Consider the following 115343-nt stretch of genomic DNA (forward strand, 5'->3'; position numbering starts at 1 on the left):
GGGCAAGGGCTACAGCCACGTGCTGGCACCCGCCACTACCAACGGCAAGAACTACCTGCCGCGCGTGGCGGCCCTGCTGGACGTCGACCAGATCTCCGAGATCATCGCCGTTGAAAGCGCCGACACCTTCAAGCGTCCGATCTACGCCGGCAACGCCATCGCCACCGTGCAATCCAGCGCGGCCGTGAAAGTGATCACCGTGCGTACCACCGGTTTCGACGCCGCTGCCGCTGAAGGCGGTTCCGCTGCCGTTGAAGCCGTGGGCACTGTTTCCGACGCCGGCAAGTCCGCCTTCGTCGGTGAAGAGCTGGCCAAGTCCGATCGTCCGGAACTGACCGCTGCCAAGATCGTCGTTTCCGGCGGCCGTGGCATGCAGAACGGCGACAACTTCAAGCACCTGTATGCCCTGGCCGACAAGTTGGGCGCTGCCGTGGGTGCCTCCCGTGCCGCCGTCGACGCCGGTTTCGTACCGAACGACATGCAGGTCGGCCAGACCGGCAAGATCGTCGCGCCGCAGCTGTACATCGCCGTCGGCATCTCCGGTGCCATCCAGCACCTGGCGGGCATGAAGGACTCCAAGGTCATCGTCGCGATCAACAAGGACGAAGAAGCCCCGATCTTCCAGGTGGCCGACTACGGCCTGGTGGCGGACCTGTTCGAAGCCGTACCGGAAATCGAAAGCCTGCTCTGAGACTCATCGGTAATGCGAAAAGCCCGCTCATCGAGCGGGCTTTTTGTTTGTGTGGGCAGGACTGCGTCCTGCTTGGCGAATGAATTCGACCCTACACGTCCGCGCCGGGTCGGGCTAGAAGTCACCCCTCTCCTCTTTAGGGAGAGGGAAGGACGGCCTCGATCGGTCTCGTAGCTTGCGGCTGAGCTACGCGAAGCCCAACGTTCTGCGATGCTGGGCTTCGCGGCGGCTACCTTCGCCGATCAGCGCATCCCATCAGTGCGCAGCGCGGCTGGGGTGAAGTCATAGGCCTTGGCCGTCAGCCCGTAAAGGGTGTTCTTCGGCTCCTCGTTGCGCAGGCCCACCACCATGTAACGGCCCGAGATCAGGTCGTACAGGGTTTCCGCCGCCAGGTAGCTGGCCTGCTTGTCATAGCGATACAGCGCGTGCCCCTCGGCCACCCGCCAGAGCTGGCCCTGGCGGTCGTAGTGGTCCACTTCGGCGATCTGCCAGGTGTCCTCGTCCAGGTACATGTGGCGCTTGGCGTAGACGTGGCGGGCACCGGGCTTCAGGGTGGCGACCACTTCCCACACCCGATGCAGCTCGTAGCGGGTTTGGTCGGGGTTGAGGTGACCGGCCTTGATGATGTCGTCGTACTTGAGCGACGGCGACTCCATCCGGTAGCTGTTGTAAGGGATGTACATCTCCCTCTTGCCGATCAGTTTCCAGTCGTAGCGGTCCGGCGCGCCGTTGTACATATCGAGGTTGTCGGCGGTGCGCTGGCCATCCGACGCGGTACCCGGTCCGTCATAGGCCAGCTGCGGCGCACGACGCACCCGGCGCTGGCCGGCGTTGTAGACCCAGGCGCGACGCGGCTCCTTGACCTGGTCGAGCGTCTCGTGGACCAGCGCCACGGTGCCAGCCAGGCGTGCGGGGGAGGTCACTCGCTGCTTGTAGTAGTACAGCAGCGTTCCGACATCCTCAGGTGGCAAGTCGCTCACCTGGCCCGGGTAAACCTGCTGCTCTTCAAAGCGCACCGGCGTGTAGCTGCCATCCACCTGAGGCGTGGCCTGGATGAATCCGCGCTTGTAGCTGTCGCCCATGTAGCGGGTGAAGTGGTTCCATACGACTTCCACACCATTGCTTGGGATGGGGAAGGCGTAGAAGCTGCCCTGCTTGAAGCCGGACAGGCCATTGCCGTCGTTGATCGACTGTACCTGCAGGGCGCTATTCCTGGCCGCTGCCTGTACCTGGGGGGGAACCGTCGCAGTGCGGTGGCTTCGATACACCGGAATGCGATAGGTGCTGGGGTAGCGCTTGAACAGCGCCATCTGACCATCGCTGAGCTTGTCCCGGTGCTGCTCGGCGTTGCTGGCGGTGATCATGAGCAGCGGCTTCTCGTTGGCGAATGGGTCGGCCAGGAAGCCGTTGGCATCGACCGCCCCAGCATTGGTGGGCAGGCCACCGGTCCAGGCGGGAATGCTGCCATCGGCATTGGCCTCCTTCTGGGCGCCCAGCGGTGTCAGGCTGGTGCCCAGCTTGTCGGCTTCCTGCTGCGGTACGGCGGCCATTACGCTGCTGGCCAGCAATGACAGCACCAGGAGGGTACCTTTGATCATGGTTTCGCGGTTCATCTTGTCGTGGCTCCCCGATCAGAAGTTCACGCCGAAGCTCAGCGACAGGTAGTCGCGGTCGACGTCAGTGTTGAAATCGCCACCGAAGTAGTTGGTGTAACTGAGGCTGGCGGTGTAGGTGTTGCGGTAGTCGGCATCCAGACCGAGGCTCACGGCCTTGGCGCCTTCGTTGAAGGTCGGGCCGTAGCCGTCCACGTCATGGGACCAGCCCAGGTTGGGCGTCAGGTTGATGCCCGCGAAGACGTTGGTGTACTTCATCGCGCTGTAGGCGCGGTAGCCCCAGGAGTTCTTCGTGAAGTAGCCGTGGCGGCCGCCCTGAACGATATCGCCGAACACCGAATCCCGGCCGTAACGCTGGGTATCGAGGGATTCGAGGCCGCCGATGTGGGTCATGCCCAGTTCCACCGCCAGGCTTATCGAGTCGGCACCCAGCATCGGGTCGAATACGTGCAGGAAGGTGGTCTGCGCCTGGGTGACTTCCTTGCGCTTCCAACCCTGCAGCACCTGGCCCTCCTCGGCCGACACCGTGGGCTCGACATCGCTGCCGGTGAGGGCGCGGAAGGTTGGATTGAGCGCACCGCCAGCGAGGTCGGCGGTGTTGATCGACACCGGCTCATTCGGGCGATAGCTGATCTCGCCACTCCAGGCGGTACCGGTGGGCAGTTCTGTCGCGAAGCTCAGGCCGAAGAGGTGGATGTCTTCCGGGTAGTCGATGAAGTAGTGGGTATTGCCGGCGCCGGTAGCCAGCCCCAGGGCGAACTGCAGGTCAGGCGGCAGCGCGGCGAAGCCGGGATCGTTCTGGATGAAATCGCTGACGCCGGTTGCGGTTTGCAAGCTGAACTTGGGTTTGCGCGAGTGATAGTTGACGTAGTACGCGCCGTACTCCGCCCCGTCACCCAGCCAGCGCAACGCCATGCCGTACTGACCGCTGTCGCGTGGCTCGTTGTCCTTGAGACGCGGAATGATCACACCTTCGTTGCTGATGCTGCGGTCCTGGATGCCGAAGCCCAGCCCGGCGGCAGCGGCAATCGGCTCCAGCGGACCGATGTCGGCAAAGCCTGCATTGAGGTTGTTGTTACACCCCTTGGGCACCGGATCGGCGCCGAAGAAGGTGCCGCAGTTGGGCAGCGCGTAAGGCTTCCATTGCAGCTGGTAGAACGCCTCCAGGGTCAGGCTGTCGCTGAGGCCCTGGGAGACGTAGAGCATGTTCACCGGGATCAGGCCTTCCTTGATCTCCGAGCCGGGCCTGAGCAGGGCGACCACGTCCAGCGGGTTGATGACGTTGATGGAGTTGCCGATGAACAGGCTTTCGCCCCAGCTCACCACCTGCTTGCCGAAGCGGAAATCGCCGGGGAGGCCGGCAATCTCGTAGCGCTGGGCGATGAAGGCGTCGAGGATCTCCGCACCGGAGGAGCGGGTCGACATGACCCGACCATCGTCGCTGATCTGTTTGAACGGACGGTTCTCGTCCTTCAGCTCGAAGTCGTACCAGTACTTCCCGCGCACGAATGCGCGGGTGTCGCCACGGCTCAGTTCGAGGTCATGCACACCCTTGAAGATTTTCGAGAAGGTTTCTCCCTTCTTGAAGTTCAGGCGTCCGTCATCGCCCGAGGATGAGAAGCCGTTACCCCCATTGGTGGAGTCGATCAGGTGAGAGTCCGGGTCGGAAGTCGCCCAGCTGGCGCCGATGGACAGGGATGAATCGAACTGTCCCTGGATATCACCGATGTTGAAGGCAACGGCGAATGCCGGATGCTGGATGGATGCCGAAACGGCCGCTGCCAGCAGACAGCGCTTGAAGTATCGGATACGCACTGGATTGTCCTTGTTCTGGTTGTGCTACGTATCGGACGGGCGAGCGGTGGCCCGTCTGTGCAGGCGTTCACGCGCGGGGCGCGGTCAGCCCTGGCTCTGCAGGAAGCAGAGCACCGCCTTGCGCTCTTCGGCCTTGCGCAGGCCGCCGAAGGCCATGGTGGTCTCGGGGAACATCCGGGCCGGGGAGGTGAGCCAGGTCTCCAGCCGCTCCAGCGACCAGTTGTCTTTCGCCCCGACAAGCGCCGGTGAATAGGTGAAGCCTTTCACCGAGCCCATCGGGCGGCCGACGACACCGGCCAGGTGCGGCCCGACGCGATCGCTATCAAGTGCATGGCAGGCGCTGCATTTGGTCTGGAAGACCTTTTGCCCGGCGCCTGCGTCGCAGTCGAGGGCGAAAGCGGAATGGCTGAGCAGAAGCGCGAAAGCGCCGGCTGTCATGCGGAAAGGAAGGTTCATCTTGTTATTCCCCGGTTGGCTAAGGTGGGACCTAAGGTGACAGCCGGGAGAGGGCTTCGAATCGCTGGCGAACGCCATTGATTTGTCATTCGGTGCCAATCGATGGCCAGCCGCCCACCAGGGAAGTGGGCGGTGGCTATGGCGGGTTAACGGGGTGGCATGTAGGGGTCCGGCGTGCCGCTTTCGATGGTCGGGTATTTTTCCAGGCTGGCCTTGAAGCGCCCGACTACGCCTGTCATCGGCTGCAACACCCAAGTGTTCTCGACTGTCACATCGCGCTCTTCCCGCAGGTCGGTGAGCAGGTTGTGAAGCCGGGGGAAGGGTAGAGGCTGGGGTGGGTCGTACATTTCGTCCTGCTTGATGAAATGCAGCTTCCAATTGCGCCATTTCACCGCGGAAAGTCGATCGGCGACGTAGGCCGGAAAACCTTCCCGATTCGATTTGTCCTGTTTCCCGCTGAAGAAGGCCATCTGGTCGACGCCATCCACGGCACGATCCGTGGGCACTTCAGCGCCGCCGACGTGGGCCAGGGTGGTGTAGAGGTCGACGATGTGGACGATTTCGTTGCTCACCCTGCCGGCCGGCACCTGGCCGGGCCAGCGCAGGATGAAGGGGGCGCGCAGGCTGGCTTCCATGGCGGTGAAGTAGGTGCCGCGCCAGGGGCCGTTCGCACCCCTCCAGGGATCGGTGGCCTCGCCGCCGTTGTCGCTGGCCAGGATCACCAGGGTGTTGTCTTCGACGCCGGCGGCCTTCAGGGCGTCCAGTACCTGGCCGGCGCGATGATCGATTTCCGCCAGGGAGTCGGCCCAGGAGCCGTTGCCGGTCTTGCCGGCGAAGGCCGGATTGGGCTGCGTCGGCATGTGTGGAAGGGAGAAGGGGATGTAGGCGAAGAACGGCTTGCCGGCCTCCGCGTTGCGTTTGATGAAGGCGATGGCGCGCTCGGCCAGCTCCTCGTCCAGGGTGCGCTTGCTGGGCAGGTCCAGCTTCTTCACCTTGCTCGACGGCTCGTCCCGCCTGGACTCATAGATGTATTGCGGCGGAACCAGGCTCTCGTCCCAGCCCTGTTTGCTGCCGATGGCGGGCGTCAGATCGGTGGCGTGATCCGAGGCGGACCACATGACTTCGTCGTAGGTGCGGGGTACGCCATACCATTCGTCGAAACCCTGCCGGGTGGGGAAGCGCGACTCGCTACTGCCCAGGTGCCATTTGCCCCAGATGCCCGTGGCGTAGCCGCGTGCGGAGAGCAGTTCGGCCAAGGTCGTTTCCCACAGGGTCAGACCGTCAGGGGCGCCAGCGCGGGGTACTTTGTAGGTTCCCGAGCGGATCGAGAAGCGCCCGGTAAGCAAGGCCGAGCGCGAGGGCGTGCATTGCGCTTCGACGTTGAAGTTGGTGAGGCGGATGCCTTCCTGGGCAAGCTGGTCGATTCGCGGCGTCTCGGCGCCCCGGATGATGCCGCCGCCGTAGCTGCCCAGTTCCCCGTAACCGAGGTTGTCGTAGAGCATGATGACGATATTCGGCGCGGCGGCTTGGGCGTGGGCCTGGGGTACCAGGAACAGTGCTCCGAGCAATGCCAGCCGCGACAGATGGGCTTTCATTGAATTTCCTCCGATGCTGCCGGGTGGCTGAGCGGTCTGCGGGCAGCTTGCTAGCGACCTTGGCAGGACTGACGACGCGGGGAATCGTCAGACGGCGCCAGGTACTTGCCATTTGGTGCCATTTGCCGGCTGCTCCGGAGAGCATCGGCCATTCCGCGCTACGCCGGTTGTCGCGATTTTCGACCTCTGTTAGGTTTTCCAGCCTGTATCGGCGGTAACCCCGATCTATCGAAGAATCCGTGCCCCCCCGGCTGCGCTCGAGCAACAAGAATAATCCGGGCCCAGGAGCCCCAGCCGTCATGTCCCGCTTGAAACACACCGTCTACACCGAGGCCCTGTTGCAGCACTACGGTGACCTGTTCCGTCCGCATCTGGCCGCAGTCGGCTTGAGCGAAGATGTACTTGCACGCCCCGATGCGAAAATCCCCTTGAACCAATACAACGCTTTGCTCGAAGTGGCTGCCGAACGAAGCGATGCCTTTCTTGGCTTGCGCCTGGGGCTCGGCTTGTTTGGCGAGCCGCTCAAGACCAGCCTGTTGGGGGGCGTCGGCCATGTCGTGCGCAGCGCGGCAGATGTACGGACCATGCTGGAATGCACCAGCCGCTACATCGTTGTGCACGCTCAGGCCAACGAACTGACCTGGCGGTTGCAGGGCGGATGCCTGGAAGTCACCTACCGCCTGACCGATCCAAGCGTGCTTCACCGCCGCCAGGACGCCGAGTTCGCTATCGGTACGCTCTATTCGCGTCTGCGTGAGTACACCGGTGGAAAGTATGCGCCGCTGCGGGTGGAATTCGAACATCCGCAACCGGCCGATATCAGCCTGCACAACGAGGTATTCCAGTGCCCATTGAAGTTTGGCCAGCCGGCCAATGTCATCGTCTGGCCCGGTGAAATGCTCGATGAGCCGCTGATTACGGCCGATCTAAGGCTGTTCCAGACCTTGTTGCCCGGCCTTGAGGAGGAGCGTCGCCGGCGTCTTGCCGACACGGACCTCACCACGCGCATTGGCATGGTGATCGAGGCGAATCTGGCCAGCGGACGAGTCGGCCTTGAACAGGTCGCGGCGGAACTCTGTTTGAGCAAGCGGACGCTGCAACGGCGCCTGCAGGAGCTGGATCTGGAGTTCGCTGAGCTGGTAGAAGAAATCCGCCAGGCTTTGGCCATCGAGCTTGTGCGCCAGTCACCGAAGAGCCTGACCGAAATTGCCCAGCAACTGGGCTACAACGAGGCCAGTTCATTCACCCGCGCCTTCCGCCGCTGGACCGGGCTGAGCCCCAGGGAGTTCCGCCAGCAAGGCGCGAAGTAAAGGCGCTTGGCCGCGTTGCAGGAGCGAGCTTGCTCGCGAAAGATCGCGCTCGGACCCTTCGCGAGCAGAGCTCGCTCCTACCAAGCCATCTCGCGTCAGCCGAGCAGTTCGCGGGTTCTCAATGCCGCCTTGCTGCCGGCGCTGATGGCTCCATCGATGAAACCGCGCCAGCCTTCGCCGTGGTCGCCTTGGCCGAATACCACCCGACCACGATCCTTCTGGAAGTGGTCGTAGTACTTGCCCAGCCAATTAGGTTTGTAGCTGCAGTAGGTGCCCTGAGAAAAAGGATCCAGCGTCCACTCGTAGCCGTAGCACTCCTCGACTTCCAGATCCGGATAGAAGGCACTTACCATCGCTTGCACGGCATCGCGGTCCTGGATGTCGAGCAGTTCCGGGTCGGCACCGAAGCCGACAAATATGGTGTGATCCTCGGCCTTGGCGTAAGTCGCCAGAATGTTGATGGGGTTGCCGGTGCCGGCTACCCCGATCCGTTTGCCGTCCTCAGGAAGCTTGCCTTTGGTGCGGACGAAGACCTTGATCCCGCTGCCGCTGTGTTTCTCTTTCGCCGCCTCGACCAGCTTGGGGTCCAGCGCAGGGGTGAAGGTGATGCGCGGCAGCACGTTCATCGGCACCGCCACGATGACCGAGGCGGCACGGATGGTTTCGCCCTGCTGGGTCGTCACCAGGACCCGCTCGCCCTGCTGCTCCACCTTGACGACGGGCGTGGACAGCCTCACCTCCGGCTTGCCTTCATCGAGCATGGCATTGATCAGGCTGATGGTGCCGTCCTTGAAGCTATAGCGGCCGCAGGCATCGACGAACGCGGTCATGTTCCAGCCCGGCAGTGACCACCAGCGCGCCACATCGGCGTAGGAGGCTCGATCGCTGGTGGTGTGCGCGATACCGGACACATAGGCATCGACAAAGTTGCGTTGCAGGGGCGTGAGCTGCAGTTGGTTGAGGCGATCAGCCCCGCTCATGGCGTCGACTGCGAGCAGCTCCTTCCAGGTGTGCTTGGCATCGTAGGGCCGTTCCCACAGCTTGGGCGCATCGGCGAAATATTCCTTGATCGCCTTGGAGATGGCGATCATGTCCTCGAGGGCTGGTTCAATGGACTTGCCTTCGTGAATGATGCGGACGGTCTGCTTGTCCTCGACGAAGGGTTCGGGGGTTTCCTTCAGCGGCAGACCATAGCGCTGCACCTCGGCCCAGACGAAGGGCTGGGTCCAGTGGATCCAGGTGCCGCCCAGCTCGACCTTGTGGCCGGCGAACTCGCTGCTGAAGGTGCGCCCGCCCAGACGGTTGCGGGCTTCCAGCACGAGCGTCCGGTAGCCGTTCTTCATGCTGTCGCGGGCCGCCGTCACGCCGGCGAAACCGCCGCCGATGATCACCACGTCGTAATCGCAGTCGGCGAACTTGCCGGCGACTTCCGGCTTGCCCTCGGCCGATGCGGTGAGCGAAGCACTGCCTGCCACCGCAACCGCGCCGGCAGCGCCGACGACACCCGCATTGCGAAGGAATTTGCGACGGCTGACTCCGTCATTCTGCATTTCACCCATTTCCACACCTCTGAGCATGTTGTGATGCCTTGCGGCCTTGTCGGCCAACATGCCAGAGGCGGGCGCGCTCCGATTGCCAGGCCACGCCAGGGTTTTGCCATTGGGTGCCAAATTGTCCTGGGGGCGCTCAACCGCGCACTCAGGGCGCGCCGAGCTGCCGCTTGAAGCCGGGCAGGCGGGGATCGCCGGGGGCGACTTGTTCCAGTTGGCGGGCAATGGCACTGGCTTGGTCACGCCGGCCGCTGACGGCATGGAGATAGGCCAGGGCGTAGAGCAGGTCGCTGTCTGCCGGGTTCTGTTCCAGGCCGGACTCCAGAGCCGCCCGGGCAGCGTCCGGGCGCTGTAGCTGTAAAAGCAGCAGGCCCTGGTTGTAGCGGATGCGCGGATTGCGTGGGAGCTCGCGAGCGGCGATGTCAAGCCATGAACTCGGCCTTGTCACGCTCCACCAGCAGCAGGGCCAGCAGGTAGGCGAGGTTGCCGTGGTCCGCGGAGGACAGGTCGGGCAGTGCGACGCCCTCGTGCAACGCCTGCTCAGCCTCGTCCAGGCGCAGCAGTCCGTTGGCCAGCGTGGCCAGGTTGACCCGGGCCGGGGAGAAGTAAGGATATATTTTCAGTGCCTGGCGATACTGCTCGAGGGCCTCCAGCTGGCGATTCTCGCGTTCAAGTAGTACCGCCAGATTGAGACGGTTGCCAGGCAGGTCGGCGTTGCCGCGCAGGCGCCGTTCGTAGTCCGCCAACTGCTCCCTGAAGGCGGCGCGCCGGTCCTCGGGCAGGGCCAGTGAAGGGATTCCCGCGAGCGCCCGCAGGGCCTCGTCGCGGACGGCTAGGTCGGGGTCATCCAGCAGCGGCAGCAGTTGCCGGACTCGCTCCACCGGCGGCTCGCCGGCAAAGGCGGAAATGGCATAGGCCCGCACCAGCGGGCTGTCGTCCCTCAACGCCTGACGCAGGGTCGGCAGGGCCGGCGGGCCCAGGCTGGCCAGTTGCTCGGCCGCGCTGGCGCGGACGATGGCGGGCTTGCCCAGGTCCTCGATCATGCCGCGCAGCAGGGTCAGGGAGTCCCCACTGCCATTGCCCAGTCGTGGTCGGAGCTTTTCCAGGCCTTCGCCTGTTCGGTGTGGCAAACGAGGCAACTTTCGGCTGGGGCATACCCCGCCGGGTTCTGGGCCAAGGCGGGATGCTGCGCTGCATACCCGTTCCCTAGCCAGGGGGCGAGCAGCAGGCACAGCACCCGCGTGCCTAGTCGCACGGGTATTAGGCTCAATGACCGGTACCGCCATGGCTTCATGGGGCTTTCTTCTGTTTCTGCAGGAAGTCCTGTACCAGGTTAGAGCGGTCGAATGACTTCGCTGGCTGCACCGGTGGATACTCCGCCAACGTCTTCAGATGGGCGCCTATCAGCTCACCCATGGGGCCTCCTATCCATGCCGATTTCTGGATCATGTGCCCATAGGAGTCCTTGCTGTCGTAGCTCTCGAAAGGATCGCTGCGCAGGTTGAACAGCAGCGGCGCGAACAGCGGGACCACTGGGGCGTAATAGTCTTCCTTGGTGGAGAAATGCAGCTTCCAGGGGCCCATGCGCACGGCGGTCAGCTTGCTTTCGATGTAATAGAGAATGCTGGTGCGCTTGCTCTCGGGAGACTTGCCGGTCCAGTAGTCGAGGTTATTGATGCCGTCGATGTACTGTTTCTGCTCCTGCCTCATCCGCTCGGCCACATCGGGCACGCCAGCCACGGCGGCGAAGGTGGTGAACATGTCCTGGTGCGCCTGGATACCGTTCAGGATCTGCCACGGCTTGACCACGCCCGGCCAGCGCAACATTGAAGGCACGCGTACGCCTCCTTCGTAGGTAGTCATCTTCTCGCCACGGAAGGGGGTGGTGGCTCCATGGGGCCAGGAGGAATGCTCGGGGCCGTTGTCGGTCGAGTACCAGACGATGGTGTTGTCCTCTAGGTTGTTGGCCTTGAGAAAATCAAGAACCATGCCGATGTCATGGTCGTGTTGCAGCATGCCGCTGCCTTGCGTGTCGTCCTCGTGGGTGTATTTGGCGGCGGCGTGGCGCCACTTGTCGTTGAGGTGGGTGTAGATGTGCATGCGGGTGGTGTTGAGCCAGACGAAGAAGGGCTTGTCTTCCTTCTGCGCCTTGCGCATGAAATCCAGCGCCATGGGGATGACCTCGGCACCGTCGAAGTCCTTCATCCTCTCCATGGTCAACGGTCCGGTATCTTTGATCGCCTGTTTGCCGACACGACCGAAGCGTGGGTCTACAGTTGGGTCGTCAGTGTCGCTGGCGAAGGTGTGCAACACACCACGGGTCTGGAACTTCTTGGCATAAGCCTCCGGGCCGCCGGGATAGGCCTTGGCGAAGTTCTGGTAGTCGAGGTACTCGTGCTGTTCCTCGGTATTAAGGTGGTAGAGGTTGCCGAAAAACTCGTCGAAGCCATGTACGGTTGGCAGGTTGGGATTGTTGTCGCCCAGGTGGTTCTTGCCGAACTGGCCGGTGCGGTAGCCGGACGACTTCAACACTGCCGCCAGACTAGGGGAGGCAGCCTGCAGGCCGAGCTTCTCGCCAGGCTGGCCGACCGTAGTCATGCCCGAGCGGATCGGGTACTGGCCAGTGATGAACGCGGCGCGGCCGGCGGTGCAAGATGGCTGGGCGTAATGGTCGGTGAAGCGGATGCCCTGCATGCCGATGCTGTCGATGTTCGGCGTGGTATAGCCCATGGTGCCCATACCGTAGGCACTGACATTCTGCCAGCCGATGTCGTCGCCCCAGATGACCAGAATGTTGGGTTTGGCCGGCTGGGCCTGCGCCAGTGGCGCGGCCAGCAGGGCGTAGGTTGCGCCGGCCAGGGCCAGGCGCTTGATGTAATTGAGCATGAGCTCTTTCCCCATCGTTGAATGTGAATGCCTAAGCCTGGGTTCTTCAGCTACTCAGCGCCTCGACCAGATTCGCGCGCAGCTCGGGCCTGCCAGCATAGGGATCGGGCGGATTGCGTTGCTCGACAATCGCGTCGAAGCGCTCACGCACCGAACCCAGAGCATGGGGATGCGAATAAATATAGAAACTGCGCTGGCGGATCGCCTCGAAGGTCATCTCGGCGATCTGCTCGGTGCTGACCTTGGCCGCGCCGGTGGCCTTCTGGTTCTGGGCTAGGGCGATGGCCTGGGAGCGGGTCAAGCCCGCAGCATTGGCCAACTCCTGCGGACGATTGCGCGCCGACTGGCTGATCCCGGTGGGTACGAAGTACGGGCAGAGCACCGAGCAGTGCACCTGCGCGGAGACCAGGGCGAGGTCGTGGTACAGCGACTCGCTGAGCGATACCACGGCCTGCTTGCTGAGGCTGTAGGCGCCCAGGGTCGGCGCGTTGAGCAGGCCGGCCATCGACGCGGTGTTGACGATGTGCCCCTCGTACTCCGGGTCGGCTGCGGCAGCGGCGAGCATCAGCGGGGTGAAGATGCGTACCCCGTGGATCACGCTGCGCACGTTGACACCCAACACCCAGTCCCAGTCCTCCTCGCTGTTTTCCCAGACCAGGCCGCCGGCGAGCACGCCGGCGTTGTTGAACAGCAGGTGCACGGCACCGAACTCGGCGATGGCCGCGTCGGCCAGCGCCTGGATCTGCTCAGCCTGGGAAACGTCGGTGCGTCGGCCAATGACTGCGGCGCCGCGGCCGCGCAGCTCGGCAACGGTGGTTTCCAGCGCTTCGGCCTGGATATCCGCCAGCACCAGCTTCATGCCAAGGTCCGTCGCCATCTCGGCAAAGGCCTTGCCGAAGCCGGAGGCGGCGCCAGTGATCACCGCTACGCGTCCTTTGAAGTCCTTCATTCGGCCACCTCGATGGTCTCCAGCGCGCGGCGCAGGGCGTCCGGCAGCGGCACTGGGCGACGCGTCACGCGGTCGACGTAGACATGCACGAAGTGGCCCTGGGCCGAGGCTTCATCGTTGTCGTTGGCGAACAGGCCGACCTCGTAGCGCACGCTCGAGGTGCCCAGGCGGGCGACGCGCAGGCCGGCGCGGACAATGTCGGGGAAGGCGATTGAGGAGAAGTAGCCGCAGTTGGTTTCCACAACCAGGCCGACGGTCGGGCTGCCGACGAAATCCAGCAGGTTCTGCTCGAGCAGCCAGCCGTTCACCACGGTGTCGAACCAGCTGTAGTAGATGACGTTGTTGACGTGGGCGTAGACGTCGTTGTCCATCCAGCGCGTGGTGATGTCGCGGAAGTAGCTGTAGTCGCTGCGGTTGTGCGCTACGGGTTTGCTCATGGCTTCAGGCCTCCTGCTTCATGCGGCGCACGCGGATGTCCGCCTGCTCTTTGTGTCCGGACATGTGCTCGTAGCCGCACAGGCGCGAGCAGTATTCGCCGACCATCACGCTGGCGGCGTCGGTCAGCACACGCTGGTAGGTGTGGGTCTTGATGAACTTGCCGACCCACAGCCCACCGGTGTAACGGCCGGCGCCCATGGTCGGCAGGGTGTGGTTGGTGCCGATCACCTTGTCGCCGTAGCTGACGTTGGTGCGGTGGCCGAGGAACAGGCCGCCGTAGCTGGTCATGCGCTGCAGGTACCAGTCCGGGTCCTTGGTCATCACCTGCACGTGCTCGGAGCACAGGCGCTCGGATACCTCCAGGGCTTCCTCGTCGCTGTCGCACAGGTAGATCTCGCCGAAATCGTTCCAGGCGACGCTGGCCACCGGCGCGGTGTCCAGGCGCGACAGCACCAGTTCAATAGCGGCCGGCAGTTCTTCGGCGATTTTCTTGCTCGTCGTTACGCAATAGGCCGGCGAGGTCGGACCGTGCTCGGCCTGGCCGAGCAGGTCGACGGCGACCAGTTCGGCGTCCACCGTGTCGTCGCAGATCACCATGGTCTCGGTCGGGCCGGCGAACAGGTCGATGCCGACGCGGCCGTACAGCTGGCGCTTGGCTTCGGCGACGAAGGCGTTGCCCGGGCCGACGATCATGTCCACCCCGGCGATGCTCTCGGTGCCGATGGCCATCGCGGCGACCGCCTGCACGCCGCCGAGGCAGTAGATTTCATCGGCGCCGGCCAAGTGCATGGCAGCGACGATTTCCGCGCAGGGCTGGCCGTCGAACGGCGGTGCGGCGGCGATCACGCGCTTGACGCCGGCGACCTTGGCGGTCAGCACGCTCATGTGCGCGCTGGCGATCAGCGGGTACTTGCCGCCGGGGATGTAGCAGCCGACCGAGTTGACCGGAATGTTGCGATGGCCGAGCACCACGCCCGGCAGGGTCTCGACTTCGACGTCGTGCATCGAGTCTTTCTGGATCTGCGCGAAGCGGCGGATCTGCGCCTGGGCGAACTGGATGTCGTCGAGGGTCTGCTGCGACAGGCTGGCGATGCAGGCGTCAATCTGCGTCTGGCTGAGGCGGAAGTTCTCCGGCGACCAGTTGTCGAACTTTTCGGAGTACTCGCGCACCGCCGCGTCGCCGCGTTGCTCGATGTCGGCGAGGATGCCTTCGACGGTGGCGCGCACCTGCGCCTGGTTGCTGGCCTTGGCCTGGGCCGACTGGCCTTTCTTGAGGTGTTGGATCATGGGCGTTTTCCTATGGGGCTCGGGGAAATGCCGCCTTAGGCGGCCTGAAGGACGTGGACTGGCGGCCTTGCGACTGCCAGGACGATGACTGCGGCCAGCACGAAAAAGCTCATCACCAGGCAAAGGCTGTAGGCCGTGCCGCCGCTGGCGGCATTGAGGGCACTGGTGAGCGAGGGGCTGATCGCCCCGCCCAGGTTGCCGATGCTGCTGACCAGGGCAATGCCGACGGCGACCGACGCGCGGGGCAGGTACTCGGACGTCAGGGCGAAGAACACCGGTGGTAGCGAGGCGATGCCTAGCATTGCCAGGCTCAGGCCGGCGAGCGAGACCACGAGATCGCCCTGGGCGAGGGCAACGATCACCAGTCCGCAGGCGGCCACCAGCGCCCCTGCAGTGAAATGCCAGCGGCGTTCTCGGCGGCGGTCCGAACTACGGCTGAGTAGGAGTACGCCGGCTGCCGCGAACAGCTGCGGCAGGGTGGCGTAGGCGCCGACCTCGAGCACGTCGGAGACCCCCCAGCTCCTGATCAGTGTCGGCGTCCAGAAGGCGATGGCATAGGTGCCCGCCACCATCAGCACATAAGCGAGCGACAGGGCCCAGACCTTGGCGTCGCCCAGCAGGTCGCGCAGCGAGCGGTGACTGGCCATGGCCATCGACTGGTTTTCCGAGTCGAACTGCTCCTGCAATCGTGCCTTTTCTCCGGGGCTCAGCCAGGCGGCTTGCTCGGGGCGGTCGGCGAGCAGGAACCAGGCCAGCAGGCCAAGCAGCGGCGCAGGCGCACCCTGTGCCAGGAACAGCCACTGCCAGCCGTGCCAGCCGTTGAGGCCATCGAGGAATTTCATGATGGCCCCGGACAGTGGGCCGGCGATCAGGCTGGCGAAGATGGCGCCGAGCAGGAAGATGGCGATTATCCGTGCGCGTCGTGCCGGTGGGTACCAGTAGGTGAGATAGAGCAGCGCACCGGGGGTGAATCCCGCCTCGAACACGCCAAGCAGGAAACGCATCGCATAGAACTGCGTCGGCGTCTGCACGAACATCATCGCCATCGCGACGACGCCCCAGCAGACCATGATGCGCAGCAGCGTCTTGCGCACGCCGATCTTCTCGAGCATCAGGTTGCTCGGCACCTCGAAAAGCAGGTAGCCGATAAAGAAGATGCCTGCACCCAGGGCATAGACGGCATCGCTGAAGGCCAGCGTCTCCTTCATCTGCAACTGCGCATAGCCGACGTTGATGCGATCGAGGAATGCCACGACGTAGGCCGCCAGCAGCAGCGGCATGATGCGCCAGCTGATCTTTAGATAGAGGGCTCGATTGTCTGTAGTTTCATTGAGGGGCATGCCAGTCTCCTGATTGTTGTTGTGATGGGCGTGCAGGGGAGGGGCTAGGCGGTGGAGCGCAGCACCAGTCGCCCTGGCAGTTCGCGTAGCGCGTCGGCGACGCGGCCTTGCGGTCGACCTGCATCGAGGAGCTGGATGGCGCAATCGATCATCTCGTTCAGCGGTTGCCGCACCGTGGTCAGGTCGTTCTCCGGATAGGCGGCGGCGCGGATGTCGTCGAAACCGACCACGGCCACGTCTTCCGGGACGCGCAAAGTAGTGTTCATGCGCAGGTGGCTGAGTACGCCCAGGGCCATCAGGTCGTTGGCGCAGAACACCGCATCGATGACTGGCTGGCCGGCTTCGAACAGTCGGGCCGCCGCATCGCGTGCGCCTTCGTAGCTGTATCCACCCTGCTCGCAGGCGACCAGGCGCTGGCCGTGTGCGGCCAGGCCGCGCTCGAAGCCGAGGAGGCGGTCGGTGGTCGTGGAGACGCTCGGATCGCCGGTTACGAAGGCGCAGGCGCGGCGGCTCTTGCCCACCAGGTACTCGGCCACCAGAGTGCCCATGCGCTGGTTGTCGCAGCACACCGACCAGACCGTCGGGTTGTCGACACGGCGATTCATGAACACCACCGGCACACCCTGGCGTCTGCATAGATCGGACATGTGCGATGACAGCCGCGCCGCAGTCACGACGATGGCGTCGACCTGGTACTGCAGCAGCTGTGGCATCAGCTCGTCCGCATCGCGGCCCGGCGGTACCACGAACAGCAGCAGCTGCCGGCCGGTCCGCTGCAATTGCAGCGAGAATTCCTCGATGGTGGCGGGATAGAAGGGGTTGAGCATGTCGCCCACAACCAGAGCGACGATGCCGGTGCGCCGCCGGTTCAGCGAGCGCGCGATGGCGCTGGGGCGATAACCCAGTTCATTGGCCAAGGAGAGAATGCGCTGGCGCAGGTCGTCGGAGATGCGCGACTGCTCGTCGAAGGCGCGGGTGACGGTGGAGGTGGCCACCCCGAGGCGTTCGGCCAGCTGCCGGGCGGTGGGTCGTCCGCCCTGGGCATGGTTCTCGGAAGGGATGGAATCGTGCGTCATCATATAGCCTCGGCTGTCGTGCACACGTGTGCACGCCTGGGCTGAATGCTGCCTCCTTCATGTGTAGGCTGCCCCCTCCCTAATGGGGTGGGATAGAGGGATCGGGACTGGCTGTGCTGCGTTGGGCCTCGCGGGGCTCGGACCAACCTACGGGGAGCGGCATGGGGTTCGGACTCTTGTAGGTTGGGACTGAGCGTAGCGAAGCCCAACGCTGGGGCTCACTACGGGAGACGTTTCAGATGACCAGTTCGATCAGGAAGGGGCCCGAGTTGCGGTTGGCCCGGGCGAACAAATCATTGAACCCTTCCATGCTGCTGGTACGGGCCGCTTCCACGCCCATGCCGTTGGCTATGCGCACCCAGTCGAGGTTCGGGTTGCCAATATCCAGCATGCCCATCGCCGTCATGCCCGCGCTGGCACCGACATTGTCCAGTTCATGTTGGAGGATCGCGTACTTGCGGTTGGCCAGCACCACCACCGTGACGTCCAGGCGTTCTCGTGCCATGGACCAGAGTGCTTGCAGGGTGTACATGCCCGAGCCGTCCGCCTGCAGCGTGACGACCCGCCGCTCTGGCGCGGCTACCGCCGCGCCCAGGGACAGCGGCAGGCCATCGCCGATGGCGCCGCCACCCACCTGCAACCAGTCGTGCGCGGCGGCATGCAGTGTGCCGGCATAAAGGGCCGGACCGAAGGTGATGCTTTCATCGACCACGATTGCCTGCTCCGGCAGCAGGGCGGCGAGCGACTGTCCGAGCGTCTGGGGTGTAATGGTGCCCTTGGCGACCGATGCTTCCTGGGCGCGCTCCATGGGCATCGGCAGAGGGCCACCGAGTTCCTCTGCCAGGCGTCCCAACGCGTCCACCAAGTCTTCTTCCGGACGGGCGAGGACGTGGACGGTGGCGTCCTCCGGGTAGGGGCGAGGCGCCTTTCCGGGATAGGCGAAGAAGGTGGCCGGTGCCGGCGTGCCGACGAGGATGACATGGGCGATGCCGGCCAGTTTTGCCCGTGCGGCATCGCCAGAATAGGGCAGGCGCTCCACCGCGAAGCGACCACGACCACGGGCCACGCGCGGGTTGGATACCGTCGACAGCAGGCATGCACCGGTGGTGTTGACGATTCGATGGGCAGCGGCCAGCGCCTCCTGTCCAAGGGCCTTGCCGGCCAGCAACAAGAGGGTTGGTTGGCCGGAGCGCAGTATCCGGGCGGCCCGCTGCAGGATGTCCGGTGCGACCTTGGGCGCCGGAATCGGCGGCAGGGGCACCGCGACCACGCCGCCGCTATCCCAGCAGACGTCCGAGGGCAGGATCAGGGTCGCGACGCCGCCCGGTGCGCTGCGGGCAGCTTGCACCGCAACGGCGGCAGCGGAGCCCACCGAGCCTGCCGATGTCGCCGTACGGGTCCAGACCGAAACCGGGCGGGCCCAGCCCTCCGTATCGGCGGTCAAGGGGGCGTCGTAGGGGCGATGGTGGGTCGCCTGATCTCCAACGATGTTCACCATCGGAGTCTGCGCACGTCGCGCGTTATGCAGGTTGGCCAGGCCATTGGCCAGGCCGGGGCCGCAATGCAGAAGGGTGGCGGCGGGTTTTTCGGCCAGTCGCGCGTAGCCGTCGGCGGCCCCGGTCACCACGCCTTCGAACAGGCCCAGCACGCAGCGCATACCGGGGATGCGGTCGAGGGCGGCAACGAAGTGCATTTCACTGGTGCCGGGGTTGGCGAAGCAGGTATCGACGCCAGAGGCAAGCAGGGTTTTCACCAGGCTTTCTGCGCCATTCATTCGCAGGGTGTTGTCGCGCATGGTGGTTATGTCCGTTCAGCGATTGAGGCCGGGCGTGGCGCGGCGAGGTGTTTGGCAGGGATTCCAAGCAACAGCAGCAGGCTGCCGAACACCAGCAGGATGGCGATCAGGTCAAACGCCAGGTAGAGGCTGCCAGTTGCGTTTTTCACCGCGCCCACTGCCGTCTGGCTGAGCACGCCGGCCAGATTGCCGATGCTGCTGATGATGGCGATGCCGCCGGCTGCGCCGGACTTGCTCAACAGGGCCGGTGGAATGGTCCAGAACAGCGGCATGGCCGACAACGCGGCGGCGGCGCCCAGGCTCATCAGCGCCATGGAAAACACCGCATGCCCATGCGCCAGGTCCAGCAGGCAGAAGCTGGCGGCGGCCACCAGCATGGTCAGGCCCAGGTGCCAGCGGCGCTCCATATGGCGATCCGAGCTGCGGCCAAGCAGGTACATGGCACAGAGACCGCCAAGGAACGGCAACGCCGTGACCAGGCCGATCAGCTTGAGGTCTTCCAGCCCGAAGCCGCGCACAAGAGTCGGCAGCCAGTAGGACACGGTGTTGGCGCCGCTGTAGATGCAAAAGCACACCAAACCTGCCACATAAAGCTGCGGGTCGCGCAATACGTCTGCGAAACCGTGGTGCTTGACGGTGCCCGTCGAGTCGTTGGCCAGCGCCTGCTGGAGCTGGTGTTTCTCCTCTTCGTCGAGCCATGTGGCCTGTTCGGGGCGGTCAGTCAGCCAGAAACGTCCGATCACCCCCAGCAGCACCGCCGGCAGGCCAGTGAGAATGAACAGAACCTGCCAGTCGCGCAGACCGAGCCAGCCGTGCAGGTGCGCCATGATGGTTCCTGAAAGTGGGCCACAGACCATGCCCGCGACCATGCCGGCCATGAAGAACGACGCAGTGATGCGCCCGCGCTGGGCTGCGGGGAACCAGTAGGTGAGGTAGAGGATCAGCCCCGGGAAGAAGCCCGCCTCGGCTATACCCAGCAGGAAGCGCGCAGCGATCAATTGGTTAGGTGTGGTGACGAAGGCGGTAGCGACGGTGATCAAGCCCCAGAGGATCATGATCCGCGTCAGCGTGGCGCGCGCCCCGACGCGCTGCATGTAGAGGTTGCTGGGCACCTCGAAGAGGATGTAGCCCAGGTAGAAGATACCGGCTCCGATGCCGTAGGCGGCATCGCTGAGGGCGATGTCCTCCGCCATGCGCAGCTTGGCGAACGACAGATTCAGACGGTCGATGGCATTGATGATGAAGGCCAGCATCAGGAAGGGCAGCAGTCGCCAGATGACCTTGGTGAATGTGCGCTTGAGTTGCTGGGCCGGTACTGCGGAGGTGGCCGGGAAGGGCTGGATGGCATCGCTCATGGAACCGCTCCTGCGGAAAAGCCGGATTGTTGTTGTAGTGGGGCCTCGGCAGGCCGCAGGGCCGAGTATGGAGTGGCCTCGTGGCAGGATGTTCCGTATTTCTGATTGCGCTCAACTGATTGATTTCAGGTGGAATAAGTCCTGTTGATGCGTAGGACTCCAGATGCTTTTCCGGTTTTTCGCGCGGACTAGGCTCCAGCGGGCGGGCCGTCCATCGCTTCCGCGCGAATGGTGTCGTCCTGTCGGCGATCCTCCGGCCAGATGACCTTGATGGCCTCGCCGTCCAGACGATAGGTGTGGCAGCTATTGATCAGGCTGGGACGCGGTAGGGGACGGTCGCTGACCAGTCGCTCGCGGAGATTGTCATGCTTGCGGAGCAGGGCGAAGTGCGCCTGGTAGGCAGTGGTGGCCATCGGACCGAAGAGTTCAGTCAGGTGGGTGCAACCGCTGGCGCCACCTACCCGCGCCTTGATCCTGGGCATGAAGCCGGGTCCGATCCGTAACCCCGCCAGGGCGGCATAGGCGGACTCGATCTGTGCGCAGTAGGGCGTCGGGCCGGCATGGGTCCTGGCCGTCACCTGCTGGATTACCAGCTCCCGGTCCAGGGTCATGGTGATGTGCATGTGATGGATTTCCCCATCGGCGGGCACGACGCGGAACAGCATGTCGGCATCAACTGGGGTGATATCGCGCATTTCGCCTTCCACATCCAGCAACCCGTCCTCGCGCAGGTAGGCGGTGCAGGTGACGTGGCGGGTATGGAGGAGCGTGCGCGTTTGGCTCATGGCGAGGGTTCCGTGACGAGTGTGGAAACCTCAGGGTAGGGGAGGAAATGGGACAAGCCGCCCCCCATGTGGGGAGGGGCGCGAGTGGGTTTCAGTCGATGAGGTTGTGGTTGCGTGCCCAGACCATGGCGTCGTAGCGGCTGGAAACACCGAGCTTGACGAAGATATTGCGCAGGTTCCACTTCACCGTTTCCAGGGTGATGTCCAGCGTATGCGCAATGCGTTTGCTGGACATTGCCTGGGCCACCAGGCTGAGGATTTCCAGTTCGCGCGGCGTCAGCACCGGCTGTTGCTCGGGAGTCGCCGCGCGGCGTGGACGGGGCATCGCAGCGTTTGCCGAACAGGGATCGGTGAGCTTGACGAGTAATCCGTCCACGTATTCGCCGATTGGGCCTTCCTGGGGGTGTTCCTCGGTCAGCCGGTGCAGCAGTTTCTCCGTCAGGGCGCCTTCGTCCAGCAGGGTGCGGACCAGGCCGAACTCCTGGGCGGTCGCCAGCATGCCGGTGAGGACGGCGACCGACTCATCGGGCCGCTTGAGATCGTGTAGGACATCGGCGTGGAGCAGGTCGGCCAATACGGCAAAGCGCCCGCGATTGAAGCGCTCGGCGTAGTCGCGGACCTCGTGCAGCGCCTCCAGCGCGCGCTCCGAGTCCACGCTGCGCAGCAGGCGGGCCCGGGCCAGGGCGGCGAGGGCCGGCAATTCGGCGCGAGCGCCCTGTTCAGTGGCATGGGCTTGCGCCAGTTCCTCGAGGCTCGCCAGCAGCTCGGTGGCGCGAATGCGGTTGCCCTTGATCAACAAGACGCGGATTTGCTCGGCGAGCAGATGGGCCACCGGCCTGAGCTGCCCCAGGCATCGCAAATGGGCGATCTGTTGCTGGAGAAAGCCCAGCGCCGCGTCCGGGCCTTTCTGCAACAGGTCGAGCCGTGCGCGGACCATGTTGGTGCGCAGGATCACGTCCGGCACCGAGGAGTGCAGCAGCCCGAAGCGGTTGGCAATCAACTCGCGGGCGTCGTCGATGCGGTCGAGTTCGTAGAAGGCGTCCGACAGCATGCTGGCGCACAGATTGGCGCAGATCGAGCGATGGCCGTGCTCGCGCGTCGAGCGTTCGAGCAGTTCCGAACCCAGGCGTTCGGCTTCTTGCACATCGCCGGCCAGCATGTGCGCGGTGACCTGCGCCGACTCTGCCACCAGCGCCATGTCGTTGCCGCGATCCTCCGGCGGGATGGGGTGGACGTCGAACAGTCTTCGCGCATCGGCGTAACGGCCCGCGATGTAATAGGCAACGGTCAGGGTGGCCAGCAGCATGTAACGCAAGAAGGGGTTTTCCATCGGCGCATCGCGCACCGGCTCCAGCAACTGTACGGCGCGATCGGAATCGTCATCCTGCACCGCGATCGCGGCGCGGATCAGCGCCAGGCCGTTGGCCAGTTCTGGATGGTCCTGCATGTCGCTGGCTTCCAGTCGGATCAGCCAGGACTTCGCCCGTCCCGGGCGGGAGGTGAGGGCAACGGTCACGCAGGCCAGGAAGAGCAGGCGCTGGTTGCGGAACAGCACCTCTTCCGGAAGGTGCTCGAGCAGCCGCAGCGTGGGGGCCAGGTAGTCGAGAGTCCAGGTAGCGGGTGCCGAGCGTTCGATCACCTGGGTGGCGAGCTCGATATCTTCACCAAGGCTGGCATGGCGCACTGCCTCGGTCAGGCAGTTGTGCTCCGCGAGCCAGCGGGCGCCCTTGCGGTGCAGCTCGCGCACCTGGTCGCTGCCGCGACGTTCCAGGCGCGTACTGAGGAACTCGCCGAACAGGGGGTGGAAGCGATACCAGGCCTGGCGGTCGTCGGAATCCATGCGATAGATCAGCAGGTTCTCGTCCTCCATGCGCTTGATCAGGTCGCCAGACTGGGCATTGCCGGTAACGGCCTTGGCCATTGCGGCGCTGAAACGGCGGAAGATCGACAGAGTCTCAGTGAACTCCACCATCTCCGCTGGCAGGTGCGCCACCACTTCCTCGCTCAGGTAGGCCTGCAGATCGCTGGAGCGCCAGACCAGGTCCTGGAGGATGGCGCGGCTGTCGGCGCGGTTCTTCAGCATGACCACGATCAGTTGCAGGCAGGACGGCCAGCCGCTGGTCAGGTCATGGATCAGGCTCAGCTCGTCCGCGTTGATCCTGTTGGCCCCGAGGTTCTCTTCCACGAATGTGCGCGTCTCGGCCATGTCGAATGGCAGCTCGACGCTCTCGATCTCGGCCACCTGGTCCATGACCCGCAACCGTGAAAGGCTGAGCGGTGGCGTGACCCGCGAGGCGAGTACCAGATGCAGGTTGCCGGGACCGTGGTCGAGGAGTTTCTGGATAAGCTTGTGCGCCAGGGGGGCCTCGATGTGGTGATAGTCGTCGAGGATCAGGTAGAGCTCTTTGGAAAGCATTGCCGCGGCGTCGACTATGGTCGTGACGGTGGCATCCATCGCGCTGGTCGTGTTTTCGTCGCGCAGCAGCTCAATGTCCACTTCGATGCCCAGGCGCCGCAGTGCTTCCAGCAGTGCTGCGCAGAATGCCGCGTAGCCCTTGTCATCCGCCGTCAGTGAAACCCAGACGACTTCCGCCCCCGCCCGCAGCCTCGATTGGCGCCATTGGGCCAGCAAGGTGGTCTTGCCGTAACCCGCCGCACCGGTGATGAGCACGAGCCGGCAGTGGTGCATGCGCTCCAGTTGTGCCAGCAGGTTGTCGCGCATCACATGCCTCGTGCCGATGCGCGGCGGCGAGAACTTGGTGGAGACCAAGTGCCTGGGTGTCTTTGTTGTCAACTTCTTGTCCCCGGTTCACGGTCTGCGAAGGACAGAACGTACGAAAGGATGGATCGGTTTTGCCGATTCAGCTAACCGCGCCAGCCCGCTGGTCCTTCCATCGGATGGAACTCGGTCGGCGACGCTAGCGAAGCGCCTTTGCCACGTCAAGAAAGTCCGGGCGCCGTTCGTGGCGCATTCCCGCCCCATGGCTGGATGCCTCTTTCGTCCCAAAAAGGGAGGGGACGTGGCACCGGGCAGCTTCCTTAAGATCGCGTTGGACCATCCACTGCGCTTGCGAGAAGGAAACAATATGAAACTGAACGACAGGGTCGCCATTGTCACTGGCGCGGCATCAGGTCTTGGCCTGGCCACCTGCAATGCGCTGGCAGCGGCCGGTGCCAGGGTCGTCGGCCTCGACCTGGATCAGGAGAAGCTCGACACGGCACTGGGCGACGGCATTCTGGGCATCGCCGTCGATGTTTCCAGCGAGGCCAGTGTCAAGGCGGCCATCGATGCGGTGGTCGATCGCTTTGGCGCCGTCCACGTCGCGGTGAACTGCGCGGGAATCCTCGGGCCGTGCAAGACGATCTCCAAGGGTCAGTTGTTCCCCTCCGAACTCTGGGACCGTGTACTGGCGGTCAACCTCACAGGCACCTTCAATATCATTCGCCATGCAGCCCTGGCCATGACCGCGAACACCCCTGAAGAAACCGGCGAGCGCGGCGTCATCATCAACACCGCCTCCGGTGCCGCGCGGGAAGGACAGATGGGCCAGGCGGCCTACAGCGCGAGCAAGGCCGGTGTCATCGGCATGACCCTGCCGATCGCCCGTGACCTGGCCGAGCACGGTATCCGTGTAGTCAGCCTGGCGCCGGGCCTGTTCGAATCCGGCATGTCGGCGGGCATGCCGGCGAAGGTGTCCGAAAGCATCGTCAACAGCCTGCTGTTCCCGCGTCGCATGGGCCATCCGGGGGAGTTCGCCGCGCTGGTGCGGCACGTGGTGGAGAACGCCTACCTGAACGCGCTGACCCTCGATATCCAGTGTGGTGTGCGCTGATCCTTCGACCTCTTGTGCAGGATCGAGCTTGCTCGCGAAAGGTCGGGCTTGGGATTCGCGAGCTCGCTCGCTCCCACAGATGCTGCGATACCCGTCGAGCGATGCTGATGGATTCGTTACGGCTCTTGTGTAGGAGCGAGCTTGCTCGCGAAAGGTCGGGCTTGGGATTCGCGAGCAAGCTCGCTCCCACAGGTGCTGCGATACCCATCGAGCGATGCTGATGGATTCGTTCGCAGTGGCGATCGAAAAAGCGCAACACGGCTCTTGTGTAGGAGCGAGCTTGCTCGCGAAAGGTCGGGCTTGGGATTCGCGAGCTCGCTCGCTCCTACAAGTGTTGATACCAGGCCACGCCACACTCATCCGTGCTGACGCTGATCTCATTGCGGATCAGTAGATGGTTTAGGTGGGCGATGGCTTCGCCGGTGGCCAGGGTCAGTTGGCTCGGGTCTTCGGTTCGCAGCTTCGCCGAAAACAGCAGCGGGAAGACATCCACCGCTCGCCGTGGCTCCGTCAACCCCTGTCTCAAGCGATCGAGCGCATCGAGCGCGTCGGTTTCCAGTTGGGTCAGGCGCGCATGCAGGCCGTGAAAAGGTTCGTTGTGCGAGGGCAAGACCAGTACCGCGTCAGGCACGCGCCGACGCAGCTTGCCCAGCGAGTGGAGCCAGTCACCTAACGGGTCGGCATCCGGCTCGGTGGGATGCACCGAAACGTTGGAGGATATGCGCGGCAGCACCTGGTCGCCGGAAATCAGCAGTTTTCGCCGGGCGTCGTACAAGCAGGCGTGCTCGGGCGAATGGCCCGCGCCAACCACCACCTCCCAGTTGTATTCGCCGATGTGCACGAGCTCGCCCTCGCGGACGCGTCGGTAGCTGTCTGGCAGGGGGGAAAGCATCCGGCCGAAGCTACCGAAGCGTCGGCCGTATGCGGCCAGTGCCTGATCGTCCCAGCCAGCGCGGTGATAGAAGCCGACTGCATCTTCGGGTGCTGCGCGTCCTGTGTCACCGGCCAGCATCCGGCATTGCAGGTACTCCAGGCGCGTCATCCAGAGGCGGCAGCCGGTCCGTCGGGTCAGCCAGCCGGCCATGCCGACATGGTCGGGATGCAGGTGCGTGGCGAGTATCCGTGTCAGCCGTCCGCCGACCAGCGGCCCCGCGAGCAGTTTCTCCCAGAGCGCCACGCTGTCTTCGCTGAAGATGCCGGTATCCACCAATGCTTGGCCGTCGTCGTCGGCCAGCAGCCAGACATTGATGGCGCCAAGCGACGCCGGCAGCGGCAGTCGGACCCAATGCACGCCTTGTGCGATCTCCAGCGGAACCCCCGTTGCAGGCGGGGCTCCGCAGGGATAGTGGATGTCTGTGCCCATGGGGTCAGGGGAGGCCTCGTCCGACATTGTGTGCTCCAACAGTTGTTCGTTCCGGTCAGGGCCGGGGAGGGCGATTCGATGCGTTCACGCTAGCGGAGGGGGGGAAGGGGGGGCACCCCCCTTTCAGAAAGGGGGGGGAGGACACACCGGCGCTGCTGGCACCCTTTGGCCACTCGATCATTGATTGAGCTGTTTCCGGACCTGGCGGCGGTCGGCGCGAGGTCCCGGTTTCAACCAAGGGGAGGAGACGCCCAGATGAATAACAAGAACAAATCGAATCAGAGTCATCCCGCCAGTTCTCATGCGTTGCGCGCCACGGTGGTCGCCATGTGCGCGATAGCCTGTAGCAGCGCCAACGCTTACGAGATCGATACCGGCAACGAAGACATCCAGCTGCGCTGGGACAACACCCTGCGCTACAACCTCGGCATGCGTGTCGAGGGGCAGGACGATGCGATCCTGAAAAACCCCAACAACGATGACGGTGATCGCAACTTCGACAAGCACAGCCTGGTCAACAATCGCCTCGACATCCTCAGCGAGTCAGACATCGTCTACAAGGGCAAGTACGGCGCACGAGTCAGTGCCGCGCTCTGGTACGACGCGGCATATGCCGGCAGTCTCGACAATGACAATGTGGCGACCTCGAACCACCTCGGCTCCGATGGCCGCCCGGCCCTGGGCCTTAGTCGCTATGCGGACCGCTACTACGAAGGTCCTTCCGGCGAGTGGATGGACGCGTTCGTGTTCGGCGAGTACGACATCGCCGACATGCCGCTGAAGGCGCGCCTGGGTCGTCACACCGTGAACTGGGGCGAGTCCTTGTTGGGGGCTGGTGCCATTCATGGCATTTCCTATGGCCAGGCTCCGCTGGACCAGGGCAAGGCCCTGGCGCTGCCGGGCATCGAAGCCAAGGAGCTGTACCTGCCGCGCAACCAGTTCTCCGCCCAACTGCAGGTCACGCCCGAACTGTCCTTCGCTGCGCAGTACTTCTTCGAGTGGCGGCCGTCGCGTGTGCCCGAGGGCGGCACCTACCTGGGGTTTGCCGACATCTATCTGCAGGGTGGCGAGTCGTTCATCCTCAGCCCGACGCTGCGCGCCACCCACGGTGACGACATCGAGCCGCAGAATTCCGGCGACTGGGGCGTGATGACGCGCTGGAGCCCTGAATGGCTCGACGGCACCCTGGGTTTCTATGTCCGCAATTTCTCCGACACCCTGCCGCAGACCATCCTGCTGGCCAACGCCCGTCCGCAGTACTTCTTCAACTACGCCGACGACATCGACATGTACGGCATCAGCCTGTCGAAGGAAATCGCTGGGGTCAGCGTCGGCCTGGACCTTAACTACCGCCGCAACATGCCGCTGGTCAGCTCCGCCGCCCGGGTAACCTCGGCCGCGCGTCTGCCGGACGACGGCGACATTCTCGGTGCTCGGGGCGATACCCTGCACGGGGTGCTCAACGCCATCGGCACCGTCAGCCCAACGCCGCTGTTCGACAGCGCCAGCTGGTCCACAGAGCTGACCTGGAGCCGCTGGGTGTCGGTCAACTCCGACCCGCTCAACCTGTTCAAGGGCTCGTCGGCCTACAAGGCGGTACCGAGCAACATCGATGAAGTCTCTCGCGACGCCTATGGCCTGGCCGTCAACTTCACCCCGACCTGGTTCCAGGTGTTCCCGGGTGGTGACCTGTCGATGCCGATGAGCTACTCGGTGGGTCTGTCGGGCAACTCGGCAGTGGCCTCCGGTGGTAACGAGGATGCCGGCAGCTATGCCGTGGGCCTCGCGCTCGATCTCTACAGCCGCTATCGCTTCGACCTGAAGTACGTCGACTACTTCGGCGACTACTCGACCAATCCGGTCACCGGCGCCGCTGTGACTCCCAGCGGCAGCCAATCGCTGCTGGAAGACCGTGGTGCCGTGTTCTTCACCTTCAAGACCACCCTCTGAGCGGCGACCGCCGTTCCTGCAAGTCCACGAACGGCGGCCCCGGTTCCACCGGGGCTCCGTTCCGCCATTCGCGCTCCGGCGTGACCGATGTGAGGTGACCAAGGTGTTCAGACAGTTCATTCGTCCGCCATTCGCGATGCTGCTCGCCCTGATGGCGGGACAGGCGCTTGCGCAGCAGGCGTTCATCTCCCCCATGGAAACACCTGCGCAGCACAGCGCGCAGGCGATCCGCGCGCCGCTCAATGCGCTGGCAAGGGCCGGTGAGCGCTTGGTCGCGGCGGGGCAGCGCGGTCATATCCTCTTCTCGGACAATGGCAAGGACTGGGTCCAGGCCCAGGTGCCGGTCAGTTCCGACCTGACTGCGCTGGCATTCCCCAGCACCGAGCAGGGCTGGGCCGTCGGCCACGAAGGCGTGGTCCTGCACAGCGACGACGGTGGCAAGACCTGGAGCAAGCAGCTCGACGGCCGGCAGATCGCCGACCTGCTTGTTAAGCACTACGGCAATCCGGCCAACCCGGATGACGCCGGTGCGCAGCGCCTCAAGCAGGACGCCGAGCTTTTCCTCGCACAGGGCGCAGACAAACCGCTGCTGGACGTATGGTTCGAGGATGACCGCAACGGTTTCGTCGTAGGCGCCTTCAACCTGATCCTGCACACCGCGGATGGCGGCCAGACCTGGACGCCCTGGCTCGATCGCGTCGACAACCCCAGGGCCATGCACCTGTATGGCCTGCGTCCCGCTGCCGGCAGCCTGTTCATGGTCGGTGAGCAGGGCCTGGTGCTGAAGTTGGATGCTGCCCGGCAGCGCTTCGCCAGCCTGGAGCTGCCTTATCAGGGCACGCTGTTCGGTGTGCTGGGCGACGACAACCTGATCCTGGTCTACGGCCTGCGCGGCAATGCCTATCGCAGCCTTGATGGCGGCGCCAGCTGGAGCAGGGCCGAAACCGGCATCGAGGCCGGCATCACCGGTGGTGTGATCGCCGAGGACGGTTCCGTCGTGCTGGCCGGCCAGACCGGTCAGTTGCTGCGCTCCACCGACCGCGGTGCCACCTTCAGCCTCGTCCAGGTCGATCGTGTGGTTCCCAACTTTGCGATGGCACCCGCCGTCGGCGGGGCGGTTGCCCTGGCCGGACTCGGCGGCGTGCGTATCCAGAACTTCAAGCAATAACAAGAAAGCCGGAGAGCCGAGATGGGTACCCACGACCTCAGCGACAACCTGCTGACCATCAGTGACCTGAAAAAATTCGATCCGCGATCGGGCAGCCGCCTGGAGCGGCTGATCTTCAACAACCGCCTGCTGGTCATCCTGCTCTGCGCCGTGGTGACCGTACTGCTCGGCTGGGACAGCACCCGGCTGACCCTCAACGCCGCCTTCGAGAAAACCATCCCGCAGAACCATCCGTACATTCGCAACTTCCTGGAAAGCCGCAACGAGCTCAAGGGCCTGGGCAACGCCGTGCGCGTGGTAGTGGAAAACCGCACCGGCGATATCTTCGACCCGGATTACCTGCAGGCGCTCAAGCAGATCAACGACGAGCTGTTCCTGACGCCCGGCGTCGACCGGGCCAACGTCAAGTCGTTGTGGATGCCGGTGGTGCGCTGGAACGAAGTGACCGAGGACGGCTTCGCAGGCGGGCCGGTCATGCCCGATAACTACACCGGCTCGGAAAAGAGCATCGGCGAGCTGCGCCAGAACATCGGGCGCGCCCAACTGCTGGGTAACCTGGTGGGCACCGATTTCCGCTCTAGCATGATTTTCCTGCCCCTGCTGGACAAGGACAGCGACACTGGAGAACCGCTGGACTACTGGCAACTGTCCAAGCAACTGGAGAGCATCCGGGCCCAGTTCTCCGGCCCGCAGGGCAGTGCAGACCTGAATATCCGCATCGTCGGTTTCTCCAAGGTGGTAGGCGACCTGCTCGACGGCCTGCAGCAGATGATGGTCTTCTTCGCCGTGGCGGCGCTGATCGCCGCGCTGATCATCTACGCCTGGACCCGCTGCGTGCGCAGCACACTGCTGGTACTGAGCTGCTCCTGCATCGCCGTGCTCTGGCAGCTCGGCCTGATCGCCCGCCTGGGCTACGAGCTGGACCCCTATTCGATCCTGGTGCCCTTCCTGGTGTTCGCAATCGGCGTTTCCCATGGCGCACAGAAGATGAACGGCATCATGCAGGACGTGGCTCGTGGCACCCACAAGCTGGTGGCTGCGCGTTATACCTTCCGCCGCCTGTTCCTGGCCGGCCTGACCGCGCTGGTGGCGGATGCGGTGGGTTTCGCGGTGCTCATGCTGATTGACATCCCGGTAATTCAGGACCTGGCGATCACCGCATCGATCGGCGTCGCCCTGCTGGTCTTCACCAACCTCATTCTGCTGCCGGTGATGCTGTCCTACTCCGGTGTCAGTCGTAAGGCTGCCGAGCGCAGCCTGCGCGCGGAGCAGAAGGAAGCCGCCGGCGCCTGGAGGCTCCTGGAGCGCTTTACCCAGCGTCGCTGGGCGGCGGGCTTGCTGGTGTGTTCTGCCGTGATCACGGTCGCCGGCTTCATCGTCAGTACCCACCTGAAGATCGGTGACCTGGACGCCGGTGCTTCCGAACTGCGACCCAACTCGCGCTACAACCTGGACAACGCCTACATCAACTCCAGGTATTCGCTGTCTTCCGACCAGTTCGCGGTGATCGTCAAAACCAGGCCTGAAGGCTGCCTCGAATACCAGACGCTGATCGAGACAGATCGACTGGGGTGGACCCTGCAGCAGGTGCCAGGGGTACAGAGCACCGTTTCTCTGGCCGATGCGGTGCGCAAGATCACCGCCGGTTCCTATGAAGGCAACCCCAAATGGATGTCGATCCCGCCGAACCAGGACGTGCTCAACTATGCCGCCCGCACGGCCAGTACCAGTAACCCGGAGCTGTTCAATACCGAATGTTCGGTCATGCCCTTGGTCGCCTACCTGACCGACCACAAGGCGGAAACCCTCGACCGCGTGGTGAAAGCTGCCGAATCCTTCACTGCCGCCCACAGCACGCCCGAGCGCCAGTTCCTCCTGGCTGCCGGTAGCGCGGGCATCGAGGCCGCCACCAACATCGTGGTCAAGAAGGCCAACTTCACCATGCTGCTCTACGTTTACGCGGCGGTCATCGTGCTCTGCTTCATCACCTTCCGCAGCTGGCGCGCCGTGGTGGTCGCCGTGGTACCCCTGGTGATCACCTCGGTGCTTTGCGAAGCGCTGATGGTGGCGCTGGGCATGGGGGTCAAGGTTGCCACCCTTCCGGTGATCGCCCTGGGCGTCGGCATCGGCGTCGACTACGCGCTCTACCTGCTGAGCATCCAATTGGCCCGGCAACGCGCTGGCGCTTCCCTGGCCGAAGCCTACCGCCATGCCCTGCGCTTCACCGGCAAGGTGGTGGCGCTGGTGGGCGTGACCCTGGCCGCCGGGGTGATCACCTGGGCCTTTTCACCCATCAAGTTCCAGGCCGACATGGGCATCCTGCTGACCTTCATGTTCCTCTGGAACATGCTCGGCGCCCTGGTCCTCATCCCCGCGCTGTCGCACTTCCTGCTGCGTGGCGTCGGCGAATCCGGTAGCCGGATTCCCACGCCCCTGGCAGTCGTTGAGCAGCCCACTCACACCGAATCCAAGACCCCGGCCGCCCATTGCGTATGAGGCGGGCCCTGGCCAAGACGAAACCAGGAATCCATAAGGAAGCACCATGAGCGATACCACTGCAGTGTTCCTCAGCGAGCAGGAAATCATGATCCGCGACTCGGCGCGCAAGGTCGCTGCCGACGTTGTTGCACCCTCGGCGGCAGAGCGCGACCGCAGCGGCGCCTGGCCACGCGGTGAACTGGAAGCCGTGGCTGAACTCGGCTTCCTCGGCATGCTGATACCCGAGGAGTACGGCGGCGCCGGAGCCAGCTTCGTCGAGTACTGCCTGGCCATCGAGGAGTTCGCCGCCGCCGATACCGGCTTCGCTACCCTCATCCACGTGCACAACTCCGTGGGCCTGACCGTGGCGCGTCTGGGCAACGAGGAGCAGAAGCGCAAGTACCTTCCGGACCTCGCCAGCGGCAAGCGCATCGGCGCCTTCCTGCTCAGCGAACCCCACGCCGGATCCGACACTGCGGCCTTCCGTACCCTGGCCCGCCGTGATGGGGACCACTATGTGATCAATGGCAGCAAACAGTTCATCTCCAACGGCAATGAGGCGGGCCTCGGCCTGGTGCTGGCCGTGACCGACAAGGCTGCCGGAAAAAAGGGCAGTAGCCTGCTGATGGTCGATCCGTCGCAAAGCCCCGGCTACGTGGTGGCTCGCGTCGAGCACAAGATGGGCCAGCGCTCGGCCCATGTGGCGCAGATCCAGCTGGAGGATTGCCGCGTGCCGGTAACCAACCTGCTGGGAGCCGAAGGCTCCGGCTACCGCAATGTGATGGGCTCGCTGTCGGAGGGCCGGGTGGCCATCGCTGCGGTGGCCACCGGTACCGCTCGCGCCGCCCTGGCCGCGGCCGTCGGCTATGCCCGGGAACGCGAAGCCTACGGCGCGCCGATCATCAACCTGCAGGGTGTCGCCTTCGACCTGGCCGACATGGCGACCCAGGTGGAGGTTGCCGAGCAATTCATGGTGCATGCCGCGCGTCTTTGCGAGGCGGACGTTCCCTGCGCAAAGGAAGCTTCCATGGCCAAGCTGTTCGCCAGCGAGATGGCTGAGAAGGTCTGCTCCGATGCGCTGCAGATCCACGGAGGCTACGGCTACCTGAACGATTTTCCGGTGGAGCGTTACTGCCGCGATGTTCGCGTGACCAAGATCTACGAAGGCACCAGCCATATCCAGAAGCTGATCATCGCCCGCAGCCTCATCTGAGAGGAGCCCCCTCCAAAGAAGGGGGGGCACTGTTGTGGAGCAGGTCATAACCTGCCTGGGACGATCGACTCGGGTACGCGACATTCGCCCAGGACAAGAACATGCAGATGCAGTTGCCAAGCGATGAGCAGCACCTAGTGGTGAACAGCTTCCGCACCTTCCTCCTTTCCGAGGTGGCGCCGATTGTCCGGGTGTTCCGTGACCGGCCCATTCCGAGGGGAAACCTGCGCGAAATCACCCAGGGTATCGCCGAGTTCGGCTTGCCCGGGGCCAGCCTTGCCAAAGAGCTGGGCGGCATGGGGTTATCCGCGGTGACCGAGGCGATGCTTTTCGAGGAACTCTGCAGCGTTTCGGTGGAGATCGCTGCTTGCGTGATGGTCAATCTGGCGGCGGTAGCGGCGCTGGCCGAGCTGCCCGAGGCCCGCGGCTCCCTGCGCGAGCGCTATCTACCGGATCTGTTGGCAGGGCGCAGCTTCGCTGGCTTCTGCACGAGCGAGGCTGAGACGGACACGGTGGCGGCGAGCTGGGACCTGGACAGCTTTGTCATCGAGGGCGAACAGGGCGCGGTGACCAATGCCCACCTTTGCGATTTCCTCATCGCCCGGGTGCGAATGGCGTCCGGCGCTTGCTGTTACCTGCTGGTGGACCGCGCCGAGCATGGCTACGAAGCACGTGGTGTCGAGCCATCGGGCGTGGGGCGGGCCAGCGGTGCTCGGGTGTCGTTTCACGGCGTCCGGTTGACCGCCAGCCAATTGTTCTGGGACGAAGCCGATTGTTCAGGGGCGAGAGCCAGGCTGCTGGAAAAGGTCCATGCCGGCAGCGGTCTGCTGGCTGTGGGACTGATGCGCGTTGCCCAGGAGGTGCTCATCCCAGCCGCCCAGGAATCCACCGGCATCGACAAGCCGCCCGCCGCGCAACCTCTGGTGGCCGCGCGCATCGCTGAAATGGCGACCCGGCTGGAGGCTGCCAGACTCCTGTGTGTCCGCGCATATTCGATGATGGACGCTGGCTTTCGCTGCCAGATGCAGGCCTCCATGGCGCAATGGTTCGCCACCGAAATGGCGATGGAAGCATGCCGGGCGGCGGCTCTGCTGCATGAGTGGCCGGGAATGGTGGGCGCGCTGGACGTCGAGCGTCTGCTGCGCGAGGTCATCGCCCTGCCTGCGGCCGGTTGCGGGAACGACTTCCACAAACTACTCATCGCGCGGGAACTTACGGGTATCAATGCGCTGGCCTGACCACCCGCTTCCTGCAATTGAACGAACTCCGTCCGATGCCGGAGTTCTTGCTTTAACCGTGGACCGGGGTCCACTTCAAGGAACACCTATGCGCCTTTCGACAGCTTTCGTTGCCACTGCCATTTCCCTGCTCGGCGCCCAGTCCTGGGCGGCAGAGACCGCACCGGCCAGCCCCGCGAAGGCGGCAAGTCCTGTGACAGCCGCCGCGAACCGCGAAGTCCTGAAAAAACTGCCGTTCAGTGATCGCGCCGACTACGAGGCGGCTCGCCGTGGCCTGGTGGCACCTTTCGAGGGGGAGATTCGCAATGCCGATGGCAAGCCGGTCTGGAACACCCATGCGTACGATTTCCTGCAGCAGAAGGACGCCCCGGATTCGGTGAACCCGAGCCTGTGGCGTCTGGCCCAGCTCAACGCCAATGCCGGCCTGTTCCAGGTGACCGAGCGCATTTACCAGGTGCGCGGGATCGATCTGGCGAACATGACCATCATCGAAGGCGTCGATGGGCTGATTATCATCGACCCGCTCTATGTCACCGAGACCGCAAAGGCAGCATTGGATCTCTATTACCAGCATCGTCCGCGCAAGCCGGTGGTGGCGGTCATCTATTCCCACAGTCATGTCGATCATTTCGGGGGCGTGCGCGGTGTGGTCGACGAAGCTGACGTCAAGGCAGGCAAGGTCCGCATCTATGCCCCGGAAGGCTTCATGGAACACGCCATCAGCGAGAACGTCCTGGCCGGCACCGCGATGTTCCGTCGAGGCATGTTCCAGAGTGGCGGCATGGTGCCGAGAAGTGAGCGTGGCCAACTCGATACCGGGATCGGCAAGGGCGCTCCCGTCGGTGGCACCATCAGCCTGATTCCGCCGACCGACCTGATCGTCCAGCCCCTGGAAAGCCACGATATCGCGGGTGTCCAGGTGGAGTTCCAACTGACCCCCGGCACGGAGGCGCCGGCGGAAATGAACCTCTATCTGCCACAGATGCATGCCCTGTGCATGGCCGAGAACGCCACCAGGACGATGCACAACGTCCTCACCCCACGTGGCGCTGAAGTCCGCGATGCCAAGGCATGGTCGAGGTTCATCGATGACAGCCTGGTGCGCTATGGCGACAAGGCCGAAGTGATGTTCGCCCAGCACAACTGGCCGACCTGGGGCGGCGAGGGTATCCGTACGCTGCTGTCCGACCAGCGCGACATGTACGCCTTCATCAACAACCAGACCCTGCACCTGCTCAACCAGGGGCTGACTCCGCTGGAGATCGCCGATGCGGTCAAGAAGCTGCCAGGCGAGCTCGACCGCAAGTGGTACACCCGTGGCTACTACGGCACCCTCAGCTTCAACACCCGAGCCGTCTACCAGCGTTATCTCGGTTTCTACGACGGCAACCCGGCCAACCTCGATCCGCTTCCGCCGGTCGAGTCCGGCAAGCGCTATGTGGCGGCCCTGGGTGGGGCGGACAAGGTGCTGCAACTCATGCGTGCAGCGATGGAGCAGGGCGACTACCGCTGGGCCGCGCAGCTGGGCAACAACCTCGTCTTCGCCGAACCAGACAACAAGGCCGCACGCGACGCCCAGGCCGACGCCCTGGAGCAGTTGGGTTACCGCAGCGAATCGGCGATCTGGCGAAACATGTACCTGACCGGTGCCCAGGAACTGCGCCAGGTCGCTCCGCAGCAGGGTGCGCGGGCCATCGCCGACCTCGTGAAGGCGGCGACGCCGGCCATGTTCATGGACGTGCTGGCCGTGCGCCTGGATTCGGACAAGGCCGTGGGCCATGACATGACCCTCAACTGGGACTTCGAGGACCTTGGCGAACACTTCGCCCTGACCCTGAGCAATGGCGTGCTGACCTACCGCGAGAACACGAGCCATGCCAAACCAGACGCAACGGTGAAGATGAGCAAGGCAGTACTCGACCGCATCAGCCTGCGCCAGCTCGATTTCGCCACGGCCGTTCAGCAAGGTGAGATCAAGCTCGAAGGGGACGCCGCTCGCTTCAAGGCTTTGCTGAGCATGCTCTCCAGCTTCCAGGCGACCTTCAACGTCGTCACACCCTGAGCGCCATGACGCGCCGACTCGAACAGGTGCAAGGTCACGAGGGCGGGGCGGGTAAGCCCGCCCGTGGCCAGGGCGCCCATGACAATGTGCTGGTGGAACTCCCGGCCAAACCCCGCAAGCGACCGAAGCAGGCTCGCTCGGTCGCCCTGGTCGACGCCCTGAAAGTGGCGGGGCGCGACATTCTGGAAAGGGAAGGGCGGGAGGCGCTGTCGATCTACCGCCTTTCCGACTACTCGGGTGTGGCGATCAGCTCCATTTACGAGTACTTCCCCACCATCGAATCGCTGGTCGGCGCGATCTTCGAGGACTACCGGGCCGATGCCCGTCTCGAGGTGATCGCCAGCATCCAGGCACTGCCGCCGTCGGCGACGCTCTACGACGGCCTCGAGGTACTCCTGCGTACTGGCCTCACGGCCTTGCACCGCTGGTTGCAGATCGACTCGCAGCTCAGCATCAAGTCCGCCTATTACGGCGAGCTGGTGCGCCTGGAAATCGTCAAGCCGGAGCGCTTCTGGATCTCCATGGTGATTCCGGCCCTGGTGGAGCGCTTTTCCGACGAAGTCCTGGTGCGCAATCGCGAGAAAGCGGGCTTCCTCGCCTACCAGGCCGTGACGGCATTGCCCCGCGCCCTGCTGATCGAAAAGCCGGAGTACCTGGTGGAGCCCGATACGGTTCGCCTGCTGGCGCGCATGCTCCATGCGCTGCTGACCACCACGGATGCGGAAACCACCACTTCGTGATCCTGTTTTCATAATAAAAAACGTTTTAAATCAGTAGGTTGTATGTTCGTTTCGGAGGCCGGAATCCGGAAATGATTCAGCCCTTTCCAGCCCTAGAATGGCCTTGCCATGAAGGCCGTCCGACTCGCGACGGCCGGGTGATGCGTACCCCCCGTGTGACTGCCGGGTAGGGCGCGAAAGGGTGAATCCGAGGAGATCGTCCCGTGACAAGAACAACAGAAGAACAGGTCGAACTGCTGCTGACCGATCCGGCGGCCCTGGCCGACCACTCCTTGCAGAACTGGATCCAGTTGCCGCGCGAGCAGATCGACACCCTTCAACTGGCTGGCCTGAAGCGCCGCTTCGCCGAAATGCGCGAGCGCATCCCGGTACTGAAGAAACTGGCGGACGCCGAAGGCGTTGAGCGCATCGAGCAACTGGACGACGTGGTGCCGCTGCTGTTCGAGCACACCATGTTCAAGTCCTACCCGCCGTCGCTGCTGGAGAAGAACAACTTCGCGGCGATCAACAAGTGGCTCGGCAAGCTGGTGACGCCGGAGCTCGCGGAGAAGATCGCGGCCGTCGACGTCAGCGCCTGCAAGGGCCTTGACGATTGGTTCGAGACCATGGATCGCGATGTCCCGGAACTCTGCCTCAGCCACACCTCCGGAACCTCCGGCACCCTGTCGTTCCTGCCCTGCAGCGTGCGCGAGTTCGAGAAGGCCTCGCAGGTGCGCCGGCTCTACGCCTGGAACATGAAGGGCCCGGACACGCCGAACCCGGACATGCACACGGCCTACCCGTACTACCGCAAGGGCTACCTCAGCCACCTGCGTGGGGTCGGTTCGTTGGTCAAGGTCCTGCTGCCGGACGAGTCCCATTTCCATCCGGCCTATCCCTCCACGCTGTCCAGCGACGTGTTGCACCTGGGCGCCAAGCTGCGCGCGGCCCACGCCAAGGGCACCCTGGACCGCCTGGTGATCGCCCCGGAACTGCTGGCCAAGAAGAAGCTTTTCGACCAGCAACAGGCCGAGATGCCGCAGCATCTGTCCGCCTTCTTCGACGACATCGCCACTCGCCTCAAGGGTAAGCGCGTCTACATCGGCGGCACCTGGAACCTGCTGCACAACATGGCCAAGGCAGGCCTGGAACGTGGCCTGGAAGGCGTCTTCGACCCGGACTCCTACATCATCACCACGGGCGGCGCGAAGGGCGTGGTGCAACCTGAGGGCTGGCGCGAGGAGGTCATGCGTTTCACCGGCGTCAAGGCACTGCACGAGTCCTATGCGATGTCGGAAGTGGTCAGTGGCTCGCACCTGCGTTGCGATCAGGGCAACTACCACTTCGCACCTACCGCCATTCCCTTCCTGCTCGATCCGGAAACCAGCAAGCCATTGCCACGCTCGGGCCGCCAGACGGGCCGCGCGGCCTTCTTCGACCTGGGCGCGGACATCCACTGGGGCGGTTTCATCACCGGCGACGAGATCACCGTGGAGTGGGACAGGCCTTGCACCTGCGGCCGCCACAGCCGCTATGTGGTCGGTGCCATCCAGCGTTACAGCGAGAAGAACGGCGGCGACGACAAGATCACCTGCGCCGCATCCGAGCAATCCCACCGGGAAGCCATGGACTTCCTGAATACCCTGGAGGGCTGAAGCCATGACCCATCCCATTGCACCGATGATCCTTCGCGGCGAAGTGATCACCGACAACCTGATCGAAGTGGGCGGACGCGGCGGCGACCTGGCCTTCCTCACCCCTGACGCGCACAAGTACATCGACCGGCTGCCGCTGGGTAATCCGGCGAAACTGGCCGACCTGTATGAGCTGAGCTTCGGCGACATCCTCGACTACGCCGTCGAGCTTGGCGGGTGCCTGGCCTTCAACAGGAACCCGTACCTGCAGGAAGCCTGCGAGCTGTCCTACCTGACCGCGCCCACCACTCCGAGCATCGTCAAGGGCTCCTATATGGGCCTGCAGAACATGCTCTCGCGGGAGTTCATCACCGAGATGGTGGAAAGCACGGTGGGCGTGAAGTACCTCGAAGGCTGGGTCCCGCAGACCCTGCTGGATGGCACCGAGCTGGAAGTCCGCTGCTTCGGCGCGCGCACCTTGCACATCGTCGCCGGCAACGCCGTGTCCCTGTCCCTGTGGACCATCATTCGCAACATGGTCCTGCGCAGCGACGCCATCATCAAGGCACCGTCAAACGACCCGTTCACCGCCCTGGCCATCGCCCGCACCATGGTCGACATGGCACCGGACCACCCGTTGACCAAACACCTTTCCGTTGCCTACTGGAAGGGGGGCGACCAGGCGCTCGAGCAGCGCCTGTACCAGCCGCAGAACCTGGAGAAGATCGTTGCCTGGGGCGGCTTCGCTTCGATGAAGCACGTCACCCAGTACGTCCAGCCGGGCCTGGAGCTGATCTCCCTGGACCCGAAGCGCAGCGCCAGCATCATCGGCGAGGACACCTTCGCCAGCGAAGCCAGTATGCGCGAGGCGGCAGTACGCCTGGCTTCCGACATCGGTGCGATCAACCAGAAAGGCTGCGTGTGTGCGCGGGTGATCTATGTGCAGAGCGGCACCGATGCGGACGGGCTGGAGCGGCTGAACACCTTCGGCCAATACGTCTACGAGGCCATGGTGGGACTGCCAAACACGCTCAGCACCACGCCCAAGTCCTACGACATGAACCTCAAGGCCCACGTCGACGCGCTGCGCCTGGATGACGAGTGGTACAAGGTGATCGGCGGCCAGGCCGGGGAGGGAGCCATCATCTGCTCGCAGATTCCCGAGCCGGTGTCCTTCTCCACCCTGCTGGACGACCGCACCGCCAACCTGGTGCCGGTGGACGAGCTGAGCGAAATGCTCGATGCGGTGGACGCCTACACCCAGACCGTTGGCATCTACCCGGAGAGCGTAAAGGACCAGCTCAAGGATGTGCTGCCGCTCTACGGCGCGCAGCGCATCGTCTCGCTGGGCTATGCGGCAGCCATGAAGTTCGCCGCCCCGCAGGACTCCATCGAGCCGATGCGACGCATGGGCAAGTGGATTTCCAACCAGATCGCCTCGCCGGAAACCAGCCCGGCGCCCTGGCTGCGCCCCTCCATCTGATACCACGCGCCCTGTTTCGGCAGGGTGCTCCACCGTTTATCCGTGACATCCGAGGAAGCACCCATGACCACCTGCATCGGCTATGGAGCCCATGAGTCCCATGCGCAGCTGAAGCCGCTGAGCTTCGAGCGCCGCGCCCTGCGCGACGACGACGTCGCCATCGAGATCGCCTATTGCGGCGTCTGCCACTCGGACATGCACTACGTGCACAACGATTGGAACAGTACCCGCTTCCCCTGCGTGCCCGGCCACGAGATCGTTGGACAGGTCACCGCCGTGGGGCCTGCTGTAACTCGCTACAAGTTGGGCGACCGGGTCGCGGTCGGCTGCATGGTGGACAGCTGCCAGCAATGCGCGGCCTGCGAGGCGCAGGAAGAACCCCATTGCAGCCACGGCATGACGCCCACCTACAACGGGCTGGACCGTATTAGCGGCGAGGTCAACTACGGCGGCTATTCCCAGCACATCGTGGTTCGCGAGCAGTTCGTGCTACGCATGCCCGAGGCACTGGACCCGCGCTTCGCCGGCCCGCTGCTGTGTGCCGGTATCACGGTGTGGACGCCGCTGCGCGAGCATGGCGTTGGGGCGGGCACCCGCCTGGCCGTGGTCGGCCTTGGCGGGCTGGGTCACATGGGGGTCAAGCTGGCCGTCGCCCTGGGGGCTGAGGTCACGGTCATCACCACCTCGCCGGGCAAGGCCGACGACGCCCGGGCACTGGGGGCGCACCATGTGCTGCTGTCCACCGACCCGCAGGCGATGAAGGGGGCGGCGAGCAGCTTCGACCTCATCCTCGACACCATCCCGCGCACGCACAACGTCAACCCTTACCTGATGCTCCTGGGTCGTCACGGCAAGCTGGTGCTGGTGGGCGCCCTGGAACCGCTGGAACCGATCCATGGTGCGCTGCTGGCGATCAACAACCGCTCCATCGCCGGCTCGCTGATCGGCGGCCTCACCCAGACCCAGGAACTGCTGGACTTCTGTGCCGAACATCAGGTTCTGCCGAGTTGCGAGATGATCGATATCCAGGACATCAACACGGCCTTCGAGCGCATGGAACGCAATGACGTGAAGTACCGCTTCGTGATCGACATGGCCTCGTTGAAAGGCGCCTGACGGCGACCAGTCGCACCGCCCCGACCGCTGTGTCGGGGCTCTCCGCGTGATGCAGGGCCTGCGCCCACCCCAAAGGGGAGGGGTCATGTGTTCCTGGAACGGGCATAACCTGTCAGGGACGGTTCACGACGGAGAAAAACAACAATGCGTTCATTACGTCTGGCGCTGGCCTGCGGCGCCTTCACCACTTCCTGCCTGATGGCTGCGCTTGCGCCATCGGTTGCCAATGCCGCCGATCCGCAGGCGCCCATGTACTCGGACCGGGACGTGAGCGATGCCTACATTTACCTGCTCGGGCGCCTGCTGGTGCTGCGCCAGCAGCAACTGGACTTCCAGCAAGGCATGCGCTGGAACCAGCTGGTGCACCGCAAGCCGGGCGCCGTGGACTGGCCCAATCCCAACCTGGACGTGGCTTATTCCGAAGCCTGGGTGGCGTTGGACGAACGCAGCTGCACCCTGGTCAGCGTGCCGAAGATTTCCGAACGCTATTACACGGTGCAATTCCTCAATGGCTGGGGAGAGACCCTGGCCAACATCAATGAGCGCACCTTCGCGAAGCAGCCCAGCGGAGACTTCGCGGTCTGCCTGAAGGGCGCCAGCGTCACCCTGCCGAAGGGCGTCCAGCGCGTGGACCTGCCGACCCGTACCGCACGGGTGCTGTCGCGGGTGGAACTCGGCGCTGACCCGCAGCAGGCAGAGCGCCTGCAGCAGCAGTTCAGCATGCGCCCCAGCGGCTCGCCTCAGCTTCCCGAGGTGCCCGAAGTGCCCCTGTTCAGGTTGCAGCAACTGCCGGGCGTAGAGGCATTCGACGTCGCCGAGATGGCGCTGGAAGAGCCGGACCTGAATCCCGGCATGGAGGCGCTGCAGGCCCGCGTGCATGCGCTGGCCAAGCTGGCCAGCGATCCGGCGGAGCGCACGCGTCTGGATGCGGTGATCCGGAAGCAGGCCTTCACCGCCCTGGCCAAGGCTGCCCCGACCCTCGGTCCCGGCACGGTTCTCAACGGTTGGGTACGACCAGCCGTATCCGGCGCCTACGGCAGTGACTACCTGACGCGCACCCTGGTCAACCTGGGCGGCATCTGGGCCAACACCCAGCAGGAGGTCAATTACTTCCGTGGGGCCGTGGACAACCATGGCGAAGTCCTCGATGGTAGCCGCAGCTATTCCCTGACCTTCCCCCGCGACCAACTACCGTCCGGCTTCGCGCGCTATTTCTGGTCGATCACGGCCACCGATGCCAAGACTTTCAAGGTACTGCCGAACGCGCTGGGGCGCTTCCAGCTCAATAACCAGTCGGCCCTGCGCTACAACGCGGATGGCTCGCTGACCCTCTACTTCGGCCCGCAGCCGCCGGCGGGTGTCGCCGAGGCGAACTGGCTGCCAACCCTGGCAGGGCTGAACTTCCGGCTGATGTTCCGCTACTACGGCGCCAAGGGCGCGGTGGCCGGCGGACATTACTTCCCGCCGGCCCTGGCCAGGCTCTGAGGTGAATTCGATGAGAGCTGGAATGATGTACGAACTCAAAGTGATCCTGACGGCCCTCGGGCTGCTTGCGGCCTGCTTGCCCGTTGCGCGCAGCGAGGAACTGGCAGAGGCCGGCGTGCGCGTGACCGCGGACAATTTCGTCCGTGCCGAGACTGACCGTTACTTCGGCCTGACCGTGCAACGGGGCGGGTTCGGCAAGTTCGCCCATTGGCGCGAGCTGGTTCCGGTTGGCGCCGCCACCGTGGTGCGGCCGAACCGCGACACCCTCTATTCCACCGCCGTCTTCGACCTCGACGCGGGTCCCGTCAGCGTGTCCCTGCCCGATGCCGGCCCGCGTTTCATGTCGCTGGCGATCATCGACCAGGACCATCACGTCACCGAGGTGCACTACGGCGCGGGGCACTACAAGGTCGACAGGGCGGAGGTGGGGACCCGCTACGTGCTGGTGGGCGTGCGCACCCTGGTCAACCCTGCGGACCCGGCGGATTTCACCCGCGTTCGGGCATTGCAGGACGCCATCAACGTGGAGCAGCCCGGCGGACCGGGGCGCTTCGATGTCCCCAAATGGGATGAAGCGAGCCGTGCCAAGGTACGGAAGGCGCTGGTTGGGTTGGGGGAAACCCTGGATGACTCCCGTGGCATGTTCGGCAAGGACGGCGAGATCGACCCGGTGCGCCACCTGATCGGCAGTGCTACCGCCTGGGGCGGTAACCCGGCGAAGGACGCCTACTATCAGATCGTCACCCCCGAGCAGAACGACGGCCTGACTAACTACCGGCTGGAGGTGGGCGCGGTCCCGGTGGGCGCCTTCTGGTCCATCAGCGTCTACGACCAGGCGGGGCGCTTCCAGCGCAATGCCCTGGAGGCATACAGCCTCAACAGTCTGACTGCGAAGAAAGGCGAGGGCGGTATCACTTCCGTAAGCTTCGGCGGTTGTACGCCGCAGGTGGAGAATTGCCTGCCGATCATGCCCGGCTGGAACTACATGGTGCGTTTCTACCTGCCCGACAAAGCGATCCTGGACGGCAGCTGGAAATTGCCTGAAGCGCAACCTGAATCCTGAAAGTACCAAGCGGCGGCCAATTGGCCGCCGCTTTTTCTTCCCGTCCCGAAGGGGCAGGGCTGTGCCCGGGCTGAACGCCGGCACGAACACCCCCCCTCTCCCTCGGGAAGAGGGAGAGGGCTGCCATTGGTTGGCGCAGTGCCGTGCCATCTCGCGAATGAATTCGCTCCTACAGGGCAGGACTGGGTCCTGCTTGGCGATTGAAATCGCCCCTACAGGGCTGTGCCCAGGCTGAACGCCGGCACGGACAACCCACTTTCCCTCGGGGAGAGGCTTCGGGTGAGGGCGTCCATTGGCCGGCACGCTGCCCCGCCATTTCGCGAATGAATTCGCTCCTACAGGGCAGGACTGGGTCCTGCTTGGCGATTGAAATCGCCCCTACAGGGCTGTGCCCAGGCTGAACGCCGGCACGGACAACCCTCTTTTCCTCGGGGAGACGGTTGGGGTGAGGGCTGCCATTGGTTGGCGCGCTGCCCCGCCATTTCGCGAATGAATTCGCTCCTACAGGGCAGTTCCGTGAAGGGGGCGGGCGATGTTCCACGAGCTTGTGAAACCCATCGATGAATACCCATAAAAAAGCCCCGATGGCCCCTATTCGGAATGGGACACATCGAGGCATCAAGCGAGGGTAATCTTCAAACCGCTGGTGGACCTCAGGACACGCGGCGGGCCTTGTCCTTCCAGTATTTCTCCCGTACCTGGCGGCGCAGCACCTTGCCCACCACGCTTACCGGCAGTGCTTCGACGAAGAGGATCGACTTGGGCGCCTTGAAGCGGCCCAGGCTGCCCTTGACGTGTTCGATAAGCACCTCCGGCGAGACTTCCTGGCCAGCCTTGAGCACCACTTCCGCGTGCAGCGCCTCGCCCCATTCCTCGTGGGGAACGCCAACCACCGCCGAGTTGGATACGGCCGGGTGGGCATTGAGGGCGGCTTCTACCTCGACGGCGTACACGTTGAAGCCGCCGGTGATGATCATGTCTTTCTTGCGGTCCACCAGGTGCAGGAAACCCTGGTCGTCGAGGTAGCAGAGGTCGCCGGACTTCCAGAAGCCATCGACGAACTCGGCGGCGCTGGCCTCCGGGTTGCCGAAGTAGCCGGAAACGGTACCGCGGGAGCGTACCCAGAGTTCGCCGGTAGCGCCCTGTTCCAGGGGCTTACCGTCGTCGTCGACGATGATCACTTCGGCACCGGCGGCGATGCGCCCGGCAGAGCCGATCTGGCTGTCGGAGGCGCCCTGGTGGTCGGCCTTGCCGAGGATGGCCACGGCGTGCAGGCACTCGGTGGCGCCGTAGATCTGCATGAATATGTTGCCGAAGCGTTCCTGGGCCTGGCGCAGCTTGGCCGGGCTCATGGGCGCGGCGCCGTAGGCCAGGGTTTGTAGCGAGGAGAGGTCGTAGTCGGTGGCTTCCGGCATTTCCAGCAGCCGGTAGATCATGGTCGGCACCAGGAGGGTCATGGTGACCCGCTCGGCGGCGATGTTCCGGCACAGCTGGGCCAGGTCCGGCACGTTCTGGGTCAGGGTGCAGCCACCCCGGAACAGGGTTGGCAGCAGGCCGAGGCCAGAGCCGTGGCTGATGGGGGCCATGTGCAGGAAGCGGGTATCAGGCTGATAGGGCTGCTCGTTCTCCATGTACATGGAGTCGCGCAGCGCGAGCCAGTTGTCCATGGTGTAGGGCACGCACTTGCTGACGCCAGTGGTGCCGCCGGTGAAGCGATAGGACACCACGTCGTTCTGGGTTTCGTGGGCGATGTCCGGTGTCGCGTCGGAGACGCCTTCGAGCAGGTCCCAGAAATACAGGAGGCCGTCACGGGGCTGGGCCGGCGGGTCCATGCACACCACCTGGATGCCTTGCTCGTGAAGCATGTCGAAGTAGCGTTCCAGCAACGGGTTCTCCAGGAACACGGCCTTGGGGCGGATCAGGGCGATCTGCGAGCGGTGTTCCTCCAGGGAGTCGCGGAAGTTGGTGTAGGCACCTGCCGCCTCGCCCTTCATGGAGGTCCAGGCATGCACCAGGGACAGGTTGTCGTTGTCCAGGATGCACAGGTAGACGTCGCCACGCTGCAGGCCAAGGCGCTCGCGCAGCATATTGGCGATGCGGTTGGTGAGTGAATGCAGCTCGCGGAAGGTGTAGCGGCGTTTGCGCTCGATGTTCACCAGCGCCTCGCGGTCGGCGAATCGCAAGGCGAGGTTGCCCATGGTCCGGGCGAAATTCATTTTTGTCGTCATTGTTGTTCTCCCTCCTGTACCCCGGACGGGCCGGGTATCCGGCGATTAGCCTGCAGGCCCCGCGGGCCTTGTACAAGGCCCGCGGGGCTTCGTCCAGCGCGGGATCAGGCGCCCTTGATGCCTTTCATGGCGGCGTCGACGAACAACTGCACCTGCTGGTTGGCGTCGTTGCGCGGGCCGGCGCTGTTCCAGTCAGTAATCTGCGCAAGGTGCGCTTCGATGGCTTCCGGCGACAGCTCGGCGTCGTTGATGTAAACCGGTGCTGTTTCTTCCATGCGTACGGCAGAGAACACGCCGGCGCCGGCGCCGAGAATCAGCTTGGTCGGTGCGTTCTCGCTGACCAGGAACAGGGCACCCGGGGTGACCTGCTCGGGGCGGCTGGCCTTGAGCAGCTCTTCCGGCATCACGTCCGCGGTCATGCGGGTGGCGGCCATGGGCGCGAGGGTGTTGACCAGGATGTTGTTCTTGCGGCCTTCGATGGCGAGCATGTTCATCAGACCCACCAGGGCCATCTTGGCGGCACCGTAGTTGGCCTGGCCGAAGTTGCCGAACAGGCCGGCTGCGGAGGTGGTCATCAGGATGCGGCCGTAGTTCTGCTCGCGCATCAGGTCCCAGACGGCCTTGGTGCAGTTCACCGAACCCATCAGGTGGACGTTGACCACGGCGTTGAAGTCGGCCATCTCCATCTTGGTGAAGGACTTGTCGCGCAAGATGCCAGCGTTGTTGATCAGGATGTCGACGCGGCCGAAGGTTTCGACCGTCTGCTTGGCCAGCGCCTGGACCTGCTCGTAGTCGGCCACGTTGGCGCCGTTGGCAATGGCGGTACCACCGGCCTGGCGGATTTCCTCGACCACGGCCAGGGCTGCGTCGGATGAGCTACCGGAACCGTCGCGGCTGCCGCCGAAATCGTTGATCACTACCTTGGCGCCGCGGGCAGCCAGTTCAAGGGCGTGGACGCGCCCCAGGCCATTGCCGGCGCCGGTGACGATGGCGACGCGATCATCAAAGCGAATAGTCATGCTGTATATCCTCTCTTGAAGCGTAGTAGGAGGGAGAACGGCGGGGAGAGCGCGTGGATTCTCCTGGTCGCCGATCTCCGCAAAGGGTCAGGTGCGGGCGAAGATGCCGACGTGCTCGGTCGATTCCTCGACGCGCCAGAGGCCGCCGCCGTTGCCCTGCAGGGCGATACGGGCGCCTTCGACCTGGCGCTTGCCGCAGTCGCCGCGCAGTTGCTCGACCAGTTCGAAGATCTGGCCGATGCCGGTGGCGCCGATGGGGTGGCCCTTGGATTCCAGGCCACCCGACGGGTTGACCGGCAGCTTGCCGCCCAGGCTGAAATCGCCGCGCTCGGCCATCACGCCGCTCATGCCCGGCTCGCAGAGGCCCAGGGCCTCGATGGCGAGCAGTTCGCCGATGGCGGTGGCGTCGTGCACCTCGGCCACGTCAACGTCCTGTGGGGAAATGCCGGCCTGCTCGAAGGCGGCCTTGCCGGCCAGGTGGGTGCAGCCCTTGTCGAAGTCCTCGGCGGCGCGGGCCGAAGCCGAACGCACCACGCTGGCCAGCACCTTGATAGCGCGGCTCTTGTCGAAGCCGTACTTCTTCAGCGCCGATTCGGTGCAGAGGATAGCGGCGGCGGCACCATCGGAGATGGGCGAGCACATCGGTAGGGTGATGGGGTAGGTGATCGGCGGTGCGGCGAGGATTTCCTCGATGCTCATGGCATTGCGGTACTGCGAGCGTTCGTTGTGCACCGAGTGGCCGTGGTTCTTCGAGGAAACGGCCGCCAGCTGGCGCTGGGTGATGCCATAGCGCTCCATCAGGCCGCCACGGCCGAGGGCCGCGTAGACGTCCATGAAGGGGCTGTAGGGCTTCTCCGACTGGGAACCGGGCGGCGGCACGATGCCCTTGCCCATGGCGGCAAGGTAGTTCTTGTTTTCCTCGAAAGTCTCGATGTCCCAGGCGGACTCGAAGGCGGAGAACATCTTCATTTTGTCGCTGTAGAACATCTTTTCCGCGCCCACGGCGATGGCCACGTCAGCGGCGCCGGCGCGCAGTTGGGTGACCGCCAGGCTGAAGGCATGGCTGGAAGAGGCGCAGGCGCCCTCGATGTTGAAGATCGGGATGCCGTCCAGGCCCAGCGGCAGCAACGCTACCTGGCCGCGAATCATGTGCTGGCCATCGAAGTGGCCCTGGGTGCAGTTGCCGAAGAAACCGACCTGGACCCATTTGCGGTCACAACCGGCGTCCTTCAGGGCGTCTTCCACCGCCCAGGCGGTCAGTTGCTTGATGGTTTTGTCGGTGTGACGGCCGAAGGCGGTCATTCCGACGCCCACGATGTAAACGTTTTCCATCTTTACTCCTTCATGATCTGCTGCACGTCGGCATAGCTGCTCTAGCTCGCCAGATCATGGCTATCTGGTTGTGGGCGGGGGATCAGTAGCCCTTGAAGTCCGGCTTGCGCTTCTCGGCGAAGGCGCGCACGCCTTCGGCCATGTCGTAGGAGCGCTGGTGATTGCGCAGCTCCAGGAGCTCCTGGCGCAGGGCATCGGCGCGCGACTTGTCGCCGGCTTCGTTGGCGACCTTCTTCATGCGCCGCAGTACCAGCGGGCTCTTGTCGGCCAGCTTGTCGCCGATGGCCTGCACGCGGTCCACCAGCTCGGCATCGGCTACCACTTCGCTGACCAGGCCGTACTGCTTCATGTCCTGGGCCGGCAGGGAGTCGCCGGTAAACAGCATGTACTTGGCGATGTTTTCCGGGATCTTGCGCGGCAGCACAGCGGCACCGCCGCCACCGGGGAACACGCCGAAGTTGGAGTGCGCATCGCCGAAACGGGCGCTCTGGGCGGCGATAACGAAGTCGCAGCAGAGCACGGTCTCCAGGCCACCGGCGAGCGCAAGGCCGTTGACGGCGGCGATTACCGGCTTCGGATAGACGCGCAGCAGGTCGAAGAAGGCGACGATGGTGTCCAGCAGGTCGGGCTCACCCGGCTGGGGCGTGCCGCTGGCCTTGAGGTCGGCGCCGGCGCAGAAGGCCGGACCGGTTGCGGTCAGCGCGATCACGCGCACGCCGGCATCGTCTTCCCAGGCCTGCAGGCGGGCAATCATGGCCTCCAGCATGTCCCGGTTCAGGGCGTTCATGGCTTTCGGGCGCGTCAGGGTGATCCAACCCACCTGACCCTTCACCTCAAAAGAAACGGACTCGCTCATCTCAGCTCCTCGATAGCAATGCAAATGGCGTTTCTGCCTGGATTCGAACTTACGCGAGGCCGTCGGCGCAGCTCCCCCCCCGTTGCGGACGGGGTCGACTTCCACCCGGTTGTAGCAGGATGCAGGCGACGTCCGGGCAATGCCTGAAGCCGGGTGAAGCCCACACCTGGTCCCGTTTGGAGCAGGGCCGGACCGTCTCGAACAAGTACAAGGGCGGAGAAAGCCAATATGCATACATCAGTCATCAATGCCGACGACCTGCTGGTCGCGACCAAGTTCTCGCCCCCGCGCCTCAATGCCCGGCACATTTCCCGTGCGCACTTGCTGGCCCGCCTGCGCGAGGCCCAGCAGTGCAGCGCGACCCTGATCACCGGGGGCGGGGGATTCGGCAAGACCATCCTGCTCGCCCAATGGCGCCTGGAACTGATGAAGTCCGGGCTGGATGTGGCCTGGATCTCCTTCAGCGTTGACGACCGGCAGTTCGCGAGTTTTCTCGTCTACCTGCTGGCGGCCCTGAAGCGCCTGGGCATCCGCATTGAGCAGGAGTGGCTGCACAGCGATGGCACCGAGCAATCGATCACTGCCCTGGTGGCTATCGTGACTCGCGCTGCGGAAACCGTTGGCCGGGAACTGCACCTGTTGATGGATGACTTCCACCATGTGGAAGCGCCGGCCGCCCACCGGTTGATGCAGAAGCTGCTGGATCACTGTCCGGCCAACCTGCATATCGCCATCGCGTCGCGGACAACGCCGCCGCTCAGCCTCGGGCGCCTGCGCATGCAGGGCCACCTGGCGGAGATCGACTTCGCCGAACTGCCCTTCGACCTGGACGAAACCCGCGACTTCTTCCAGCAGAACCTCGGCACCCTGAAGCTCAGCGCCGATGAAGAGCACCTGATCCATGACCTGACCAGTGGCTGGCCGGCCAGCCTGCAACCGATCGCCACCATGCTGCGGGCGCGGCCGACGAAACGTACTCAGTTGCGCTCGATCCTCGCCAAGTCCAGCGACTTGCAGGCCTATCTGGCCGAGGACGTGGTGGCCTGCCTGCCGCCCGAGCTGATCGGGTTCATGGAGAAGGTTTCGATCTTCCGGCGCTTCAATGCCGATCTCGCCGAGTTCGTCACCGCGAGCTCGCGCGCACCGGAGTTGATGAAGCGGGCCGAGGACGAGAACCTGCTGATCTACCGCATCGAGTCAGACGACAGCACGCCCTGGTATCGCTTCCATCCGCTGTTCGGCGAGTTTCTGGTGCAACGCCTGGCCACCCACGGGGCCGCTGAAGTCCAAACGTTGCACCGGCGCGGCAGCCAGTGGTTCGCCGAGCATGACTACCTGGTGGAAGCCGTGCGTCACGCCAACCTGGGCGGTGACCTGGATTATGCGCTGGAGGCCATGGAGGAAGCGGCCTCGACCACCTGGAGCATGGCCTACGTAAGTCCGATGCTGCATCTGCTGGAACGATTGCCGCAGGAGGTCCTCTTCGCTCATCCACGGCTGTTCATCATGGGTTGCCTGACTTACGCCTTCACCGCGCGGCCGGACAAGGCGCAGCGCTGGCTCGAGCAGATACGCCGCACGGAGGCGGCACGCAATCCGGCGGTATCGTCGAAGCTGGTCCTGGCGGATGCCGCGATCGCTCTGCAACTGGACCAGCCCCGGCGGGTCATCGGACTGCTGGAGCCGGCCCACCAGGTGTCACTGGACAACCATTCGCTGCACTACATCAGTCTCTCGGGTCTGGTCACTGCCTATCTGGCGGTAGGTCGCTTCGATGACGCCCGCCGCTTGCACGAACAGCATCCGGTCCATATCGAGGACCGTGACAATGACATGGCCATGGTCTTCGAAAGCACACGTGCCCTGACGAGCCTCAGGTCCGGAGACGCCCTGGAGGCAGAACGCCTGGGGTCGAGCATTCTCGCCCGGGCGGAAGAGAGCTACGGGCGCGGTTCAGTGTCCGCCAACCTGTGTGCCGCCACGCTCTGCGATGCCTATTACGAACTGGACCGCCTCGACGACGCCCTGCGGGTGCTGGCCAATCGCAGCGGCATCCTGCGCTCCTCCATGCCGGATGTGATGGCCCGTGCCTCGATCTGCCGCGCCCGTATTGCGGTGCAGCGCGAGTCGTTCCAGGCAGCCCTGGATTTCCTCGAGGCGCAGGCGGCGCATTTCCATGTACTGGGCCTGGATCGTCTGCTGGCGCTGATGCTGGCCGAGCAGGTCCGGATGCTCCTGGAGCAGGGAGAGCTGCGTCGCGCCACGGCGCTGGTATCGCGCCTGGCCGATCTCGAAACGGCCCAGCGGACGACCGCCGAAATGCGCAATGAGATCGCGCAGATTGCCACCTTCGCCCGGGCACGGCTGGCGTTGGCCGGACGCGATCCGGGCTGGGCGCTGGAGGGGCTGGCGACGGTACGGGAGTGCGCCGAGAAGTCAGGGCGGGCGCGTACCCTGGTCAAGGTCAGGCTGCTCGCGGCCTTGGCCCATGACGAGCTTGGCCAGCGACGTGAAGCCGATGAAAACCTTCAGTCCGCCATGGCAGTTGCCGCCCGGCACGGACTGGTTCGTACCGTACTGGACGAAGGCCGGGTGGTGGTCGAGCGGTTGCTGCAATGGCGTGCTGAGTGTCCGCCCGAAGCCCCAGAGGCCGTCTACCTGGACCGCCTCCTTGCGTACGACGAGCCGGACGCCGAGCCGTTGCCGTCGATCTTGCCGACACGTGTGGTGGCCCAGGCTCCGCGCGCCAGCCTGACTCCGCGCGAACTGGAGATCCTCGGGCTGGTGGCGCAGGCAATGTCCAACAAGCGCATTGCCCTGACGCTCAACATCACCTTCGGCACAGTGAAGTGGAACGTGAAGAACATCCTCGCGAAGCTGGGTGTGTCGAGTCGCTATGCGGCCATTTCCCTGGCGCGCCAGCAGGGGTTGCTGAAGTAGCTGGACGTCCTCCCGGGCGAGTTTCCCCTACCGAGAGGGGAGGCGCGGACGCGGAGTCGTCGCCTCCATGCTGCGGACATTGCGCCAAGTAGCGACCGTCCGCGTGACGCGTTCCGCCGGATCGATCCGGGCGGCGTCCGGTCGGCGGCGGTTGCAGCGCAAGGCATCGGAACTTCGACCCAGGTCAAGAGGAAGCATATGAGCGATACATCCGCAGCATTCCTGAGTGAGCAGGAAATCATGATCCGCGACGCCGCCCGCAAGGTGGCCCAGGAAGTGGTGGCAGCCACGGCCGCCGAGCGCGACCGCACTGGCGCCTGGCCCCGCGACGAGCTGAAGGCGGTGGCCGATCTCGGCTTCCTCGGCATGCAGGTTCCCGTGGAAGCCGGCGGTTCGGGCATGTCCTTCCCCGAGTACTGCCTGGCCATCCAGGAGTTCGCTGCAGCCGACGCCGGTTTCGCCACCATTCTTCATGTCCACAACGGCATGACCGACATGCTCAATCGCTTCGGCACTGAGCGGCAGAAAGAGAAATACCTGGCCGGAATGATCTCCGGCGAGCTGATTGCCGCGGGCCTGCTGACAGAGCCGCAGGCCGGCTCTGACACCGCCGCGTTCCGCACGACCGCTCGCCGCGAGGGTGACTGCTACGTGCTCAATGGCAGCAAGCAGTTCATCTCCAACGGCAACGAGGCCGGCATCGCCTTCGCCATCGCGGCGGTGACCGAGACCCCGGAAGGCCGCAAGGGCCCCAGCATGTTCATCATCGACCCGCGCGAGCCCGGCTACACCGTGACCCGTGTGGAGAGCAAGATGGGCCAGCGCTCGGCCCATGTGGCGGCGATCCAGCTGGACAACTGCCGGGTGCCGGCGGAGAACCTGCTGGCTGATGAAGGCACTGCCTACAAGCGCCTCATGGCGACCCTCTCCGAAGGCCGCATCGGTATCGCCGCGGTGGCCGTGGGAGGCGCCCGCGCCGCCCTGGAAGCGGCCGTGAAGTACGCCAACGAGCGTGAAGCCTATGGCTCGCCGATCATCAACCTGCAAGGCGTGGCCTTCGACCTGGCCGACATGGCCACCCAGTTCGAGGTCGCCCAGCATTTCACACTGCATGCGGCCCGATTGCACTTTGCGGGTGTGCACTGCGCCAAGGAGGCCTCCATGGCCAAGCTGTTCGCCAGCGAGATGGCCGAAAAGGTCTGCTCCGATGCGTTGCAGATTCATGGCGGCTACGGCTACCTCAGTGACTTCCCAGTGGAGCGCTACTGTCGCGACGTCCGGGTGACAAAGATCTACGAGGGCACCAGCCATATTCAGAAGGTAATCATCGCCCGCCACCTGTAAGGCCGGGATCGAAACTTCCTGTAGGAGTTGGCTTGCCAGCGAATACGGACCCTTTCGCCAGCAAGCTGGCTCCTACGGCTCGTCGTCTTATCAGGAGGAAAATGGACGTGACTGACAGTGCAGTGCTCTACGAGAAGATCGGCAAGACGGCGCTAATCACCCTGAACCGGCCGCAGAAGAGGAATGCCTTCGAAGCGGCTATCAACCGAGCCTTGCCAGCGGCCGTGAAGGCTGCGCGGGAGGACCGCTCGGTACGCTCGGTGGTTCTGACCGGCGCGGGTGGGTCTTTCTGCTCCGGCTTCGACCTGGGCAGCCTGGAGGAGGGGGAGGATGGGGCCTTTGCCGGACGCAACCTGGTGCTGGGCTTTCACGATTGGTTCTGTGGGCTGATCGACATGGAGAAACCGGTCATCGCCGCAGTGGACGGTGCCGCCGTGGGGGCGGGGTTCTCCCTGGCCCTGGCGGCGGACTTCATCTTCGTCACGCCACGAGCCCGGCTGCTGCCGACTTTCCTCAGTCTCGGCCTGGTGCCGGACCTGTCCATGTTGCATGTGCTGCCGCGCCTGGTGGGTTTGGCCAAAGCCAAGGAGATCATTTTCTCCGCACGTCCCATCGATGCTGAGCAGGCCGTGGCGCTGGGCCTGGCCCAGGCGTTGATTCCGGAAGGGCAGTTGCTGGATAGCGCCTTGCAGTTCGCCATGCAATTCGACGAAGCCCCGGCGGATGCGCTGGGCATGGCCAAGACATTGCTCAACCGTTCGTTCGAGACCGACCGCCAGGCCATGAACCAGTTCGAGGCCGCTGCCCAGTCGCTGTGCGGTGCGAGCCGCTACCACGCCGAGGCGGTTCGCCGTTTCCTGGCCAAGGAAGGGTTGCCCTACCGGGGCGCGGTGCGTCCGGCGACCTGACATTTCGCGAATGGATTCGCTCCCACGGGGCAGGACTGTGTCCCGCTTGGCGAATGAATTCGCCCCTGCAGGACGGTGGCCACGCCTTCGCACCGTCCGTCCCCGGCGCCATAAACCACTACGCCTGGCGTCCATTGCCACTGCTGCTGCTACCCGCATCCGCTAACGTGCCCCGGTTCATCCGTACCTGGTTGTCACGACGGAACCCGGCCGGGGAGGGATGCCTGCCCGGAGGGCTATCCAAATGGGGAGGGGCGGGCCGCAGGAGGGGATGCCTATCCTTGATGCTCAAGAACCTGCCGTCCGGCGCGACCGCCGGGTGAGCGCCACTGGCGCCTGCGGGATACCCACAGATGAGGAGAAAGACATGAGGCAGAAAGTCGTCGTCGCCGGTGTAGGCATGATCCCCTTCGTGAAGCCCGGCCAGAGCGAAACCTACGCGGTCATGGGGGAGCAGGCCGTACGCCTGGCCCTGGCGGACGCGGGCGTGGGCTACGAGTCTATCCAGCAGGCTTATGCCAGCTATGTCTTCGGTGATTCCACCTGCGGCCAGCGTGTCCTCTACAACGTGGGCATGACCGGCATTCCGGTGCTCAACGTGAACAACAACTGCGCCAGCGGCTCGTCAGCGCTGTACCTGGCCAACCAGGCGATCAGCAGCGGCATGGTGGACATTGTCCTGGCCTTCGGTTTCGAGCAGATGATTCCCGGTGCCATCAACAGCGCCTTCGCTGATCGACCCAGTCCGCTGGAGCTGTTCCTCGAGCAGTGCAACGAGGCGATTCCCGGTGCCGCCGAGATTCCCGCCGCCCTGCGCATCTTCGGTAGCGCCGGTGTCGAGCACATGAAACGCTTCGGCACGCCGCTGGAAACCTTCGCCAAGATTCGCGCCAAGGCCAGCCGCCATGCGGCGAACAACCCCAAGGCCGTGTTCCGCAAAGTGGTCACCACCGAGGAAGTGATGGCCGACCAGGTGGTCTGGCCGGAAGTCATGACCCGCCTGATGGCATGCCCGCCCACTTGTGGCGCTGCCGCTGTGGTGCTGTGCAGCGAGGCTTACGCGCAGAAGCACGGGCTGGATCGCAGCGTGTCGATTGCCGGCCAGGCGCTGACCACCGATGGCGCGGAGACCTTCAAGTCCGGCGACATGCGTGATGTGGCAGGCTTCTCGATGTCCCGCGCGGCCGCTCGCCAGGTTTACGAAATGGCCGGCATTGGTGCAGATGAAGTGGACGTGGTCGAACTGCACGACTGCTTCGCCCAGAATGAACTGCTGACCTACGAATCCCTGGGGCTGTGCCCGGAAGGTGGTGCGCAGAAGTTCGTCGACGACGGCGACAACACCTATGGCGGCCGCTATGTGGTCAACCCCTCCGGTGGCCTGCTGTCCAAGGGGCACCCCATCGGCGCGACTGGCCTCGCCCAGTGCACCGAGCTGGTCCAGCAGCTGCGCGGCCAGGCCGAGCAGCGCCAGGTAGAGGGCGCGCGCATCGCCCTGCAGCACAACATCGGTATCGGTGGCGCCTGCGTGGTGACCATGTACCGCAAGGACTGACAGGGGAAACCTGATGGATTTTCAACCTGACGCCAGCCTCGCAGCTTTCCGTGACGAGGTCCGGCAGTTCCTCCGGGAGATCCCGGATGAGCTGAAAGGCCAGCAGCGTTGCACCCGCTCGCCGCGCGAGCAGATCATGCGCTGGCAGAAACTGCTCAACGAACGTGGCTGGGGCGCGCCCTACTGGGCGAAGGAACACGGTGGCACCGGCTGGTCGGTTCCGCAGATCCTGGTCTTCGATGACGAATGCAGCGCGGCCGGCACGCCGACCCAGGATGCCTTCGTGCAGAAGATGCTCGGGCCGGTACTCAATGCGTTCGCCACTCCAGAGCAGAAGGCCGAGCACTTGCCGGCCGTCTTCAACGGCGAGCGCCTGTGGTGCCAGGGTTTCTCCGAACCGGGTTCCGGTTCCGACCTGGCCTCGTTGCGCACCCGTGCGGTGCGTGAGGGCGACCACTATGTGGTGAACGGCCAGAAGACCTGGACCAGCTATGCCCACCAAGCCGACTGGATCTTCCTGTTGGTGCGCACCGACACGGAAGTGAAGAAGCAGGCCGGTATCAGTTTCCTGCTGGTGGACATGAAGTCGCCCGGGGTCACCGTGCGTCCGATCCGCAGCATCGACGATGCCCATCACCTGAACGAGACCTTCTTCGACAACGTGCGGGTTCCGGTGCGCAACCTGATCGGCGCCGAAGGGCAAGGTTGGAGCATCACCAAGTTCCTGCTCAACAACGAGCACGCCACCACCGCCGACCTGCCCGAGCTCAAGCGTTACATGCGCGAGCTGCGGCTGATCGCCGCCACGTTGCACGTGGGCGACCAACTGCTCTGCGAGCGTCCGGAGTTCGCCTTGAAGCTGGCGCGGCTGGATGCCGAGCTGCAGGCCATGGAAATGCTGGTCCAGCGCGTGGCTCGCCTGGAACAGCAGCACAACCCGGCCTCACACAGTCTCGGTTCGATGCTCAAGGTCCGCGCTACGGAGCTGCAGCAACGCATCACCGAGACGCAGATCGAGGCCCTGGGGGACTACGGCGCCATCGCCTATCCGCATCCACACGAGGCGGACCCGGAGCAGCCATATCCGCTGCAACGGCTGGCGCGCGGCATTTCGAACGACATGTTCCTGCGCCGGGCCTCGACCATCTATGGCGGCACCAGCGAAGTGCAGCGCGGCATCATCGCCAAGTTGTTGTTCCAACTCTGATAGCAGGACACCGGCATGGATTTCGAACTCACTTCGGAACAGCAGCTGTTGCAGGACAGCGTGCGCCGTTACATCGACAAGGCCTACAGCTTCGAGGCGCGCACCGCCCTGCTGAAGGCCGGGAAGAACGGCAGCGCCGAGCACTGGGGCATGTTTGCCGCCAACGGCTGGCTGATGGCGGCGCTGCCTGAGGAACACGGCGGGCTCGGTGGCTCGCCTCTGGAAACCGCGATCATTGCCCAGGAGCTGGGTCGTGGCCTGGTACTGGAGCCTTATCTGGGCTGCGCAGTGCTGGCTGCACAGACCCTTGCGGCTGCCGCCAACCCCGAACAGCAGGCGCGCTGGCTGCCGCAACTGGCGGAGGGTACCTGCCGCATCGCCCTGGCCTATAGTGAACCCGGCTCGCGCGGCATGCCCGAGCCGGTGACCCTGCGCGCCGAACGTAGTGGCGACGGCTTTATCTTGCATGGGCTCAAGAGCCTGGTGCTGGGCGCGCACGATGCCCATGCCTTCATCGTTTCCGCACGGATCGAAGGCACTGCAGGCGTCAGTCTGCTGCTGGTGGACGCCGACGCCGTGGGGCTGGAGCGCCAGGCTTTGCCGCTGCATGACGGTACCTGGGTGCAAGAGCTCAATTTCGATGGCGTCGAGGTCGGCGCAGACGGGTTGTTGGGCGAGGCGGGCCAAGGTCTGCCGGCTCTGCGCGAAGGCCTGGCCCACGGCATCGTTGCACTGTGCGCCGAACTGATCGGCGGCATGGAGAAGACCCTCGAAGTCACTGCCGACTACCTCAAGGTCCGCAAGCAGTTCGGGGTGCCCATCGGCTCGTTCCAGGCCCTGCAGCACCGCATGGCCGACATGGCCGCGGAGGTGGAGCTTGCGCGCTCGATGCTGCATGCCGCGCTGGCCTCCATGACCAACGATGACGAACCGACCCGGCGCAAGACCCTGTCCGGCGCCAAGATGCTGATCGGCCGAGCGGCGAAGTTCGTCTGCGGGCAGGGCATCCAGCTGCACGGCGGTATCGGCATGACCGAGGAGTACCTGGTGGGGCACTACTACAAGCGCGCCGTGGTCGCCGACCTGCTGCTGGGCAGCAGCGACAGCCATGAGGCGGCCTGTGCCAAAGCCCTTCAGGCCGAACTGCGGGCCTGACCAAGCCATTCAGACCATCTGGAGACAACAATGAAAAGCTACGAAACGCTGGCCGAACTTCAGGGCCTGGTGGGTGAAGTTGTGGGCACCAGCGATTGGGTAACCATCGACCAGACCCGCATTGACACCTTTGCCGAAGCCACAGGCGACCATCAGTGGATCCACGTGGACCCCGAGCGCGCCGCCAAGGGCCCCTTCGGCAAGCCGATCGCCCATGGCTTCCTGACCCTCAGCCTGCTGCCAACCTTCATGACCAACGCCTTCGAGCTGCGCAACGTGAAAATGGGCGTGAACTACGGCCTGAACAAGGTGCGCTTCGTCCAGCCGGTGCCGGTGGACAGCCGCCTGCGCGGGCACTTCAAGGTGCAGTCCTGGGAACCGCTGGAGGGCAACGGCGCGCAGATCACCTACGAGATGACCGTGGAGATCGAGGGCGCGGCCAAGCCGGCCTGCGTGGCCGAGACCATCCTGCGGGTATTCGCCTGACGCGCGTCGCCACCGCCTGAAGGGAACGCCGCCACAAGCCCGTTCTCCTGTACAGAAACGCCACGCCGTGCCTTCGGGTACCGCGTGGCGTTTCTGCTTCAGGCGCCTTCTTTGCGCCATCTCGTACAGGCCGTCCATCCCCCCCTCCATGCGCCAATAAGGGGGGGGCGAGGGGCGGGGAGTCTTGGTTAAAAAAACGCTGCCGGGAAAGAAGTACACCCCCAGGCAATGCCTCTGCGCCATCAGGTCCGGGGTAGTTTGAAACGGGGGTGGTCCTGGACCTGTACGGCAAGTCCGCATTGACCTGAGGTAGGTCGACGACATACCTGCGTCGGCCGTCGTTCCAGCTGGTAACGACCTGTTCCTCAAGGGGCGTGGCGCGCTGTACGAGACGTTCAAAACCACAATCTCAGAGGGTGGAGACATGACTAGACTGACAAGAACCCTGATCGCAGCCAGCCTGCTGGCCGCGCACGCAGGCGTGCTCCATGCAGCAGTGACAGCGGAAGAAGCCAGCCAACTGGGTACTTCCCTGACCCCGGTCGGGGCCGAAATGGCCGGCAACGCCGACGGAACCATTCCTGCGTACACCGGCGGCCTGAATACGCCGCCACCCGGTTTCGACAAGAGCAAGGGCATTCGCCCGGACCCCTTCGCCGGAGAGAAGCCGCAGTTCTCGATCGACGCCAGCAACGTCGATACCCACGGCGACAAACTCACCGAAGGCACCAAGGCACTGATCAAGAAACTGCCGGGCTACCGCCTCGACGTCTACCCGACGCATCGCACCGTGGGCTATCCGCAGTTCGTGCTGGACAACACGCTGAAGAACGCCACCAGCGCCACGTTGACCAACAACGACGAGACCCTCAAGGGGGCTCATGCCGGCGTTCCGTTCCCGATACCCAAACGCGGTATCGAGGTGATGTTCAACCACCTGGCGCGTTACCAGGGCCTGTCCTGGGTCGCACCCAAGTACGGCGCCTACAATGTCGACGCGGCGGGCAAATTGGTGACCTCCACCCAGGGGCGCTGGACTTACGAGATGCCGTACTACGACGTCTCCAAGAGTGGCGACGACATTCTGCTCACCCGCGCCCGCGCCAACTACACCGGCCCTGCACGTCGTGCCGGCGAAGCGGTGATGACCTTTGACTACACCGCTACCGAGCGGGGGCGAAAGGCCTATCAGTACCTGCCCGGCCAACGCCGCGTGCGCCTGGCGCCGGACCTGTCCTACGACACCCCGAACGCCAGTACCTCGGGCATGTCCACCATCGACGACATCAACCTGTTCAACGGCCGGATGGACCGCTTCGAGTGGAAGCTGGTGGGCAAGAAGGAAATGTACGTTCCGTACAACACTTACCGCTTCACCTATGCGGAGAAGCCCGAAGAGGTGTTCGGTCCCAAGTTCATCAATCCTGACCTGGTGCGCTGGGAACGACACCGCGTCTGGGTGGTAGAGGCGACCCTCAAGCCGGGCATGCGTCACATCTACTCCAAGCGCACCTACTACATCGACGAAGACAGCTGGACCGCCCTGGCGGTGGACCAGTACGACGGCCGCGGGCAACTGTGGCGTCCTGGCTTCAGCTACCTCACCCAAATGTATGACGTCGGCGGCACCAACAGCACTGCCGGTCACTACGACCTGATTGCCGGGACCTATTACATCAACGTCTGGCCGGGCAAGGCTGGCGTTGTGGTGGCCGACAAGCTGACCTCGGACAAGGGCTGGACCTCCGATAGCCTGGCGGGTGCCGGCATTCGTTAACTCCGGACGGGGAGTGTTGGGCGGAACCGACCTGGTCGGTTCCGCTTTTTTTTGTTTGGGGTGGGGCAGTTCCTACTCGTTCGGCCGTGAGCAAGGGGCAGACGTAGCTGCCCCCAATAAAGCCTCGGTACCTAGCCGGGGCTCCAGCACAACCAGTCAACTCCGGATGGGGAGCTTTGGAGAGGGGCAACTTTTGTAGGAGCGAGCTTGCTCGCCAAATATCGTGCTCGGGGCTATTCGCGAGCAAGCTCGCTCCTACTCGTTCGGCCATGAGCAAGGGGCAAACGTAGCTGCCCCCAATAAAAAGCCCCGGCATCGAGCCGGGGGCTTTGGCACAGCCAGGCGCCGATCAGGACACCCGCCGCGCCTGATCCTTCCAATAGCGCTCTCGCACCTGCCGACGCAATACCTTGCCCACGGCGCTCACCGGTAGCGAATCGACGAAGGTTACCGACTTAGGCGCCTTGAATCGGCCCAGGCGTTCCTTGACCCATTCGATCAGCTCCTCCTCCGCGATCACCACGCCGGGCTTCAGCACCACCTCGGCATGCACGGCCTCGCCCCATTTGTCGTGGGGCACGCCGACCACGGCGGACATGGACACGGCCGGATGGGCGTTGAGGGTCGCTTCCACTTCCACCGCATAGACATTGAAGCCACCTGTGATGATCACGTCCTTCTTGCGGTCGACGATGAACAGGTAACCAGCCTCGTCCAGATAACCCAGGTCGCCGGACTTCCAGAAACCGTTGTGGAACTCGGCGGCAGTGCCTTCCGGGTTGTTGTGGTAGCCGGAGATGGTGCCGCGGCCACGCAGCCAGATCTCGCCGGTGGTACCGCGCGGGACCGGTTTGCCGTTTTCGTCTACGACCATCAGTTCGATGCCGATGGTGGGGCGTCCGGCGGAGGCCAGGCGGCCGGTCTGGATGGCGGTCAGATGATCGGCCTTGGTCAGGGTGCAGACCGCCTGGGCGCATTCGGTGGAGCCATAGAGCTGGAAGAAAATGTTACCGAAACGAGCCTGGGCCTGCTCCAGCTTGGCCGGGCTCATGGGGGCGGCGCCGTAGTAAAGGGTCTGCAGGCTGGACAGGTCGTACTGGGTGGCTTCCGGCAGTTCTACCAGCCAGCCCACCAGGGTCGGCACCATCAGGGCGGTGGTGACGCGTTCCGCCTCGACGTTGCGGCACCAGGCCTTTAGGTCGGCGGCGTTCTGGGTGACGGTGCAGCCGCCACGGAACAGCGTGGGCAGCAGGGAGAGCCCCGAGCCGTGGCTGATGGGGGCGATGTGCAGGTACCGAGTGCGTTCGTTGAAAGCCTGGCCCTGCTCGCTGTCGGCGTACATGGAGTCCCGCGCTGCCAGCCAGTTGTCGATGGTGTAGCGCGCGCATTTGCTTCGGCCGGTGGTGCCGCCGGTGAAGCGGTAGATCAGTACATCCTGGTGTGCATCCGATTCGATATCGGGTTCTGCATCGGAGACGCCTTCGAGCAGGTCCCAGAAGTATCGTGCATAGGAATGCCGCGCCGGCGGCACGTCCATGCAGATCACCCGGGTACCGCTCTGGCGCAGCATCTCGCCGTAGCGATCCAGGAGTTCGGTTTCGATGAAGACCACCTTGGGTCGGATGAACTCCACCTGCCAGCGGTGCTCTTCGAGGGAGTCGCGGATGTTGGTATGGGCGATGGCCGCTTCGCCCTTGAACGCGGTCCAGGCATGCAGCAGCGACAGGTTGTCGTTCTCCAGGATGCACAGAGCCGTATCGTCTCGGTGCAGGTCCAGGCGGCTGCGCATCATGTTGACGATGCGGTTGGTCAGCCGGTGCAGCTCATCGAAGCGATAGCGCCGGTTGCGCTCGATGTTCACCAGGGCTTCCTGGTCGGCGAAGCGCAGGGCGGTCTGGCCCATGATGCGGGCGAAGTTCATCTTCATCGCGGTCTCCGTTTGTTGTTCTGGTTGGTGGAAATCGCATTCTAGGAACGCCCTTGCGTTGCAACGCCTCCCGTCTGGGGAGGGGCCAGCCGGCAGGGCCTCGCTTCCCGCGTGCCCACTCATAAGAGGGGGGGAACGTCACTCGTGATCGCGAATAAGGTGCTCCAGCGGTTCCCACCTTTCCGGACATTTCGCGAGGCGTCCCATGCGCACCCTGGCGTTCAACACGACCAAATCCATCCTCATTGAATGCGGTGCTTCGCGCCGCCTGGCAGCCCCTGTACGAAGCATGGGTTGCCAATCGGTACTCATCGTCACGGACCCTGGAGTCCTGGCGGCGCGCCTGCTGGACTCGGCGCTGCTCGAACTGGAGCGCGAGGGGCTGCAGGTGACGGTCTTCTCCGAGGTCCAGGCCGATCCGCCCGAGTCGGTGATCCTCGCGGCGGCTGCGGCCGCCAGGGCCAGCTCAGCAGACTGCGTGATCGGCTTCGGCGGCGGCAGTTCCCTGGACGCCGCCAAGCTGACCGCCTTGCTTGCGCGTAGCGATGAGTCTCTGGCCGAGATCTATGGCAGCAATCTGGCCAGGGGGCCGCGCCTGCCGCTGATCCTGGTGCCGACTACGGCGGGCACCGGTTCCGAGGTCACGGCCGTGTCGGTGGTGACCACCGGTGCCGGTGAGAAGAATGTGGTGGTTTCGCCGCTGCTACTGCCCGACCTCGCCGTGCTGGACGCCGAGCTGACCCTCGGATTGCCGACAGCCGTCACCGCTGCCACGGGCATCGATGCGATGGTCCATGCCATCGAGTCCTATACCAGCCGGCACCTGAAGAACCCGATTTCCGATTGCCTGGCCCGTGAGGCCCTGCGCCTGCTCAGCGCCAACCTGCATGAGGTCTGTCGCAACGGCGCCAACCTGGAGGCGCGGGAAAACATGCTGTTGGGCGCCTGCCTTGCCGGCATGGCGTTCGCCAATGCTCCCGTGGCGGCGGTCCATGCACTGGCCTATCCGCTGGGGTCGCGCTTCCACATTCCTCACGGACTGTCGAACTCACTGGTGCTGGAGCCGGTGCTCCGCTTCAACCTGGAAACGGTCGCGCCGCTGTATGCGGAGCTGGCGGATATCGTCCTGCCTGGTCTTGGCGGCGACGCGTCGGCGAAGGCCAACGCGCTGGCTGACTACCTGGGCGGCCTGGCCGGTGAGCTGCAGTTGCCAACGCGCCTGCGGGAACTGGGCATCAGCCAGGCCGACATCGAGGACCTGGCCAGTGATGCCGCCAGGCAGACCCGCCTGCTCGGCAACAACCCCAGGGAACTGGGCATCGACGATATCCGTTCCATCTACGAGAAGGTTCTATGAGTCACGCACGTCCCACCCGCAGCCAGTTCTGCCACTTCACCAGCATGCCCAGCCGTTGGGGCGACCATGACTCCTATGGGCACGTCAACAATGTGGTCTACCACTCCTACTACGAGTCCGCCGTCAGCCTGTTCCTGGTGGAGCAGAGGACCCTGGACATCGCCAGCAGCCCGGTCATCGGACTGATCGTGGAGAATTGCTGTACCTACTTCTCGTCGATCAGCTTCCCGGACCGCATCACCATCGGCATGCGGATCGCGAAACTGGGCAACAGCAGCGCTCGCTATGAGCTGGCGCTGTTCCGTAACGACGAGGAGGAAGCCTCCGCGGCGGGGTACATCGTCTACGTGTACGTCGACCGGGCCAGCAACCAGTCGACCACCATTCCCGACCATGTTCGATCCGCGTTGCTCAAACTGGTGGATTAGTGCGGATCGACGCTACGACGCCATGCCCAGTCGACTGCCACGGCATCGGCTGGTGGGCTTTTGTAGGGTGGGTCACGCTTCATCGACCCACCAGAGGGAGTGACCGGGGGCACCGAACAGCGACGAAACGAGCGACGCGTCAGGGCTCACCGGACAGCGGAATGGCGAGGCTCAGCCAGAGGTTCCAGCCTTCCGCGCGATTGCGCGCGTCGAACTCGTGATAGCCCTTGAGATTGGCGTACCAGAGGTCCTTGCCCACCTTGAAGAAGTGGCCGACCTGCGGACCGACGGCGCTGACCCGGGACTTGAAGTCCCCCAGCACCGCACCGCTGCCGGAATCGCCCGTTACCTGGTGATAGACGTAGCCGACGAGGCCCAGATGGGTGCTGTCGGTGACGAAGTGCGATGCGCTCCAGTCCAGGTGGGCATCGATGCCATTCTGGTAGTCGAGATCACTGTTCTCCCAGTTGTAGGTGAGACCTGTCACCACGGAGAACTCGTTGCGCTTGTCGAAGTAGGTGTAGCCGCCGCCGGCATCCAGCGCGGCGTGGCCAAGCCCCAGGTTGACCAGGCGATCGGGGTCGTAGGCACCCACCGGCAGGTTGCCCATGCCGTAGACCATGAAGTTGTGTTCGCCATGGTTCCATTTGAGCGTGCCCATGGCGAACAGGTCGCTGGAGCCCTTCAGGCTGTCGTTGACCTGGGTGGAGAGCGTGCGGCCGCGCGGGCCGGTCAGGGTGGTCTCGACATCGACCTCCGAACGTCCCAGGCCGACGAGCAGACCGAGGGACGCCTGGGCACCCAGCACGGGCTCAGCGAAGGTGTAGTTCGGCCCACCGAACAGCAGGTCGGCCTTGGCATCCACGCCGGCGGCTATCTGGCCACGCCCACCCCTTGGCAGAGGCTCGCTCGCGCCGATGTCCGCGCTGACGTGGTAGTAGATCAGCGGAAAGGTCCAGCCCGGCGCGGTGGGTACTGCCGCAAGGGCTCCGAACTGGCCGGGAAGCCAGAAACCGATCCCGCCTTCATCCGCCGATGTCATGGTAGATGGCAGGGCTACGGCCATCGCCAGCAGCATGCGAGGTAATGATTTGAGCACTTCTCTCTCCAGGGGGCGACTCGCTTGCGATTAGCAGTGCCCCGGACAGGCGTCCGGGGTTCCTACCCTTACAAACTCCCCACCAGTTGCCCGCCATCCACCGCCAGCACCGACCCGGACATGTAAGCACCGGCTTCGCTGGCCAGCAGCAGGAAGGGACCGTCCAGTTCTTCCAACCGACCGAGGCGGCGCATGGGCACCGCGGCGCGGATGTAGGCCTGGCCTTTCTCGCTGTCGAAGTAGCCGTCGGTCATCTCGGTCGTGAAGTAGCCCGGGGCGATGGCGTTGACACGGATGTTGTAGCGCGCCAGTTCCAACGCCAGGGACTTCGTCAGCTGGACCACGCCGGCCTTGGCCGCGCAGTAGTGGCTGTAGCCGGTGCCGACTCGCAGACCGAGCATGGAGGCAATATTTACGATGCTTCCTGGGCGCTCGGCACGCGCCAGGCGCTGTGCAGCACACTGGGCGACGCGCCAGACGCCGTCGAGGTTGGTCGCGAGCATGGCGCGCCAGTCTTCTTCACTGATTTCCAGCACGCGCAGACCGCTGCCGATGCCTGCGTTGTTGAGCACCACATCCACCGGTCCGAAAGTCGCTTCGGCGGCATCGAAGGCAGCTTCCACACTGGCGCGGTCGGTGACGTCCATGGCCACCGGCAGCGCCTGGCCGCCGTCACGGCGGATGGCGTCGGCCAGTTGTTGCAGGCGCTCGACGCGACGCGCTGCCAGGACCACGCGCGCTCCGGCACGGCCGGCTACGCGAGCGAGGTGGGCGCCGATACCACTGGAGGCGCCGGTGACCAGCACGGTGCGGCTGGCCAGGGAGAAGGGGGCGAAGACACTCATCAGAACACCTCGAACAGGCCGGCGGCACCCATGCCGCCACCCACGCACATGGTGACCACGACGTATTTCACGCCACGGCGTTTGCCCTCCAGCAGGGCGTGACCGACCATCCGCGCGCCGCTCATGCCATAGGGATGGCCGATGGCGATCGCGCCACCGTTGACGTTGTAGCGCGAGTCGTCGATGCCCAGCCTGTCGCGGCAGTAGATCGCCTGGCAGGCGAAGGCTTCGTTGAGTTCCCACAGGCCGATGTCGTCGACCTTCAGGCCGTGCTGCTTGAGCAGACGGGGAACAGCGAGCACCGGGCCGATGCCCATTTCTTCCGGCGCGAGGCCGGCGACGGCCATGCCGCGATAGGCCCCCAGCGGTTCCAGGTTGCGCTGTTCGGCGAGGCGGCCGTCCATCAGCACGCAGGCGCTGGCGCCATCGGAGAGTTGGCTGGCGTTGCCGGCGGTGATGCAGCCACCTTCGATCACCGGCTTGAGCCGGGACAGGTCATCGAGCGTGGTCTGCGGACGATTGCCCTCGTCCTGGGCAAGGGTGAGTTCTTCGAAACTGACGGCACCGCTGGCCTTGTCGACGATTTGCCGGGTGACTGGCACCGGGACGATCTCACCCTCGAACAGACCGGCGCGCTGAGCTGCCGCGGTACGCTGCTGGGACTGCAGGGAGTAGGCGTCCTGGGCCTCGCGGCTGATGCCGTAGCGCTCGGCCACCAGCTCGGCGGTCTGCAGCATCGGCATGTAGGCGTGGGGCATCAGCCGCAGCACCTGCGCATCGTGCTGGCTGCCGACCCATTCCATGTGACGGTTCTGCACCAGGCTGATGTGCTCCTGACCGGCGCCGATGGTGACCTGCATGCCGTCGACCATGATCTGTTTGGCGGCGGTGGCGATGGCCATCAGGCCCGAGGCGCACTGGCGGTCGAGGGTCTGGCCGCTGACGGAGATCGGCAGGCCCGCGGCCAGCACGCTCATGCGGCCGAGGTTCCAGCCGGCAGTACCGGCCGGCATGCCGGTGCCCATGACCAGATCCTCGATTTCCCCAGCCTCGATGCCTGCTCGCTCGACGGCGGCGCGAATGGCAAAGGCGGCCATGGTGGGGGCGGTGGTCGCGTTGAAGGCACCGCGAAACGCCTTGCCGATAGGCGTGCGTGCGGTTGAGAGGATGACGGCTTCTTTCATGGTCTAGTCCTGTTGAAGGTATGGGCAGGCGCCGATAGGGACTCAGCGCCTGCCAGGTGCAATCAGATGCGCTCGATTCGGGTCTTGCCGGCTGCCACCAGGCGTTCCAGCAACGGCGCCGGCTGGAACCACATCTCGCCATATTCCCCGAGGGCCTGGCGGTAGTGGCGGATGCCGGCCAGTACCTTGTCCAGACCCAGCTGCTCGGCGTAGTGCATGGGACCGCCCAGGTGCGCCGGGAAGCCGTAGCCGTTGATCCACACCAGGTCGATGTCGCCAGCGCGCAGGGCGATGCCCTCGTCCAGCAACTGGATGCCCTCGTTGATCAGCATGAACAGGCAGCGGTCGTGGATTTCCTGCTCGCCCATGGGGCGACGGGGCACGTGCAGCTCGCCGGCCAGGCGTTCGGCCAGCGCAACCACCTCGTAGTCGTCCTGGCGATTGCGACCTTCGTATGCATAGAAACCACGACCGGTCTTCTGGCCGAAACGGCCCAGGGCATAGAGCTCGTCGCCGAGACGGCAGTAGCTTTCGTCATGGGCGAAAGCGGCGCGGTTGGAGTCGCGAACCAGGAAGTTCACGTCGACGCCGGCCAGGTCGAGCATGCTGAAAACGCCCATGTTCAGGTCGAGACCGGTGAGTACGCCATCCACCTGCGCCGGCGTTGCGCCCTCCAGGACCAGGCGATGGGCTTCGCGGGCGTAGGGTTCGAGCATCCGGTTGCCGATGAAGCCGAAGCAGACGCCGGACACCACGGGCATCTTGCCGATGGTGCGACCCATCTTCAGCGTGGTGGCCAATACGTCCGGCGCGGTTTCACGCCCACGCACGACTTCCAGCAGGCGCATGACGTTGGCCGGGCTGAAGAAGTGCAGACCGATCACATCCTGCGGACGAGACGTCACCGCAGCGATCTGGTCGACGTCCAGCGACGAGGTGTTGGTGGCGAGGATGGCGCCGGGTTTGCACACCCGGTCCAGGGTGCGGAAGACTTCCTGCTTGATCTCCATTTTTTCGAACACCGCTTCGATCACCAGGTCGGCGTCGGCGAGGTCGGCATAGTCGAGCGTGCCGCCGAGCAGGGCCATGCGCTGCTCCAGCCTGGCTTCGGTCAGCTTGCCGCGCTTGACGCTGATCCCGTAGTTCTGGCGGATCTGCGCCAGGCCGCGATCGAGGGCCTCGCCCTGGCGCTCCAGCAAGGTCACCGGAATGCCGGCATTGGCGAAGTTCATGGCGATGCCGCCGCCCATGGTGCCGGCGCCGATCACCGCTACCTTGCGAATCGGGCGGAGCAGGGTGCCGCTATCGATCCCTGGCACCTTGCCAGCCTCGCGCTCGGCGAAGAACACGTGGCGCAGGGCCTGGGACTGGACCGAGGCTTCTGCCTGCTTGAACAGCGCTACCTCGCGGGCCAGACCTTCCTCCAGCGGCAGCAGGCAGGCGGCTTCAACGGCCGAAAGTACCAGTCGTGGCGCCAGGCGGCTCTTCCAGCGCGGCTCGTTGTCCTGGCGGTAGCGTGCGAGGAAGTCATCAGGCAGGCCCTCGGCCGGTGCCGGGAAGGGCTCGGCGGGCCTCGCGGGTGCCAGGTTGGCAACCAGCTCTTGGGCATAGGCGCGGGCCTCGTCGAGCAGCGTCTCGGCATTGGCCGAAAGCCGGTCGAGGATGCCCAGGGCGAGGGCGCTTTCGGCACCGACCGGGGCGCCCGAGAGCATCATGTCGAGTGCAGCTTCGGCACCGATCAGACGGGGCAGGCGCTGGGTACCACCGGCACCGGGGAGCAGGCCGAGGTTGATTTCCGGGAGGCCGACGCGGGTTCCGGGCTCGCCGATGCGGTAGCCACAGGCCAGGGCCAGTTCCAGACCGCCGCCAAGGGCGAGCTTGCCGATGGCGGCGACCAGGGGCTTGTCCAGTTGCGTCAGGCGCACGAGCAGGGACGGGAGATCGGGCGTGGCGAAGGACGCGTCGCTGCCGAACTCGCTGATGTCGGCTCCGGCGCTGAACAGGCCGTTGGCGCCATGGAGGACGAGCGCCTTGACCGACGGGTCGGCCGCTGCGCGCTCGCAGGCCTCGAGAACGGCCGCACGCAGGGGCTGGCCAAGGGCATTGACCGGCGGACGGGCGAGGCCGATCAGGGCCAGGTTGTCTTCAACCTGATAGGTAACCAGGGCGTTCATGGTTGCTCCTTGTAAAGGGTTGGAGGTCGGAAGGCTGGTCAGAACCATTGGTCCTGCATGTCGAAGCTGCTGCGATTGCCGGCTGCCAGCAGGCGCGCCTGCGCATCAATGGACGCCAGCTCCCAGTCCATGAAGTAACGGGCGGCTTGTAGCTTGCCGAGGTAGAAGTCCGCCTCGCTGCCGGCCGCGTCGGCATCGAGGGCGCGGCTGGCGACCAGCGCCATGCGCAGCCACAGCCAGCCCACCAGCACGCGGCCGAACAGGTCGAGGTAGGGGGTGGCATTGGCCAGGCCGAGATGGGTGTCGGCGGCGACCTGGTCGAGCAGGCTTTCGGTGACCTCCTGCAGTCGGCCCAGCGCGCCGGCCAGCACGAAGGCGAGCGGGGCGCAGCGATCGTCGTGCCCGGCGTCCTTCAGGGTGTCGCGCACGCGCTTGAGGAACATGCGATATCCGGCGCCGCCGTTCTGCTGCAGCTTGCGGCCCAGCAGGTCGATGCCATGGATACCCTCGGTGCCTTCGTGGATGGGGTTCAGACGGTTATCGCGGTAGTACTGTTCGAGCGGGTACTCACGGATATAACCCGAGCCGCCAAGCACCTGGATGCCAATGTCCGAGGCCATGACGCAATACCTGGATGGATAGGACTTGACCATGGGAATCAGCAGGTCGAGCAGTTCCCCGGATTCGCGCCGCAAGACGGCGTCGGGAGCGGTGTGGGCATCCTCGAACAGGCTGCTGGCGTACAGGCACAGCGCGAGGCTGCCTTCGGCGTAGACCTTCTGCTGCAAGAGCATGCGACGTACGTCGGCGTGCTCGACGATGCTTACCTGCGGCGCCAGCGGGTCCTTGGCGCCCGGCAGGCGGCCCTGAGGCCGTTCGCGGGCATAGTCCAGGGCGTGAATGAAACTCTGGTAGGCCAGTGCAGAAGCGCCGAGTGCCACACCGATTCGCGCCTCGTTCATCATCTGGAACATGTAGGACAGACCCTTGTTGGCCTCGCCCACCAGGTAACCGACCGCGCCGTCCCTCTCGCCGAAGCTCAGCACGGTGGAGGTGGTGTTGCGGTAGCCGTGCTTGTGAAGCAGGCCGGCCAGGGCCACGTCGTTGCGCGCGCCCAGGCTGCCGTCGTCGTTGACCAGGAGCTTCGGTACGAGGAACAGCGAGATACCGCGTGTGCCTGCTGGCGCACCGTCGATGCGGGCCAGCACCATGTGCACGATGTTGTCGGTCAGCGAGTGGTCGCCACCGGAGATGAACATCTTCTGGCCGTGGATGCGGTAGCTGCCATCGGCGGTCAGGCGGGCACTGGTGCGCAGGTCGCCAAGGGCGGAACCCTGGCCGGGCTCGGTCAGTGCCATGGTGCCGCTGAAACGGCCATCGAGCATGGGCGGCAGGAAGCGCTCGCGCAGCGCATCGCCGGCAAAGCTCTTGACCAGGTTGGCGGCACCGATGGTCAGGAACGAATAGGCCACCGTGGCGATGTTGGCGGCATTGAAGTAGGCCATGCTCGCCCGCAGGATGACCTCTGGCAGCTGAAGGCCACCGTCCTCGGCATCGTGGTGGGCGGCGAGGAAACCGGCCTGGGCGAAGGCGTCCCAGGCGATCTTGGTTTCCGGGATGAGCGTTACCTTTTCGCCGTCGAAGGTCGGCTCATTGGCGTCGCCCTTCTGGTTGTGCGGGGCAAAGTATTCGGCGGCGATGCCGCGTGCGGTTTCCAGCGTAGCGTCGAATACCGCACGATCATGGTCTGCATAGCGGGGGCGCAGCAGCAGGGCCTCGGTATCGAGCAGCTCATAGAGCTGGAAGCTCAGTTCGCGTTCGTTGAGGAGCGAATCGGTCATCTCGTTCTCTTGTACTGGTTGGCCGGCGGACGGCCAGGGGAGTGGGCTTTGCCAGTAAATCGAATTGCCGATGATGCCGCCCCCACCCTTATGGAGTGGGAGCGGACGAGGCACGCGGGTGCGCAGCCGATTCGCCTGCGCCTACCCGCTTCGAGGGGGCGCGGAGGGCGGAGGGCACCCTAATGTGTTGCGAAGGGCGTCCGGCCGGTCGGGGCCCGTACAGCCAATCGCATCCAGGGGTATTTCCATGATTCCGCGCACCCTCTTCGATCATGAGCATGAAGAGTTCCGTAGTACCGTCCGCCGCTTCCTGGCGGAGGAGTGCACGCCGTTCCATGAGCAGTGGGAGGAGGATCATGTCGTCCCCCGCGAGATCTGGAAGCGCGCCGGCGAACTGGGCATGCTCAACGCCACCACGCCTGAGGCCTATGGCGGCCTGGGGCTGGACCGGCGCTTCTCGATGATCGCGGTGGAGGAGGTGGCCCGCGCCGGCGTGTCCGGACTGAGCGGCTTTAACGTGCATGACATCTGCGCCGGCTACCTGATCAACTTTGGCACCGAGGCGCAGAAGCACGAGTGGCTGCTGAAAATGGCCAGTGGCGAAGCCATCGCCGCCGTTGCCATGACCGAGCCCGACACCGGTTCCGACTTGCAGGCGGTCAAGACCCGGGCGGTGCTGGACGGCGACGAGTACGTCATCAACGGCGCCAAGACCTTCATTTCCAACGGCACCAACAGCGACATCATCGTGGTGGTCGCCAAGACCGGGAACAGCGGCAAGGGCTCGCGGGATATCTCGCTGATCCTGGTGGAGGCCGGCCGCCCTGGCGTCAGCAAGTCCAAACCGTTGCGCAAGGTCGGCCTGCACGCCCAGGACACCACCATGGTGTTCTTCGAGGACGTCCGCGTGCCGAAGGCCAATATCCTCGGCGGCGAACCTGGCCAGGGCTTCTACCAGCTGATGAAGGAATTGGCCTGGGAGCGCCTGAGCATCGGTATCGTCGCCATCGCTGCAAGCCAGGCGGTGCTTGAACAGACCATTGCCTATACCCGTGAGCGCAAGGCGTTCGGCAAGCCGATCATCGAGTTCCAGAACTCGCGCTTCAAGCTGGCCGACCTCAAGACCGAGATCACCCTGGGGCAGACCTATGTCGATCGCTGCATGGAGCTGATCCTGGAGCACCAACTGACCCCGGAAGCGGCGGCCGCGGCCAAGCTCTGGTGCAGCGAGCTGTACTCGAAGGTCGTCGACCAGTGCGTGCAGTTACATGGCGGCAACGGCTACATGCTCGAATACCCGGTCGCCCGCCACTACCTGGACAGCCGCGTCAACCGCATCTACGGCGGTGCCAACGACATCATGCGCGAGCTGGTGGCGCGAACCCTCTGATACGCTTCGGCGGTCCCGCCCTGGTACCGCCGTCCCACCCCCCTCGGTTGGAGGGGGCGGCTCCCTCTCTTTCCCCTCCACCATCTATTGCAGGAACGGTTGCCCGGATGCCCGGTGCTGCTCTATGGCGGCCGCTGACCTGAGGCTAAGCTTCGGGTAAAACGGCGGCTGGTCACTTGGCCGCACCCACCCTGATTCCAACCCGCACATGCCTGTCCCGCTGCATTTCGGTAGGCCATTTGCGAATCGGAGACCCGGTCTGGACATGCACACAGACAAACTGCTCGTATCGACGAAGTTCGCGCCGCCGCGCATTGGCACCCAGACCATCCTGCGCCAGCGCCTGCTGGAGGACCTACAGCGTATGGCGCAATGCCGCGTCGGCCTGGTCACCGGCAGCCCCGGCTTCGGCAAGACCACGCTGTTGGCCCAGTGGCGGCAGGAAATGATGCGTACCGGTGCGGACGTGGCCTGGCTTTCGCTCAGCACCGATGACAAGCATCTCGCGATTTTCTTCGCTTACCTGCGAGCCGCACTGCAGCGCCTGGGAATTCCGCTGGATAGCGGCATTCCGCCAGAAGGCACGCGGCCGGAGTTCATCGATGGCGTGGTAGCGGCAATAGTCGAGGGTGCGGCCAGCATCAACAAGGAGCTGTACCTGGTCATCGATGACTACCAGCATGTGGCGGACCCGCGCTCTCATCAGCTCGTGCAGAAGCTGCTGGACCATAGCCCGGACAACCTGCATTTCGTGATTTCTTCCCGCGTCGGACCACCACTCAGTTTCAGCCGGCTGCGCCTCAGCGGCCAGCTGGTGGAGCTGGACTGCGCCTCGCTGCCCTTCGATCTGGCGGAAACCCGCGCATTCCTCGAGCAGAGCCTGGCGGCGCTGAAGCTCAGCCCGGAGGAGTTGCACCAGATCCACCAGCTCACCAGCGGCTGGCCGGCCACCCTGCAGCTGGTGGTCATCCTGCTGCGCAGCGACCCCGCGACGCGCGACGCCTTGAGGGAAATGGGCTGGCGTTCCGACGACCTGCAGAGCTACCTGGCCGAGAACGTGATGGTGCACCTGCCGGCCGAGATGTCGTCGTTCATGGAGGACGTGAGCATTCTCCGGCGATTCAATGCCTCGCTGGCGGAGGCGGTAACCGGTTGCGCGTCGGCGCAGGCCATGCTCAAGCGGCTGGATGAGGAGAACCTACTGATCTTCCGCGTCGAGGCCGACGACCGCCAACCCTGGTATCGCTTCCACGCCCTGTTCGGTGATTTCCTTGCCACGCGGCTGCTCCGCCGTGATCGGGCGTCCCAGGATCAACTGCACCGGCGTGCCGCGCACTGGTTCGCCGAGCGCAAGTTACTGGCCGAGGCCGTGCGCCACGCGACCCAGGCGGGTGACCTGGACTTTGCCGCGCAACTGGTGGAAGGAGCGGCCCCGGCCACCTGGAGCCTCGACCAGTTGAGCCCTCTGCTACGCCTGCTGGACCAGTTGCCGCAGGACATCCTGTTCTCCCGGCCGAGGCTGTTCTTCCTGGGTTGCCTGGCGTACGCGCTGACTGCCCGTCCGGGCAAGGCCGAGGCCTGGATGGAGCAGTTCAAGCGCAGCGGTGCGGCACAACAGGCCGACGAAGCCTACCGTCTGCCGCTGGTGCAGGCGGCGATCGAGGTGCAGCGCGATCGCAGTGAACCGATCATCGGTCTGCTGGAAAGCTTTCACGCCTTGCCGGATGACTACACGGTGACCCGTTATGGCGCCCCGGCACTGCTGGCCATCGCCTATTCGGCGGCAGGAAGGCATGAGGAGGCGCTGCGCTGCCTGGACGAGAATCCCATTCCCGAAGCCGAGCGGGATGCGGAAATGGCTCTGGTGGCCGAAGGGGCGAGAACCACCTGCTACCTGCAGGAAGGCCGCATCCGGGAAGCCGAGCGTATTGGTTCGGCGCAACTCTCCCGTGCCGTGGCGGTCCACGGCCACCGGGCGGCGAGCGCGTACCTGGGCGCCGCGACCCTGGCCGAGGTGTATCGCGAGCTGGACCGCATCGACGAGGCGCGGGAGATTCTCGCCAATCGCAGTGGCCTGCTGCAGTGGACCATGCCCGACACCATGATGCATGCCACCATCTGCCGTGCACGCCTGGACCTGCTGCAGGATTCCGCCGCGGTGGCCATGGCCTTCCTCGAACGCCAGGAGCGTCACTTCCGCAGCATCGGCCAGGACCGCGCGCTGGTGCATTGCCTCACCGAGCAGTCGCGCATCGCCCTGCTGGAGAATGACCGTACCTACGCCGCCGAGCGCGTCGCCCGGCTGGAGCCGCTGGCACTGCAATACCGGGAGGCCCGGGGATTCCAGGCAGAAATTCCGGCGCTGGCGGCGCTGGCGCGTGCACGCCTGCTGCTGGCCACCAACTACCCGGACAAGGCCCTGGCGGACCTGGAAATCCTTCACGAGTACGCGACCCGGTTCCGCCGCGGACAACTGTTGGTCACCGGCCAGTTGCTGATGGCCATCGCCCGTTCCGACCTGCTGCAGCCGGAGCGGGCGGAGGAACACCTGATCGCTGCCCTGGCCCAGGGTTGCCGACTGGGGCTGGTGCGCACCTTTGTCGATGAGGGTGAGGTGCTGCGCAAACTGCTGGCAAGTCTGGCGACCAGACCGTTGGGCAACGACGAAGGCGCTTATCTGCAACAACTGCTGGAGCGCTTCGGGCCAGGAAATGTGGGGCGCACCAGTGAGTCGTCGTCGAACAGCGCACCGTCGATGCTGACGCCGCGTGAAGTGGCGATCCTGGAGCTGATCAGCCAGGCAATGTCGAACAAGCGCGTGGCCCTGACCCTGAACATTTCACTGGAAACGGTGAAATGGAACCTGAAGAACATCTACGTGAAGCTCGGCGTTTCCAGCCGCTATGACGCGGTGTCCTGGGCGCGCAAGCACGGCTTGATCGAGTAAGGGCGAAATCACCAGCGGCGCGGCGTCGTGGACGTTGCGTGGACGCCACTACCTCCGGCCACTGGCATTTCGCTGGGACAGCATAGGTCCGGCGTCCGCGTCGCAAACCACTCTATGCGAGGGGGGCGACCGGAGTGCCAAGGCTTGTCCCCACATCGCAGCCGGCCAGTCCGAAATGGCGGCTGAAGGGGCCGCAATCCCCCCCTCCCTGAGGGGGCTGACCCCGAAAACCTCCTCCTATGATCGATCCAGAGCCGCCCGCAAGGGTGGCGGAACGATAGAGCCGAGGAGAACCCCCCATGATTCCGCGTACCCTGTTTGACCACGAGCACGAGGAGTTTCGCAGCACCGTGCGACGCTTCCTGGCGGAGGAGTGCGCTCCCCGGCTGGAGCAGTGGGAAGAGGAGCACCGGGTTCCCCGCGAAATCTGGAAACGTGCCGGCGAGCTGGGCATGCTCAATGCCACCACTCCGGAAGCCTATGGCGGCCTGGAACTGGACCGCCGTTTCTCGATGGTCGCCACCGAAGAGATCTACCGCGCGGGCCTGGCATCCGGCCTGATCGGTTTCGGCGTGCACGACATCGTCGCCGGCTACCTGGTGAACTTCGGCAACGAGGCACAGAAGCAGGCCTGGCTGCCGAAGATGGCGGCGGGCGAGGCCATCGGCGCGGTGGCCATGACCGAGCCGGATACCGGTTCCGACCTGCAGGCGGTCAAGACACGCGCGGTGCTGGACGGTGACGAGTACGTCATCAATGGCGCCAAGACCTTCATCTCCAATGGAACCAACTGCGACATAGTCGTCGTTGTTGCCAAGACCGGCACCTCGGGTAAGGGCGCCCAGGATATCTCGCTCATCCTGGTGGAAGCCGACCGTGCGGGCTTCAGCAAATCCAAGCCGCTGCGCAAGGTCGGCCTGCACGCCCAGGACACCACCATGCTGTTCTTCGAGGACGTACGCGTGCCCAGGGAGAACTTGCTGGGAGGTGTTGAAGGGAAGGGCTTCATCCAACTGATGAAAGAGCTGGCCTGGGAGCGACTGTCCATCGCCATCAGCAGCGTCGCCGGTGCCCAGGCAGTGCTGGAGAGCACCCTGGAATACACCAAGGGCCGCAGCGTGTTCGGCAAGCCGATCTTTGCCTTCCAGAACACCCGCTTCAAATTGGCCGACCTGAAGATGCAGCTGGCGGTGTCGCAGAACTACGTCGACCGCTGCATGGAGCAGTGCCTGGCGCGCAGCCTCAGCCCCGAGGCGGCCGCCGCCGCCAAGCTGTGGTGTTCCGACCTCTACACCAAGGTAGTGGACGAGTGCGTCCAGCTGCACGGTGGCAACGGCTACATGCTCGAGTACCCGGTAGCCCGCCATTACCTCGACCACCGCGTCCTGCGCATCGCCGGCGGCGCCAACGACATCATGAAGGATCTGGTCGGGCGCACGCTCTGACCCGGGTCGCAGAGGAATACGCAATGGAATATCTGATCCCCCGTACCCTGTTCAGCTCCGAGCACGAAGAGTTCCGTCGCGCCTGCCGTCGGTTCATGGAGGAGGAGGTCGCGCCCTTCCATGCCCAGTGGGAGAAGGACAAATGCGTCCCTCGCGAGGTCTGGCGCAAGGCCGGTGAGCTGGGAATGCTGCTGCCTTCCATGCCCGAAGAATACGGTGGTCCTGGCGCCGACCGGCTGTTCGACATGATCTTCGCCGAGGAATTCATGCGCGTGGGCGCCACTGGCCTGATCGGCTTCGGCGTGCACGGTCTGGTCGCGTTCTACATCCTCAACTACGGCACCGAGGCGCAGAAGCAGGCCTGGCTGCCGAGAATGATCGCAGGCGAGGCGGTCGGCGCCATTGCCATGACCGAACCCAACACCGGTTCTGACCTGCAGGCGGTCAGGACCCGCGCCGTGCGTGAGGGCGATGAGTTTGTCCTCAACGGTTCCAAGACCTTCATTTCCAACGGTGCCTCCTGCGACCTGGCGCTGGTGGTGTGCAAGACCGGCAACAGCGGTAGCGCCAAGGACATCTCGCTGGTCATCGTGGAGAAGGAGCGCGAGGGTTTCGCCCGTTCCCAACCACTGGAGAAGATCGGCCTGCACGCCCAGGACACCAGCATGCTGTTCTTCGACGACTGCCGCGTGCCGGCCGAGAACGTCCTCGGCGGGATTGAAGGGCAGGGCTTCTACCAGCTCATGCACGACCTGGCCTGGGAACGCATCATCGGCGCCGTGGGCTTCCAGGCCCAGGCCGAGGCGGCCCTCGAGCACACGGTCGAGTACACCCGCACGCGCATGGTCTTCGGCAAGCCGGTGCTCGATTTCCAGAACTCGCGCTTCACCCTGGCGCAACTGAAAACCGAAGTGCAGATCGGCCGCTCCTGGATCGACAGCTGCATGGAACTGCTGCTGCGTGGCGAACTGAGCGCAGAAACGGCGGCGGTGGCCAAGTACTGGACCGCCGAGCTGAGCAGCCGGGTGGTCGATGCCTGCCTGCAGCTGCACGGCGGCAACGGCTACATGACCGAGTACCCCATTGCGAGGCTCTACCTCGATACGCGGGGCAACCGCATCTGGGGCGGCACCAACGAAATCATGAAGGAGATCATCGCCCGCACCCTGTGAGGGCGACCTTCAGCCTAGCTGCGGCCGCAATCGGTATCCGCGCCGGCTCGTCCACCTGGACGGCCGGGCGCCGGTGCCCTGTGTCGCGATAACAACTATCTCTTCAGGAGAGGAGCCCTAACGTGTCTCAAGAAATTCGCTTCGACGGCAAAGTCGCCATCGTTACCGGCGCCGGCAACGGCCTGGGTCGTGCCCACGCCCTGCTGCTGGGTTCCCGTGGAGCCAAGGTCGTGGTCAACGACCTCGGCGTGACCACCGCTGGCCTGGGCAGCTCGTCCGCCGCGGCCGACGCCGTGGTCGCCGAAATCCGCGCCCTGGGTGGCGAGGCCGTGGCTGATTACAACTCGGTGACCGAGGGCGAGAAGATCGTCGCCACCGCCCTGGAGGCATTCGGCACCGTCGACATCCTGATCAACAACGCCGGCATCCTGCGCGACACCTCGTTCCACAAGATGACCGAAGAGCAGTGGGATCTGATCCAGGACGTACACGTGAAGGGCGCCTTCCGCCTGACCCACGCCGTCTGGCCGATCATGCGCGAGAAGGGCTACGGCCGCATCGTGATGACCGCCTCCGGCGCCGGCATCTTCGGCAACTTCGGCCAGTGCAACTACTCGACTGCCAAGTCCGGCCTGATCGGTTTCACCAACTCGCTGGCCATCGAAGGCGCGAGCAAGAACATCCGCGTCAACACCATCGCCCCGATCGCCGCCTCGCGCATGGTGATCGCCAGCGGCATCTTCCCCGAAGAGCTGCATGACAAGCTGAAGGTGGAAGACGTCGCTCCGCTGGTGGGCTGGCTGTGCAGCGAGGAGTGCCAGGACACAGGCGGCCTGTTCGAGGTCGGTGGCGGCTTCCACGCCAAGTACCGCTGGGAGCGTTCCTACGGCCGTTTCCTGCACACCGACTCGCTGAGCCCGGAACTGGTGCGCGAGAACTGGGAACGCATCACCCGCTTCGACGACAAGAGCGTGCATCACGCCAATGGCGGCGAAGGCTTCAAAGAGCTGTTCGAGCGCATGGCCGGCAACGCCATCGGCGGTAACCAGTATGTCGACATGGAAGTGGCCGCCAACGCCGTCGCCACCCTGGAAACCGAATACACCCAGACCGACGCCGCGCTCTACGCGCTGGCCGTGGGCGCCGCCAAGGACCCACTGGACCGCACCGAGTTGCTCTACATCAACGAGTTCAAGGGAGAAGAGTTCCGCGTGCTGCCGACCATGGCGGTGCTGCCGGCGACCCAGGTGTTCCTCAAGGCGATCCTGGCCGGCAAGCCGACGCTAGAGGGTCTGGAGCTGCCGTTCGCCAAGGGCCTGCACGGCGAGCAGTACACCGAGATGTACCGCCCGATGCCGCCCAAGGCCAAACTCAAGCACACCATGCGTCTGAAAGAAGCGCTGGACAAAGGCAAGAGCTCGGTCAGCGTGCTGGAAATCCACACGACCGACGAGAACGGCACCCCGCTGTACTACAACGAGTTCACCAGCTTCTACACCGGCACTCCGGGCGCTGGCCTGAAGCGCGTGCCGAGCGTGGCGGCCGCTCCGCTGCCCGAGCGCGTGCCGGACGCGGTGATCGCCGAGCAGACCGAGGTCAACCAGGCCCTGCTGTACCGCCTGTGCGGTGACTGGAACCCAATGCACGTGGATCCGGACTACGCGGCCAAGGCCGGTTACGAGAAGCCGTTCCTGCATGGCCTGTGCACCTTCGGCTACGCCGGTCGCCATGTGATCAAGGCGTTCTGCAACAACGATTCGCGCCTGTTCAAGAGCATCCGCGTGCGTTTCGCAGCCATCGTGATGCCGGGCGACACCCTGGAAACCCGTATGTGGCGCGAGTCGCCGACTCGCGTTGTATTCGAGACCCGCGCCGTTGAGCGTGACGTAGTAGTGCTCAAGGGCGGTTCGGTCGAGATATTCGAGCAAGTGCCGGCCTGACCCCTTGGCCACCTGCCGCTTCCGAGCCCCGGAAGCGGCAGCTTTCTATTTCAGGAGAGCACGATGCAACGTTGCGTCAATGTGATTGGCGTAGGCATGTCCCCCTTCAGCCCGGCCTCGCTGAGCGCCAACCCGACCGCCCTGGTCGGCGAGACGGTACGGCAAGCGCTGGCGGATGCAGGATTGTCCGCGCGGGATATCGGAACCGTCTTCGCCGCCTCGGGACTGATGGATGGCGGGACCTTGCAGCGGGCTCTCGAGCAGACGGGGCTGGGGCACGTACCGCTCCAGCAGTTGCCGAAAGGCGAGGAAAGCAGCACTCTCCTGTACCACGCCTGCCAGGCTATCGAACTGGGTCTGACCGAGTGCGTGCTGGTACTGGGTGTGCAGGGCGCACCGGCACCGCTGCCGGACCTGGGGGCCATGTTCGAGCGCCTCGGTGCGACGGCGCGGGCGTACATGGCGCGCTACCAGACCCGGCGAGAAACCTTCGCCATGATTGCGGTCAAGGCGCGTCAGCATGCCGAGTTCAACCCCCTGGCCGTGTTCACCTCCGCGCTGACCCTCGATGACGTTCTGGACGCCAGCACCATCGCCGAGCCGCTTACCCATCCCCAGTTCGCCTGGCCCACCTCCGGCGCTGCGGCCGTTGTGCTGTGTTCGAGCGAGCTCGCCAGTCGCCGTGGCAATCGTCCTGTCGTGCGGATCATCGCCCAGGCCTGCGTTTCGCCTGTTCAGGTGTCCGGTTTCGGTCCGGCATCAGCCTTCGCTTGCACCGGCTACGAGGTCAACGTCGCCGCCGCGCGGGAGCTGTATGAGCAAGCGGGCAGGGGGCCGCAGGAGATTGAGGTGTGCGAACTGCACGACAGCAGTACCCTCAACGAGCTACTGCTGTATGAGGCACTTGGCTTCTGCCCCGAGGGAAGCGCCGAGAAACTGGTCGAAGATGGCGACAACACCTATGGTGGCAACCTGGTCGTCAATCCTTCCGGGGGCCTGCTCTCGCTGGGCCAGGCACCGGCGGTGAGTGGGCTGGCGCAATGCATCGAGCTGGTGCATCAACTGCGTGGCAACGCCGGCCGGCGTCAGGTTGCCGATGCGCGCATCGCCCTGCAGCACCAGACCGGGGCAGACGGCACGGTGGTAACCACCCTCTATCAGCGCGAGTGAGCCGACGCGGCGCTTTTTTCGCCGCCCAACAGAACAATTTCAATGGGTGGTACACCACCCTTCAGACGCAGGACACGCCATGAACAAGAACAATGAGCACCCTACGCTGTTGCACCGCTTCCTCCACTGGGAGGGCAGCACGCCTGATGCCATCTACCTGACCCAGCCCCTGCCGGACGGCAGCGTGGTCGACTACAGCTGGCGCGAGGTCGGCGACCAGGCCCGGCGGATGGCCGCCTACCTGGTGTCCCTCGACCTGCCACCGCGATCCTCCATCGGTATTTTCGGCAAGAACACGGCCCACTGGATCATCGCCGACCTGGCGATCTGGATGGCTGGGCATATCAGCGTTCCGCTGTACTCGACCGCCAATACCGACACCGTGGGATACGTGCTGCAACATGCCGAGGTGCGCTTGCTGTTCGTCGGCCGACTGGATGGCGATGCCGCCGGCTGGGGCGCCGTGCGTGCAGGGGTTCCCGCTGGACTTCCATTGATCGACCTGCCGATGTCGGCCTGTGGCGAGGGTGAATCATGGGAGCGCATCGTGGCTGCCGCCACTCCGCTGGAAAACGTGGCGCTGCCGGAGCCGGGTGAGCTGGCAACCATCATTTACACCTCTGGCAGCACCGGTAATCCCAAGGGCGTCATGCACAGCTTCGGCAGCATGTACAACGCTCCGGCAGTGACCGGCTGCATGTACGACAAGGGCCGGGGGCCGCAATCAGGCGACCGCCTGCTGTCCTACCTGCCACTTGCCCATACCGCCGAAAGGGCTGTGGTGGAAGCCGTGTCGCTGTTCAGCGGCTGCCGGGTGTTCTTCAACCTTGGCCTGGAAACCTTCAGCGAAGACCTGCGTCGTGCGCGGCCGACCATCTTCCTGTCCATGCCGCGCCTGTGGGGCAAGTTCTACCAGGGCATCAACGAGCGGATTCCGGCGGCTGTCCAGGCTGCCGCTTTCGCCGATCCGGTGGAGGGCGAACTGATGAAGGCGCAGATCCTTTCCGCGCTGGGCCTGGACCAGGTGCACACCGGTCTGTCCGGCTCCGCACCCCTGCCGGTCAAGGTTATGGAGTGGTACCGCCAACTGGGGCTGGAGCTGCTCGAGGGCTACGGCATGTCGGAAAACTTCGGCACCTCGCATTTCAGCCTGCCGGGGCAGGTGCGCGTCGGCTACGTTGGCGCCGCGATTCCGGGCGTCGAGTGCCGCATCGGCGACAACAGTGAAATCCTGGTGAAGAGTCCCGCGCAGATGCTGGGTTACTACAAGCAGGCCGAGCTGACCGCCGAGAGCTACACCGCCGATGGCCTGTTCCGCACCGGCGACCGTGGCGAACTGGACGAACAAGGGCGCCTGCGTATCACCGGCCGGGTCAAGGAACTGTTCAAGACTGCCAAGGGCAAGTACGTCGCCCCTGTGCCGATCGAGGCCAAGCTCGGCAACCATTCGCGCGTCGAGGCCTCCTGCGTGACAGGCGTCGGTCTGCCGCAACCGCTGGCACTGCTCAACGTGTCGCCGGATACCCGTGCCACCCTGGCCAGCGCCGAGGGTCGTGATGCGGTGGCCACCGAGCTGGAGGTGTTCCTCGCCGAGGTGAATGCTCAGTTCGAGCCCCACGAGCAGCTGGCGTGCCTGGTGGTGGTCCGTGAGCCCTGGAGCATCGCCAACGGCCTGCTGACGCCGACCCTGAAGATTCGTCGCAACCTGATCGAAGACCGCTACCAGGAGATGGTCGAGGTCTGGGCCGAGAGCGGCTGCAAGGTGATCTTCGAGTAAGGTCCGGACAACGAAAAAGGCCGATCCGGATTCCGGATCGGCCTTTTTTGCGTTTGCAGAAATGGCCGGGGATGCGTAGCCCGGAGGGAATCCAGGCTACCTACCGAACCCTATGATCGCCGAGCAGCCCGCTTCTTCGTCACGGGTTTTTCGACGGCCTCGGCCAGTGCCTGCATTTCCTCGTATGAGTCCTTCAGGCATTGCGCAAGGAAGTCCGGGTCCGGCACTACGTTGGGCGAGCTGGTCAGCGAGACGAACATCTTTCCGCAGTAGCTGGTTGGGTTCCAGATCAGCGAGAGACCATCTACCAGCGGCCCGACGCCGCACCAGTAGACCAGCTTGGCACCGAGCATGTAGAGCGGCACGTTGGGGCCGGGAACATTGGTCACCATGCAGTTGTGCAGGATCACCGGGCCCTTGCCGCCGATGCCCATCAGGGTGGCCAGGCGGCCGGCGAGGCCGAGGGTGGCCGGCGGTGCGAATTTCTGCAGGTTGGTCAGGTCCTCGGCACCGATCCCGTCCTGGATCGCCTTGGACTCCGACGTGGCCGTAAACACCGCTTCCAGGCGCTGAAGCGGGTCGTCGATATCGGTGCGCAAGGGGAAGGTGACCATCGAGATGGTATTGCCGCTGGCTGCGGCTTCCCCGCCCTGGCGGGTATTGACCGGCGCCAGAGTCACCAGTGACTTGTCCGGCAGTTCATCGTTCGCCTCCAGGTAGCGGCGCATCGCTCCGCCGATGATGGCCAGAACTGCATCGTTGACCGTCGCCCCCGGCACCAGGGCCTTGATCTGCTTCACCGTTGCGAGGTCGAGGGTGACCGAGTTCCAGACCCGGCCGGCGGTGACATTGGTATTGAAGCGGGTGCGCGGTGCGCCACCCCCGGGGGCGAGCACCGAACGGGCCATCGAACGCAGGCCGGCTATTGCCAGCTTGGGCAGCACCCGGGCCAGCGGCCGGGCCATCCGCGCCGAGGCCGAGATGTTGTCGGTGAGCATGCGGCTCACCGTGTCCAGCGGTCCCCAGAGCGGCCGGCGTGGGTTTGCCGGCGGCCTGTCGGGGACCACCGCGACGGGTCTGCCCTGGGCGCCGGCGATGTCGTGCAGGGCCCAGGTCAGCTCCGCCGCTGCAGTGCCATCCATGGCAGCATGGTGCGACTTGGTGAGGATGGCGAAGCTGCCCTTTGGAATGCCCTCGATGTTGTCCAGACCTTCGATGACGTACATCTCCCAGGGCGCGCGGGCCAGGTCAACCGAGCGGGCGTGAATGCGCGAAACGAGGATACAGAACTGCCGCCAGTCGCCAGGTTTGGGCAGGGCGAAGTGGCGGACGTGGAAGTCGATGTCGAACAGATCGTCTTCCACCCAGTACGGATAGCCGAGACCGTAGGGGACCTGGACGATCTTGCGACGGAACACCGGCGAAACATCCAGGCGATCGGAAATATGCCGGACGATCTCGCGGAACCCGAGGCGCTGTCCTTCCACGGTGGACTGGTCATAGATGTAGATCATGGTGCAATGCGAGGCCGCATGGGGCCTGTCGACATTCAGGAACAGCGCATCTTGCCCGCTGAGTTTGCTCATCGTTGGGGTACCCGCAAGGTGGTGGCTGAGGTTGAACCATCGGCTGGATCAATCGACCTGGCGAACGAGGCCTCCGGCCTCTCTTCACTCAGGTACGCCATGTTCGTCGCTCACAGGTGCAACACGTCCCCCCTTGTTTGGGGGGACATGCACGCTCGGCCTGCCTCTAATCTGTCGGCACCGTAGAACGCCCTGGTGCCGGTCGGCGGGGCGATGGGCTGGACTTTGCCGGGAGAATCCGCGTGTTGAACGAAGAGAGGTGTGCAGGCGAGAGGGTGGCAGACCGTTCGCGCAGCCCTTGGTGGGAACGGCTGCCGGAGGATTTCTGGCTGCATGCGGACGGGACGGCCCTGGACTCCATGCATCCATTGAAGGTCCGCGGCACCGCAGCGGTCGAGCGGGCCATGCGTACTTCTCTGTCGACCACGGTCGCCGCCGCGGTGCTGGCATCGCTGAAAGACAGCAGCCGCATGCAGGAAGAATTCGACGCCTTGCGCTTCTACGAACCGCTGGCGCGGGGAGGGGATGCCTCACGGGTATTCCTGCCGCCGCCCAAGGACATCGTGGTCGAGGCACAGACACTGTCGGGGGACGGGATCCGGCGTTTCCAGCTGAGCTTCGCAAGCCCCTTCCAGCCTTTGAACCCGTACGCGCGTCCGCGCTTCGCTGCCATGCAGCGCAATACCCGCGCCCATGCCCAGCACTGGTGCCATGGCGACCGGCCCAGGCCGACATTGATCGTTATCCATGGCTTTGCCGCGGACCCGCATTGGCTTAACGCCCACGCGCTGTCGCTGGCCGATTTCTACCAGCGCGGCTACGACATCCTGCTATTCACCTATCCGCACCATGGTCGGCGCGCCGAGCGTGGCTCCTGGTTCAGCGGGCAGGGCCTGTTCGGCAGTGGCCTCGTTTCCTTCAACGAAGCACCCTTGCATGCGATCCACGACCTGCGCGTGTTCATCGACTATCTGCAGGGGCGGGGAGTCGAGTATATCGGCGTGGCGGGCATCTCCCTCGGTGGTTATACCGCGGCGCTGCTAGCGGCTGTCGACGATCGTCTGGCGTACTGCGTTCCGATCGTGCCGGCGGTCAGCCCGATCGACGCGTTCCTCGAGTGGCAACCCACCGGCCTGCTGCTGTCACGATTGATGCGCAGCCAGGGGGTGGGCGTCGCTGAGATGCGCGGCTTGCTGGCGGTGCACAACCCGCTGACTTACGCCTCGCCCCTGGACGGTCGGCGCATGCTGATCATCGGTGGTGCCGGTGACCGGGTGACCATGCCGCGCCACCTGCGCCTGTTGCAGCGGCACTGGCCGGGCAGCGCGCTGCACTGGTTCCCCGGCAACCACATCCTGCACCTTGGCCGCAGGGATTACCTGGAGCGCATGGGCGAGTTGATGGATCAGTACTCCGGGATGTAGCGCGGCGCTGGTTGCGCAAGCCTCCTGTTCGCGAGGGCCGGGGGCTTTCTTTGTCTTCCGATATGGGCCCCAAACACTCGAACTGTTCGCGAGCAGAGCTCGCTCCTGCATGGGCGCGGCGCGTGGGCTTCAGGATGGTTTGGGCGTCGCCGGCGCGAGTCGCCCCTCGCCCGCCTGCGGGAGAGGGGCTGGGGGAGAGGGCCGCGAGCCTCGAGCAGAAGCCTGTTTAGCCGGGTTGTTCGCGAGCAGAGCTCGCTCCTACATGGGCGCGGCGCGTGGGCTTCAGGATGGTTTGGGCGCGGCCGGTGCGAGTCACCCCTCGCCCGCCTGCGCGAGAGGGGCTGGGGGAGAGGGGCAGCGCGCCTGGCGCCGAAGCCTCTGCCGAAGAATGAACAACGCCCCGCAATTGCGGGGCGTTGTTCGTGCTTCAACCCACGAGGTCAGCGAATACCCGCGTTGCGCAGGGCGGCGGGAGTGAACTCGGACATCTTGGTGCGTTGGCCGTACTGCGGTGCGAGCTTCGATTCGTTGCTCATGGCGGCGACTATGTAGCGGCCGGCGATCAGGTCATAGAAGCCCTGAGCCGCGGGGGCGTTGAGGCCCTTTTCATAGTTGGTGTAGGTGTAGTTCTCACCTACTCGCCAGAGCTGGCCGCGACCGTCGTAATGGTCGACTTCGGACAGCACCCAGGTGTCCTCGTCGAAGTACATGTCGCGCTTGGCGTAGATGTGCCGTTCGCCCGCTTTCAGGGTGGCCTGCACGTGCCACACGCGGTGCAGCTCGTAGCGGGTCAGGTCCTGGTTGATATGGCCGGGTTTGACGATGTCGGCATACTTCAGGTTCGGCGACTGCAGCTTGTAGTTGTTGTAGGGGATGTAGATTTCCTTTTTGCCGATCAGCTTCCAGTCATAGCGGTCCGGCGAGCCGTTCATCATGTCGGCGTTGTCGGAGGTACGCATGCCGTCGGCGGCCAGGCCTGGGGCATCGTAGGCGAGCTGGGGCGCGCGGCGTACGCGGCGCTGGCCGGCGTTGTAGGTCCAGGCCTTGCGCGGGTCCTTCACCTGGTCGATGGTCTCGTGGGCCATGGACACAGTACCGGCCAGGCGTGCCGGCGCGTTGACCGCGAAGATGTAGTAGTAAAGGACGTTCTTCGCTTCCTCCGCGTTCACGCCGTCCATGAACTGCGGGAAGCTGTTCTGGTCCTCGGTTTCGACAATGGTGTACGCGCCATCGACCTGTGGCACTGCCTGGACCGCCCAGCGGTGGATGTTGTCGCCGCGATAGCGAGTCACGTGGTTCCAGTAGACCTCGACGCCATTCTTCGGAATCGGGAAGGCGTAGTAGCGCGAGTCGGAGAAGTTGCCCAGGCCGTTGCCATCGCTGACCAGTTGCACGCCGGTGGCGCTCTTCTTCGCTGCGTCATAGATGTTCGACGGTGCCCAGGCGGTGCGGTGGCTCGGGTACACCGGGATCTTGTAGGTGTCGGCGTAGCGCTTGAGCATCGCCAGCTGGCCGGGGGTCAGCTTGTCCTTGTACTGCTCGGCGTTGGCTGCGGTGATAGTGAACAAGGGCTTCTCGTCCTTGAACGGATCGCCAAGGAAACCCTTGGCGTCCACCGGTGCGGCGCCTGGCTTGAGGCCGCCTTCCCAACTCGGGATGCTGCCGTCGGCGTTGCCTTCCTTCTGCGCACCCAGAGGGGTCAGGGTGGTGCCCAGCTGAGTCGCTTCCTGCTCGGAAACAGCGGCCATGACACTGGTGGCCAGCAGCGACAGCGCCAGGACGCCGGTTTTGATGATCATGCTTGCTTTCATGGAAATACCCTCTGCCGGTTTCGGCTTAGAAGTTCACGCCGAAGCTGAGCGAGACGAAGTCACGGTCAGTGCTGGTGTTGAAGTTGCCGCCGAAGAAGTCGGTGTAACTGAGGCTCGCGGTGTAGGTATTCAGGTAGTCGGCATCGAGCCCGACGCTGACGGCCTTGGCACCTTCTTCGAAGTTCGGCCCCCAGCCGTCCACGTCATGGGACCAGGCCAGGTTGGGCGAGAGGTTGATGCCGGCGACAACGTTCGGGTAATCGAGCTTGGCGCGAACGCGATAGCCCCAGGAGTCCGTGGTGTAGAAGCCGTGGCTGTTGCATTCCTTCTGGGGGTTGGTCGAAGTGGCGCAAACAGTGGTGTTCTGGGTGCCGGGGAACTGACCCGCACCATAGACCGGGCTGCGGCCGAAGCGGATATCGGTGCCGTCGGCGTCGCCCAGGCCGTTGATGCGGTTGTAGCCGACTTCACCCACCAGGGTCAGGCGGCTGGCGCCCATGACCTGGTCGAAGAACTGAGTGGCCGTCACCTGCGCCTGCATGACCGGCATGCGTTTGTAGCCAGGCAGGTCACCGCCGAGAACCCGCGCCGTTTTGCCGCTGGTGAAGACCGGGGAGGTCTGGGTGCGGAAGTCGGTGTCCGTGGACTGGATCGCAGCCAGGTTGAGGTCAGCGGTGTTGATCTGCAGCGGCATGTTCGGCCGGTAACTCAGCTCGCCACCCACGGAGGTCGCACCCACGGTGGTCTGGAAGCTCAGGCCGTAGAGGCGGATGTCTTCCGGATAGTCCACGAAGTAGCGTGCGGCACGAACCCGGTTGAACTGGTTCTGCACAGCGGCGACCTGGCGGGCCGCGGCGGGCAGGGCGCCGATTTGTGCCGCTGTGATCGGTGCGACGGTGGTCTGCTTGAAGCTCAGGTAGGGGTTGCGGCTGTGGTAGTTCATTGCATAGAAGCCGAACTCGGTATCGTTCAGCTCCGGCACGAACCAGCGCAGGGCAACGCCGTACTGGCCGCTGTCGCGCGGGTCGTTGTCTTCCAGGCGCGGCATGTAGACGTCATCCACCACTGCGTTGGTGAGGATCTGTGCGGCGGTCGCGGTGTTGTTGGCGACGCCGGGGGCGAGGTCCGGGCCGGCGAACACCAGGCGGTCGTTGCAGCCCTGGGGCAGGGGATCGGAACCGAAGAAGGTGCCGCAGTTGTCGACCACCGAGTTGTCCCACTCCAATTGGTAGAAGGCTTCGGCGGTTAGGTTCTCGGTCAGGCCCTGGGAGATGTAGAACATGTTCACCGGGATCAGGCCTTCCTTCACCTCGGCACCCGGACGGCGCAGGGCGGCGACGTCGATGGGGTTGATGCTGTTGATCGAGTTGCCGATGAAGGTGCTTTCGCCCCAGCTCACCACCTGCTTGCCCAGGCGCACGTTGCCGGCCAGGTCTCCCAGGCTGTAGTTGTGGTAGACGAAGGCATCGAGGAACTCGGCGCCGGAGGCCTTGGCCAGGTCGTCGCGGCCGCTGTCGTCGATATCGTAGAACAGGCGGTGCTCGTCCTTCAGTTCGAAGTCGTACCAGTACTTGCCACGCACGAACACGCCGCTGTCGCCGTACTTCAGCTCCAGGTCATGCACGCCCTTGAAGATCTTCGAGAAAGTCTCGCCTTTCTTGAAGTTCTTGCGGTTGTCGTCGGCGGTTCGGGTGGCGGACTTACCACGCAGCCCCTGAGTGTTGGCAGAGTTGATGAACATCGGGTCCGGTCCGCGGACTGCCCAACTGGCGCCGACGGAAATGGACGAGTCGAATTGCCCTTCGATTTCCCCCAGTTGGAAGCTGACCGCGCCTGCGTTGGCGCAGGTGCCGAGGGCGACCGCAGCCGCCAGCAACCGGGGAGGGAAGGCCGCCAGGCCGCGAGTGGAACCGCTGGCCGGCGTGCGCTGAATCAATGAGGTTGCATGTCTTGCCTGTGTCACGTGTTGGTTCCTCTGTGGAGTCTTTCTTGTTTTTTTTCAGGACCGCAAGCACACGCTATCCCCGACGCCCCCTACCCATCCCCCTCCAGTAGGGGGGGATTTTTCCCTCCCGTCGCACCCCTCGACATCCCCCCTTGGCCGCGCATGCCCACGCCCCCTCCACGAGGGGGGGCGTGGCTGTTCGTCGCTGCGCAACCATCGATCCAAGGGGTGCTGCATTTGCCATCTGGCGCAGAGCGCAGCCCAGACCTTGTCACCTGACCTTGGAGAAAGTGATGTCGCAGAAAGTCTATGTTGCCGGTGTCGGCATGATCCCGTTTGCCAAGCCCGGCCAGAGCGGTACCTACATCGAGATGGGTGCGCAAGCCATCCGCCTGGCGCTGCAGGACGCCGGACTGGACTACGGCAAGGTCCAGCAGGCCTATGCCGGGTACGTCTATGGCGACTCCACCAGCGGCCAGTCGGCCCTTTATGAAGTGGGTCTCTCCGGCATCCCGGTGATCAACGTCAACAACAACTGCGGCAGCGGCTCCACCGCCCTGTACCTGGCGCGTCAGGCGGTGGAGAGCGGCGCAGTGGATTGCGCCCTGGCCTTCGGCTTCGAACAGATGCAGCCCGGCGCCCTGAAGTCTCACTGGCTCGACCGTCCGATCACCTATGGCAAGGGCCACGAAGTGGCGGACGCGATCTTCCCCCAGGGCCGCGACATGCCCGACGCCCTCAAGTTCTTCGGTGGCGCCGGCCTCGAACACATGCAGAAGTACGGCACGAAGATGGAAACCTTCGCCGCCATTCGCGCCAAGGCTAGCCGCCATGCCGCCACCAACCCGCTGTCGGTGTTCAAGAAGGTGGTGACCACCGAGGAAGTGATGGCCGACCAGGTGATCTTCCCCGGAGTGATGACCCGCCTGATGGCGTGCCCGCCCACTTGCGGCGGTGCCGCGGCCATCGTGGTGTCCGAGCGCTTCGCCAAGCAGCACGGCCTGCGCACCGACGTGAGCATCCTGGCCCAGGCCCTGGTGACCGATAAGCCGGAAGCCTTCGAGCCGCCGTCGCTGATCAGCATCGTTGGCGTCGGCATGACCCGCCAGGCCGCCACCGAGGTCTACGAGAAGGCCGGCGTCGGTCCGGAAGACATCCGTGTCTGCGAACTGCATGACTGCTTCGCCCACAACGAACTGCTGACCTATGAAGGCCTGGGCTTCTGCCCGGAAGGCGGCGCCGAGAAGTTCGTGATGGACGGCGACAACACCTACGGCGGCCAGGTGGTGATCAATCCGTCCGGCGGCCTGCTTTCCAAGGGGCATCCACTGGGCGCCACCGGCCTTGCCCAGTGCTATGAGCTGACCCACCAGCTGCGCGGCACCGCCGGGGCCCGCCAGGTGGAAGGTCTCCAGCACGCCCTGCAACACAACCTGGGCCTGGGCGGCGCAGGCATCGTGACCCTCTTCGGTCGCGGCTGAAGACAGTGCGCGCCCACATGGGCGCGCGTTTCAACTCACTCGAGGACTCCATGACATGGCAGACAAGAGTCTGATCGGCCGTTCCCTGGGAGTGACCACCGCCGACGTGGAGAAGGGGCGCCTGCGCTTCTTCGCCAAGGCCATCGGCGAGACCGATCCGGTCTACACCGATGAAGCCGCCGCCAGGTCCGCCGGGCACCGCGCATTGCCGGTACCACCGAGCTTCCTGATGTGCCTGGAAGCCGAAGGGCGCGACACCGACCACATAGTCGAAGACATCTTCGGCTTCGACCTTGGACGCATCCTGCATGCTGAGCAGGGCTTCACCTATCACGGCATGGCCTACGCCGGGGACGTGCTGACGTTCGATACGCGGGTGGTGGATGTCTACGAGAAGAAGGGTGGAGCGCTGACCTTCGTGGTCCAGGAGACGCGGGTCACCAACCAGGACGGCCGGCACATCGCCGACATCCGTTCCTCTCTCGTGCAGCGCTGAGGATCGTGCAATGAGCCTTCCCCTGTTTGACGAGTTGCAGATCGGCGCCGAGCTGCCGCCGCTGACGCTGCCTGCGGTCAACCGCACCACGTTGGCCCTGTACGCCGGCGCATCCGGTGACCACAACCAGGTGCATATCGATCTCGACTTCGCCCGCAAGGCGCGCCAGCCCGATGTGTTCGCCCACGGCATGCTCTCGGTGGCCTATCTCGGCCGCCTGCTCACCGGCTGGGTGCCACAGACGCAGGTCCGCAGCCTGACAGTGCGCTTCACCGGCATCACCCAGCTTGGCCATGTCCCTACCTGCAGCGGCAAGGTCATCGAGAAATTCGAGGCCGATGGCGAGCGGCGCGTGCGTCTGGCGATCCGCTGCAGCAACCAGTACGGCGAAGAAAAACTGATCGGCGAAGCCGTCGTGGCCCTCGCCTGAACCCCACAGGAACAAGGAACAACCCATGAAGAAACTCGAAGGCAAAGTCGCCCTGGTCACCGGCTCCGGTCGTGGCATCGGCCGCAGCGTCGCCCTGAAACTGGCTGCCGATGGCGCTCGCGTGGTGGTCAATGACCTGGACGCCGGCCCGGCCGAAGAAGTGGTCGCGGAAATCCGCGCCACCGGCGGCGAAGCCGTTGCCTGCGTCGGCAGCGTCACTGCCGTCGACTTCGCCGACCGCTTCGTGAAGACCGCGGTGGACAGCTACGGCGGCATCGACATCATCGTCAATAACGCCGGCTACACCTGGGACAACGTGATCCAGAAGATGAGTGACGAGCAGTGGTACGCCATCATCGACTGCCACATCACCGCGCCTTTCCGCATCCTGCGTGCCGCCCAGCCGATCATCAGTGCCATGGCCAAGAAAGAGGCCGCCGAGGGTCGCGTGGTCAACCGCAAGGTGGTGAACGTGTCCTCGGTATCTGCGAGCGGAAACCCGGGCCAGGTCAACTACTCCACCGCCAAGGCCGGCGTGCTGGGCATGACCAAGTGCCTGGCCAAGGAGTGGGGGCGCATGAAGGTCAACGTCAATGCCGTCGCCTTCGGCCATATCGAGACCCGCCAGACCCAGCCGGTGGAAGGTGATCCGAACTACATCAACATCGAAGGCCGCGAAATCAAGGTCGGCATCAGTCCGGCCATCGTCGAGCAGTCGAAGACCATGATCCCGCTGAGCCGTCCAGGCACACCCGAGGAAGCGGCAGGCGCCATCTACCTGTTCTGCATTCCGGAATCCGACTACGTCTCTGGCCAGGTCCTGGTCTGCGGCGGTGGTCTGGGCAACGTTTGAGGTGACTGACGGGGCGCTTAGGCGCCCCTTCTTCCAAGAGGGCCGTTGCATGGAAGAGAAAACCGTCAGCCGTCGTCTGTTGCACACCCGCCAGGTGACCTGCACCGGTTACGAACGAGACGACGGGCTGTTCGAGGTCGAAGGGCGGTTGCTGGATACCAAAGGGGTGGACACGGAATTCCCTTATGGGGTCGTTCCTGCCAATGGCGTACTGCACCAGATGCTTATCCGCATGACGCTCGATCGCAAGCTGGTGATCCAGCGGATCGAAGCCGTTTCCGAACGGGCACCCACTCCGGTATGCGGTCATATCAACCAGGCCTACGCCGCATTGGTGGGCATCAGCATCGGCCCGGGGTTCAGGAAGCGCGTGGCCGAACGGGTTGGCGGGATGAAGGGCTGCACTCACCTCACCGAGCTCCTCGGTCCCATGGCCACTACCGCCATCCAGACCCTGGCGCCTGTGTTGCAGAAGCGCCTGCGCGATCGCGCCGCCCGCGATCCCGACTTCGAGATGCCCACCCACTGGGCCATCGGTACCTGTCATGCCTACCGGCCGGAAGGCGATGCAGCACTCCGCGTCCGTGAATGGCGGCCGACCGATAGCTGGCCAAAAAACTGAAAGGTCGGGGCGCTTGCGCCCTGTCGTTTCGCCACCAGGAGTTCCTCGTGAGCAAGAACAACCTCAGGCGCGCCCTCGTGGTCGCACTGCTTGCATTCCTCACCCATGCCTCCGTATCCAGCGCAGCCGCTCTGACGCCGGCCGAGGCGCGGGCCATCGCCAAGGAAGCCTACATCTACGGTTTCCCCCTGGTGGACAACTACCGCGTGCAATACACCTACTTTCAGGACCAGCAGCACCCGGAGTTCAAGTCGCCCTGGAACACCCTGCACAACACCGCGCGCATCTACACGCCGGACGACAGGGCCTATCCGACGCCCAATGCCGACACGCCGTACTCCCAACTTGGTGCGGACCTGCGCCGCGAACCGTTGGTGCTGACGATGCCAGCGGTGGCGAAAGGGCGTTATTACTCGGCGCAGTTCGTCGACGCGTACACCCATAATTTCGGTTACGTCGGCAGCCGGACCACCGGTAACGGCGGCGGCACCTTCCTGCTCGCCGGGCCGGACTGGCAGGGCACGGTCCCGCCCGGTATCGACCATGTGTTCCGTTCCGAGACCCAGTTTGCCTTCGTGTTTTACCGCACCCAGCTGAAGGGCCCGGACGACCTGGAAAACGTGAAAAGGGTGCAGGCCGGTTACAAGGTACAGCCGCTGTCCGCATTCCTCGGCCAGTCGGCTCCGGCCGCGGTAGCTGCCGTCGACTTCCGCGTGCCGCTAAGCGCCGAAGAAGAGCGCAGCAGCCTGGAGATCTTCAACCAGTTGAACTTCGTTCTCGGTTACTGCCCGATCCATCCTTCCGAACGGAGCCTGATGGAGCGCTTTGCCCGGCTGGGCATCGGCCCCGGCCTGACCTTTGACGGGCAGTCCCTGCCTGCGGATATACGCGAAGCCATCGCGGCTGGCATTGCTGACGCCTGGCGGGACTTCGAGGCCCTTGGCCAGCGGGTCGCGCGAGGCGAAGTCTCCACGACGCGTTTCCTCGGTAGCCGCGAATTCCTCGGCAACAACTACTTGTACCGGATGCGCGCGGCGGTCACCGGCCTCTATGGCAACGACAAGGAAGAGACCATCTATCCGCCGTTCTACCTCGACGCCCAAGGGCAGGAACTGGATGCGTCGCGCCATCGGTATACCTTGCGTTTCGCCCCTGGACAGCTACCCCCGGTCAACGCCTTCTGGTCGCTGACCCTATACGACGCTTCGCGACTGCTGGTGGCCAACCCACTGCAGCGCTACCTGATCAATTCGCCGATGTTGCCGCAACTGAAGCGCGATGCCGATGGCGGCCTGACCCTGTACATCCAGCACCAGTCGCCGGGCAAGGCCGATGAGTCCAACTGGCTACCCGCGCCGGACGGCCCGTTCTATATCGCCGGCCGTCTGTATTGGCCGAAGCCCGAAGCCCTCGATGGCCGTTGGAAGGCACCGAAGATCCAGCGCGTCGACTGAGCTACAGGGTTCGCCTGACCAAGCCGCGCGAAATCCTCTAAGGCCGCGGGCTTCTCCCTGATGGAGAGAGGCCCGTTTTTTGGTGCGACGCGTGGGCCAGGCCTTTGTAGGAGCGAGCTTTGCTCGCGAAAGTTTGCGCTCGGGCTGTTCGCGGGCAAGCCCGCTCCTACAGGTGCGGTGGGTGAATAAGGTGCCGGGCTTGGGTCAGAAAAAAAGGCCGTCACAAGGACGGCCCAAAGCTCCGTTCCGGCGGTCGACACCCGCCGGCCCCTTTCCGCCGCCCGCTTGGGGCGGGCGGCGGAATCTCAGAGCAACGAATCTTCCATCGCCAGAACCACGTCGCCGCCCTGGATCACGATCCGCGACAACCCCTCGGCACGTGGCAGCAGATGCTCGGCGTAGAAGCGTGCGGTCTGCAGCTTTCCGCGATAGAAGTCCTGGTCGGTGGTTCCCGCTTTGAGCTGGCCATGGGCGGCAAGCGCCGAGCGGGCCATCTGCCAGCCACCGGCCACGGTGCCGAACAGCTCCAGGAATGGCACAGCCCCGGCCAGAACGCGAGGCGCCTGGCCGTTGAAGTTCGCCACGATGAACTCCACCGCTGCGTTCAGCGCTACCACGGCGCTGGCGAGGGCGCTGGCAATATCCTGCAGCTGCGGGTCATCTGCCCAGACAAGACGCTCCATGACGTAGCGCATCCGTTTTGTCACCTGCCCGATGGCCTTGCCGCCATCACGGGCTATCTTGCGGCCGACGAGGTCGGACGCCTGGATGCCGGTGGTGCCTTCGTAGATGGTGGTGATGCGTGCATCGCGCAGATGCTGGGCGGCGCCGGTTTCCTCGATGAAGCCCATGCCACCGTGGATCTGCACGCCAAGGGAGGCGATGTCCACTGCATTCTCGGTGCCGCAACCCTTGACCACGGGGATCATCAGGTCGACGAAGGCTTGCCATTCCTCGCGGCGTGCCGGGTCGGGATGGCGTTCGGCACAGTCCATTGCTGCGGCGACTTCGCAGGCGATGGCGCGCATCGCCTCGGTGCGGGATTTCATCGACAACAGCATGCGACGGACATCCGGGTGGCGAATGATCGCCACCTTGTCACGACTCTTCGCGCCGGCCTCGGTGCCCTGAACACGCTCGCGGGCGTAGCCGAGTGCACGCTGGTAGGCACGTTCGGACAAGCCGACCCCTTCGATACCTACGGAGAAGCGCGCGGCGTTCATCATGATGAACATGTATTCCAGCCCGCGATTCTCTTCGCCCACCAGCCAGCCCAGGGCACCCTCGTTGTCGCCGAAGGCCAGTACGGCGGTCGGGCTGCCATGGATGCCCAGCTTGTGCTCGATGGAGGCGCAGCGCACATCGTTGCGCGCCCCCAGGCTGCCGTCGGCTTCCACCAGGAGCTTCGGCACCACGAACAGCGAGATGCCTTTCACACCCTCAGGCGCGCCTGGGACGCGGGCCAGTACCAGGTGCACGATGTTGTCGGTCAAGTCGTGCTCGCCATAGGTGATGAAGATCTTCTGGCCGAACAAACGGTACGTGCCGTCGCCCTGGGGCTCTGCGCGGCTGCGCACGGCGGCGAGGTCCGAACCGGCCTGGGGTTCGGTCAGGTTCATGGTGCCGGTCCATTCGCCGCTGATCATTTTCGGCAGGTAGGTTTCCTTCAGATGGGAAGACCCACAGAGCTCGATAGCCTCGATGGCGCCCCGGGTGAGCATGGGGCACAGGCCGAATGAAACGTTGGCGCCGTTCCACATCTCTTCCACCAGTGCCGAGATCAGTCGCGGCAGGCCCTGGCCGCCGAATTCCGGGTGGCAGGAGAGGGCGTTCCAACCGCCTTCGACGAATTGCCCGTAGGCCTCGTGCCAGCCTTTTGCGGTGGTCACTTCGCCTTCGTGCCAGCACGCACCCTCACGGTCGCCGATGATGTTCAGGGGCGAGAGCACGCCCTGGGCGAACTTGCCGGCCTCACCCAGGATGGCATCGACGAGGTCGGCGCCCAGGTCTTCGCAGCCGGGCAGTTCACTCACTTGTTCCAGGTATCCCAGTTCGTTCAGGACGAACTGCATGTCGCGCAGGGGAGCTGCGTATTCGCTCATGGCTGAGGCCTCAATGGGTGATTCAATAGCTGTGGAAGCCGCGGCCGCTCTTGCGGCCGAGATGGCCGGCCGCAACCAGGTCCTTGAGCAGCCGGGCGGGGCGGTACTTGGGATCACCGAAGCCGTCGTGCAGGACCTGCATGATGGCGAGCAGGGTGTCGAGGCCGATCATGTCGGCCAGGGCCAGTGGTCCGATGGGGTGGTTGCAACCCAGCTGCATTCCGGTATCGATGTCCCGGGCACTGGCGAGGCCTTCCTGGAGCACGAAAACGGCTTCGTTGATCATCGGGATCAGGATGCGGTTGACGACGAATCCCGGAGCGTTGTCGACGTTGATGGGTGTCTTGCCGACCGCCTTGGCGAAGGACTCCACTGCGGCGTGGGTCTGGCTGGAGGTCTGCAAGCCGCGAATCAGCTCCAGCAGTTGCATGGCCGGTACGGGATTGAAGAAGTGCACTCCGATGAAGCGCTCGGGGCGCTCCAATACGGCAGCCAGCTGGGTGATGGAGATGGACGAAGTGTTGGTGGCGATCACTGTGTCGGATGAAACCACTGCTTCGATCTGACGCAGGATGCGCAGCTTGAGCTCGAGATTCTCCGTAGCGGCTTCGATTACCAGGTCGGCTTCGGCCAGGCTGCTGTAGTCAGTGGTGGCCTGCACCCGTGCCAGAGTCGCTTCGCGCTCGCTCTCGCAGATCCTCGCTTTGCGAACCTGGCGTTGCAGGCCCTCGTTCACGGCGGCCACGCCTCGGGCCAGGGCAGGTTCGGTGACATCGATCAGGATGACGCTCAGGCCAGCGGAGGCACAGACCTGGGCAATGCCGCTGCCCATGGTGCCGGCCCCGATCACGCCGATTCTGTTGAGGCTCATGGAGAACTCCGGAGGTTTGCGAAATCAATCGCGCAGAGTTCAACAGAAGGTCGGCATGAATGGCCCACCCCGGAGGGGTAGGTGGGTCGGGAAGCTGCGGGTTTGGTGAGGGGGCTGAGTTGTCTCGGATTCAGACGGCTGGCTGCTTCAGGACTGCCCAGGCCTCGCAGGCGCGAGTCACCCCTCGTCCTCTGGGAGAGGGGGGGATAGGGTTGTTTCAGGCTGGCGCATTGAAGGGGCTGCGCTCGAAAGTCAGTGCACGTTGCTCTCGTCCTTGGCCGTTACCTGTTGCCAGCCACCGCCCAGGGCCATGAACAGGCCGATCTGCGCCTGGACGACCTGGCTCTGGCTGGCGGCCAGTTGTTCGGCGACTTGCGCCTGTGTGCGCTGGGCTTCCAGTTCGGCCAGGAAGGACTCGCGGCCGGCCTGGTAGAACGCATGTGTCTGCTCGGCGCTCAGCTGAGCTGAACGTGCGGTTTCGTCCAGTGCAGCACGTTGCTGCAGGGCGGCGGTGTATTGGGCGAGGGCCGTCTGGGTTTCGCGAAGGGCATTGAGCACCACACCGTCGAAATGGGCGAGCGACGCCTGGGTGGCGGCCTCGGCCTGCTGCACGCGGGCACGGGCGCCGGTGGTGGGAATGTTCCAGTGGATGAGCGGGCCGAAACCCCAGTGCTGGGTCGACGGGTCGCCCATGTCGTCGAGGATGCCGATCAGGCCGGTCGAGGCGCCGATGCTGATGTCCGGGTACAGCTCGCCGGTGGCGACGCCTATGCGCGCCGTGGACGCGGCGAGCTGGCGTTCCGCCTGGCGAATGTCCGGCCGGCGCTTGAGCAGTTCGGCGCCATCGCCCACTGGCAGCGGCTGGGTGAGTTCAGGCAGATGACGGCATTCGGTGACACCACGCGGCAGCGCCGCTACCGGCTGGGCCGTGAGCATGGCCAGCTGATAAATGCCTGCCTGCTGAGCGGCCGTGTAGCGCGGAAGCGCGGCGCGCAGCGATTTGAACTGGGTGGCCGAGCGCGTCACTTCGGTTTCGTTACCGCGCCCTGCAGCGTGAAGTTGTTGGGTGAGCTCCAGGCTCTGGCGCTGCAGATCCAGCGAGTGCTGGGCGACTTCGCGTTCCTCGTTGGCCGAGCAGACCTGCGCATAAGCGCTCACCACCCGTGCCACGACGTTGATACGGACCAGGTCGGCAGCGGCCTGCGCGGCGTCGGCGTCGGCGCGGGAAGCCTCGACGCCACGCTGGAGCTTGCCGAACAGGTCGAACTGATAGGACAGGCTGGCGTTGAGGTTGGCGAAGTTCACCACCGGCACTTTTTCCATCAACAGGAACTGCTGGCCGGCAACTTGGGTGCGCTGCAGGTCGGCACTCAGTGACGCCTCGAAGCCGCCACGATCTTCCGCTTCATGCACCTGGGCGGCGGCGCGGCCGAGGTTGGCGGCGGCCACGCGCAGGTCGGTGTTGGCGGCCAGTGCCTGCTCTACCAGGCGCTCGAGTTCCGGCGCGTGGTACAGGCGCCACCAGTCTGCCGGTACCGGTGTGGAGACGACCGATGCATCGGCGGTGGCGAGTTCCCCCTGGGCGTCGACCCGTTTGATCGCGGCGTCTCCAGGCAGTGCGTAGTCTGGGCCAACCACCTGGCAGGCGGAGAGGCTCAGGGCCAGGCTGAGACTGGCTGCGAGCGGGCGGAGTCTCATGGTTTCACCGGTGCTTCGAGGATGGAGACGGTGGCGGTTCGCCCCGCCACCATGCGGAAGTCCTCCGGTACCTCATCGAACAGGATGCGCACCGGAACACGCTGGGCCAGGCGCACCCAGCTGAAGGCCGGGTTGACATTGGGCAGCAGGTTGGCGCCGCTGGTGCGGTCACGGTCTTCGATGGCGGCGGCAATGCTGTGCACGCGGCCGGTCAGGCGGCGGCCATCACCCATCACGCGGATGTCCACGGCCTGGCCGATGTGGATCTGGCCGAGCTTGTTTTCTTCGAAGTAACCGTCCAGGTGGAAAGAGCCCTTGTCCACCACCGACAGCACGTTGTGCCCGGCGCTGACGAACTCTCCTGCCCGGGGCGCCCGGTCGTTCAGGTAGCCGTCCACCGGACTGGTGATGACGGTGCGGGCGAGGTTGAGCCGGGCGCCTTCCACCGTGGCTTCGGCTTCGGACAGCGCTGCGCTGGCGCGCAGCACCGAAGAGTCACTTGCCTCGACGATTTCCTGGGCGACGAGCCGGCCCAGGGCACGGTTGCGTGCCTGCTCGCGGCGGGCCTGGGCAAGGGTTTCGCGGCGGTCGTCGCGCATGGCCTGTGCCTGTTGCAAGGCGACCTTGAATCGCTCCTGGTCAATCACGAAGAGCACCTGGCCTTTGCTGACCGGCTGGTTGTCATGGACCTCCACCTTGTCGATCAGGCCCGAGACATCGGGCGCCACCTGGACCACGTCCACGCGGATATGGCCATCGCGGGTCCAGGGTGCGAACAGGTAATAGCTCAGCATCTGCCAGATCAGTACGGCGGCGACGGCAACGGCGAGCAGGGTGACCAGCAGGCGGGCGGAGGAAAACGCGAGTCGTTTCATGATTGCATCAGGATTCGGCTGAAATGTTCGAGGGTGCCCAGCAGGGCTGCGTACAACGCGATGTTGAACAGCGCGCGGTGCCAGACCAGGCGATAGACATGCAGGGCATTCAGGAGCTTCTGCAGCGGCAGGTAGACCAGGTAGGCTAGAAGCATCAGCACCAGGGCGGTGGGCAGGAAGACTCCGAAGATATTGATGTCGCCAATCACAGCGCTGCTCCGTCCAGGCCTGCGGGGATGGGTTGTTCCGCGCCTTGCACCGGTGGCGTGGCAAGTGCCGGGCGCAAGGCGGTTTCCAGCCCGGCCAGGGCATGCAGGACTGCCAGTGCGGTCTCTTCATGCTGCGGCGCGGCGGCGGCCACGGCCTGGCGGGCGTGTTCGATCAGGTTCAGCAGCGAGGGCGCTACGTCCCGGGCGACTGAGCTACGCAGGTTGCGCCGGAAGTGACGGCCGACGCCGCGCACCACCAGTTGCAGCGGCCGTTGCAGGTCCAATGGCAGCCGGCCCTGGTGGGCCTTGATGTCCAGCAGGTTGTAGGCGATGCGGAGTTCACGCTCGGCGCCGCTGCTGTCCTGGCCGCTGAGATTCAGGCGCGGCAGGTGCTGGGCGAAACGGTCGAGCAGGCGTCCGGCGAGCCTGCGTTGGGCTGCCAGGGTGTCGGCGCGGCTCATGTCCGCGAGGTCCTGCCAGCTGGAACGGGTCATGCGCCGGGCCAGCAGTTCGGCGCCGAAGGGGCGGAAAACCAGGGTCCAGAGGAAGGCGAACAGCAGGCCGATGGGACCGGCCAGGTTGCTGTTGAGGAATACCTGTACGTTGGCTTCGTAGGCACCCTGGATGCTGATGAAGGTTGCGGTGTTCACCGCGATCAGGAGTGTCGGCAGGTAGAAACGAGGCTGCACGGTCAGGGTGCCGACGCAGATGAAGGGGCCGGCGAAGGCCAGCACCAGCAGTGGGAAGTCGTGGACGTTGGGCAGCACGAGGAACAGGTAGAGGCTGGCCAGCACCACGCTGAAGCTGGTCCAGATGAAGAAGCGCCTGATCTGCACCGCCGGTTCGTCGAGGGTGGCGAAGAAGCAGCAGGCCACAGCGGCCAGGACCACGGCGCTGGCACCGTCGGTCCATTGCAGCCAGATCCACAGCTGTGTCGCGACGAAGATGCCGAGGATGATGTAGGCGACGGAATACAGCATCAGGCCGCGGTCGAAGAAGCGCGCGCCACTGCCCAGGTGCCAGTGTCGGTAGACCGACGTCCAGGGAGCATGGTCGTCGCTGTCCAGGCGCTGATGCAGGTCGCGGCAGTCCTGCCAGAGGTCGAGCCATTGCCGCAGGCGATAGAGGCTGCTGCTAAGCAACGACTGGCCGGCATCTCCCAAGCTGCTGGCATGCGGCTGCAAGGCATCGAGCTGCCGGCGGAGTCGCGTGCGCGTCTCGTCATCCGCGTCGCCTTGTAGCCAATCGAGGCAGGCCCGCAGGCTTGGGGCAAGTCTCGCGGCCAGCCGTGGTGCCTTTTCCTGTAGGGCGATCAGGCTGTCGTGCAGGGTATCCACCGCGGGCAACAACAGGGCCATGCGTTCACGAAGCTCACGGGCGTTGCGCACGACGCGAGGGTGCGCTCCCTCGTGCGGCAGCTGGCCGATCATCAGCTCCAGGCCATTGAAGGTAGTGACCATGGCTGAGCGCAATTGCACCAGCCGCTGCAAGTCACGCGGGTGTTGCAACTGCAGGGCGCAATAGTCGCGGGCGTCGCCGAACCAGCGGCTGGAGTTGGCGGCGAGCACCGGAGCCAGCCGGCTGGGCCAGAAGAGGCTGCCGACCACGCTGGCGCAGATGATGCCCAGGAGAATCTCGAGAAATCGCGAGTAGGCGAGGTCGAAGACCGCCTGTGGGTTGTCCACCACTGGCAGGGCGATCATCGGCATGGTGTAGCCGGCCAGCATCAGCGCGTAGTTGTCGGCGGTGCGTACATGCATCGAGAGGAACTGCATGCCGCCGGTCCAGAACGCCACCACCAGGCTCAGCAACAGGGGTTGCTGGGACAGCAGCGGCACGATGAACACGGCGGCGCTGGCGCCGAGCAAGGTGCCGAGCGCGCGGTACAGGGCTTTAGCGCTGGTGGGGCCGACGAAGGGGTTGGCGACGATGTACACCGTAGCCATGGCCCAGTAGGGGCGGGGCAGTTGCATGTACAGCGCGATGTACAGCGCCAGCATCGAAGCGGCGAAGACCTTGATCGAGTAGAACCAGTCGCGGGCGGGAGGCAGGTTGAGCACGATCAGTGGGCCTGGCTGAACTGGTCGAAGGCGTCGAACACGCGCAGGGCGGCCTGCAAGTCGGCAGGCGACAATTGCGCCAGTGCCTGGCGGCGCAGGAGGATCAGTTCGTTCTCCAGCCTCTCGCTGAGCTCGCGTCCGGCGCTGGTGACACTGAGGGTCTTCGCACGGCGGTCGCTGGCATCTTCCTGGCGTTCGATCAGGCCTGCGTTGCACAGCTGATCGAGCAGGCGCACCAGGGACGGACCTTCGATACCGATGGCCTGGGCCAGTTGCACCTGGCGCACGCCACCGCCCAGCCGGCCAATCATCAGCAAGGGCCCGCAACAGGCCTCGCTGATTCCGAACTTCGACAGGTTGGCCTGGCAGATGCGGCGCCAGTTGCGGCCACTGATGACCATGCGGCTGCTGACTTGCAGTTGAAGGGCTCCGACAGACATATATAAAGAGTGCTAGCTATCTATTAGGATGCTATCTAATCATTCGGTCGAATGCGCTTCAAGGGTGAAATCACGCAACAGTGTGTTTTGCTTCCGATGCTTGCGCGAACGCTCATTGCTACCCATAGGGGCGGCGGCCGAACGCTCTGCCACGGGCCTTTCCCTGGTGAACCAGTAATTTGCAGACAGATACCGCCATGCCAACTTCCCTATATTCAGTTCAGCAGTTCCGCGTGCTTGCACGGATTGACGCCTGGAAAGCTTCTCGTGCCATGTCGGGCGGGGTGACCGCGAATCACGGGAGGAGCGGGGTATGAATCGCAACGAACTGCGCAAGGCCGACATCAACCTGATGGTGGTGTTCGAGACGTTGATGCAGGAGCGCAATGTCACCAAGGCCGCGGAGAAGCTCTTTCTGGTCCAGCCCACCATCAGCGCGGCCCTGAATCGCCTGCGTGCGCTGTTCAACGACCCCTTGTTCGTCCGCGTCGGCCACCGCATGGAGCCAACTGCCCGGGCCGAGATGATCTCCCGGCACTTGTCACCGGCGCTGGATGCCCTGTCCGTGGCGCTCAGCCTGACTCACGAGTTCGACCCGTCCACCAGCAACATGACTTTCCGCATCGGGCTGTCGGATGACGTCGAGTTCGCACTGTTGCCGCCAGTGCTGCGGGCGTTGCGTAATGAAGCGCCGAACATCGTGATCGTGGTGCAACATGCCAACTATTGGCGGATTCCTGAGCTGCTGGCCAATGGCGAGATTACCGTCGGCATCGCCCAGACCCGCGACTTGCCGGCCAATGCCAGGTGCAAGCGCCTGCGCCGCGTCTACCCGAAAGTGCTGCGTGCGGACCCGGGCGACGCGCTCCTGACCCTGGATGAGTACTGCGCCAGGCCCCATGTCCAGGTATCCCACACGGCCAGTACCCACGGTTTGGCGGACGACTGGTTGCAGTCGATCGGACGCACGCGCCGGGTGGTGTTGTCGGTTCCGCAGTTCAGTGCCTTGCCGGCCTTGCTGGCGGACACCGATCTGCTGGTCAGCCTGCCTGATTACATCGCCGAAGCGATGGCCGCTTCCGGCCAGCTGCGTTACGAGTCGCTGCCCTTCGAAACACCCGAGCTGGACCTGGATATGGTCTGGCTCAGCATGCTGGACAGTGATCCGGCGGAAAGCTGGCTGCGCCAGCGCTTGCAGGACTTGATGGGGGAGGGCGACTGAAGGCCGTCCCGGGAGCGGGCGCGGGCGGTTGCCGGCGCCGATAATGACAAGGCGAGCCATTGGCTCGCCTTGTCATCATTCTTCGGGTTTCTTCGCCTGGGGCTTGGACCACTGCGACTTCTGACGTCCCGTATTCCATCCGGTCTTGCCGGTGGGGACCTCTGTGATCTCGCCGCCCTTCGACAGAAAGGCCCTGGTCTGCTCGTCCAGCTCGGACCTGGCACGGTTTGTTGGGTTATCAGACATGAGAGCACCTTTGATTTGTGAGCGCTCGAAAGCGAGGCCTACCCGTGACTATACAGGCTCGCCCTCCGGCCAACCCGCTATTTCGGCCGGTTGGCCAACGCGCCGGGTGCCGAGCCGCCAGAAAAAACTTTCCAATCTCGCCGAACCCTGTATTCTTCGCCCACTGCCTGCTCAGTCTTGCGGCACCGGCTTGATGTTCTGTCCTTTCGATGTTCCATCTCCTCGGCACCCTTCACTACGCATACAGTCATGGCTGGGCTTTCGCCTGACCGCTATTCCTACACCTTGGAGACAACATCATGGCAACTCGCCAGAACGGTACCGTTAAGTGGTTCAACTCTGAAAAAGGCTTCGGCTTCATCACCCCCGAGCAAGGTCCGGACGTGTTCGTTCACTTCCGCCAGATCGAAGGTGATGGCTACAAATCCCTGGACGAAGGTCAGCGCGTAAGCTTCCTCGTCACCGACGGGGCCAAAGGCCCTCAGGCTGAGCAGGTTCGCCCGCTGTAACAGCCGCGTCGAAAAAAAGCCCCGCGCCGTGCGGGGTTTTTTTTGGGCGGACGGAGACCTTCGGTCCGATATTGGATCGAAAGGAAGCTATTCGGGTTCTGCAGGTAGATAGTGGACTTTCCGCAACTGAGACTCGATCCGCCGGAGGTCACCATGTACAGACGAGACTTCCCGGAATACGCCGCCTGGCCCGAAACGCTCATCAATGGCGACCATGTGCTGGCCTTCATCGCCATTGCGCGGAACGGCAGCGACGACGAACCCTTCTTCTATCGCGTCTACGACGGCGCTTACTTTGCGCGCCAGTGCGACGCCCTCGAGGCCGCCAGGGATGCATTGAGCAAGCTCCTGCGCATCGACGAGCACCATCGTCCGGTTTTCAGCTCGGCGGAATGCTGAGCACCGACGTCGGTACCGCCGGGCTAAGCCACATTGGCGGGAGCGCAGCCTCGGCGCTATAGTCCGCGACCTTTCGATTTCCCCATCTGGTGCGGTGCTATGGACGACGATCTCGACCTCCACGAACCCGAGCACGATCATCTGCTCGACAACGACGATGACCTGGATGACAAGTGCTTCGACGATGAAGACGCCGATCCGCTCGACGCCGTGGAAGGGGAGTGCGATTACTGCGGCGAACTGACCGAACGCACGGATCGGCGTGGCCAGTTCGTTTGCGGGGACTGCGCTGACTTCGATTGAAGTCAGGCGAAATGCTCGCCCTGGTCCAACACGGCCAGAGCCCATTCTTCCTGCCCTGGCTCCACCAGCGCGGCGACTCGCCAGGTCCTGACGCGGCCAACGTCTACGTGGATGAACCCCTTGGATGGATAGAAGCCCACGCCACCGGCGCCGAGGGCGCGGACCAGCCTGCCCAGACGTTCGACGCTGACGCCGGGAATACGGATGTCGGCGGCCATGCCACGGATGTGCAGGGACTGCCGGGCGGCGCCTTCCAGGGTGGCGTTGTGCTGCGGGGTGCGATAACCGCTGCTCACCAGGATGCGGGTGGGGAGCTTGTTGATGCGAAGCCAGGCCTGGATGAGGAAAAGCAGGTCGAGCAATTTGACGTTGATCTTCACCGTGCTCTTGTACTTCACGTCTCGCAGGATGCGGCAGCCCTGACGATAGCCTTCCAGGTCCCAGCCCTTGCCCTTGCGGAAGTAGCAGAAGGTGGCGACTTCTCCTGCGGCCGGGCGTTCCAGGCGCAGGTGGCGATCACGATTGAGCATGCGTGCGTGGAGGTTGCGGGGGCGCAGCGTCACCTCGATCCGGCTGGCCAGGGCGTCGCCCGCGACAAGGGCCGCGCCGAATGCTGCGAAGGCCTTGAGTACCTGGCGTCTGGAGATTCCGGGAGAGGAGGCAGCCATGGGCGACCGCTCGCTGGGAGATCAGGGTGATCGACTATACACCCGGTCGCGAAAACTGCAGAAGATTGCGGAAAAAGCCCCGCATCGCGGGGCTTTTTCGTTATTCAACGGTGGCCTTTCCTGTGCCCGTCCCGGTCTCGGTCATCGTGGTCCCGGTGGCCGTCCCAGCCACCACGGTGATCGTCGTCATCGTAGTGATGGATGATGCAGCCGCTGTTGCTGGCGAGTACGACGGCCAGCAAGGCAATCTTCACGACTTTGGCAATCATGCGCGTTACCTCTCGGGCATGAGGGATCGGATTCCCCATGTCCTTGAGACAGGTAGCTGGAGAAAAGGGTCGATCAATCGCCCGGTTTTTCCAGTCGCCGGGCGATCTGCTCGAGCAGAACCAGGTCCTGTTCGACCAGGCGGCCTTCGCTGGCTGCACGGGTGAGGCGGTCGAGCACCTGGCGGGAGCGTGGACTCAGTGTCTGTTCCGGGCCGTAATGGCCGTCTTTCGATTCGGCAATCTGCATGACGGGATTGAGCAGGTCGTTGAGCGATACCTCCAGCGCCTTGGCGATGCGTTTGAGGTCTTCGAACGAGGGCTCGCGGGTATCCCGCTCGTAGTTGCCGATACGGGATTGTGATTCCCAGCCGCACTCGTTGGCCAGGGCCTGCTGAGAGAGTCCTTTCAGCTTTCTGTAGTGCGCGATGCGCGATCCAAGCGTGTTCATGCCGCGAATCTTAATGACGGAATGAATCGTCCTTGGCTCACTTATCGTGTTTGCATGGTGTGCAAAACGTGATTATGGTAGTCCGCAATCAACGGATTGCCAAGGGCGCTCAGGGATGATGGGGAAAACCCGCAGGGGCGGGACCGGTTCACCACCAGGGATACCAGCGCCCGGTAGCGCAGGCTGCTCGGGACGCGACGGGCCTGGTGCCGCAGGTCGTGATGCGGCGTGGCGGGACCGGTCGAGAGTTTGTTGCTGGTTCTGGGCCACCGGGCCGCCTGCGTGACGGCGCCTTACTGTCTCTGGTTGCCCCCTGTCCGTGCGAGCGGGCAGGGGGCTTTTGCGTTCAGCCTAGGCGGAAGCGGTTGACCTCTGTCTGCAGTTCGCCGCCGAGGCGGGCGAGATCGACGCTGGCGGTCGAGGTTTCCTCTGTGGCCGCTGCGGATTGCTCGGCCACGTCGCGAATGCTGGTGACGCTGCGGTTGATTTCTTCGGCCACGGCGCTTTGCTGCTCGGCGGCGGTGGCGATCTGCTGGTTGAGCTGCTGGATATTGGAGACCGAGTCATTGATGGCCTCCAGCGCAGTTCCGGCCTCTTTGGCAGCGTCCACCGTATGGCCGGCCTGGGTGCGGCTTCTGCCCATCATGTCCACCGCGCCCTGGGCGCCGTCCTGCAAGGTGCTGACCAGCTGCTCGATCTGCGTGGTGGATTCCTGGGTCCGGCGGGCGAGGGCGCGCACCTCGTCTGCGACGACCGCGAACCCGCGCCCGGCATCTCCCGCCCGGGCTGCTTCGATGGCGGCATTGAGGGCGAGCAGGTTGGTCTGCTCGGCGATGCTTTTGATCACGTCGAGCACGGTACCGATGTTGGTGCTGTCGTGCTTGAGTCGCTCGATGGCTCCGGCGGACTGCTCGATTGCCTGGGCCAGGTGTTCGATGCGCTCGATGGCCTGCTGCACGACGGCGGTGCCGTGCTGTGCCTGGCGATCGGCGTGGCTGGCGGAATCGGCCGCGGATTCAGCGTTACGGGCGACGTCCTGGACGGTGGCGACCATCTCATTCATGGCGGTGGCCACCTGCTCGGTTTCCATTTTCTGCTGGGTCACGCCGGCGCTGGTCTGCTCGGTCACGGCGGACATTTCCTCGGCGGCCGTGGCCAGTTGTTCGATGCCGCTGCCGAGGCGCCTGAGTAGGCTGCGCAGGCTCTCGGTCATGTCCTGCATGGCCTGCATCAGTTGACCAAGCTCATCCTTGCGATCGCTGCGGATATCCGAGGTCAGGTCACCGGCAGCCACCTTGCGGGCTTGCTGAACGGCCTGGCGAAGGGGGGCCACGATCAACTGGGCAATGATCAGGGCGGACACCAATCCGACCACGAACCCGATGGCGGCCGCCGTGACCAGGATGGTCTTGGCCTGGCGCGCGTCGGCTTCGAGCAATTGCATCTGGATGCTCAGTGCGTCGGTGGAGGAACCGGAAATACCCGAGGCGCGTTTCGTCAGCGCGGACTCGGAGTCGGCATGGAGCTGGATGCTTTGGCGCAGGTTGGCGAATTCGCTGCGGTAGCGTGCGATCTGTTTGCGCGCTGAGTCCAGGTTTTCCTGGGCTGAGGGTTCGCTGATGCGTGAGGCGAGGTCGCTGGTGCGGCTCTCGAGGCCGTCGAACAAGGCGTTGAGCTTGTCGGCGTACTGCGCATCGCCGCGCATGACGAAGTCTTTTTCGTGGCGTCGTGCGCTAAGGACGTCCTTGGCCATGCCCGACGCATGGGTCGCGGTTTCCAGCGCGCGAATACCGTCCTCGTCGCCGCTCTGCCGGATCTGCTGCAGGGCTTCCTGGGTCAGGTGCTGCTCCAGTTCATCGAACTGCTTCAGCGCCTCGCGGGCAGCCTGCTCCATATTCTGTTGGGCACTGCGTTTGTTCTTCTCCATTTCCGCCAGTCCCGTCAGGTTCTGCTGGTACTGGCCGAGATCCGTCTGGATCTGCTTCATCAGATCGATGGTGCGGGGAATGGTCATCACCTTCAGGGTGTTGTCGGCGATGCCCTGGATCTCTCCGATGATCTGCAGCGCGTTGCCGATGGCCTGTTCGTCGCTGCGGATGATGAAGTCCTTCTCGTGCTGCCGGACCTGGTAGAGCTTGGTATCGATGTCGTTGACCCGGAGCAGGATGTCGAATCGGTGCAGTGCACCTTCCAGTGCGCGCCAGCTGGTCCAGGCCACCAGCAGGGTGATGGCGAGGACCAGGCCGAATCCGGTGAGCAGCTTCTGGCGGACGCTGAGGTCGTTGAAGAAGCGTTTGATCGAACTGTTCATGGCAGACGCCTCGTATCGAGTGGGCGAAGGGGAGGCAGGGGGCGAGCGAAGGCACTGCAGGCGGGGGAGAACATCGCTTGACTTCCTGTCAGGGGGGGCGCCATCCACGGCTAATGGCTATGAGCCACCAATCTAGACGCCCCATTTCGGTGCTGTCCAGTCGGAGGGCCAATTGCTCTTGTGGATAGCCACTATTGAGGCAACTGATTTCTGTTGGTCGAGCCATCGCCATAGTCTTTACACCATGCAAAAGCGATGGAGGTGAGGCGATGTCCCACGTTGATGTCATGTCCCTGGTCGGTACTGCGGTTCCGGAAACTCTCAGGGCCGCTGGCCATATGGCCTGCTGGTTTGTGGTAGTGGACGGCGTGATGCGTTCCGGTCCCTTCACCTCCCGTGACGCGGCCGGCGCCAATCAGGCGATCTGGCAACTGGAACTGGCCCGTCGCGAAAGCAGTCCCTATCGATTGGCGGCTTGAGCCACTCGCTCCACGCAAACCCTTTTCGGCACCATGCTCCCCTTGGCCCGCCTTCATGGCGGGCATTTTGTTCTTGTGTCTCGCGTCTTGGTTAAACTGCGGTTTTTCCTGGGAATCACGCATCGTGAAGTGGGACATCTTCTGCAACGTCGTCGACAACTTTGGCGACATCGGCGTGACCTGGCGCCTGGCTCGCCAACTGGTGGCCGAGCACGGCCAGTCGGTGCGCCTTTGGGTGGATGAACCTGCCGCCTTCGCGCCGCTTTGTCCTCAAGCCGATCCAGAGGCGGAGAGCCAATGGCAACACGGCGTGGAAATCCGTCACTGGCGCCAGGATTGGCAGCCGGTGGAGGCGGCGGACGTGGTGATCGAAGCCTTCGCCTGCCAGCTTCCCGACCCGTACCTGACGGCCATGGCCGCGAGGGCGGACAAGCCCCACTGGTTGAATCTGGAATACCTCAGTGCCGAGGACTGGGTGGCCGGATGCCATGGCCTGCCGTCCTTCCAGGCCAATGGCCTGCAGAAGGCTTTCTACTTTCCAGGTTTCATCGAGGGCACCGGCGGCCTGCTGAGGGAGTCCGGGCTGGTTGAACGACGCCAGGCATTCCTGGTCGATCCCGACGCGCGGCGGACCTTCCTGGAAGAACTGGGTGTTGCGCACGAGGAAGGCGCGCTGCTGATTTCGCTGTTTGCCTATGAGAACGCAGCCCTGGCCGGCTGGCTGGACATCCTGGCGGCGGGTGATCAGCCGGTGCAACTGCTGGTGCCCGTTGGTCGGGTACTGGCCGATCTGGCTGACTGGCTTGGCGAGGAACAGCTGACGGCGGGCACCGGATTCCGTCGCGGGAAACTGGCGATCCAGGTGCTGCCTTTCGTCAGCCAGGACGACTACGACAAAATCCTTTGGTGCTGCGATTTCAATGCGGTACGCGGCGAAGACTCCTTCATCCGCGCCCAATGGGCGGGGAAGCCGCTGCTCTGGCACATCTACCAGCAAGAGGAGGGCGCCCACTGGGACAAGCTGGAGGCGTTTCTTACCCTCTATTGCCGCGACCTGTCGCCGGCCGCAGCTGCTGCGCTGGCCCAAAGCTGGCGGGCCTGGAACAAGGGAGAGGGTATGGGCGAGGCCTGGAATGAGCTGTTGGCGCAATGGTCGGAAATCAGCCTGAAAGCCGAGCAGTGGTGCCTGCTGCAGGCATCGCGTGCGGACCTCGCGACGGGTCTGGTGCAGATTTGTACAAAACCGCTATGATACGCGGCCAGTTTTTTGTCACCCATCCACATCGGATATTCGTATGAAAACCGCTCAAGAGTTCCGCGCCGGCCAAGTTGCCAACATCAATGGCGCTCCCTGGGTCATCCAGAAGGCCGAGTTCAACAAATCCGGCCGTAACAGTGCTGTCGTCAAGATGAAGCTGAAGAACCTGCTGACCGGCGCCGGCACCGAGACCGTGTTCAAGGCCGACGACAAGCTGGAGCCGGTCATCCTTGAACGCAAGGAAGTGACCTACTCCTACTTCGCCGATCCGCTGTACGTGTTCATGGACACCGAGTTCAACCAGTACGAGATCGAGAAAGCCGACCTGGAAGGCGTGCTGACCTTCATCGAAGACGGCATGACCGACGTCTGCGAAGCCGTGTTCTACAACGATCGCGTGATCTCGGTTGAACTGCCGACCACCATCGTTCGCCAGATCGCCTACACCGAGCCGTCCGTCCGTGGCGACACTTCCGGCAAGGTCATGAAGACTGCTCGCCTGAACAACGGTGCCGAGCTGCAAGTATCCGCCTTCTGCGAAATCGGTGACTCCATCGAGATCGATACCCGCACCGGCGAGTACAAGTCCCGCGTCAAGGCCTGAGCCTTTTAGCGAGACAAGAAAAAGCCCGGCATACGCCGGGCTTTTTCGTTTCTGTAGTTCTTACTTCAGGTGCTCCTTGATCGCCTCGCCGGCTTGCTGCATTGCTGCGCGGGTGCCCGGGACCTTGGCCAGCACGTTGAGCAGGCCGAAGTCGTGGATCATGCCGTTGTAGCGCACCGAGGTGACCTCCACTCCAGCGGCGTCGAGCTTGCGGGCATAGGCTTCGCCTTCATCGCGCAGCACATCGAATTCGGCGGTCTGCACCAGTGCCGGCGGCAGGCCTTTCAGCTGTTCGGTCGAAGCCTGAAGCGGCGAGGCGTAGATTTCGGCCCGCTGTTTCGGGTCAGTGGTGTAGCTGTCCCAGAACCACTTCATCATGTTGCGAGTGAGGAAGTGGCCGTTCTCGAACTGGTTGTACGAGGCGTTGTTGAAGTTCGAGTCGGTTACGGGCCACAGCAGGGCCTGGAAGCGGATCTTCGGCGTGCCCTTGTCCTTGGCCATCAGGCTGACCACGGCGGCCATGTTGCCACCGACACTGTTGCCGGCCACCGCAAGGCGTTTGCCGTCCACACCGATCTCCTTGCCGTGCTCGGCCACCCATTTGGTGGCAGCGTAGGCCTGGTTGATGGCGGTCGGGTATTTCGCCTCGGGGGAGGGCGTGTAGTTCACGTAGACCGCAACTGCGCCGGAGTTGGCCACCAGGTCTCGGATCAGGCGTTCATGGGTCGGATAGTCGCCCAGTACCCAGCCGCCCCCGTGGAAGAACATGAACACGGGCAGTTCACCCTTGGCGCCTTCAGGGCGGACGATTGTCAGGTCGATCTTCTGGCCTTCGGCTTCGATGGTCTTCTTGCTGACATCGGCTTTCGGCAGTTCCAGTTTCACACTGGCCTGCGCACCTACCAGCACCGCGCGGGCATCCTTGGGTGCCAAAGTTTCCAGGGGCTGGCCACCACCGGCTGCCAAGGCTTCGAGGAAAGCCTGGGTGTCATGTTCGACACCCGGGCTACCGGCGGCGAATGCGTGGCTCACGGAGAGGGCGAGAAGGCTGCCTGCAACTACGGTGCTGATCGATTTCATGGCGTATTCCTCTATCTGGATTAAGTTTGCTGTCTAAAAGTTTGCGCGCTAAATAAGTACGTGAGGCAGAAATTAATCCTGATTTATTTAGTGCGCAAGATAATTATTGGAAGACTTTGGAATAACGCCTGAAGGAAATGGGAATAAGGCCGTCAGACGGCCTTTCCCAGACTGTTGCGCAGGGACACGAGGTCATCCTTGAGGACACCCAGCTGATCTGTCGTGCGCTCGGTAGCCGCGAGAATACAGGCGGGCACCTTCTTGGCCTTCTCCTGCAGGGCACGGCCTTGCTCGGTGAGGCGCAGTTCCACCACACGCTCGTCCTTGCTGCTGCGAGTTCGGGTGATGAAGCCTTCGGCTTCCAGGCGCTTGAGCAGCGGAGTGAGGGAGCCCGGATCAGTGAGCATCCGGTTGCTGATTTCTCCGACCGTGATGCCGTCGCCTTCCCAGAGCACCATCATGGCGAGGTATTGCGGGTAGGTAAGGCCCAGCTCCTGGAGCAGCGGCTTGTAGACCTTGGTCATCATCAGCGAAGTGGAATAGAGGGCGAAGCAGAGCTGGTTGTCGAGCATCAGCTCCTTGCACGGGGGAGTGGACATGGTCGGTCTCCATAGGCAGTGATGGTGACCAATTTAGCGCGCAAGCCTTTCGTGGGCAAAATTCATTCTTTCCATCACCCTGCAAGACGGTCTTGTGTAGGCCACAATTTCCCGGTCGATCACTGCAAGGACTGCATCATGGACAACCTGCAAAACCCTTATCAGGTGCCCCAGGCGGAACTCACCGTCAACAGTGCCGCCGAACCGCTGCTTGCTTCACGCTGGACACGCCTGGCGGCTGCGTTGATAGATGGCCTGATCATGAGTCTGGTAACCGTGCCGGTGGCCTACTTCTCCGGCACTTTCGCCGCCGCCCAGCAGGGCATCGAGCCCAGCCTGGGCCAGCAGTTGCTGAGCCTTGTAGTCGGGATCGCGGTGTTCTTGCTGGTCAACGGGCATTTCCTCAAGAACTTCGGCCAGACGCTCGGCAAGCGCCTGCTGAAGATCGCCATCGTCAATCTCGACGGCCAGGTCCCCGAACTGGGCAACCTGCTGCTCAAGCGGTATCTGCTCTGGTGGTTGCTGGCCTATATCCCGGTCGTGGGCGTGTTGCTGGTACTGGTGGATTACCTGTTCATCTTCCGTGCCGATCGTCGTTGCCTGCATGACTTGCTGGCCGGTACCCGGGTGGTGCAGTTGCCGCGTTGATCAGATCCGCCCAAGGCTGCCCAAGGCAAGGTCCCAGGGCGGCACCGGGCCAAATCGACTCTTCAGGAACTCCAGCAGTAGCCGACTGCGCGAGCTGGCTTCCCCTTCCAGGCGCAAGGCGTAGATGCCGCTGGGCTCCGGCGGCGGCAAGCCGTCCTCGCAGAACAGCGGCACCAGTTCGCCGCGCACCAGGTGTTCGCTGATCAACCAGGTCGGCAGGTGGGCAATTCCGTGCCCCGCGACGGCACTGAAGAGCAGGGTCTCGGCATTGTTCGCGGTCATCCGCATGCGTCCGGGGCGAATGTGCTGCAACTTGCCGTCCACCTCGAAGCGCCAGGCATAGGGCGGTGCCAGGGCGTCCCAGTCGAGGCCGTCGTGGTCGGGCAGTTCGCGCGGGTTCCGGGGAATGCCGCGTCGGCGCAGATAGTCCGGGCTGGCGCAGAGAATGCGTACCAGTGGCGCCAGCGGAGTCGCGACCAGGCGGGTATCGGCAAGCGGGCCAATGCGCAGTACCAGATCCACCTGGCCGAGACTCTCGCCGTGCATGTCGATGAAGCTGTCGATCAGTCGCAGCTGCACATCGAGGCCGGGGTAGTGGGTGAGGAACTCCGCAATGGCCGGCGCCAGGTGCCTGCGGCCGAATGGGCTTGGCGCATCGATACGGATCAGCCCCTCCGGTGCGCTGCTCAGGGAT

At 64.3% G+C, this 115343-nt stretch carries 93 protein-coding genes (1 of these 93 running past the window's edge); 47 read left to right on the forward strand and 46 right to left on the reverse strand.

The genetic code is table 11. The annotated features are described in order from the left end of the window. Positions 1-691 (forward strand): FAD-binding protein (locus tag E8E75_RS28395; protein ID WP_280360063.1); only part of this gene is annotated, 691 nt, incomplete at its 5' end. A gap of 242 nt (positions 692-933) precedes the next feature. On the opposite strand, the gene E8E75_RS28400 is transcribed toward E8E75_RS28395, so the two are convergent. The 4 genes from E8E75_RS28400 to E8E75_RS28415 all read right to left on the reverse strand — a co-directional run bounded on the left by E8E75_RS28400 (position 934) and on the right by E8E75_RS28415 (position 6170). Beyond that, positions 934-2304 carry a DUF1329 domain-containing protein gene (locus E8E75_RS28400; RefSeq protein ID WP_153922189.1) on the reverse strand — a complete coding sequence of 457 codons (1371 nt, stop codon included), beginning with the start codon at positions 2302-2304 and terminating at the stop codon, positions 934-936. A gap of 18 nt (positions 2305-2322) precedes the next feature. After that, positions 2323-4113 carry a DUF1302 domain-containing protein gene (locus E8E75_RS28405; RefSeq protein WP_280360165.1) on the reverse strand — a complete coding sequence of 597 codons (1791 nt, stop codon included), beginning with the start codon at positions 4111-4113 and terminating at the stop codon, positions 2323-2325. 90 nt (positions 4114-4203) lie between these two features. Beyond that, complete coding sequence (locus tag E8E75_RS28410) at positions 4204-4575, reverse strand: c-type cytochrome (RefSeq protein ID WP_153922186.1); 372 nt, start codon at positions 4573-4575, stop codon at positions 4204-4206. Between the two features lie 146 nt (positions 4576-4721). Beyond that, complete coding sequence (locus E8E75_RS28415; protein WP_153922183.1) at positions 4722-6170, reverse strand: arylsulfatase; 1449 nt, start codon at positions 6168-6170, stop codon at positions 4722-4724. 299 nt (positions 6171-6469) lie between these two features. Between E8E75_RS28415 and E8E75_RS28420 the strand changes: the two genes are divergently transcribed. After that, positions 6470-7480: an AraC family transcriptional regulator gene (locus E8E75_RS28420; RefSeq protein ID WP_153922180.1), complete on the forward strand. Its 1011-nt coding sequence runs from the start codon at positions 6470-6472 to the stop codon at positions 7478-7480. A 95-nt stretch (positions 7481-7575) separates the two neighbouring features. Here the strand turns inward: E8E75_RS28420 and E8E75_RS28425 are convergent, their stop codons facing one another. The 13 genes from E8E75_RS28425 to E8E75_RS28485 all read right to left on the reverse strand — a co-directional run bounded on the left by E8E75_RS28425 (position 7576) and on the right by E8E75_RS28485 (position 23663). Beyond that, positions 7576-9030, reverse strand: a complete 1455-nt coding sequence (locus tag E8E75_RS28425; RefSeq protein ID WP_256673319.1) for an NAD(P)/FAD-dependent oxidoreductase — start codon at positions 9028-9030, stop codon at positions 7576-7578. 148 nt (positions 9031-9178) lie between these two features. Further along, on the reverse strand, positions 9179-9478 hold the full coding sequence (locus tag E8E75_RS28430) for a tetratricopeptide repeat protein (protein ID WP_280360065.1): 300 nt from the start codon (positions 9476-9478) through the stop codon (positions 9179-9181). Continuing rightward, on the reverse strand, positions 9453-10160 hold the full coding sequence (locus tag E8E75_RS28435; RefSeq protein WP_256673318.1) for a HEAT repeat domain-containing protein: 708 nt from the start codon (positions 10158-10160) through the stop codon (positions 9453-9455). The genes E8E75_RS28430 and E8E75_RS28435 overlap by 26 nt, the downstream gene beginning before the upstream one ends. A 160-nt stretch (positions 10161-10320) precedes the next feature. After that, positions 10321-11916 (reverse strand): arylsulfatase, encoded by a 1596-nt coding sequence (locus tag E8E75_RS28440; RefSeq protein ID WP_153922177.1) that lies wholly within the window; start codon positions 11914-11916, stop codon positions 10321-10323. A 46-nt stretch (positions 11917-11962) separates the two neighbouring features. Then, positions 11963-12865, reverse strand: coding sequence for an SDR family oxidoreductase (locus E8E75_RS28445; RefSeq protein ID WP_153922174.1), 903 nt, complete (start codon positions 12863-12865; stop codon positions 11963-11965). Then, positions 12862-13302: a thioesterase family protein gene (locus E8E75_RS28450; RefSeq protein WP_153922171.1), complete on the reverse strand. Its 441-nt coding sequence runs from the start codon at positions 13300-13302 to the stop codon at positions 12862-12864. The genes E8E75_RS28445 and E8E75_RS28450 overlap by 4 nt, the downstream gene beginning before the upstream one ends. 4 nt (positions 13303-13306) lie before the next feature. Further along, complete coding sequence (gene hisD / locus E8E75_RS28455; RefSeq protein ID WP_153922168.1) at positions 13307-14590, reverse strand: histidinol dehydrogenase; 1284 nt, start codon at positions 14588-14590, stop codon at positions 13307-13309. A 35-nt stretch (positions 14591-14625) separates the two neighbouring features. Further along, positions 14626-15930: an MFS transporter gene (locus tag E8E75_RS28460; RefSeq protein ID WP_153922165.1), complete on the reverse strand. Its 1305-nt coding sequence runs from the start codon at positions 15928-15930 to the stop codon at positions 14626-14628. A gap of 44 nt (positions 15931-15974) precedes the next feature. Beyond that, positions 15975-17009, reverse strand: a complete 1035-nt coding sequence (locus tag E8E75_RS28465; protein WP_256673316.1) for a LacI family DNA-binding transcriptional regulator — start codon at positions 17007-17009, stop codon at positions 15975-15977. A gap of 232 nt (positions 17010-17241) precedes the next feature. Beyond that, positions 17242-18801, reverse strand: coding sequence for an acetolactate synthase large subunit (locus E8E75_RS28470; RefSeq protein ID WP_218584189.1), 1560 nt, complete (start codon positions 18799-18801; stop codon positions 17242-17244). A 5-nt stretch (positions 18802-18806) separates the two neighbouring features. After that, positions 18807-20156, reverse strand: a complete 1350-nt coding sequence (locus E8E75_RS28475; protein WP_153922162.1) for an MFS transporter — start codon at positions 20154-20156, stop codon at positions 18807-18809. 188 nt (positions 20157-20344) lie between these two features. Beyond that, on the reverse strand, positions 20345-20941 hold the full coding sequence (locus tag E8E75_RS28480) for a DUF2889 domain-containing protein (RefSeq protein ID WP_153922159.1): 597 nt from the start codon (positions 20939-20941) through the stop codon (positions 20345-20347). A gap of 91 nt (positions 20942-21032) precedes the next feature. Next, on the reverse strand, positions 21033-23663 hold the full coding sequence (locus tag E8E75_RS28485; RefSeq protein WP_153922155.1) for a LuxR C-terminal-related transcriptional regulator: 2631 nt from the start codon (positions 23661-23663) through the stop codon (positions 21033-21035). Between the two features lie 364 nt (positions 23664-24027). Here E8E75_RS28485 and E8E75_RS28490 point away from each other — a divergent pair, with 364 nt between their 5' ends. Beyond that, the gene (locus E8E75_RS28490; protein WP_153922152.1) at positions 24028-24774 is read left to right on the forward strand and encodes an SDR family NAD(P)-dependent oxidoreductase; all 747 of its coding nucleotides are present in this window, start codon (positions 24028-24030) and stop codon (positions 24772-24774) included. A gap of 325 nt (positions 24775-25099) precedes the next feature. Here E8E75_RS28490 and E8E75_RS28495 read toward each other — a convergent pair whose 3' ends face one another. Next, positions 25100-26164 (reverse strand): MBL fold metallo-hydrolase, encoded by a 1065-nt coding sequence (locus E8E75_RS28495; RefSeq protein ID WP_153922148.1) that lies wholly within the window; start codon positions 26162-26164, stop codon positions 25100-25102. A gap of 228 nt (positions 26165-26392) precedes the next feature. Here E8E75_RS28495 and E8E75_RS28500 point away from each other — a divergent pair, with 228 nt between their 5' ends. The 12 genes from E8E75_RS28500 (at position 26393) to E8E75_RS28555 (ending at position 43746) form a co-directional block, all read left to right on the forward strand. Beyond that, entirely contained in the window at positions 26393-28087 is a 1695-nt protein-coding gene (locus tag E8E75_RS28500; RefSeq protein ID WP_153922145.1) for a DUF1302 domain-containing protein, read from the forward strand. Between the two features lie 103 nt (positions 28088-28190). Then, complete coding sequence (locus tag E8E75_RS28505) at positions 28191-29255, forward strand: YCF48-related protein (protein WP_280360070.1); 1065 nt, start codon at positions 28191-28193, stop codon at positions 29253-29255. A gap of 21 nt (positions 29256-29276) precedes the next feature. Beyond that, entirely contained in the window at positions 29277-31751 is a 2475-nt protein-coding gene (locus E8E75_RS28510) for an MMPL family transporter (RefSeq protein WP_153922142.1), read from the forward strand. Between the two features lie 64 nt (positions 31752-31815). Further along, complete coding sequence (locus tag E8E75_RS28515; RefSeq protein ID WP_280360167.1) at positions 31816-32946, forward strand: acyl-CoA dehydrogenase family protein; 1131 nt, start codon at positions 31816-31818, stop codon at positions 32944-32946. A 101-nt stretch (positions 32947-33047) separates the two neighbouring features. Beyond that, positions 33048-34184, forward strand: a complete 1137-nt coding sequence (locus E8E75_RS28520; protein ID WP_153922139.1) for an acyl-CoA dehydrogenase family protein — start codon at positions 33048-33050, stop codon at positions 34182-34184. A gap of 88 nt (positions 34185-34272) precedes the next feature. Beyond that, complete coding sequence (locus E8E75_RS28525) at positions 34273-36246, forward strand: alkyl sulfatase dimerization domain-containing protein (RefSeq protein WP_153922136.1); 1974 nt, start codon at positions 34273-34275, stop codon at positions 36244-36246. Between the two features lie 5 nt (positions 36247-36251). Next, entirely contained in the window at positions 36252-36986 is a 735-nt protein-coding gene (locus E8E75_RS28530) for a TetR/AcrR family transcriptional regulator (RefSeq protein WP_280360071.1), read from the forward strand. A gap of 203 nt (positions 36987-37189) precedes the next feature. Continuing rightward, positions 37190-38620, forward strand: coding sequence for a hypothetical protein (locus E8E75_RS28535; protein ID WP_280360072.1), 1431 nt, complete (start codon positions 37190-37192; stop codon positions 38618-38620). Positions 38621-38624: 4 nt separating this feature from the next. Continuing rightward, positions 38625-40082: an acyl-CoA reductase gene (locus E8E75_RS28540; RefSeq protein WP_153922130.1), complete on the forward strand. Its 1458-nt coding sequence runs from the start codon at positions 38625-38627 to the stop codon at positions 40080-40082. Between the two features lie 63 nt (positions 40083-40145). Continuing rightward, positions 40146-41198, forward strand: a complete 1053-nt coding sequence (locus tag E8E75_RS28545) for an NAD(P)-dependent alcohol dehydrogenase (RefSeq protein WP_153922128.1) — start codon at positions 40146-40148, stop codon at positions 41196-41198. 144 nt (positions 41199-41342) lie between these two features. Next, positions 41343-42683, forward strand: coding sequence for a DUF1214 domain-containing protein (locus E8E75_RS28550; RefSeq protein WP_256673310.1), 1341 nt, complete (start codon positions 41343-41345; stop codon positions 42681-42683). 22 nt (positions 42684-42705) lie between these two features. Then, on the forward strand, positions 42706-43746 hold the full coding sequence (locus E8E75_RS28555) for a DUF1254 domain-containing protein (protein ID WP_256673309.1): 1041 nt from the start codon (positions 42706-42708) through the stop codon (positions 43744-43746). Between the two features lie 653 nt (positions 43747-44399). Here the strand turns inward: E8E75_RS28555 and E8E75_RS28560 are convergent. From E8E75_RS28560 to E8E75_RS28575, 4 genes are all read right to left on the reverse strand, one after another. Next, a complete protein-coding gene (locus E8E75_RS28560; protein WP_256673019.1) occupies positions 44400-45974 on the reverse strand; it encodes an AMP-binding protein in 1575 nt (524 codons plus the stop codon). 104 nt (positions 45975-46078) lie between these two features. Beyond that, positions 46079-46993 (reverse strand): SDR family NAD(P)-dependent oxidoreductase, encoded by a 915-nt coding sequence (locus E8E75_RS28565; RefSeq protein WP_153919594.1) that lies wholly within the window; start codon positions 46991-46993, stop codon positions 46079-46081. A gap of 87 nt (positions 46994-47080) precedes the next feature. Then, positions 47081-48325 (reverse strand): thiolase family protein, encoded by a 1245-nt coding sequence (locus E8E75_RS28570; protein WP_153919597.1) that lies wholly within the window; start codon positions 48323-48325, stop codon positions 47081-47083. Between the two features lie 82 nt (positions 48326-48407). Next, positions 48408-49181: an enoyl-CoA hydratase/isomerase family protein gene (locus E8E75_RS28575; protein ID WP_153919601.1), complete on the reverse strand. Its 774-nt coding sequence runs from the start codon at positions 49179-49181 to the stop codon at positions 48408-48410. A 228-nt stretch (positions 49182-49409) separates the two neighbouring features. On the opposite strand from E8E75_RS28575, the gene E8E75_RS28580 reads away from it, so the two are divergent. The 8 genes from E8E75_RS28580 (at position 49410) to E8E75_RS28615 (ending at position 60553) form a co-directional block, all read left to right on the forward strand. Beyond that, complete coding sequence (locus E8E75_RS28580; RefSeq protein ID WP_153919604.1) at positions 49410-52121, forward strand: LuxR C-terminal-related transcriptional regulator; 2712 nt, start codon at positions 49410-49412, stop codon at positions 52119-52121. A gap of 198 nt (positions 52122-52319) precedes the next feature. Next, the gene (locus tag E8E75_RS28585) at positions 52320-53465 is read left to right on the forward strand and encodes an acyl-CoA dehydrogenase family protein (protein WP_153919607.1); all 1146 of its coding nucleotides are present in this window, start codon (positions 52320-52322) and stop codon (positions 53463-53465) included. Between the two features lie 101 nt (positions 53466-53566). Further along, positions 53567-54373 carry an enoyl-CoA hydratase/isomerase family protein gene (locus tag E8E75_RS28590; protein WP_153919610.1) on the forward strand — a complete coding sequence of 269 codons (807 nt, stop codon included), beginning with the start codon at positions 53567-53569 and terminating at the stop codon, positions 54371-54373. Between the two features lie 367 nt (positions 54374-54740). Then, entirely contained in the window at positions 54741-55928 is a 1188-nt protein-coding gene (locus E8E75_RS28595) for a lipid-transfer protein (RefSeq protein ID WP_153919613.1), read from the forward strand. Positions 55929-55941: 13 nt separating this feature from the next. Beyond that, positions 55942-57135: an acyl-CoA dehydrogenase family protein gene (locus tag E8E75_RS28600; protein WP_153919617.1), complete on the forward strand. Its 1194-nt coding sequence runs from the start codon at positions 55942-55944 to the stop codon at positions 57133-57135. Between the two features lie 15 nt (positions 57136-57150). Then, positions 57151-58290: an acyl-CoA dehydrogenase family protein gene (locus tag E8E75_RS28605; protein ID WP_153919620.1), complete on the forward strand. Its 1140-nt coding sequence runs from the start codon at positions 57151-57153 to the stop codon at positions 58288-58290. Between the two features lie 30 nt (positions 58291-58320). Beyond that, positions 58321-58776: a MaoC family dehydratase gene (locus E8E75_RS28610; protein WP_153919623.1), complete on the forward strand. Its 456-nt coding sequence runs from the start codon at positions 58321-58323 to the stop codon at positions 58774-58776. Between the two features lie 424 nt (positions 58777-59200). After that, the gene (locus E8E75_RS28615; protein ID WP_153919626.1) at positions 59201-60553 is read left to right on the forward strand and encodes a DUF1329 domain-containing protein; all 1353 of its coding nucleotides are present in this window, start codon (positions 59201-59203) and stop codon (positions 60551-60553) included. Between the two features lie 349 nt (positions 60554-60902). On the opposite strand, the gene E8E75_RS28620 is transcribed toward E8E75_RS28615, so the two are convergent. Continuing rightward, positions 60903-62480 carry an AMP-binding protein gene (locus E8E75_RS28620; RefSeq protein ID WP_153920177.1) on the reverse strand — a complete coding sequence of 526 codons (1578 nt, stop codon included), beginning with the start codon at positions 62478-62480 and terminating at the stop codon, positions 60903-60905. Between the two features lie 205 nt (positions 62481-62685). Between E8E75_RS28620 and E8E75_RS28625 the strand changes: the two genes are divergently transcribed. Together E8E75_RS28625 and E8E75_RS28630 are read left to right on the forward strand one after the other, a co-directional pair. Continuing rightward, entirely contained in the window at positions 62686-63837 is a 1152-nt protein-coding gene (locus E8E75_RS28625; RefSeq protein ID WP_153920178.1) for an iron-containing alcohol dehydrogenase, read from the forward strand. After that, positions 63834-64265, forward strand: coding sequence for a thioesterase family protein (locus E8E75_RS28630; RefSeq protein WP_153920180.1), 432 nt, complete (start codon positions 63834-63836; stop codon positions 64263-64265). Before E8E75_RS28625 ends, E8E75_RS28630 begins: the two co-directional genes overlap by 4 nt. A 139-nt stretch (positions 64266-64404) precedes the next feature. Here E8E75_RS28630 and E8E75_RS28635 read toward each other — a convergent pair whose 3' ends face one another. The 5 genes from E8E75_RS28635 to E8E75_RS28655 form a co-directional block, all read right to left on the reverse strand. Beyond that, positions 64405-65364, reverse strand: a complete 960-nt coding sequence (locus E8E75_RS28635; protein WP_280360077.1) for a transporter — start codon at positions 65362-65364, stop codon at positions 64405-64407. A 68-nt stretch (positions 65365-65432) separates the two neighbouring features. Next, positions 65433-66209 carry an SDR family NAD(P)-dependent oxidoreductase gene (locus E8E75_RS28640; RefSeq protein WP_153920182.1) on the reverse strand — a complete coding sequence of 259 codons (777 nt, stop codon included), beginning with the start codon at positions 66207-66209 and terminating at the stop codon, positions 65433-65435. Further along, the gene (locus E8E75_RS28645) at positions 66209-67393 is read right to left on the reverse strand and encodes an acetyl-CoA C-acyltransferase (RefSeq protein WP_153920184.1); all 1185 of its coding nucleotides are present in this window, start codon (positions 67391-67393) and stop codon (positions 66209-66211) included. Before E8E75_RS28645 ends, E8E75_RS28640 begins: the two co-directional genes overlap by 1 nt. 62 nt (positions 67394-67455) lie before the next feature. Beyond that, entirely contained in the window at positions 67456-69567 is a 2112-nt protein-coding gene (locus E8E75_RS28650; protein ID WP_153920186.1) for a 3-hydroxyacyl-CoA dehydrogenase NAD-binding domain-containing protein, read from the reverse strand. 38 nt (positions 69568-69605) lie between these two features. Next, positions 69606-71408, reverse strand: coding sequence for an acyl-CoA dehydrogenase (locus E8E75_RS28655; RefSeq protein WP_153920188.1), 1803 nt, complete (start codon positions 71406-71408; stop codon positions 69606-69608). A gap of 247 nt (positions 71409-71655) precedes the next feature. Between E8E75_RS28655 and E8E75_RS28660 the strand changes: the two genes are divergently transcribed. The 7 genes from E8E75_RS28660 to E8E75_RS28690 all read left to right on the forward strand — a co-directional run bounded on the left by E8E75_RS28660 (position 71656) and on the right by E8E75_RS28690 (position 83249). Continuing rightward, on the forward strand, positions 71656-72798 hold the full coding sequence (locus E8E75_RS28660) for an acyl-CoA dehydrogenase family protein (RefSeq protein ID WP_153920190.1): 1143 nt from the start codon (positions 71656-71658) through the stop codon (positions 72796-72798). 265 nt (positions 72799-73063) lie between these two features. Then, positions 73064-75745 carry a LuxR C-terminal-related transcriptional regulator gene (locus E8E75_RS28665; RefSeq protein WP_153920192.1) on the forward strand — a complete coding sequence of 894 codons (2682 nt, stop codon included), beginning with the start codon at positions 73064-73066 and terminating at the stop codon, positions 75743-75745. 299 nt (positions 75746-76044) lie between these two features. Further along, positions 76045-77190, forward strand: a complete 1146-nt coding sequence (locus tag E8E75_RS28670) for an acyl-CoA dehydrogenase family protein (RefSeq protein ID WP_153920194.1) — start codon at positions 76045-76047, stop codon at positions 77188-77190. 32 nt (positions 77191-77222) lie between these two features. Further along, positions 77223-78362 carry an acyl-CoA dehydrogenase family protein gene (locus E8E75_RS28675; RefSeq protein WP_256673090.1) on the forward strand — a complete coding sequence of 380 codons (1140 nt, stop codon included), beginning with the start codon at positions 77223-77225 and terminating at the stop codon, positions 78360-78362. A gap of 122 nt (positions 78363-78484) precedes the next feature. After that, positions 78485-80302: an SDR family oxidoreductase gene (locus tag E8E75_RS28680; protein WP_280360078.1), complete on the forward strand. Its 1818-nt coding sequence runs from the start codon at positions 78485-78487 to the stop codon at positions 80300-80302. A 63-nt stretch (positions 80303-80365) separates the two neighbouring features. After that, on the forward strand, positions 80366-81472 hold the full coding sequence (locus E8E75_RS28685; protein ID WP_153920198.1) for a hypothetical protein: 1107 nt from the start codon (positions 80366-80368) through the stop codon (positions 81470-81472). Between the two features lie 79 nt (positions 81473-81551). After that, entirely contained in the window at positions 81552-83249 is a 1698-nt protein-coding gene (locus E8E75_RS28690) for an AMP-binding protein (RefSeq protein ID WP_153920201.1), read from the forward strand. A 110-nt stretch (positions 83250-83359) separates the two neighbouring features. Here E8E75_RS28690 and E8E75_RS28695 read toward each other — a convergent pair whose 3' ends face one another. Continuing rightward, positions 83360-84835 carry a wax ester/triacylglycerol synthase family O-acyltransferase gene (locus E8E75_RS28695; RefSeq protein WP_153920203.1) on the reverse strand — a complete coding sequence of 492 codons (1476 nt, stop codon included), beginning with the start codon at positions 84833-84835 and terminating at the stop codon, positions 83360-83362. A gap of 404 nt (positions 84836-85239) precedes the next feature. Between E8E75_RS28695 and E8E75_RS28700 the strand changes: the two genes are divergently transcribed. Then, on the forward strand, positions 85240-86259 hold the full coding sequence (locus tag E8E75_RS28700; RefSeq protein WP_256673076.1) for an abhydrolase domain-containing 18: 1020 nt from the start codon (positions 85240-85242) through the stop codon (positions 86257-86259). A 440-nt stretch (positions 86260-86699) separates the two neighbouring features. Here the strand turns inward: E8E75_RS28700 and E8E75_RS28705 are convergent, their stop codons facing one another. Then, positions 86700-88070: a DUF1329 domain-containing protein gene (locus tag E8E75_RS28705; RefSeq protein WP_280360079.1), complete on the reverse strand. Its 1371-nt coding sequence runs from the start codon at positions 88068-88070 to the stop codon at positions 86700-86702. Positions 88071-88095: 25 nt separating this feature from the next. Beyond that, positions 88096-90003, reverse strand: coding sequence for a DUF1302 domain-containing protein (locus E8E75_RS28710; protein ID WP_280360169.1), 1908 nt, complete (start codon positions 90001-90003; stop codon positions 88096-88098). Between the two features lie 305 nt (positions 90004-90308). On the opposite strand from E8E75_RS28710, the gene E8E75_RS28715 reads away from it, so the two are divergent. Genes E8E75_RS28715 through E8E75_RS28740 form a run of 6 tightly spaced genes read left to right on the forward strand, consistent with a single transcriptional unit; the run spans position 90309 to position 95351 of the window. Then, complete coding sequence (locus tag E8E75_RS28715) at positions 90309-91496, forward strand: lipid-transfer protein (protein WP_153920205.1); 1188 nt, start codon at positions 90309-90311, stop codon at positions 91494-91496. Positions 91497-91551: 55 nt separating this feature from the next. Next, on the forward strand, positions 91552-91992 hold the full coding sequence (locus E8E75_RS28720; RefSeq protein ID WP_153920207.1) for a MaoC family dehydratase N-terminal domain-containing protein: 441 nt from the start codon (positions 91552-91554) through the stop codon (positions 91990-91992). A 10-nt stretch (positions 91993-92002) separates the two neighbouring features. Continuing rightward, the gene (locus E8E75_RS28725; protein ID WP_153920209.1) at positions 92003-92422 is read left to right on the forward strand and encodes a MaoC family dehydratase; all 420 of its coding nucleotides are present in this window, start codon (positions 92003-92005) and stop codon (positions 92420-92422) included. 25 nt (positions 92423-92447) lie between these two features. Further along, on the forward strand, positions 92448-93275 hold the full coding sequence (locus E8E75_RS28730; RefSeq protein WP_153920211.1) for an SDR family NAD(P)-dependent oxidoreductase: 828 nt from the start codon (positions 92448-92450) through the stop codon (positions 93273-93275). Between the two features lie 49 nt (positions 93276-93324). Beyond that, entirely contained in the window at positions 93325-93897 is a 573-nt protein-coding gene (locus E8E75_RS28735) for a DUF2889 domain-containing protein (RefSeq protein ID WP_153920213.1), read from the forward strand. Positions 93898-93944: 47 nt separating this feature from the next. Continuing rightward, a complete protein-coding gene (locus E8E75_RS28740; RefSeq protein WP_280360081.1) occupies positions 93945-95351 on the forward strand; it encodes a DUF1254 domain-containing protein in 1407 nt (468 codons plus the stop codon). 305 nt (positions 95352-95656) lie between these two features. Here the strand turns inward: E8E75_RS28740 and E8E75_RS28745 are convergent, their stop codons facing one another. The 7 genes from E8E75_RS28745 to E8E75_RS28775 form a co-directional block, all read right to left on the reverse strand. Beyond that, entirely contained in the window at positions 95657-97453 is a 1797-nt protein-coding gene (locus E8E75_RS28745; protein WP_153920217.1) for an acyl-CoA dehydrogenase C-terminal domain-containing protein, read from the reverse strand. Between the two features lie 22 nt (positions 97454-97475). Further along, positions 97476-98324: a 3-hydroxybutyryl-CoA dehydrogenase gene (locus E8E75_RS28750; RefSeq protein ID WP_120651541.1), complete on the reverse strand. Its 849-nt coding sequence runs from the start codon at positions 98322-98324 to the stop codon at positions 97476-97478. A gap of 252 nt (positions 98325-98576) precedes the next feature. Beyond that, positions 98577-100022: a TolC family protein gene (locus E8E75_RS28755; RefSeq protein WP_153920219.1), complete on the reverse strand. Its 1446-nt coding sequence runs from the start codon at positions 100020-100022 to the stop codon at positions 98577-98579. Then, entirely contained in the window at positions 100019-100897 is an 879-nt protein-coding gene (locus tag E8E75_RS28760) for an efflux RND transporter periplasmic adaptor subunit (protein WP_153920221.1), read from the reverse strand. The genes E8E75_RS28755 and E8E75_RS28760 overlap by 4 nt, the downstream gene beginning before the upstream one ends. Further along, positions 100894-101106, reverse strand: a complete 213-nt coding sequence (locus E8E75_RS28765; RefSeq protein WP_077523383.1) for a DUF1656 domain-containing protein — start codon at positions 101104-101106, stop codon at positions 100894-100896. Before E8E75_RS28765 ends, E8E75_RS28760 begins: the two co-directional genes overlap by 4 nt. Beyond that, entirely contained in the window at positions 101103-103172 is a 2070-nt protein-coding gene (locus E8E75_RS28770; protein ID WP_153920347.1) for an FUSC family protein, read from the reverse strand. Before E8E75_RS28770 ends, E8E75_RS28765 begins: the two co-directional genes overlap by 4 nt. Continuing rightward, positions 103169-103606: a MarR family transcriptional regulator gene (locus E8E75_RS28775; protein WP_120655220.1), complete on the reverse strand. Its 438-nt coding sequence runs from the start codon at positions 103604-103606 to the stop codon at positions 103169-103171. Before E8E75_RS28775 ends, E8E75_RS28770 begins: the two co-directional genes overlap by 4 nt. Before the next feature lie 313 nt (positions 103607-103919). Between E8E75_RS28775 and E8E75_RS28780 the strand changes: the two genes are divergently transcribed. Then, the gene (locus E8E75_RS28780) at positions 103920-104828 is read left to right on the forward strand and encodes a LysR substrate-binding domain-containing protein (protein WP_120651538.1); all 909 of its coding nucleotides are present in this window, start codon (positions 103920-103922) and stop codon (positions 104826-104828) included. A 75-nt stretch (positions 104829-104903) separates the two neighbouring features. Here the strand turns inward: E8E75_RS28780 and E8E75_RS28785 are convergent, their stop codons facing one another. Continuing rightward, the gene (locus E8E75_RS28785; RefSeq protein WP_162945819.1) at positions 104904-105074 is read right to left on the reverse strand and encodes a hypothetical protein; all 171 of its coding nucleotides are present in this window, start codon (positions 105072-105074) and stop codon (positions 104904-104906) included. 299 nt (positions 105075-105373) lie between these two features. Between E8E75_RS28785 and E8E75_RS28790 the strand changes: the two genes are divergently transcribed. The 3 genes from E8E75_RS28790 (at position 105374) to E8E75_RS28800 (ending at position 106285) form a co-directional block, all read left to right on the forward strand. Continuing rightward, on the forward strand, positions 105374-105583 hold the full coding sequence (locus E8E75_RS28790) for a cold-shock protein (RefSeq protein WP_120651537.1): 210 nt from the start codon (positions 105374-105376) through the stop codon (positions 105581-105583). Between the two features lie 153 nt (positions 105584-105736). Then, on the forward strand, positions 105737-105982 hold the full coding sequence (locus tag E8E75_RS28795) for a hypothetical protein (protein ID WP_153920223.1): 246 nt from the start codon (positions 105737-105739) through the stop codon (positions 105980-105982). A 99-nt stretch (positions 105983-106081) separates the two neighbouring features. Further along, positions 106082-106285, forward strand: a complete 204-nt coding sequence (locus E8E75_RS28800; protein WP_153920225.1) for a hypothetical protein — start codon at positions 106082-106084, stop codon at positions 106283-106285. Positions 106286-106287: 2 nt separating this feature from the next. Here E8E75_RS28800 and E8E75_RS28805 read toward each other — a convergent pair whose 3' ends face one another. The 4 genes from E8E75_RS28805 to E8E75_RS28820 form a co-directional block, all read right to left on the reverse strand. Continuing rightward, positions 106288-106953 (reverse strand): DUF882 domain-containing protein, encoded by a 666-nt coding sequence (locus E8E75_RS28805; RefSeq protein WP_153920227.1) that lies wholly within the window; start codon positions 106951-106953, stop codon positions 106288-106290. A gap of 104 nt (positions 106954-107057) precedes the next feature. Beyond that, positions 107058-107222 (reverse strand): hypothetical protein, encoded by a 165-nt coding sequence (locus E8E75_RS28810; RefSeq protein WP_153920229.1) that lies wholly within the window; start codon positions 107220-107222, stop codon positions 107058-107060. 73 nt (positions 107223-107295) lie between these two features. After that, the gene (locus tag E8E75_RS28815) at positions 107296-107670 is read right to left on the reverse strand and encodes a helix-turn-helix transcriptional regulator (RefSeq protein WP_120651533.1); all 375 of its coding nucleotides are present in this window, start codon (positions 107668-107670) and stop codon (positions 107296-107298) included. Positions 107671-108016: 346 nt separating this feature from the next. Next, on the reverse strand, positions 108017-109981 hold the full coding sequence (locus tag E8E75_RS28820; RefSeq protein ID WP_153920231.1) for a methyl-accepting chemotaxis protein: 1965 nt from the start codon (positions 109979-109981) through the stop codon (positions 108017-108019). Positions 109982-110250: 269 nt separating this feature from the next. Between E8E75_RS28820 and E8E75_RS28825 the strand changes: the two genes are divergently transcribed. From E8E75_RS28825 to efp, 3 genes are all read left to right on the forward strand, one after another. Further along, positions 110251-110460 (forward strand): hypothetical protein, encoded by a 210-nt coding sequence (locus tag E8E75_RS28825; RefSeq protein WP_120651531.1) that lies wholly within the window; start codon positions 110251-110253, stop codon positions 110458-110460. A 121-nt stretch (positions 110461-110581) separates the two neighbouring features. Beyond that, entirely contained in the window at positions 110582-111712 is a 1131-nt protein-coding gene (gene earP, locus E8E75_RS28830; RefSeq protein WP_256661029.1) for an elongation factor P maturation arginine rhamnosyltransferase EarP, read from the forward strand. A 43-nt stretch (positions 111713-111755) separates the two neighbouring features. Next, entirely contained in the window at positions 111756-112322 is a 567-nt protein-coding gene (gene efp, locus E8E75_RS28835; protein WP_120651529.1) for an elongation factor P, read from the forward strand. Between the two features lie 60 nt (positions 112323-112382). On the opposite strand, the gene E8E75_RS28840 is transcribed toward efp, so the two are convergent. Together E8E75_RS28840 and E8E75_RS28845 are read right to left on the reverse strand one after the other, a co-directional pair. Beyond that, complete coding sequence (locus tag E8E75_RS28840; RefSeq protein WP_153920235.1) at positions 112383-113402, reverse strand: alpha/beta hydrolase; 1020 nt, start codon at positions 113400-113402, stop codon at positions 112383-112385. 152 nt (positions 113403-113554) lie between these two features. Further along, a complete protein-coding gene (locus tag E8E75_RS28845) occupies positions 113555-114001 on the reverse strand; it encodes a MarR family transcriptional regulator (protein WP_120651527.1) in 447 nt (148 codons plus the stop codon). 138 nt (positions 114002-114139) lie between these two features. Here E8E75_RS28845 and E8E75_RS28850 point away from each other — a divergent pair, with 138 nt between their 5' ends. Next, complete coding sequence (locus tag E8E75_RS28850) at positions 114140-114649, forward strand: RDD family protein (protein ID WP_120651526.1); 510 nt, start codon at positions 114140-114142, stop codon at positions 114647-114649. Here the strand turns inward: E8E75_RS28850 and E8E75_RS28855 are convergent, their stop codons facing one another. Next, positions 114650-115343, reverse strand: the 3' portion of a protein-coding gene (locus E8E75_RS28855; protein ID WP_120651525.1) for a LysR family transcriptional regulator. Its footprint extends 260 nt past the window's final position; the window shows 694 of its 954 coding nt (coding positions 261-954); its start codon lies beyond the right edge, outside the window; the stop codon is at positions 114650-114652.

This window comes from Pseudomonas sp. BN606 (assembly GCF_029873115.1).
Taxonomy (GTDB): Bacteria; Pseudomonadota; Gammaproteobacteria; order Pseudomonadales; family Pseudomonadaceae; genus Metapseudomonas.

Coding starts and splice junctions, on each gene's coding strand:
- E8E75_RS28400 (WP_153922189.1), bottom strand. CDS start 2,304: ATGAACCGCGAAACCATGATCAAAGGTACCCTCCTGGTGCTGTCATTG.
- E8E75_RS28410 (WP_153922186.1), bottom strand. CDS start 4,575: ATGAACCTTCCTTTCCGCATGACAGCCGGCGCTTTCGCGCTTCTGCTC.
- E8E75_RS28415 (WP_153922183.1), bottom strand. CDS start 6,170: ATGAAAGCCCATCTGTCGCGGCTGGCATTGCTCGGAGCACTGTTCCTG.
- E8E75_RS28420 (WP_153922180.1), top strand. CDS start 6,470: ATGTCCCGCTTGAAACACACCGTCTACACCGAGGCCCTGTTGCAGCAC.
- E8E75_RS28425 (WP_256673319.1), bottom strand. CDS start 9,030: ATGCAGAATGACGGAGTCAGCCGTCGCAAATTCCTTCGCAATGCGGGT.
- E8E75_RS28440 (WP_153922177.1), bottom strand. CDS start 11,916: ATGCTCAATTACATCAAGCGCCTGGCCCTGGCCGGCGCAACCTACGCC.
- E8E75_RS28445 (WP_153922174.1), bottom strand. CDS start 12,865: ATGAAGGACTTCAAAGGACGCGTAGCGGTGATCACTGGCGCCGCCTCC.
- E8E75_RS28450 (WP_153922171.1), bottom strand. CDS start 13,302: ATGAGCAAACCCGTAGCGCACAACCGCAGCGACTACAGCTACTTCCGC.
- hisD (WP_153922168.1), bottom strand. CDS start 14,590: ATGATCCAACACCTCAAGAAAGGCCAGTCGGCCCAGGCCAAGGCCAGC.
- E8E75_RS28460 (WP_153922165.1), bottom strand. CDS start 15,930: ATGCCCCTCAATGAAACTACAGACAATCGAGCCCTCTATCTAAAGATC.
- E8E75_RS28465 (WP_256673316.1), bottom strand. CDS start 17,009: ATGATGACGCACGATTCCATCCCTTCCGAGAACCATGCCCAGGGCGGA.
- E8E75_RS28470 (WP_218584189.1), bottom strand. CDS start 18,801: ATGCGCGACAACACCCTGCGAATGAATGGCGCAGAAAGCCTGGTGAAA.
- E8E75_RS28475 (WP_153922162.1), bottom strand. CDS start 20,156: ATGAGCGATGCCATCCAGCCCTTCCCGGCCACCTCCGCAGTACCGGCC.
- E8E75_RS28480 (WP_153922159.1), bottom strand. CDS start 20,941: ATGAGCCAAACGCGCACGCTCCTCCATACCCGCCACGTCACCTGCACC.
- E8E75_RS28485 (WP_153922155.1), bottom strand. CDS start 23,663: ATGCGCGACAACCTGCTGGCACAACTGGAGCGCATGCACCACTGCCGG.
- E8E75_RS28490 (WP_153922152.1), top strand. CDS start 24,028: ATGAAACTGAACGACAGGGTCGCCATTGTCACTGGCGCGGCATCAGGT.
- E8E75_RS28495 (WP_153922148.1), bottom strand. CDS start 26,164: ATGTCGGACGAGGCCTCCCCTGACCCCATGGGCACAGACATCCACTAT.
- E8E75_RS28500 (WP_153922145.1), top strand. CDS start 26,393: ATGAATAACAAGAACAAATCGAATCAGAGTCATCCCGCCAGTTCTCAT.
- E8E75_RS28510 (WP_153922142.1), top strand. CDS start 29,277: ATGGGTACCCACGACCTCAGCGACAACCTGCTGACCATCAGTGACCTG.
- E8E75_RS28520 (WP_153922139.1), top strand. CDS start 33,048: ATGCAGATGCAGTTGCCAAGCGATGAGCAGCACCTAGTGGTGAACAGC.
- E8E75_RS28525 (WP_153922136.1), top strand. CDS start 34,273: ATGCGCCTTTCGACAGCTTTCGTTGCCACTGCCATTTCCCTGCTCGGC.
- E8E75_RS28530 (WP_280360071.1), top strand. CDS start 36,252: ATGACGCGCCGACTCGAACAGGTGCAAGGTCACGAGGGCGGGGCGGGT.
- E8E75_RS28540 (WP_153922130.1), top strand. CDS start 38,625: ATGACCCATCCCATTGCACCGATGATCCTTCGCGGCGAAGTGATCACC.
- E8E75_RS28545 (WP_153922128.1), top strand. CDS start 40,146: ATGACCACCTGCATCGGCTATGGAGCCCATGAGTCCCATGCGCAGCTG.
- E8E75_RS28550 (WP_256673310.1), top strand. CDS start 41,343: ATGCGTTCATTACGTCTGGCGCTGGCCTGCGGCGCCTTCACCACTTCC.
- E8E75_RS28555 (WP_256673309.1), top strand. CDS start 42,706: ATGATGTACGAACTCAAAGTGATCCTGACGGCCCTCGGGCTGCTTGCG.
- E8E75_RS28560 (WP_256673019.1), bottom strand. CDS start 45,974: ATGACGACAAAAATGAATTTCGCCCGGACCATGGGCAACCTCGCCTTG.
- E8E75_RS28565 (WP_153919594.1), bottom strand. CDS start 46,993: ATGACTATTCGCTTTGATGATCGCGTCGCCATCGTCACCGGCGCCGGC.
- E8E75_RS28570 (WP_153919597.1), bottom strand. CDS start 48,325: ATGGAAAACGTTTACATCGTGGGCGTCGGAATGACCGCCTTCGGCCGT.
- E8E75_RS28575 (WP_153919601.1), bottom strand. CDS start 49,181: ATGAGCGAGTCCGTTTCTTTTGAGGTGAAGGGTCAGGTGGGTTGGATC.
- E8E75_RS28580 (WP_153919604.1), top strand. CDS start 49,410: ATGCATACATCAGTCATCAATGCCGACGACCTGCTGGTCGCGACCAAG.
- E8E75_RS28585 (WP_153919607.1), top strand. CDS start 52,320: ATGAGCGATACATCCGCAGCATTCCTGAGTGAGCAGGAAATCATGATC.
- E8E75_RS28590 (WP_153919610.1), top strand. CDS start 53,567: ATGGACGTGACTGACAGTGCAGTGCTCTACGAGAAGATCGGCAAGACG.
- E8E75_RS28595 (WP_153919613.1), top strand. CDS start 54,741: ATGAGGCAGAAAGTCGTCGTCGCCGGTGTAGGCATGATCCCCTTCGTG.
- E8E75_RS28600 (WP_153919617.1), top strand. CDS start 55,942: ATGGATTTTCAACCTGACGCCAGCCTCGCAGCTTTCCGTGACGAGGTC.
- E8E75_RS28605 (WP_153919620.1), top strand. CDS start 57,151: ATGGATTTCGAACTCACTTCGGAACAGCAGCTGTTGCAGGACAGCGTG.
- E8E75_RS28610 (WP_153919623.1), top strand. CDS start 58,321: ATGAAAAGCTACGAAACGCTGGCCGAACTTCAGGGCCTGGTGGGTGAA.
- E8E75_RS28615 (WP_153919626.1), top strand. CDS start 59,201: ATGACTAGACTGACAAGAACCCTGATCGCAGCCAGCCTGCTGGCCGCG.
- E8E75_RS28620 (WP_153920177.1), bottom strand. CDS start 62,480: ATGAAGATGAACTTCGCCCGCATCATGGGCCAGACCGCCCTGCGCTTC.
- E8E75_RS28625 (WP_153920178.1), top strand. CDS start 62,686: ATGCGCACCCTGGCGTTCAACACGACCAAATCCATCCTCATTGAATGC.
- E8E75_RS28630 (WP_153920180.1), top strand. CDS start 63,834: ATGAGTCACGCACGTCCCACCCGCAGCCAGTTCTGCCACTTCACCAGC.
- E8E75_RS28640 (WP_153920182.1), bottom strand. CDS start 66,209: ATGAGTGTCTTCGCCCCCTTCTCCCTGGCCAGCCGCACCGTGCTGGTC.
- E8E75_RS28645 (WP_153920184.1), bottom strand. CDS start 67,393: ATGAAAGAAGCCGTCATCCTCTCAACCGCACGCACGCCTATCGGCAAG.
- E8E75_RS28650 (WP_153920186.1), bottom strand. CDS start 69,567: ATGAACGCCCTGGTTACCTATCAGGTTGAAGACAACCTGGCCCTGATC.
- E8E75_RS28655 (WP_153920188.1), bottom strand. CDS start 71,408: ATGACCGATTCGCTCCTCAACGAACGCGAACTGAGCTTCCAGCTCTAT.
- E8E75_RS28660 (WP_153920190.1), top strand. CDS start 71,656: ATGATTCCGCGCACCCTCTTCGATCATGAGCATGAAGAGTTCCGTAGT.
- E8E75_RS28665 (WP_153920192.1), top strand. CDS start 73,064: ATGCACACAGACAAACTGCTCGTATCGACGAAGTTCGCGCCGCCGCGC.
- E8E75_RS28670 (WP_153920194.1), top strand. CDS start 76,045: ATGATTCCGCGTACCCTGTTTGACCACGAGCACGAGGAGTTTCGCAGC.
- E8E75_RS28685 (WP_153920198.1), top strand. CDS start 80,366: ATGCAACGTTGCGTCAATGTGATTGGCGTAGGCATGTCCCCCTTCAGC.
- E8E75_RS28690 (WP_153920201.1), top strand. CDS start 81,552: ATGAACAAGAACAATGAGCACCCTACGCTGTTGCACCGCTTCCTCCAC.
- E8E75_RS28695 (WP_153920203.1), bottom strand. CDS start 84,835: ATGAGCAAACTCAGCGGGCAAGATGCGCTGTTCCTGAATGTCGACAGG.
- E8E75_RS28700 (WP_256673076.1), top strand. CDS start 85,240: ATGCGTACTTCTCTGTCGACCACGGTCGCCGCCGCGGTGCTGGCATCG.
- E8E75_RS28705 (WP_280360079.1), bottom strand. CDS start 88,070: ATGAAAGCAAGCATGATCATCAAAACCGGCGTCCTGGCGCTGTCGCTG.
- E8E75_RS28715 (WP_153920205.1), top strand. CDS start 90,309: ATGTCGCAGAAAGTCTATGTTGCCGGTGTCGGCATGATCCCGTTTGCC.
- E8E75_RS28720 (WP_153920207.1), top strand. CDS start 91,552: ATGGCAGACAAGAGTCTGATCGGCCGTTCCCTGGGAGTGACCACCGCC.
- E8E75_RS28725 (WP_153920209.1), top strand. CDS start 92,003: ATGAGCCTTCCCCTGTTTGACGAGTTGCAGATCGGCGCCGAGCTGCCG.
- E8E75_RS28730 (WP_153920211.1), top strand. CDS start 92,448: ATGAAGAAACTCGAAGGCAAAGTCGCCCTGGTCACCGGCTCCGGTCGT.
- E8E75_RS28735 (WP_153920213.1), top strand. CDS start 93,325: ATGGAAGAGAAAACCGTCAGCCGTCGTCTGTTGCACACCCGCCAGGTG.
- E8E75_RS28745 (WP_153920217.1), bottom strand. CDS start 97,453: ATGAGCGAATACGCAGCTCCCCTGCGCGACATGCAGTTCGTCCTGAAC.
- E8E75_RS28750 (WP_120651541.1), bottom strand. CDS start 98,324: ATGAGCCTCAACAGAATCGGCGTGATCGGGGCCGGCACCATGGGCAGC.
- E8E75_RS28755 (WP_153920219.1), bottom strand. CDS start 100,022: ATGAGACTCCGCCCGCTCGCAGCCAGTCTCAGCCTGGCCCTGAGCCTC.
- E8E75_RS28760 (WP_153920221.1), bottom strand. CDS start 100,897: ATGAAACGACTCGCGTTTTCCTCCGCCCGCCTGCTGGTCACCCTGCTC.
- E8E75_RS28775 (WP_120655220.1), bottom strand. CDS start 103,606: ATGTCTGTCGGAGCCCTTCAACTGCAAGTCAGCAGCCGCATGGTCATC.
- E8E75_RS28780 (WP_120651538.1), top strand. CDS start 103,920: ATGAATCGCAACGAACTGCGCAAGGCCGACATCAACCTGATGGTGGTG.
- E8E75_RS28785 (WP_162945819.1), bottom strand. CDS start 105,074: ATGTCTGATAACCCAACAAACCGTGCCAGGTCCGAGCTGGACGAGCAG.
- E8E75_RS28790 (WP_120651537.1), top strand. CDS start 105,374: ATGGCAACTCGCCAGAACGGTACCGTTAAGTGGTTCAACTCTGAAAAA.
- E8E75_RS28795 (WP_153920223.1), top strand. CDS start 105,737: ATGTACAGACGAGACTTCCCGGAATACGCCGCCTGGCCCGAAACGCTC.
- E8E75_RS28800 (WP_153920225.1), top strand. CDS start 106,082: ATGGACGACGATCTCGACCTCCACGAACCCGAGCACGATCATCTGCTC.
- E8E75_RS28805 (WP_153920227.1), bottom strand. CDS start 106,953: ATGGCTGCCTCCTCTCCCGGAATCTCCAGACGCCAGGTACTCAAGGCC.
- E8E75_RS28810 (WP_153920229.1), bottom strand. CDS start 107,222: ATGATTGCCAAAGTCGTGAAGATTGCCTTGCTGGCCGTCGTACTCGCC.
- E8E75_RS28815 (WP_120651533.1), bottom strand. CDS start 107,670: ATGAACACGCTTGGATCGCGCATCGCGCACTACAGAAAGCTGAAAGGA.
- E8E75_RS28820 (WP_153920231.1), bottom strand. CDS start 109,981: ATGAACAGTTCGATCAAACGCTTCTTCAACGACCTCAGCGTCCGCCAG.
- E8E75_RS28825 (WP_120651531.1), top strand. CDS start 110,251: ATGTCCCACGTTGATGTCATGTCCCTGGTCGGTACTGCGGTTCCGGAA.
- efp (WP_120651529.1), top strand. CDS start 111,756: ATGAAAACCGCTCAAGAGTTCCGCGCCGGCCAAGTTGCCAACATCAAT.
- E8E75_RS28840 (WP_153920235.1), bottom strand. CDS start 113,402: ATGAAATCGATCAGCACCGTAGTTGCAGGCAGCCTTCTCGCCCTCTCC.
- E8E75_RS28845 (WP_120651527.1), bottom strand. CDS start 114,001: ATGTCCACTCCCCCGTGCAAGGAGCTGATGCTCGACAACCAGCTCTGC.
- E8E75_RS28850 (WP_120651526.1), top strand. CDS start 114,140: ATGGACAACCTGCAAAACCCTTATCAGGTGCCCCAGGCGGAACTCACC.